Source organism: Phenylobacterium sp., from assembly GCF_041913825.1.
Lineage (GTDB): Bacteria > Pseudomonadota > Alphaproteobacteria > Caulobacterales > Caulobacteraceae > Phenylobacterium.
In genome coordinates this window covers 107285-216563 of sequence record NZ_JAYSEO010000002.1, presented here as the reverse complement: position 1 = coordinate 216563, position 109279 = coordinate 107285, and the positions used below count along the sequence as shown (strand labels likewise).

The following is a 109279-nucleotide window of genomic DNA, read 5'->3' as shown; positions in this document are numbered from 1 at the left end:
GGCGTGGCGGCCTACCTCCTGGCCTGCGCCTTCCACCGCCGGCCGCTGCACGCCTTCGGCCGGACCCTCGTCCTGCCTTCCCCCGGCAAGGCCCTGATCCAGCTCTCGGTGGGCGCCGCCGACAACGCCACGGCCTGTGCGATCATCTGGATCCTGCTGCCGCCTGACACGGTGGACTACCTGGCCTTCGTCGGCGCCTACGCCATCGCCTGCGTGGCGGGCCTGATCTCCACCGTGCCGGCCGGCGCCGGGGTGTTCGAGGGCTCCCTGTCGGCCCTGCTGCCCAAGGCGCCGCCGGCCGCCCTGGCCGCCGCGTTTCTGGGCTACCGCCTGGCCTACTTCCTGCTGCCGCTGCTGGTGGCCGTGCTGGCGCTCGCCGGGCTGACCTTGCGTCGGCCGCGGGCCGGCGAAGGGCGGCCGTAGGAACTCTGCTCCTTCACATTTGTTGTCCTGGCGACTGGGGCGGCTCCACGACCGCGGGAGGCGGCGGATGGACCTCAACACGGCCAGCGTGGCGGCGCTGACGAAGCTCGTCGGCCTCGAGAGCGCCTACGACCTGATCCTCTGGCGGCCTTATCTGAGCTGGGAGGAAGTCGCCTGCGTGCCGGGCTTCGACGAGGCGCGCATCGCCGAGCTCCAGGCGGCCGGGGCGCACATCCGCCTGCCCGGCGACCCGCGCACCCTGCGGGACGAAGCCGCCCGCCGTCTCTAGCTGTCGCAGAGCCCCCGCACGCGGTCGGCCAGTTCCAGCGCGTCGAAGGGCTTGGGGAACATCAGGGCGTCGGCGACGCCCTGGCGCGCCAGGTGCGCGGCATGGCCGGTGATGTAGACCACCTTGATGTCGGCGTTCAGCTCGCGGGCCCGGCGGGCCACCTCGAAGCCATTGGCGCCGGGGCCGAGGTTCACGTCGGTAACCAGGGCCGCGAAGCTCCGCGCCTCGCCTTCCAACGCCGCGAAGGCCGCACGGTCGTCCCGCGCCACCTTTACCTCCAGGCCGGCTTCGCTGAGCGCCTCCTCGACCAGCTCGGCCACGAAAGGCTCGTCCTCCACGAGGAGAATGCTGGTCATCACGCCCGCTCCTACGCCCGCCGCACGGCCTCGCCCGCGCGCTCCCGCAAAATGACGAGACCCCGTCGCTCGCTGCCGGGCGACGGGGTCTTGCTGCGGCCGTCCGGCTCGGGGGGAGCGCCTGCCGCTGCTGGTCGGGAAACCGCCGCTCCCCGGCGATGGTTCCCTAGAGCCAGCGCGATTGCTTGAATTTGGCGTAGAGGCCCAGGCAGACGACCGCGATCGCCGCGAGCACCGCATAGTAGCCGTAGCGGGCGTGCAGTTCGGGCATGTTGTCGAAGTTCATGCCGTAGATCCCGGCGATGGCGGTGGGCACCGCCAGGATCGCCGCCCAGGCCGCGAGCTTGCGGGTGATCGCCCCCTGCCGCTGCTGCTCGAGCAGGCCCGCCACCTCGAACACCGACGACAGCACCTCGCGCAGGCCCTCCACCCGCAGCGACACCCTGCGGACGTGGTCCAGCACGTCGCGGAAGTAGGGCCGCACCTCCGGGTCGATGCAGGGCGTCTCCAGGTGCTCCAGGCGGCTCGCCATCTCCTCCATGGGCCCCAGGATCCGCCGGAAGCGCATCAGCTCCCGGCGGAGCTGGAAGATGCGCATGATCTCGGGTCGCGACAGGAAGGCGTCGAGGGTCTGGCGCTCCATGGCCAGCACCTCCTCCTCGATCTCGTCGACGATCGGCACATAGCCATCCACCACGAAGTCCAGGATGGCGTGCAGGATGTAGTCGCCGCCGTGGGCCAGCAGCCGCGGCGCGGCCTCCAACTGGGCCCGAAGGTCGGTATGGGCGCGGGCCGAGCCGTGCCGCACGGTGATGATGTGCTGCGGCCCGAGGAAGATGTGGGTCTCGCCGTAGGTGATCTCCCGCTCCGCGACCTGGGCGGTCTTGGCGACCACGAACAGCTCGCCGTCGTAGACCTCGGCCTTGGGGAGCTGGTGCGCCTTGAGCGCGTCCTCGATGGCGAGCGGGTGCAGGCCGAACCGCTCCCCGAGGATGCGCAGCTCGTCGGCCTTGGGTTCGTAGAGCCCGATCCAGGCGAACTCCTCCGGCGCCAGCGCCAGGCTCGGTCCGTCGTCCAGCGACAGCGCGCGGACCCGGATCCCGTGGCGGTACGCATAGGCGGCGACGACGCTCATGCTCGCGCTCTAGCAGCCGCCGGTACGGCGATCCACCGCGTCAGGCGGCGAGTTCGCGCGGCGCCTGGCGCTCCATCGAGGCGGCCAGCTCGCGCCAGCACTCGGCGAGGTCGAGATAGCGGCGCCGGTTCGCCCCGGTCACCTGCTGGGCGTCGGCTTCGAATTCGGCCGCCCGGCGGCGGCAGGTCTGGGCGTCGTGCATGTCGCCAGAACTCCAAGGCCGAGCTTCGGTTGCGTGCGAGCGGCGCCGACCCATTTCAGGCCGCCCGGCGGTTGTGAAGACTCGCGCCGGAGGCGAACAACGGGGTTCGGTTTCCTCCGAAGGGTGGCCGAGCGGTAAGCGGGCCAGAGCCGTAGACATCGCCCGCAGCCGGCTACGTCCCCCCGGACAGGGAGCCGGCCGCCGCCGGGGAGCGATATCCCCGGCCTCCGGGCCTCGCCGCTTGTCCCCGCCCCGCGAACCCGGCTACGCCTCGCACGAGAGTGGAGGTGTGCATGCGGTTTTCCAGACGCGAATTTGGCCTTTCCCTGCTGGGCGCAAGCGCCCTCGCCGGCCTGCCCGGCCTCGTGGCGGCGCAGGGCGGCTCCGACGCCGACCGGCGGCTGACCGCCTTCCTCGACGCGCAGTTCGAGGAAGAGGTCCAGATGGACCCGCAGTGGCTCACGCGCCTCGGCCGAAAGGCGCGCTATGCCGAGCTCACCGACCGCAGCGACGCCGCCGCGGAGCGGCTGGTGGCCTGGCGCCGTCAGAGCGTGGCCAAGATGAAGGCGCAGTTCGCGGGCGCGAAGCTCAGCGACGAGGCGCGCACCTCGTACGACATGTGGGCCCTGGAGCTGGCGCGGGCCGAGACCGAGCTCCGCTGGCGCCGCAACGAGTACATCTTCGTCCGCGGCGGGCCCCAGAGCTCGCTGCCGAATTTCCTGATCAACGAGCACGCCGTCGACGACGTATCCGACATGGAGGCCTATACGGCGCGGACGCGCGCCATAGGCCCGGCCCTGGACGTCGCGCTCGGCCGCGCCACCCGCGCCGCCGCCGAGGGCGTCCGCCCGCCGCGGTTCGCCTTCGACCAGGCGCTTGAGGACGTGCGCCGCCTGACCACCGGCGCCCCGTTCGGCGCCGGACCGGACTCGGCGCTCTTCGCCGACGCCCGCCAGAAGATCGCCGCCCTGCAGAAGGCGGGCAAGGTGGACCAGGCCGGCGCCGAGCGCCTGCTGGCCGTCCAGGCCCAGGCCATGACCGGCGGCATGAAGCCGGCCTACGAGCGCGTCGCCGCCTGGCTGACCACAGAGCGCGAGAAAACCACGCCGGAGCCGCAGGGTGTGCACGCCCTGCCGAACGGCCGCGCCTACTACGACGCCTTACTGCGCCTGCAGACCACCACCGGCATGACCGCCGACCAGATCCACGACCTCGGCCTCGCCGAGGTGAAGCGGATCCGCGGCGAGATGGAGCAGCTCAAGGCGCGCATCGGCTTCACGGGATCGCTCGAGGACTTCTTCGTCTTCATGCGGACGGACAAGCGCTTCTTCCTGCCCAACACGGACGCCGGCCGGGCGGAGTACCTGAAGGCCGCCGACGACTACCTCTCGGCGATCCACGCCCGACTGCCCGAGCAGTTCGGCCGGCTGCCGAAGGCGCCGCTGATCGTGAAGCGGGTGGAGGCCTTCCGCGAGGAGGCCGGCGGCGCGGCCCACTACAACTCCGGCGCCCCGGACGGCTCGCGTCCCGGGACCTTCTACGTCCACCTCTCCGACATGGGCGGCGCGCCCACCTTCGAGCTGGAGGGCACCGCCTACCATGAGGGCTGGCCCGGGCATCACATGCAGATCTCGCTGGCCCAGGAGATGACCGGTCAGCCCAAGTTCCGCGGCCAGTACGGCTACGGCGCCTACATTGAGGGCTGGGGCCTCTACTCCGAGCTGCTGGCGAAGGAGATGGGCTTCTACAAGGACCCGTACAGCGACTTCGGCCGGCTGGGCCGCGAGATCTGGCGCGCCATCCGCCTGGTGGTCGACACCGGCCTGCACGCCAAGGGCTGGAGCGAGGCCCAGGCGCTGGAGTTCTACACCGCCAACTCCCCGCAGCCGGCGTCGAAGATCCGCTCCGAGGTCCGCCGTTACCTGGTGAACCCCGGCCAGGCCACCTCCTACAAGGTCGGCATGGTCAAGATCCTCGAGCTGCGCGCCCGCGCCCGTCAGGCGCTCGGCGACCGCTACGACCAGAAGGGCTTCCACGAGGCCGTGCTGGGGGCAGGCTCCCTGCCCCTCGACATCCTCGAGGCGCGGGTCGACCGCTGGATCGCGAGCCGGAAGGCCTGACGAGAGCCCGAGAGCCCTCCTCCCGGACCGAGGAGGGCCGGGTGTGACCGCTGAGGTGCGCGGGGCCGTCTACGAGGGTCCCGGCCCTCGGTGCTGGCGCGCCGCTCGTGGGAGGGGTAGACTGGGTCATCATCGGCCAGGCAGATCCAGGCGCCGATGGCAGAGAGACCTGCGTGCTCCCGCCTGCGAAGGGAGAGCCGCGATGTCTCAAGACCTGGAATACGATCAACGAAGGACAGCTCAGCAGGCCGACGCCGCAGCCATGAGGCTCGCGCGTCGCAACGTGGTGGAACGCGCTCGTCAGCAAGTGTTCCCCAAGGCGCCCCGGGCAGCCAACGACGAGGAATCCAACCCTGCCTGACGGCGCGGGACGGGTGGGCCATGCAGACCTTCTACTTCCATGTTCAGTACGGCGAGCACTCGGTGGATCGGGAGGGGACGGAATTGCCGAGCCTCCAGGCGGCCCAACGAGCTGCAGTCGAACTCCTCGGCCGCATGTTGATCGATGAGGGTGATGCCTTCTGGAGCAAGCCGAACATCACGGTGACGGTCGAAGACGCGCGCGGCCTGGTGCTCTGGAGCATCGAGACGCTGGGCTTGGCGTCGCCGGCGGTCGAGAAGTTCGCCTAGGCGGCGCAGCGCCGCCTCCCCGGCACAGGCTCTGACCTCCCGCTGTCGGTGCGGGTCGTTCGCCGCGCGACGCAGGGCGCCCGGGCGGGCGGCAGGACTTCAGCGGGCCGCCTTGCGCATGGCCTCCACGTCGGCGACGGTCACCGGCTCGGGATAGCTGTTGCCGAAGTGGGTCCGCAGGTAGCCGATCAGCGCCGCCTCCTGGGCCGGCGTCAGGCTGCCCTTGAAGCCGGGCATCGCCGCCTTGCCGTTCTCGATGATGAACATGGCGTACTGCGGGCTGCCCAGCCGGGGATTGGCAGCGAGCGCGGGGAAGGCCGCCGCGCCCACGGCCCCCTTGGCGTCGGCCATGTGGCAGGCCTGGCAATAGACCTTGTAGACCTCGGCTCCGGTCTTCGGGACCGGCGGCTTGCTGCCGCCCGGACCCGGCTCGTCGGCCAGGGCCGGCAGGGCGGAGAGGATCAGGGCGGCGGCGATCAGTCGGGTCCGCATCTCAGGCCTCCAGGGCGCGCTTGTGCAGGCGAGTGATGGCGTCGAGCGCCGAGAGCAGCGAGCCCTCCATCCAGCACCCGACGTAGGAGGCGTGCTCGCCGGCGAGCACGATGCGGTCCTCCAGCGCCACGAGCTCCTGGTAGTGGTCGCGGCGGGTCTCCTCGTTCCAGCGGGCGCAGCAGCCCAGCGCCCAGGGCACCCGGCTCCAGGCCACGGAGGCGCCGTTCAGGAACTCCTTGCGGTAGCTGTCCGGGTGGAACACCGAACCCTCCTGCAGGGCGACCTCGATCCGCTCCTGCGGCGTCATCCCCGACAGGTGGTAGCCGCCGGCCCCGTAGGCGAAGGCGCCGAGCAGCACGGCCGGGCCGTTCTGGAAGAAGTTGTTGTTCGGGTAGGAGACCAGGCCGATCTGCTGGTTGGTGAAGGAGTGGCCGCCGTAGATGTCGTAGTCCTCCTCCCAGAACCGCCGCCGCATCTCCAGTCCGACCTTGACCGAGGCCGAGTACGGCACCGCCTGGATGGCGGCGTTCTTCTTCTCGGAGAGGTTGTTGTCGATCTGGCTGAGCACCGTCAGCGGGATGGTGCAGACGCAGAAGTCCGCCTTGGCTTCGGTGACCCCGCCGTTCTGGGTGTCGGCGTAGGTGACGGTCACCCCCGACCTGTCCTGGCGCAGCTTCGTCACCTTGGCGTTGTAGCTGATCAGGTGGCCCACCTGGCGGGCGAAGCCCTCCCCGATCTTGCCCATGCCGCCTACCGGCTGGAACATGGTGGTCTGGAACTCGTCGTTCATGAAGAACGCCATCTGGGCCCAGACGCCCGACTTCAGCACCTCGTCGAACGGGAACAGGTCCGACGGCTTCGGGGCCCCGCCGACGCCGCCGCCCGGCGGCAGCGCCCAGCCGCGGTGGCTGGAGGAGCGCTCGCCCTTCACGTAGCGCATGTTCTCGTCGAGCATGCCCCAGCCGCGCAGCGCCTCCTTCAGCCGGTCCATGTCCTCGGGCGTCATCCGGGCGTCGAGCGCCTTCTGGTCGACGGCCTTGCCGAGCAGCTCGGCCACGCCGCCCTCGAAGTCGGCCGCCAGCGAACGGAACCGCTGCGGCGCCCCGCCGAACGCCTCCGTGGTGTGGATGTAGGCGTTGTGGTTGAACTGGATGAACGGCTCCAGCGCGACGCCGAAAGCCTTGCAGTAGTGCAGCAGGGTGCGGTGATGGTGCGGGATCCGCCAGGGTCCCGGGTTCAGGTAGTTGCCCTTGGCGAAGCGGACGTTCTGGGTCGCCCCGCCCATCTCGGTGTAGGTGTCGCCGCCGTAGAGCGACCAGTTCCGGCCGCCCGCGCGGCCCTGGTATTCCAGGATGCGGACCTTGTAGCCCGCCTTCTCGAGCTCGTGGGCGGCCAGCATGCCGGCGAGCCCCGCCCCCAGCACGATCACCGAGGCGCCCTTGCGGGCGCCGGCCAGCTTCGGCGGTCCGTCGAACCGAGTCTCGGCCGCGTGGCCGAAGGTGGTCATCAACTGGTAGATCGCCGCCGACCCGCCGATCAGGCCGACCGCCCGCATGAGCTGACGCCGCGTCGGCGTCTGTCCGTCCGCACCCATTCCCCGAAGAGCCCCCGCTTCGCTGGTGAACTTCGGGAAGGCTATCCGGCCGGTTCGGCCTCACCTAACGATGCGGCCGCAAGCGGCTGGTTTTCCTGCGGCTTGTCTGCATTCCGGCCTGTCGCTGACCAGCGGATGGGCGCCCCGGGCGGGCCGTCGCGGCGGGGCGCCCGGCAGCCTCACTTCCGGTGCTGCGGCTTGTCCGTCACCTTCACGAAATGCTCCTGGTAGGCGCGCGACTTGCCCTCCGGATTCTTGCTGATCCCCCGCCGGACCGCGGTCTTGCCGTCCTTGCTGAAGGTCCAGAACTCGCCGGCGATGACGTCGCCATCCTTCATCTTCAGCACCTGCAGCTCATGAGGTTCGGTCAGCAGGGTGGAGATCTGGTTGAATCGCACCTGGTTCGGGAACGGGGCGACCGTGCCGTCGAGCTTCGAGACGTGCTCGCTGATGTACGGCTTGTCCGGCTGGGTGGTGTTCTCGGAGTAGTAGTGCAGCTCGTCGCCTTCCACCTTCATCCAGATGGTCAGCTTGAAGTTGGCCGGGGTGGTGATGCCGGGGGTGTCGTTGTGCTGTTCCTTCCAGGCCCCGTCCACAGGGTGGGCCAGGGCCGGGACGGCCAGAGCGGCGCTCAGCGCCAGGCCGGCCACGATCGCGCGCATGTTCATGTGAAAACTCCTCCAGACTGGCGGCGGCCTAGTAGGCCACCCGCGATTCAAGGTTCCTCTCGACCTCACCCCGGGTGGTCCAGAGGGTGCGGTAGGTCTTCTTGGACAGGTGCTCGAGCTGGTCGCTCCGGTGGGGCGAGCCGGGCTGGGTCGAGTTGCCGTAGCTCATCAGGCCACGCGCCTTGATGGGCGTGGAGAACTCCACCATCGAGACCCAGGTCTCCCCGTGCACCGGCGTGCGCCGGCCGTCCTTCAGCGGGCTCCAGGTGATGACGTTGAACACGCCCATGTTGCCGAACCCGCCATTGCCCGGCAGGTCGACGGAGCCGAGGTTGAAGCGCGACACCTCGCCGAACGGCCGGTCGAGCGCGCCGTACTGCGCCCTCGCCTCCACCGCCGCCGCCTTCAGCATCTCCACCGCCGCGGCCGGGTCCTTCAGGCCGGACGGCGTGTCGATCGGCCGGGCGGCGTCCCAGCGCACGGCGTAGTTGGCGTCGCTGAGGAAGTTCGGGCCGGCGAACTTGCGGGCCCACGTCTCGAACAGCAGGGCGCCGCGCGCGCCGCCGTCCACCGTCCGGTCCCAGGCCTTCAGCACGGCCACGGCCTCGCGCACGTCCGCATCGGCGCTGCCGGCCGCGGCGGCCAGCAGGTCGTCCAGCACCCGGTCGGCCATCAGGACATGCGTGGAGGTCTTCCGCCGAACGAAGTCGTCGAAGGTGATCTTCGGCGGGTCGGCCATCAGGTGCGACGAGTGCTGCGCCCTGAGCGACATGGGGCCCGGGCTGGCGACGTAGGCCGGATAGTCCTTCGCCTGGATTGCCTGCGGCCAGGTGGAGACCCACGGCGGGTCGTTGGTGTTCTGGACATAGCCGGTGGCCGGGTCGACCACCTTGGGCAGGTCCTCGTAGGCGTGGATCTCGGTCCACAGCGTCTTGGACGTGTCGCCGGGCACGAGGCCGCTCCAGTAGCGCACGTCGCCGTCCGGGTGCTTCGGCAGGATGCCGTTCAGCAGGTACTGGATGTGCCCTTCGCGGTCCGCGTAGACGATGTTGAAGGACGGCACCTGCAGGCGCTTCATCACCGACTGGTACTCGGCGAAGCTCTTAGACTTGCCCATGTCCCAGTACTGGCGAAGGCCGCCGGGCCGATCGAGGCCAGCCACGCGGACGGCCACCGTCTTGCCGTCGGCGCGGGCGAACACCGGGCCGTGCACGGAGGAGCGGATCTCCAGCGTCTCGGTCTTCAGGCCGCCGTCCGGCTGGCGGACCTTGTAGGTCTTGGTCCTGGTCGTGAACGGCCGCACCTGGCCGTCGAAGACGTAGCCGCCGTCGGCCAGCTTCAGCTCGTAGTTGGTGGCGCCCAGGATGTTGTTGACCGTGTTGGTGAAGCCCATCCGCTCGTTGAAGGCGAAGCGCAGCACCGGCAGGCCGACCTGGGTGGCGCCGTACATCTTGAAGCCCGGGCCGTTCAGGTCGGCCTCGAAGTAGGTGAGCTGGCTGGGCGCCCAGGGCAGGTGCGGGTTGGCGAGCAGCAGGGTGTTCCCGCTGGCCGACTTCTTCGGCATGACCGCCCAGGCGTTGGAGCCTGCGTCGGCGTTGCCGCCCAGGGTCCGCTGGGCGGGCGCCACGTACTGGAAGTTCATCAGCTTGTGGGCGTGGGCCATGACGTCCACCCCGCTGACCGGCAGGACCCGGCGCACCGCCGGGTCGAGCTTGTCGGGATGGGCCCGGGCGTAGGCGTTCATGCCCTCGGCGAAGGCATCCAGGTTGGCGCGGAACGCCGCCGGCTCCTTGCGGTACCATTCTGCCGCCCGCTCGTAGACGTCGTTGGCCAGCACCCACTTGTCGGACTCGACCTCGGACGCGCCGAAGTACTCCGCCGCCCGCCCCCGCGCCTGGCCGTAGAGCTTCAGGACGACGTCACCGTGGTTCTGGGCGGTGGCGTAGCCGAAACCGTAGAAGACCGCCGCCTCGTCCTTCCCGTAGATGTGCGGCACGCCGTAGGAGTCCCAGAGGATCTCCCCGCGCGCCGGAGCCTGCGGCTGGGCCTGCGCCGGCGCGAGGGGCAGGACCCCCGCGCCGACCAGGGCCGCCAGGGCGAGAACGGTTCTACGCTGCATGCTCACTCCCCTCACCGGCGCGCTCAGAAGCTGTACTGCAGGCGCGCGTAGTAGAAGCCGCCGGTGAAGCCGAACGGCGACGTCCCCGGATACTGGCCCGAGCCGAGGTTGGCGTTGAAGGTGCCGTTCGGGCTCGGATAGACGTTGAACAGGTTGTTGGCCCCGAGCGCCACGTTCACCTGCTCGTTCACCCGGAAGCCCACCTCCAGGTCGGTGATCCACTTGGGCCCGAAGCTCCGGTCGTTGGCCGGGATGTTCTGCCAGATGGTGTAGCCCCCGTAGCGGGTGCCCCGCAGGTTCACCGTCAGCCAGTCCCAGGAGTAGTTCAGGCTCGCCGCCACCTTGGTGTTCGGGAACGCCTCGGTGAGGTTGCCGCGGCTCAGCCGGTCGAACAGCACGAAGCCCGAGCCGAGCGCCGTCAGCTCCGGCGGGTTCGGGATGACGCCGGTGATCTTGGTCTCGTTCCAGTTCGCGCCGACGCTCCAGCGGAGCTCGCCGTAGGGACCCAGGCTGTTGCGCCAGGTGGCCACCACGTCCACGCCCCGGGTCCGGGTGTCGATGGCGTTGGTGTAGTACTGGGCGCTGAGATCGCCGGACAGGCCGTTGGCGATCAGGATGTTGCTCACCGCCGTGCCGGTCAGGGTGCTGGTGATCGCGATCCGGCCGTCCACCTCGATCTGATAGGCGTCCGCCGTGATGCTGAGGCTCGGCAGCGGCTGCAGGGTGACGCCCACGCTGTAGTTGGTGGACTCCTCCGGCTGCAGCGGCTCGGCGCCCAGCGCGATGGCCTCGGGCGAGCCCACCGGCAGGGTCTTGATCTGCAGCAGGGTCAGCACCCCGCCCACCTGCCGGAACTGGCTCGAGCTCGCCGCATAGTTCTGCTGCGCCAGACCGGGGGCCCGGAAGCCGGTGCTGATCGCGCCGCGCACGCCCAGCCAGTCGGTGAAGTCGTAGCGGGCGTTGATCTTGCCCACCAGGGTGTCGCCCGAGGCGTCGTCGTAGTCCTCGTAGCGGGCCGCCGCCCCCAGGAAGAACTGCTCCGTGGGGTTCCAGCCCAGCTCCACGTAGCCGGCGTAGTTGTTGCGCGACGACTTGCTGGCGTCCGACGGCTGGAAGCCGGGCGCGGCCTGGGCGCCGGTGGCCGGGCGCTGGCCGGCGAACGGCTGGCCCGCCGGGATGACGTAGAGGCCGGCCGCGTAGCTCGCCGGCTCGCCCTGCTCCACCTCGTAGGTCTCGCGCCGGTGCTGCAGGCCGAAGGAGACCTGCAGGTCGCCCGCGCCGGCCAGCTCGAAGCCGCGCGTGACGTCCAGCGAGTTCACCCACTCCGAGGATTCCAGCGCGCCCACGTAGAACTCGGTCGGGCTGGTGGGGCCGAGGCTCGCATTGATGCTCTCGGCGACATTCTCCTCGGCGCGGTTGCGGCCGTAGGTGGAGGACAGGTCCCACGACCAGCCGGCCGCCTCGCCGCGCACGCCCACGGCAAGCTCGTAGTCCTCCTCGTCGATCACCAGGTTCGGGCGGAAGCCCTCCGGATAGACCTGCGGCAGGGCGTTTACGCTGTTCGGCGCCCGGAACGTGAAGGGCAGGTCCGAGACCCGCTTGCTGTAGGTGCCGAAGCTGTAGAGCTCGGTCTCGCCCAGGGCATAGGCGCCGTTGAAGCCGACGTTCGCCCCCCACTGCGGCAGGACCCCGTAGTTGCGGGTGATCCGGCTGCGGTCGACCGTGAGCTCGCGCGGGTCCGGCTGGCCGTTGATCCGCGGATAGATCTGGATGTTCCCGGCCACCGGCACGGCGCGGTTCGAGAGCGCCTGGTCCTTGGTGTTGAAGAACAGCTTCAGGAAGCCGCCGTCGCCGAGCTCGAGGCCGTAGTCGCCCTGCACCTGCAGCAGGTCGCCGTCGCCCCGGTCGAAGTTCTCGCCGTAGGTGACGCTGACCTGGCCGCCCTTGTTCTGCTTCAGCATGATGTTGATCACGCCGGCGATGGCGTCCGAGCCGTATTGGGCGGCCGCGCCGTCGCGCAGCACCTCGATGCGGTCGATGCCGGAGGTGGGGATCAGGTCCAGGTCGGCCGGGACCGAGCCGTTGTAGAGCGACGAGACCGAATTGATCAGCGAGGTCTTGTGGCGGCGCTTGCCGTTCACCAGCACCAGCGTCTGGTCGGGGTTCAGGCCCCGGAGGCCGCCCGTGGCGATCACCGTCGAGGTGCCGCCGCCGGCCCGGGCCGGCAGGTTGAACGAGGGCACCAGGGTCTGCAGCGCCTGGAAGGCGCCCGCCCGGCCGGTCCGTTCCAGCTCCGTGGCCGAGATCACGTCGATGGGCGTCGGGCTGTCGATCACCGTGCGGGGCTGGCCCCGCGTGCCCGTGACCACCAGCTCGCCCACCTCGGCGTCCTGCGCCAGGGCCGGCAGGGCCGCGCCCGCGACCGACACCGCGGCCAGAGCCGCGCCCATGCGTCCGCCGCGGCGGCGTGCGCCCTTGTTGTACGTCGACATACTAAACCCCCTTGCGCCGCTTGCCGGCGCAGCTCCTGTCCACCGCCGCATGACGCGGCCCCAACTCACGCCGGGCCGTCGGCTGCCCGCGCCCGGCTCCGAAAGGACCAGGTGGCGGTTCTCGTCTGTCGCGGGTGCGGGCGACAGCGCAGCGCGATGGCCGCCCCTCCCAAGGCTGCCGGCCTCGCCCCCGCTGTCCTTGGCGCCTGAGAGATTTCGGCGGCGCTCGGCCGCCTTGCTCCTTCGGCGAGGGCGCACGCGCCCTGCTTTCCAGCGTTTAGCCGCCCTGGCGGTCCTTCTGCTTGAGCGTTTCCGGGGCGGTTGCGCCTTCAGCGCCGGGCTGGTCGCCCGGTCTCTCCCGCGAGAGCACCCGCAGCTTGGGCGGCAAGGGCGAAGCCGCGCAAGGGCATAAACGCATCGCGGCTAGGGGAAAAACTAACCGCAGCGAGAGATTCTTTTGCGTTCAGGCAGCCGCACGCACAGAAACTGTGCACGCCTGCGGCGCGCGCCCGGTCAGATCTTCTCGTCCAGGAGGTCCTGCACGAAGGGCGGCAGCCAGGGGTTGCGCACCGGCTTCATCCGTTCCGCCCGGTAGATGTGGGTCAGGTCGGCGTAGGCTCGGTCGAAGTCCTTGTTGACGATCACATAGTCGTACTCGGCCCAGTGGGTGATCTCCCGCTTGCCGAGCGCCAGGCGCTGTTCGATCACCTCGAGGCTGTCCTGGGCGCGGGCGTGCAGCCGGCGCGAGAGGTCGGCCCACGACGGCGGCAGGACGAAGATCCGCACGGAGTCCTCGGGCTGCTTCTCGGCGATCTGCTGGGCCCCCTGCCAGTCGATGTCGAACATCACGTCCTTGCCGGCCTCCAGGGCGGCGATCACCGGCGCCTTGGGCGTGCCGTAGAGGTGGCCGTTGACCTCGGCCCACTCGAGCAGCTCGCCGGCCTCGATCATCGCCTCGAACTCCGGGCGGGTCTTGAAGAAGTACTCGCGCCCCTCCTCCTCGCCCGGCCGCGGGGCCCGGGTGGTGGCGGAAATCGACAGGATCATGCTGGCGTAGTCGGCGACGAGCCGGCGCGACAGCGAGGTCTTGCCCGCCCCGGCCGGGCTGGAGACCAGCATCAGCAGGCCGCGACGCACCGTTTCCCACGGCTTCACGTGATGGTCGTCGTGGATCAAGACGCCCTACTCCACATTCTGAACCTGCTCGCGGAACTGCTCGATCACCGCCTTGAGGTCCAGCCCCACGGTGGTGAGCGCCGCGATGGCCGACTTCGAGCAGAGCGTGTTGGCCTCGCGCATGAACTCCTGGGTCAGGAAGTCGAGCCGGCGTCCCACCGCCCCGTCGCCCCCGACCAGTTGCCGCGCCGCCTGGATGTGGCCGGCCAACCGGTCCAGCTCCTCGCGCACGTCGGCCTTCACGGCGAGCGCCGCGGCCTCCTGCAGCACCCGCTCCTCGGGCACGGCGTCGCCGGCGAGCTCCGCCATCCGCCGCTCGAAGCGTTCCTTGATGGCCGCCGGCTGGGCGGCGGCGTGGCCCTCGGCGGCGGCCACCAGGTCGGCGATCCGGTCGAGCAGGCCGCTCAGCACGCCGAGAAGCGCCTGCCCCTCCTCCCGCCGTGCGGCCAGCAGGTCGTCGAGGGCGGCGCCGATCGAGGCGGCCATGGCGGCTTCCAGGGCGGCCTGCGCCTCGGCGTCCTCCAATGCGTCGGCGGCCTCGATGACGCCCTTCAGCCCCAGCAGCCCGTCGAGCCGCGGCGGCGCCACCATGCCCGTCGCTACATACGGCCCGCCCGCGGCGAGGTAGCGCTCGAGCTGCTCCACATTGATGCGGACGGCGGTGGCGCCCTCCGCCCGGCGTGCCTGCAGGCCGACCGTCAGTTGTCCGCGCTGGAACCGCGCCTGGGCGCCCTCGCGGGCGGCGCGCTCCAGGCCCTCGAAGCCGGGCGGGCCGCGGAAGCGGACCTCGAGGTTGCGGCCGTTCACGGAGCGGGCCTCGACGGCCCAGGTCCAGCCGCCGGAGGCGCCTTCCGCCCGGCCGAAGCCGGTCATGCCGGAAATCGCCATCAGCGTCCCGCCCCCGCCTGCGCCGCCCGCGCGCGCTCCACCTCGCGCCAGCGCGCGACGTTTCGCCGGTGTTCGTCGAAGGTCGAGGCGAAGACGTGGCCGCCCGAGCCGTCGGCGACGAAGAACAGCTCGCTGGTCGACGGCGGGTTCAGCACCGCCTCGATCGCCGCCCGGCCCGGATTGGCGATCGGCGTCGGAGGCAGGCCGTCGATCTGGTAGGTGTTGTAGGGCGTCCGCGCTGCGAGCTCGGAGGCCAGGATCCCCCGGCCGAGCGGACGGCCCCGCGAGACGCCGTAGATGATCGTCGGATCGCTCTCCAGCCGCATCCCCTGGCGCAGCCGGTTGACGAACACCGCCGCGATGCGCGGCCGCTCGGCGGCGACGCCGGTCTCCTTCTCGACGATGGAGGCGAGCGTCAGGGCCTCCTCCGGCGTCTCGAACGGCAGGCCCCGCTGGCGCCTGGGCCAGAGCTCGGCCATCAGGTCGTCCTGGGCCTTGGCCATCCGCTGCAGCACGGCGGCGCGGCTGTCGCCGCGCTGGACCTGATAGGTGTCAGGCAGCAGGGCCCCTTCGGCCGGCACGGGGGCCTCGCCCACCAGCACCGGCTGGCGCAGCACCGCCTCCCAGGCCATCTCGCTGGTCCAGCCTTCGGGCACGGTCACCAGGTGGCGCACCACCCGGCCGGCGCGGATGTCGCCCAGCACCCCGGCCATGGAGGCCCCGCTGCGGAACTCGTACTCGCCCGCCTTCAGGGCGCCGGCGGCGCCGCTCAGCCGGGCGGCGGCCATGAACACCGCCTTGGACCGGATCACGCCGGCCCGCGCGAGATTGTCGGCGATGCCGCCAAGGCCGGAGCCCCGCGCGAGGACGACGGTGGTCGCCTCACCTTCCCGCGCCTGCGGGCCGGGCCCGCGATAGGTCCACAGCACCCAGCCGCCCGCCACCAGGGCGAAGGCCGCCAGGGCGAAGAGCACGCCGCCGACGGTGCGCAGCGGCCCCGGAGGCGCTCTGCGGGGCACGGGGCGGCGTCGCGGGCGGGGACGTCGGGTCACGCGACCTTCTTGAAGACCACCGAGGCGTTGGTGCCGCCGAAGCCGAAGGAGTTCGACATGGCGACGTTGATCTCGCGCTGCACCGGCTTGTGCGGGGCGAGGTCGATCGAGGTCTCCACCGAGGGGTTGTCCAGGTTGATGGTCGGCGGCGCGACCTGGTCGCGGATGGCCAGCACCGTGAAGGCCGCCTCGATGGCCCCGGCCGCGCCCAGCAGGTGGCCCGTGGCCGACTTGGTCGAGCTCATGGTGACCTTGGCGGCGGCGTTGCCCAGCAGGCGCTCGACGGCGCCCAGCTCGATCTCGTCGCCCAGCGGCGTCGAGGTGCCGTGGGCGTTGATGTAGTCGATGTCGGCCGGGGCGATGCCGGCGTCCTTGATCGCCGCCTTCATGGCGCGGAAGCCGCCGTCGCCGTCCTCGGCCGGGGCCGTGATGTGGTAGGCGTCGCCGGCGAGGCCGTAGCCGGCCACCTCGGCATAGATCTTCGCTCCGCGCGCCTTGGCGTGCTCGTACTCCTCCAGCACCAGGATCCCGGCGCCCTCGCCCATGACGAAGCCGTCGCGGTCCTTGTCGTAGGGGCGGCTGGCCTTCTCGGGCTGGTCGTTGAAGCCGGTGGACATGGCGCGGCAGGCGATGAAGCCGGCGATGCCGATCGGAACCACCGAGCTTTCCGCACCGCCGGCGATCATCACGTCGGCGTCGCCGTACTTGATCAGCCGGGCCGCGTCGCCGATGGCGTGGGCCCCGGTGGCGCAGGCCGTCACCACCGCGTGGTTCGGGCCCTTGAAGCCGTGGCGGATCGAGACCTGGCCGCTGGCCAGGTTGATCAGCGCCGAGGGGATGAAGAAGGGGCTGATCCGGCGCGGCCCCTTCTCGTGCAGTTCGATGGCCGTCTCGGCGATGGGGCCGAGGCCGCCGATGCCGGAGCCGATCATCACCCCGGTGCGCTCGCGGCCTTCGTCGTCCTGCGGGGCCCAGCCCGAGTCGCGCACCGCCTCGTCGGCGGCGGCGATGGCGTAGAGGATGAAGTCGTCGACCCGCCGCCGGTCCTTGGCGCTGAGCGTCTGGTCCGGATCGAAGGAGCCCGGCACGTCGGGCCCGCCGCCCCCCCGCCCATCCACCCGCGGCACTTCGCAGGCCACCTGGCAGGCGTAGGCTTCGGGATCGAAGGCGGTGATGCGGCCCGCGCCGGACTGTCCGGCGAGAATCTGCTTCCAGACGTGCTCGACACCCACGCCCAGCGGGGTGACGAGGCCCATCCCGGTGACGACGACTCGACGCATGGCTGACCTCAAACGAGAACCGCCGCGGCTGAGGGGTTTGGGTCCCTCGGCGACGCGGCGGTCAAATTTCAGAGCATGGACAGGCGCTTAGGCGCCCAGGCGCTCCTGGATGAACTTCACGGCGTCGCCGACGGTCTGGATGTGCTCCGCCGCGTCGTCCGGGATTTCGATGTCGAATTCTTCTTCGAAGGCCATCACCAGCTCGACGTTGTCGAGGCTGTCGGCGCCCAGGTCATCGATGAAGCTCGCCTTCTCGGTGACCTTTTCGGGATCGGCGTCGAGGTGTTCGATGACGATCTTACGGACGCGTTCAAGGACGTCGGACATTAGGCAGGTCCCTCAGGGCTTAGTCAGTCTTTGCATTCGGCGACGGCGGCGTTGCTGTCAACTGCCGCCGGAGCCTCTTGGTTCGGGCCGCCGGGTAGCATGTTCGCACCGGCGAGGCGAGGCCTAGATCATCACCATGCCGCCGTTGACGTGCAGGGTCTGGCCGGTGACGTACCCCGCCTCGTCGCTGGCGAGGTAGACGCAGGCGCTCGCCACGTCGCGGCCCGCCCCCAGGCGGCCCGACGGGATGGTCGACATGATCTGCGCCCGCTGCTGCTCGTTCAACGCGTCGGTCATCGGGCTCTCGATAAAGCCGGGGGCCACGCAGTTCACGGTGATTCCGCGACTCGCCACTTCCTGGGCGAGCGCCTTGGAGAAGCCGATCATGCCAGCCTTGGAGGCGGCGTAGTTCGCCTGGCCAGGATTGCCGGTGACGCCCACCACCGAGGTGATGCCGATGATGCGGCCGTGCCGGCGCTTCATCATCCCCCGCATGCTGGCGCGCGCCAGGCGGAAGTAGCTCTCCAGGTTGACCCGGATCACCGCGTCCCAGTCCTCGTCCTTCATCCGCATCAGAAGGCCGTCCTTGGTGATGCCGGCGTTGGCGACCAGGATGTCGATGGGCGCGCCGGCCGCCTTCTCGGCGGACTCGATCAGGCCGTCCACGGCGGCGGCGTCGGACAGGTTGGCCGCGGCGACCGCGGCGCGCTCGCCGAGCTGCCCGGCCAGGTCCTGCAGCACCGCCTCGCGCGTGCCGGAAAGGACGACGAAGGCGCCCTGCGCGTGCAGCGCCCGGGCGATCTCCGCGCCGATGCCGCCGGTGGCCCCGGTGACGAGGGCGGTCTTGCCGCTGAGGTCGAACATGGGCGGTCCTCTCTTATAGAGTCTTGGCGAAGGCTTCGAGGTCGGCGGGCGCGTTCAGCGGGATCGCCTCGGCGTCCGGCGCGATGCGCTTGACCATGCCGGACAGCACCTTGCCGGCCCCGGCCTCGGCGAAGTGGGTCACCCCGCCCTCGCCGGCCAGCCACAGGACGCTCTCGCGCCAGCGGACGCGGCCGGTCACCTGCTCCACGAGCAGCCGGCGGATCGCTTCGGGATCGTGGGTCGGCCGCGCGGTGACGTTGGCCACCACCGGCGCCTTCGGGGCGACGATGGTCGCCGCCGCCAGGGCCTCGGCCATCTCGTCCGCGGCCGGCTGCATCAGCGGGCAGTGGAAGGGCGCCGAGACGTTCAGCGGGATCGCCCGCGCGCCCAGCTCCTTGGCCTTCTCGATGGCCCGGTCCACGGCCGCCTTGGCGCCGGAGATCACCACATTGCCCTGGTTGTTGTCGTTGGCCACGACGCAGACGCCGAGCTCGGCGCCGGCTTCCGCCGCCTGTTCGGCCAGGGCCACGTCGGTCTTCGGCCCGATGAGCGAGGCCATGGCCCCCGCGCCCACGGGGACCGCCCGCTGCATGGCCTGGCCGCGCAGCTTCAGGAGGCGGGCGGTGTCGGCCAGGCTGATCGCGCCGGCGGCGGCCAGGGCCGAGTATTCGCCCAGGCTGTGGCCGGCCACGAAGGCCGCCCTGTCGACGCCGACGCCGAACTCGCGCTCCAGCACCCGGGTGACGGCGACGCTCACCGCCATCAGCGCCGGCTGGGCGTTCTCCGTCAGGGTGAGCTGGTCCTCGGGACCTTCCTTCATCAGCTTGAAGAGCCCCTGCCCCAGCGCCTCGTCGACTTCCTGGAAGACCTCGCGGGCGGCGGCGAACGCCTCGGCGAGTTCGGCGCCCATGCCGACCGCCTGGCTGCCCTGGCCGGGGAAGATGAAGGCGAGGCTCATGGGGTCCCGCTCCGTGGCTGAAGAATCCGAGCGGCGAGGGTTAGGGGATAAGGCTATCGTGGGCAAGCACACGGGGAGGACGCCATGAGAGCGGTCGTGCGGCGCGAAAAGAAGCTGGTCTGCGACGAGATTCCGGAGCTCGAGCCGGCGGAGGGCCAGGTGCTCGTCCGCACGCTCGCCTGCGGCATCTGCGGGTCTGACCTGCACGCGCTCCACCATATGGAGCACATGATCGAACTCTCCCGCCGGGCGGGCGGGCTCGACAACGGGTTCGACCCCACCGCCGACACCGTGTTTGGCCACGAGTTCTGCGCCGAGGTGCTGGACTACGGCCCCGGGACCAGCCGCACATTGAAGCCCGGCGCGCGCGTGGTCAGCGTGCCGGCGACGCTGAACGGCGGCGGCGTGGAGCTGCTGGGCTTCTCCAACCGCCTGCCCGGCGGCTTCGCCGAACGCATGCTGCTCACCGAGGCCATGCTCCTTGAGGTGCCGAACGGCCTGCCGACCGACCAGGCGGCGCTCACCGAGCCGTTCGCCGTGGGCCTGCACGCCGTGGCCAAGGCGCGGATGGACGCCGACTCCGTGGCGCTGGTGGTGGGCTGCGGGCCCGTGGGCCTGGCGGTGATCGCCGCGCTTAAGGCGGCCGGCCACGGGCCGGTGATCGCCGCCGACTTCTCGCCCCGCCGCCGCGCCGCGGCCGAGCGCCTGGGCGCGGACATCCTCGTCGACCCGGCGGTGGAGAATGCGCACGAGCGCTGGGACGCGCTGGGCGTGCCCAGGGCGCGCGCCGCTCAGCAGATGCTCCGCATGATGGGCGGCCGCTTCGGGCGGCCGGTGATCTTCGAGTGTGTCGGCGCCCCCGGCGTGCTGCAGGGCCTGATCGAGGCCGCGCCCGCGGGCGCCCAGATCGTCGTCGCCGGAGTGTGTATGGAGACCGACCGGATCGAGCCCTCCATCGCCATCACCAAGGAGGTCGAGCTGACCTTCGTGTTCGGCTACACGCCCGAGGAGTTCGCCCAGACGCTGCGGCATCTGGCCGAGGGCGTGATCGACGTTTCGGACCTGGTCACCGGCAAGGTGGGACTCGACGGCGTGGCCGACGCCTTCGTCGCCCTGGGCGATCCGGAAGCCCACGTGAAGATCCTGGTGGAGCCCGGCCGGTAAGCCGGCCCGAATTAGCTTCACGGTTCAGATAACGCTGTCGTTCACTGCAGCACTCACGGTGAAGCTGCGCCGCATTGTGGCCACAATGCCGCGGCGCGTGAAGGATCGGGCCAGTATCGACGCGCGCATTGACGCAGTCCGAATACTTGTCCCCCGGCCCGCCGCAGCGCTCCGGCAGTTTTCAGCGAACGTGGGTTTTCCGTTCACTATACTTCTACACCACGGAGTTGTTTTCGTGGTGATCGTTGCGACCGGCAGGAGAGGCGGAAGTTATCCGTTCCCGACCCTGGTCCTGGGCGAAGCTGGTAAGCTTACCGCACGCAGCAACTCTCTGCCGGACCTGGCGGCGCACAGCTCTTGCAACACTTGGATTGCGTTCGGTGCGTTGTTTCAGTTTGAGACGATGACTTCGAACGCCCCGCTACTGTGGTTACCGCCTATTCACTACCTTGACAGTGGGCGGCGGGCGCAATAGAGGGCCATGGCTAATCGATAGTTAAAGTGGCGACCTACAACCAGAAGTTTGCAGGTTCCGCGAGTCCTCGCGGTCCGCGCGCCATGCGGTTGAAGTCTCCGCAAGACCAGTTCCCACGCTTAAACAAACCAACCTCACACGCCAGGGGCGAACATGACTACCCTTCGGAACCTTCTGATCGCCGCCGGCAGCGCCGTCGCGCTGGCCAGCCTCGCCACCGCGGCCGCCGCCCAGACGCCGAGCGGCCCGGCCAACCCGGCGCCGACCCCCAAGCAGGCGGACGCGCAGATGTCGGTGACCATCCAGTCGCCGCTGACCGTCACCAAGGACAGCGACCTGGCCTTCGGCACCCTGATCAAGCCGGTGAGCGGGAACGCCCTCCCCGTCACCCTCGCCAGCTCCAACGGCCAGGTGACCTACAACAACCAGACCACCAGCGGCACGCCCGCGGTGTTCACGGTGACCAGCAGCGCCGGCACCACCTTCACCCCGACCTACACGGCCTCCGGCGCGATCACCTCGCTGCCGGGCTTCGCGGTCCTGACGCCGACCGGCGCCCAGGGGGCCGACGCGCCCGGCGGCCTGACCGGCAACATGGGTCAGATGGCGATCGGCGCGAACACCACCACCCGCGAACTGCGCTACGGCGCGACGTTCAACCTCGGTCCCGCGGTGCCTCCGGGCCTGTATTCCGGGAACCTGAACGTCACGGTCAACTACCAGTAAGCCGGACGGGGCGCGGCCGAAGCTGAGCTGTTCAGCTTCGGTCAACCCCACTCACTTAAGCGGTGGCTATGCGTCGACTCGCGCCTCTTCTCATCGCCACGGCCGCAGCCCTCGGCTGCTGCGCGCAGGCGTTCGCGCTGAACAGCGCCAGCGCGAGCGCGGCGATGACCACGCGGGTCGTCCAGAGCGCGAGCGTCGAGATTATCAGTCCGCTGGTGCTTCCCAGTGTGACCGCGGCGACAGTCTCGCCCAACGGCGCTGTTACAACCCCAGGTGCAGGCAACGCCAGCTTAACCATTCGCGGTCAAGCTGGCGACACTGTGTCGATGGCCGTGCCGGAGAGCTTCACGGTCGTCCGAACCGGGGGGACCGAGGCTTTGACCGTCAGAACCAACACCCAGGCCGAACTCGGCCTCGAGGGCGACGGCGTCGTGCTGGGCGGCGTCATGGGATCCAACACCATGAGCGTGAACGTCGGCGGCGCCCTGTCGCTGGCCTCCGCCGAGCGGCTTGAGCCGGGCGCCTACGAGGGCCTGCTCGTCGTCGTGGTGCAATACAATTGACCCGGGCCGTCCTCATCGCAGCGCTCGCCGCGCTGGCCGCCGCCCCGGTGCTGGCCCAGCCGGCCGCCCCGGCCGCTCCCGCCGCGCCCACCGCCACGACGGTCGGTGCGAACCTCAACATCTCGCCCAAGCGCGTCACCTTCGACCGTAACCGCCGCTCGGCCACGGTCTACATCTACAACCAGGGCGGCGCGCCGGCCTCGTTCGACGTGGCGCTGATCGACCGCGCCATGCTGCCCGACGGCCAGATCGTGGCCGTGACCGACGCGGCCGAGCGTCCGGAGGCGAAGCCCTACGCCGAGGCGCTCAAGTCGGCGCAGTCGATGCTGCTGGTCTCGCCGCGCCGCGTGACCCTCGCGCCCGGCCAGGGCCAGACGATCCGGATGCGCGTGAACGGCGCGCCGGACGCGGCCTCGGCCGAGTACCGGACGCACCTGACCATCACCACCATTCCGCCCCGCGACGCCGGCCTCACCGCCGAGGCCGCCGCCGGGATCGGGCCGAACGAGCTCCGCTTCCAGATCAATTCCGTGTTCGGCCTCAGCATTCCGGCCATCGTGCGCACCGGCGAGCCGGACGTCCGCGCCGGGATCGAGAACATCCGCGTCGAGTACGCCGACCTGTCGCCGGACGGCGGCCCGGCCCGGCGCACGCCGGTCGCGGTGTTCGACCTCGTGCGGCTCGGCGCCAACTCGCTGTTCGGCAATGTGGAGGTCCAGGCGGCCGGCGGCCGCAAGGCCGACGTGATCGGCATCGCCCGCGGCGTCGGCGTCTATCCGGAGATCGGCCGGCGGACCCTCCGCATTCCGCTCAGCCGCGCGCCGGCCGCCGGGGAGAAGCTCGAGATCACCTTCACGGACGACGACAGCTCTCCGGGCAAACTCCTTGCGAAACAGGCGTCGTAGGTGCGCTGCGTGGTCTGCCACCGCCGCACTTGCCATCTTACGCGCACCGGACGGGGCGGCCGCTGAGGCCGTCGCCGGGCCGGTGGCCGCGCCCGCCGCGGCGTCTGCCCAGCCCGCCGGAGACGCCCCGCTCATCGATCCGGCGGCGCTGCTGCTGTTCTCGGTCCAGCTCGACGACCTCACCCTCACCGACGGCCTGAGCGCCTACGACACGCCCGACGACCCGCTGCTGCCGGTGGGCGAACTCACCCGCCTCCTGGAGATGGACGTCGAGGTGCTGCCGGCCGAGCGGCGGATCATCGGCCGGGTGGGCGAGGCCCGCCGCTCCCTCGTCGTCGACCTCGTCAGCGGCACGGCCAAGGACGGGCCCCGCAACGTCCCCATCGCGGCCACCGACGTCGCGGTCACCGACACCGACATCTACCTGCGCGCCAGCACCCTCCAGCGGCTCCTGCCGATCAAGATCGAGGTGGATCCCGAGGGGCTGGCCATGAAGCTCGTGGCCACCGAGCTGCTGCCGGTCCAGGGCCGCATGCAGCGCCTGGCGCGCCGCCGCGACGCCTCCCAGAACATCGACCAGAAGGACGAGGTGCTCCGCGTCGAGACGCCTTACCGCCCCTTCAGCATGCCGGCCTTCGACGTGGCGCTGGGGTTCGGCGTGGAGAAGTCCGAGAACCGCCTGCCGCTGCGCTACGACATCCGGGCCGGCGCCGACCTGCTCTACACCGGCTTCCAGGGCTACCTCGGCTCCGACGAGCGGGGCGAGCCCTCGGTGGCCCGGCTCACCTTCGAGCGGCAGTCGCTGGACGGGCGGCTGCTCGGCTTCCTGAAGGCGCGGACGCTCTCGGTGGGCGACGTGTTCACGCCCAGCCTGACGCTCGGCCCCCGCAGCCTCAGCGGCCGCGGCCTCGCCTTCTCCACCGTCCCGCTCGACCAGACCAACGTCTTCAACCGGATCGACCTCCGCGGCGAGCTGCCGCTGGGCTACGACGTCGAGCTCTACATCAACGACATCCTGCGCAGCGGCCAGAACACGCCGGCCAAGGGCCGCTACGAGTTCCTGAACGTGCCGCTCAGCCAGGGCATCAACGTGGTCCGGGTGGTCACCTACGGCCCGCGCGGCGAGCGCAGCGAGGACACCCGGATCATCAATGTCGGCGGCGGCCTGCTGCGCCGTGGCGAGGCGACCTTCGAGTTCGGCGTCGTCCAGCAGGAGGAGCCGCTGGTCCGGCTGCGGGCGATCGGCGAGGACGAGCAGGCCGAGCCGGGCCGCGGCAAGCTGCGCGCCGTGGCGGCCATGAACTACGGCGTCACGCCCACCCTCACCCTCTCCGGCGCGGCGGCCTACCTGCCCTACGGCGACGACGACTACCGCACGCTCTATACCCTGGGCGCCCGGACCTCGCTCTTCGGCTTCGCCACCCAGCTCGACGTGGCGCACGACAGCCGCGACGCCTCGGCCCTCTCCCTGGGCCTGGCCGGCAGCCTGTTCGGCGTCTCCACCGTGGTGCGCCACGCCGAGTTCCGGAACGGCTTCCTGGACGAGAACGGGATCGGCACGGACACCACCCGCGAGATGCTCCGCCGCAGCGAGCTCACCTTCGACGGCAACGTCGAGCTCGGCCGCCAGGTGGTGCCCCTCTCGATCCGCGGCCTGCGCAACGAATACGCCGATGGCCAGGTCGAGCTCGCCGCCTCGGTGCGGGGCTCCACCACCGCCTCGGCCTTCCTCCTCTCCACCGGCGTCGAGTACCAGCGGACCACCGGCCGCGGCACGACCACCGACCGGCTGAACGGCTACCTCGCGGGCTCCACCTTCCGTGGCTACAAGTGGCAGCTCCGCTCGACGGTCGATTTCGAGATCCTGCCCGAGCTGCGGGCCCAGACCCTGGCGATCACCGCCGACCGGGACGTCTCGGACGCCCTGGCGCTCCGCCTGGGCCTCGGCCAGGCGCTGGACGACGCCTCGGGCTTCAACGTCACCGCCGCCGGCATCCTGAAGCTGAAGTTCGCCGACCTGTCGCTCAGCGGCGACTACAACAACGCCGATCACAGCTGGCGCGTGGGCGCCCAGCTCAACTTCGGCCTCAACTACAACCCGATCCTGCGCCGCTACCAGGTGACCCGCCCAGGCCCCGGCTCGGGCGGCAGCCTGCTGTTCGAGGCCTTCCTCGACCGCAACGGCAACGGCATCTTCGACGGCGACGACGAGCCGGTGCCCAATGTGGCGCTCGAGGGCGCCGAGGGCCGGATCCGCACCGGCGCCAACGGCAAGGCCTTCGTCACCGGCCTGGGCGCCGGGCCGACGAGCCGCCTGCTGGTCGGCCTCGACGAGGTGGAGAACACCTCGGTGCAAACCCCGCCCACCACCGTCCAGTTCTCGCCGCGGGCCGGCAGCTTCACCACGGTGCGCTACCCCATGAAGCCGACCGGCGAGGTGCTGGTGAACATCAACCTGCGCCGGCCCGACGGCAGCCTGGTGGGCCTCTCCGCCGCCAGCATCGTCCTCGTCGGCGACAACGGCTACCGGGCGGCGATGAACACCGAGTTCGACGGCTCCGCCAGCTTCCAGAACCTGCCCATCGGCACCTACCGGCTGGAGCTCGACCCCGACCAGGCCAGGCGGCTGCGCATGAGCCTGCTGGACGTGCCGCCCATCGTCGTCACCGGCGACGGCGGCTTCCTGGCGGACGTGGACGCCGAGGTCCGGTTCGCGCCCCGCGAGCCCGCCGAGGGCGCGTCGGCCCCCGCCCCTGCGGCTTCGCCGGACGCGCCGGCGCAGCCTTCGGCCGGCAATGTTCAGTAAATCCGAGGCGGATATCTTCCGTTCATCCGCCCGCCCGAAGGTGCTACCCAGGTTTCCGATGCGCGCCGCAAGTATTACGCAACTGCTGATTGCAGCCACGCTCGTGTTGTGGGGCGGCGGGGCGGCGGCCCAGACCTATGGCGTCGGGGTCACCAGCAACACCCCGAACCTCGGCCGCGTGGCCTCGGCGGCGTCCGGCAACACCGTGTTCCGGGTCAACCCCTCGTCGGGCCTGGTGACGCGGGTCAGCGGCTCCGGCGCGCGGATCGACACCGGGGCCACGCGCGCGACGGTCACCATCAGTTGCGGCTCGACCAACGCCTGCAACACCGACAACGTGAACGTCCGTATCGGCGCCTCCGGAACCGGCGGCCGGGGCCGGGCCCTGACCAACTTCACCGTCGCCATGGGGACGGCCAGCCTGGTCACCGCGCCCTCCGGGACGAACCCGATCAACTTCCGGATCGGCCCGATCGGCAAGAACAGCTCGAAGACCTTCTATGTCGGGGCCGACTTCCCGATCGCCGGCAACGACTCGGGCTCGGCGAGCGGCGCGGCCTTCTCGGCCTTCTACGTCTGGGCCGACGATGCGCCGAACACGCCCACCGGCAACCAGGCCGACACCGGCGAAGCGGTGGCGACCGTCTTCCGCCCGCTGGCGATCAGCAAGATCTCGGACCTGTCGTTCGGCCGCATCGTCAAGCCGGTGAGCGGGACCGGCGGCGTCGTCGGCCTGGCGGCGGCCAATTCGGGCCGCTCGTTCCCGCCGGGGGTCACCTGGCTGAACCTGCCGGCGCCCGGCCGGGCGACCTATACGGTGACCGGCGAAGGCGGCCAGATGCTGTCGATCAACATCCCGCCCAGCTTCACCATGGTGGGCCCGAGCGGCTCGAGCCTGACGGTCACCACCGACGACACGGCGCCCACGTCGCCGGTGCTCAGCGCCGTCTCCGGGACGGGCGGCTCGTACACCTTCTACGTCGGCGGCTCCTTCCCGATCACCCCGACCACCCGCAATGGCGGCTACACCGGCACCTTCAACGTGACGGTGTCCTACAACTAGCGCGGCCCGAGGCTTGCGTACGGGGCGGGCAACCGCCTCTCAGCCGCCCTGCGTTCGCCCCGCCGGCTGGGATTTGTCGCGAAATGGGGCGCCTCAGGGGGACGAGATGCCGATCACCATCCAGTTCGAGAGCATTCCGGCCGGCCTGTTCCAGACCTATTCGGAACAGGGCTTCCGGTTCTCGACCCTCGTCACTGGCCAGCAGGGCTATCCGGACGCCTTCTGGAACCGCACCCAGGTCAGCGACCTCGGCACCGGCGGCTACCTGATCAACCAGTACGCCTCCGACACGGTGATCGTGAAGCCGACCGCGGGCGGGGCCTTCGGCGCCAGCGCGATCCAGGTCAACGGGTTCAGCTTCCTGGGCTGGGACCGCACGACCCCCGTCACCGGCACCTCGGTGGTCGAGTACCACTTCACCGGCGTGAAGGCCGACGGCAGCCTCGTCACCCACCAGTTCACCACCGACGCGACCGACGGCTTCCAGACCGTCGCCCTGCCGGCCGGGTTCGCGGCGGGGCTGGTGGAGCTCAACTGGTTCATCAACGGCGGCACGGGCTGGGGCGCCTTCGACAACCTTGTCCTCAACCTGAACACCGCCCCGGTGGCCCGGCCGTTCACCGCCGCGGTGACCGGCGGCGAGATGTTCACGGGCCAGCTCGTCGCCACCGACGCGGACAACCAGCCCCTCACCTTCCTGCCCGTCGGGACCCTGCCCTCGGGCGTGGTGGTCGACAGCAACGGGACCTTCTACGTCCAGCCGCTCCCCGGCGACGCCGACCTGACCGCGCCGCGCACCGTCAGCTTCCAGTACCGGGCCTTCGACGGGACCGACTATTCCCCGGCCCAGACCGTCTCGGTGACGCTGAAGCCGGTCCCGGCGGGCCCCGACCTCTGGGGCACGCGCAAGGCCGACACCCTGACCGGCACGGCCGGCTCGGAGAAGATCTTCGGGCTCGAGGGCCACGACCGGATCAGCGCCGGCGCCGGGGCCGACAAGGTGTGGGCCGGCGACGGCAAGGACACCGTGCTGGGCGGCGCGGGCGCCGACCAGATGTGGGGCGAGGAGGGTCAGGATAGCCTGGACGGCGGCGCCGGCGACGACATCCTCATGGGCGGCGACCATAAGGACACCCTGATCGGCGGCGCGGGAGCCGACACCCTGTCGGGCGGCGACGACAACGACCTCTTCGTCTTCGGCTCGAACAGCGGCCACGACGTGATCCTCGATTTCCGCTCGGGCCATTGGGACAAGACCGCCGAAAAGTGGCCGTGGGGCCATGGCGAGAAGTGGGAGTGGGACCCCGCCGACCAGATCCGCGTCTCCCCCGCCCTGTTCGGCGACTTCGCGACCCTGATCGCTCACGCCCGCCAGACCTGGTACGGCGTGGTGATCGCCACCGAGGACGGGCAGAACAGCATCACCCTGGTGGGGGCCGGCGTCTGGTCGCTGCAGGCCGAGGACTTCGTCTTCGCCTGAGGCCGATGCAAGGAGGCTCGCCGCGACGACGGCTTGCCGCTAACGTGGCCGCAGGGCCAAGGGAACGCCTCGGGAGACCACCACGATGAAACGCCTCGCCGCCGCCGCCGCGCTCGCCGCGCTCGTCGCCACGCCCGCGCTCGCCGCGCTGAAGGCGGGCGACAAGGCGCCGGACTTCACCGCGCCCGGCTTCCAGGCCGGCAAGCCGCTGACGTTCTCGCTCGCCCAGGCCCGAAAGAAGGGCCCGGTGGTGCTCTATTTCTTCCCGGCCGCCGACACCAAGGGGTGCAACCTGGAAGCCAAGATGTTCGCCGACGCCATGCCGCAGTTCGCGGCGGCCGGCGCGACCGTGATCGGCGTCACCGCCGGCAACCTCGACAAGCTCCAGCAAATCTCGTCCGACACCGACAAGTGCTCGGGCAAGTTCCCGGTGGCCGCCGACCAGGGCGCCAAGATCGCCCGCCAGTACGACGCCATCCTGGCGGCCAAGCCCGACTGGTCCGACCGCACGTCCTACGTGATCTCGCCCAACGGCCAGATCGTGCACGCCTATTCGAAGATGGATCCCACCGAGCACGTCAGCCAGACGCTCGCCACGGTCCAGTCCATGAAGGCCAAGCGCTGAGGCCGACGCCTCAGCGCAGCAGCGCCTGCACCAGGTAGTAGAGCGCCACGCCCAGGCCGGCGCTGACCGCCGCCGCCAGTATCCTGCCTCGCCGCATGGATCCCCCTCGCCGCAGCCTCGGGCGCGGCGGGGGCCGGCGCAAGGGCGAAAACCCTTGCCCGCACAGCGGTTTTCCCCTATTTGCCCGCCTCTTCACGGAATGCGGTCTCACGCGGAACGCGAAAGGGTCGGGAAACTCCCGTCCGCCGCGCTGAGAGCCATCGTTTCCGGCGGACCTTCCGCCGCCGGACGCGCCGCCTTCCACAGCGGAAGAAGGATAGAATGGCCCTCTACGAACACGTGGTCATCTCGCGGCAGGATATCTCGCCGCAGCAGGCCGAAGCCCTCAACGACCAGCTCAAGGCCCTCATCGAACAAGGCGGCGGCAACGTCGCGAAGATCGAGTACTGGGGTCTGCGCAACCTGACCTACCGGATCAAGAAGAACCGCAAGGGTCACTACTCCCTGCTCGCCATCGACGCCCCGGCCGACGCCGTGAAGGAGATGGAGCGCCAGCTTTCGATCAACGAAGACGTCCTGCGCTACATGACCGTGCGCGTGGAAGAGCTGGACCTCGAGCTGTCCCCGATCCTCGCCCGCCGCGATCGCGACCGCGAACGCCGCGACGACGCCCCGCAATTCTAAGAAAGGGAGGCTCATCGCATGACCGACGAAACCTCCGCCGCCCCGGCCGCTCCGGCCGCCGGCGCCTCCTCGGGCGGCCAGCGCCGCCCGTTCTTCCGCCGCCGCAAGGTGTGCCCGTTCTCCGGCGCCAACGCGCCGAAGATCGACTACAAGGACGTCAAGCTCCTGCAGCGCTACGTTTCCGAGCGCGGCAAGATCGTCCCGTCCCGCATCACCGCGGTCTCCGCCAAGAAGCAGCGTGAGCTGGCCAAGGCCATCAAGCGCGCCCGCTTCCTGGCGCTGCTCCCCTACGTCGTGAAGTAAGGGAGAGGACGCACATGAAAGTCATCCTGCTCGAACGCGTGGAAGGCTGGGGCGGCCTGGGCGACGTCGTGACCGTCAAGGACGGCTACGCCCGGAACTTCCTCCTGCCGCGCAACAAGGCGCTCCGCGCCAACGCCGCGAACCTGAAGGTCTTCGAGGCCCAGCGCGCCGACATCGAGGCCCGCAACGCCAAGGCCAAGGCCGCGGCCGAGAAGTCGGGCGAGAACCTCGACGGCACGCAGTACGTCCTCATCCGCCAGGCGGGTGAGAGCGGCCAGCTCTACGGCTCGGTCGCGGGCCGCGACGTCGCCGAGGCGATCAACGCCGAAGGCGGCAAGGTCGAGCGCTCGCAGGTCGTGCTAGACAAGCCGATCAAGACGCTGGGCATGCACGAGGTGAAGATCCGCCTGCACGCGGAAGTCACCGTCACCGTGACGCTGAACATCGCCCGCAGCCAGGACGAGGCCGAGCGCCAAGCCCGCGGCGAGAACGTGATCAGCTCGCAGTTCGAGGAAGAGCGTCTGGCCGCCGAACAGGCCGCCGCCGACCTCCTCGAAGGCGGTGCGGGCCAGCTCGAGGCCGAGTACACCGAGGCCTGAGCCCAGGGCTCATCGACTTGAAGGCGGCGCGGAGAGCGATCTCCGCGCCGTTTTCGTTTGCGGCCCTGCCCTATCGCTCGTCGTAGAGCCGCCGCAGGACCGCCGTGGACATGCCCGGCAGGTCCTCGGAGATCAGGCCCGGGCCGTGCAGCTCGGCCGCCTCCGCATGGATCCAGGCCGCCGCGCAGGCGGCCTCGAAGCTCTCCATGCCCTGCGCCACCAGCCCGCCGATGAAGCCTGCCAGCACGTCCCCGGAGCCGGCAGTCGCGAGCCAGGGCGAGCCGTTGACGTTCACCGCCGCCCGGCCGTCCGGCGCGGCCACCACCGTGTCGGAGCCCTTCAGCAGCACCACCGCGCCCGCCCGCTCCGCAGCCTTGCGCGCCGCGGCGATCCGCTCGGGCGAGCCGGCCAGCACGCCCGGGAACAGGCGCTCGAACTCGCCCGGATGCGGAGTGAGCACGTCGTCGCGGTCGAGCACCGAGAACAGCTCCTCCGGGTCGTCGCGGAAGACGGTGATGGCGTCGGCGTCCAGCACCAGGGCCGCGCCCGTGCGGGCCAGCGCCAGGACGTTCAGCAGGGTGGTTTCGGTGACGCCGGCCGCCGGCCCGATCACCGCGGCGTCCACCTCGGCCGCGGCCTGCTCCAGCTCCAGGTCGGTCTCGAAGGGCCGCAGCATCACGGCCTCGAGGTGGGCCGCGTTGGAGGCCAGGGATTCCGGCGGCGAGTAGAGGGTGACGACGCCCGAGCCGATCCGCAGGCCGGCGCGCGCCGCGAGCCGCGCCGCGCCGGTGCTCCAGGCATCGCCGCTCACCACGATCAGCCGGCCGCGGGAATGCTTGTGGGAGGCGCTGTCGGGCCAGGGGAAGCGGTCCTGCCAGAGCTCCGGTCCGTTCTCGAACAGCCGGCTCGTCGTCTCGCCCAGGCCGATGTCGGCGACCACCACCTCGCCGCAATGGCTGCGTCCCGGCTCCAGCACGTGGGCGGGCTTGCGGGCGTGGAAGGTGACGGTGAGGGCCGCGCAGAACGCCGCCTCGCCCAGCGGCCGGCCGGTGTCGCCGGCGACGCCGCTCGGGATGTCCACGGCCACCACCCGCTCGCGCAGGCGCTGCGACATGCGGGCCAGGCGCGCGGCCTCGCCGTCCAGCGGCCGGGCGAGCCCCGCGCCGAACAGGGCGTCCACGAACAGCTCGGCGCGGTCCCGCCCCTCGCCCACCTCCAGGGTGCGGCCGTCCCACTTGGCGGCGGCGTCGCGGGCGTCGTCGGTCGCCGGCTCGGCCAGCGCCTCCACCCACACGTCCCAGCCCCGGGCCTTCAGGACGCGGGCGACCACATAGCCGTCGCCGCCGTTGTTGCCGGGGCCGCAGAACACCACGGTGGGGCACGGGTCGAAGCGCGCGCAGATGGCGTCGGCCACCGCCGTGCCCGCCCGCTCCATCAGCACCGGGCCTGGCGTTCCGGCCGCGATCGCGGCCCTGTCGGCGGCGGAGGTCTCGGAAACCGTGAGGATCTGGCGCGCCGCCAAGCCGCTCTCCCGTGAGGCTATAGGACTCCGGTGGTGGCTTCGCGCCCCTTGGCCACCAAGGTCAAGCGCTCTCCGTCGGTTTCGAGGATGGTGATGGAGGTGTGGTCCGGCCGGAAGGCCACCACCCGGGAGTCGTCGGTCAGGTGCGAGACCACCGCGTTGATCGCCACGAAGTGCGAGAACACCGCCGTGTCGCCGCGGGCGTGCAGCGAGGCGACGACGGCGCGCCGCCAGGCGTCGTAGTCGAGGTCGCCCTCGATCTCGGTCCAGGCGCCCTGGAACGCCTGCTTCAGCCAGCCGGGCCGCGCCTCCGCCGCCAGGGCCCGGGGCGTGGGGATCTCGCCGACCATGGGATCCACCTCGACCGTCACGCCCAGGGCGCGGGCCGTGGGGGCGGCGGTCTCCTGGCAGCGGCGGAGGGGCGAGCTCACCACCCGTTCCGGCCGCTCGCCCGGCGGAAGGGCCAGCAGCCAGTCGCGCGCCGCCTCCGCCTGCGCCCGGCCGGTCTCGTCGAGGCCCGGATCGTCGTCGGCCCCGCCCCAGGTGGCGGCCGGCTTGCCGTGGCGGATCAGGTAGAGGCGGGGCATGGATCAGTCCGGAACGAAGAGGTTGGTCTGGCCGACGTCGGCCGGGCGGACGGTCCCGGTCCGTCCCACCTGCTCCTCAGCCTCGAAGGCGGCCAGGAAGGCGGGGTCGGCGGGCGTGTTGGCGGCGAAGCGGCGGCCCGCCTCGTCGCGGCCCACCACGATGCCGAGGAACGGGCCCTCGCGCTTATGCACCACCGTATAGGTCTCGACCACCGCCCGGCCGCTGGGCCGCTCGACGATCTCCGGGTGCGGCAGGGCGTCGATCTCGCGCTGCAGGACCGCCGGGTCTTCGCGCTCGAACGGCCTCTCCGGCCGCTTCGTGGAGTAGATCCCCGTCGACTGCTTGGTCAGGTACCAGCCGTTGCCGGTGAGGAGCCCGTAGGCGCCGGGCCGGTCGCGCAGCCGCTGCAGCATCACCGCCACCGAGTGCATGACGTAGTTGTTCCCCGGCCCGCCCGCGTAGGGCAGCCCGCCGGTCACCGTGAGCCCGCGCGGATCGTCCAGCGACAGCCCCAGAGCCTCGGCCCCGATCTCCACCGCCACCGGGAAGCAGGAGTAGAGGTCGATCAGGTCCACCTGGTCGATGCCGATCCCGGCCATCTCCAGCGCCTTCTGCCCGGTGCGCCGCATGGCCGGGCTGGAGTGGAAGTCCTGGCGGTCCAGCGGGTGCCACAGGTCCGCCGCGTCCGCGCAGCCATGCAGGTAGACCCACTTCTCCTCCGGCACGCCGAGCTCGCGGGCCATCCGCTCGCTGGCGACGATCACCGCCGCCGACTGGTCCACCTCCATGATGGCGTTCAGCAGCTTCGGGTAGGGGAAGCCGATCATGCGGTTCCTGTCGGAGACAGCGACGATCTCATCCGCCGTGCGCCTGGTGCGGAACCAGGCCTCGGGATTGTCGGCCGCCACCTCCGAGAACCGGGCGAAGAGCTCGCCCATGCGCCGCTGGTGGTCGGCCAACGAGCGGCCGTCGCGGGCCCGCAGCGCGTTCTCGAAGATCGGATAGATGTTGATCGGCCGCGAAAGGCCGTGGCGGATCTCGTACGGCGTGCTGCCGTTGCGGGGGTCGCCGATCCGCTGCGGGGCCGGCAGGTCCTCGTCCTCGTCCGCCTGCCAGTCGTCGAAGCCCAGCCCCTGCCCCGCGCGCTTCATGGCCGAGCCCAGGAACTCGCAGCCCACCGTGAGCGCCAGCTCCGTCTCGCCGCGGGCGATCCGCTCGCACAGGGTGTTGACCAGGTACTGGGGCGTGTTGCCGCCCATCTCGGAGTAGACGCTCCACCTGGGCTGCGCGCCGAGCCGGCGGGCGAGGTTCGCGGGCGGGTTGGTGGAGTGCGGGATCATCCCGCGCTTCGAGCCGGGGGCGTCGATGGTGTAGCCGACCACCGCCAGCGCATCGATCTTCGCCAGCCCGGCCGCGCCGATGCCGGCGTCCAGCCCCGCCCGTTCCGCCGCAATCTTCAGCAGCGCGGTCGGCGACGGTGAATCGCCCGGAGCGCCCCGGTACGTGAATTGGCCCGCTCCGATGAGAACTGGCGTCGTTTCGCTTGTCACACACGGCCTCCCGAGGTTCGGCGCCCCGGCTCTCAGGCCCGGAAATCGCCGTCACAGGCCCTTTTCCGGCCTGATGGTTTTTTGATCCGCTGGCGCCTGTTTTTGAGGCGCCTGCTCATTTTCCCAGGTGGCCGCGACGGCAGGCAACCGAGTCGGCTTGTGGCCGCAGCCCCCGGCGTGCTCCGTCCCCGCCAAGCGCCGGGGCGGCGCATTCCAGTCTCAAGCCGGGCCCCATGAAAAAAATCGAAGCCATCATCAAGCCGTTCAAGCTCGACGAAGTGAAGGAGGCCCTGCAGGAGCTGGGCGTCCAGGGCATGACGGTGATCGAGGCCAAGGGCTACGGCCGCCAGAAGGGCCAGACCGAGCTCTACCGCGGGGCGGAGTACGTCGTGGACTTCCTCCCCAAGATCAAGATCGAGGTCGTCGTCGCCGACGATCAGCTCGACCGCGCGATGGAGGCCATCGCCGCCGCCGCCCGCACGGGCCGCATCGGCGACGGCAAGATCTTCGTCTCCGACGTCGTCGACGTCATGCGCATCCGCACCGGCGAGACCGGGCCCGCGGCCGTCTAACCCGCCTCCTCCAGACCATCGAGACCGGACAACTAAAGGGGATCATCGACATGGCTTCCGCTCAGGACATCCTGAACCAGATCAAGGAAAAGGACGTCAAATACGTGGACGTCCGCTTCACCGACGTTCGCGGCAAGATGCAGCACGTCACCTTCGACATCGACCTGGTGGACGAAGAGTTCCTCACCGACGGGACCATGTTCGACGGCTCCTCCATCGCCGGCTGGAAGGCGATCAACGAGTCCGACATGAAGCTGCGGCCGGACCTGAATTCGGCCCACATCGACCCGTTCTACCAGCAGACGACCCTGGTGCTGTTCTGCGACGTCCTGAACCCGGACACCAACACGCCCTACAACCGCGACCCGCGCTCGATCGCCAAGGCCGCGCTGAACTATGTGAAGTCGGCCGGCGTGGGCGACACCGTGTTCTTCGGCCCGGAAGCCGAGTTCTTCGTGTTCGACGACGTGCGCTGGAACACCGCCCCGCACGACACCTTCTACAGCTACGACTCCACCGAGCTGCCGGTGTCCTCGGGCAAGGCCTATCCGGAAGGCAACATGGGCCACCGCCCGGGCCCGAAGGGCGGCTACTTCCCGGTGAACCCGGTGGACAGCGGCCAGGACCTGCGCGGCGAGATGCTGGCGGTCATGGGCGAGCTCGGCATGCAGCCCGAGAAGCACCACCACGAGGTGGCCCCCGCCCAGCACGAGCTCGGCCTGAAGTTCGCCGACCTGCTGACCATGGCCGACCGGATGCAGCTCTATAAGTACGTCATCCAGAACGTCGCCCACGCCTACGGCAAGACGGCCACCTTCATGGCCAAGCCGATGTTCGGCGACAACGGCTCGGGCATGCACGTGCACCAGTCGATCTGGTCGAACGGCAAGCCGCTGTTCGCCGGCGACAAGTACGCGGGCCTGTCCGACATGTGCCTCTGGTACATCGGCGGCATCATCAAGCACGCCAAGGCGATCAACGCCTTCTCGAACTCGACGACCAACTCCTACAAGCGCCTGGTGCCGGGCTACGAAGCCCCGGTGAAGCTGGCCTACTCGTCGCGCAACCGCTCGGCCTCGATCCGCATTCCGCACGTGGATTCGCCGAAGGCCAAGCGCATCGAGGCCCGCTTCCCCGACCCGATGGGCAACCCCTACCTGACCTTCGTCGCCCTGCTGATGGCCGGCCTCGACGGGATCGAGAACAAGATCGATCCGGGCCCGGCCATGGACAAGAACCTCTACGACCTGCCGCCGCGCGAGCAGAAGAAGGTCCCCGAGGTCTGCGGCTCGCTCCGCGAAGCCCTCGAGAGCCTCGACAAGGACCGGGCCTTCCTCAAGAAGGGCGGGGTCATGGACGACGACTTCATCGACAGCTACATCGAGCTGAAGATGGAAGAGGTCATGCGCCTCCAGCTCCACCCGCACCCGGTGGAATTCGACATGTACTTCAAGTGCTAGTCGCCGGACGCTGATCCAGTGACCCGAAGGGCCGCGGAGCCATCCGCGGCCCTTTTCCTTTCCTCCCCGGTTCACGCGGAGGGAAAGGAAGCGCTACCCCTCGCACGCCCCCTGGCGCTCGACGCTCACCCCCGCCGCGCCGGCCTCGCAGGCGTTGCCGTAGGTCTTGCCGTCGCAGCCGCAGACCGGCTGGTAGATGCGCGTGCACATGGGCGTCTTCGGCGTGCAGACCCCGGCGCCGTCGGCGACCCGGCACTGGCCGTCCGGATGCTTGCAGTAGTCGTCGGCGCTGGCGCACCGGAATCCCGCGATCCCGCCGCACATGCCGCCCGTCTGGGAGACGCGCCCGCCCGCCGGCGCCTCGCTGCGCGGCGGCGGCGTCGGCCCGGGCCCCGCCTCCGGCGCCGGCTGCTGGCAGCCTGCGAGCAGCAGGCCGCCCATCGAGAGCGCGATCAGGACGCGTCGCAACATGGCGCAATTCCTCCGTGCGGGACCGATTGCCGTTTCCGATGGCGGCTCTACAACGCAACGCATGACTCTCCGCAAGCGCGCCATCGCCTCCGCCGCCGTCCTGGCCTTCGCCCTCCCCGCCTTCGCCCAGCCCTCGCCCGGCCCGCAGCCGACGCCGCTGCCGCCGGCGGTCGCCGAGCCGCGCGATGTGGCCTATCCGGGCGTGATCACGGTGGACGTGGACGCCACCGACCTGGAGCGGCGGATCTTCCGGGTCCGGCAGTCCATCCCGGTGACCGCGCCCGGTCCCATGACCATCCTCTTCCCGCAGTGGGTGCCGGGCGGGCATTCGCCGCGCAACCCGATCTACAACATCGCCGGCCTGACCTTCCGCGCGGGCGGCGAGACGCTGCGCTGGACCCGCGACCCGGTGCAGGTCTTCGCCTTCCACATCACCCCGCCGGCCGGCGCCCGGACCGTCGAGGTCGAGTTCCAGCACGTGACGCCCACCGCCGGCGACCAGGGCCGCGTCCTGATCACGCCCGAGATGCTGAACGCCCAGTGGGTGTCGCTGGCCATGTACCCGGCCGGCTACTACATGCGCCGCATCCCGGTGGACGCCTCGATCCGCCTGCCCGCCGGCTGGGGCTACGGCACGGCCCTGGAGACCGCCTCGGAGGCCGACGGCCTGGTCCGTTTCCGGCAGGTGGACTTCGACACCTTCACCGACTCTCCCCTGTTCGCCGGCAAGCACTTCAAGCGCTACGACCTCGACACCAGCGGCAAGTCGCCGGTGCGCCTGAACATCGTCGCCGACCGGCCCGAGCTGCTGGCCGCCACGCCCGAGCAGATCGAGAAGCACCGCGAACTGGTCCGCCAGGCCGACCGCCTGTTCGGCGCCCGCCACTTCGACCACTACGACTTCCTGCTGGCGCTCACCGAGCGCATGGGCGGCATCGGCCTGGAGCACCACCGCTCCAGCGAGAACGGCACCGACCCCGAGTACTTCACCGAGTGGACGAAGAACGCCCCGGCCCGCAACCTGCTGCCGCACGAGTACGCCCACTCCTGGGACGGCAAGTACCGCCGCCCGGCCGACCTGTGGCGCCCGACCCTGAACGAGCCCATGCGCGACAGCCTGCTGTGGGTCTACGAGGGCCAGGACCAGTACTGGGGCTTCGTCCTCGGCGCCCGCTCGGGCCTGGTCACCAAGCAGCAGACGCTCGATGCCCTGGCCATGACCGCGGCCACCTATTCCGAGGGCCGTCCCGGCCGCCAGTGGCGCTCGGTGGAGGACACCACCAACGACCCGATCCTCGCCGGCCGCCGGCCGATCCCCTGGACGAGCTGGCAGCGCAGCGAGGACTATTATTCCGAGGGCCAGCTCGTCTGGCTCGACGTGGACACGCTGATCCGCGAGCGCTCCGGCGGCAAGCGCAGCCTCGACGACTTCGCCCGCGCCTTCTTCGGCGTGAACGACGGCGAGTGGAAGCAGCCCCTGACCTACGACTTCGACGAGGTCGTGCGCACCCTCGACAAGGTCCAGCCCTACGACTGGGCCAAGTTCCTCGACGAGAAGCTCCGGCAGGTGTCGCCCGAGTTCCCGCTCGCCGGCGTCGAGCGCGGCGGCTACCGGCTCGTCTACACCGACACCCCCACCGACTACTGGAAGGACAACGAGGCGAGCCGAAAGATCGTCGACCTCACCTATTCCGTGGGCCTGACGCTGAACCGCGAGGCGCGGATCACCGGCGTGCTGTGGGACAGCCCGGCGTTCAAGGCCGGCCTGACCGTGGGCGACCAGCTCATGGCGGTGAACGGCATCGCCTACGACGCCGAGCGGTTCAAGGAGGCGATCACCGCCGCCAAGGCGGGCGGCCAGCCGATCAGCGTCATCGTCAAGGACGGCGACCACTTCCGCACCGTGGCGATCGACTACCGCGGCGGCCTGCGCTACCCGCGGCTCGAACGGATCGCCGGGACCCCGGACCGCCTGAGCGCCATCTACGCGCCTAGGAAGTAGCCGCGCTCAGGCGCGCCTCCATCCACGCCCCGGCCGCCGCGATCGCGCGGCGCGCCGCGGCGCACTGGAAGAAGAACGCCTGGAAGACGTGGATCATCTCCGGCCAGATCTCGAGCTGGACCTGCACCCGGGCCTGGCCGGCCACGTCGGCGACCTTCAGGCTGTCGCCCAGCAGGGTCTCCTCGGATCCCACCTGGATCAGGATCGGGGCCACCCCGTCGAAGTCGCCGAACACCGGCGACGCCAGCGGGTCGCGCGCATCGCCGCCGCCCAGGTAGTCGGCGGCCGATCCGGCCACCGCGTCCCTCTGGATCATCGGGTCGGTGGCGGCCTTGGTGCGGTAGGTGTCCGAGGACTGGGTGAGGTCCGCCCAGGGGCTGATGACATAGTAGCCCGCCGGCTGCGGCAGGCCGCGGGCCTTCAGCGCCAGCGCCAGCGCCAGCGAGAGCCCGCCGCCGGCCGAGTCCCCCGCGACCACGATCCGGCTGGCGTCCGTCTCGTCCAGCAGCTCGGCGTAGGCGGCCACCGCGTCCTCCACGGCCGCCGGGAAGCGGTTCTCCGGCCCCAGCCGGTAGTCCGGCACGACGGCCACGGCGCGGGCCGCCGCGGCGAGCTGGGCGGCCAGCGGGCGGTGGCTCCGCGCGCTGCCGATCACATAGGCGCCGCCGTGCAGGTAGAGCAGCCGCCGCCCTTCGACGGCGTCTGCCGGCTCCAGCCGCTCGCAGGCCCGGCCGCCGATCTCGCCCGTGGCGCGGGTGACGCCCTCCGGCAGCGGGACCATCTCGGCGAAGGCGTCGATGCGCATCCGCCGCTCCTCCAGCGTCGGCTCCGGCCCCCCTGGCGGCGTCGCCCCCGCCGCCAGCAGGGCGCGCACCCCCTCGATGTCCGGATCCTTCCAAGCCATCCCGGCCTCCGTCTCGCCAGAACGGCGCTCTCCGAAGCTCGCCAACCGCCCCGCCCGGGTCAACCCCGCCCGGCAGCGGGCCAGGCCGTCCGCCGCCGTCCCAAGCGCGACTTCCGCTGCTCGCCACGCTCTGGCACGGACGCGGAGGACAGCAGAGCGCACCCCGCAGGTCCTCAAGAGCTTCAATCGCTGGCGCCGCGCGCCGGGGCGTGACCTGTCTGCGGCTCGACCATGGCGCAGGGGTCGTGTGGCGTGAGAAGCTTGCCGGCGCCGCCGTGGCTCGCGCCCTTCAGCGGATCATCGCACTAATTCACAATGGCGGAGCAATCGCCATGGCGCTTCAGCCAGGTGGCGGTAGTCTTCAGCTAGAGAGGATTGTCGGTGATGTCGGCGAACAGGCTTACGCACGGCGAGCTCAGATCCGAACTGCTAGCCCTCAACGTCGGACACTTGATTATAATCTGGGCGCAGATCGATGCCGTCCTCAGCGGCGTCTCGCGTATCCTGTTCGAGTTCATGGGCGGTCATCCCAGCGAGGCAGCGTTACCGCGTTCCTTCAGTCGGAAGTTGGCTTTCGTACGGAAGTGCTACGCCGCCAAGGCCGAACTAGCTCCCGACGGAGCCGCAATGGCGGCGATCCTCTCACGGGCTGCGAAGCTCGTCATTGACCGAAACACGCTCGCCCATGGAGCCCTCATCGACGAAGGCGCCGGGAGCCTCACCATGCTGCGGCTCGACATGATCAAATCCGATGAACTCGACGTTCGTGAATACACGCCAGAGACCGTTTCAAAGGTCGTCATGGAGAGCGCCGACCTGCTGAGTGACCTGATCGCTCTAGCCTGGCACCTCAAACAGTTCATACCCGATGATCTGGTCGGCCATTCAGGCAGCGAGCTCGCCCAGGAGTTTGTCCGTCGCTTCCCACCTATCGATCTCACTAATGAGGAGGCGAGCTAGGCCTCCGTTGCGACTCTGGCGCTGTCCATTCCGCGGCGTTGCCTAGCTATCTACAAATACTCCCTCGCGCGCCCAGGCCGCATTGCGCCCGGCGGCCGGGCGATTCATATCCGGGGCCAGAATCCCCCTAGCTTCCGTGAGTCATGCCGAACTCCGCCGCCCAGTCCGCCCTGCCCGACCTGTTCGACGACGCGCTGAACCCCGCGCCGGCCGCGCCGCTCGCCGAGAGCCATGAGCCGCGTCCGGACCCGGCGGTCGTCGGCGTGAAGTCGTCCGGCTACTCGGCCGCCGACATCGAGGTGCTCGAAGGCCTGGAGCCGGTTCGCAAGCGGCCGGGCATGTACATCGGCGGCACCGACGAACGCGCGCTGCACCACCTGTTCGCCGAAGTCCTCGACAACTCCATGGACGAGGCGGTGGCCGGCCACGCCAAGTCGATCGAGGTCACGCTCGACGCCGACGGCATGCTGACCGTGAAGGACGACGGCCGCGGCATCCCCGTGGACCCGCACCCGAAGCACCCCGGCAAGTCGGCGCTGGAAGTGATCATGACCGTCCTGCACTCGGGCGGGAAGTTCTCCGGCAAGGCCTACGAGACCTCGGGCGGGCTGCACGGCGTGGGCGTCTCGGTGGTGAACGCGCTGTCGGAGCGGGTCGAGGTCACCGTCTGGAAGGACGGGTTCGAGTGGCGCCAGGCCTTCACGCGCGGCAAGCCGCTGGGCTCGATCGAGAAGCTGGGCCCCACCCGCAAGAAGGGCACCCAGATCGCCTTCCTGCCCGACCCGATCATCTTCGGCGACGGCGCGGCCTTCAAACCCGCCCGCCTCTACCGGATGGCGCGCTCCAAGGCCTACCTGTTCGGCGGGGTCGAGATCCGCTGGAAATGCGACCCCTCGCGCATCCAGGACCAGACGCCGCCGGAGGCGGTCTTCCGCTTCCCCAACGGCCTGGCCGACTTCCTCGCCGAGCGGGTGAAGTCCGTCGAGACCGTCACCCCCGAGCCCTTCGCCGGCCGCTACGAGCGTCCGGGCGAGGCCGGCAAGGTGGAATGGGCGGTCACCTGGACCCCCGCCGGCTTCGGCGAGGCGGACGGCTTCATGCAGTCCTACTGCAACACCGTGCCGACCCCGGAGGGCGGCACGCACGAGGCCGGCCTGCGGGCCGCCCTCACCCGCGGCCTCAAGCAGTACGCCGAGCTGGTGGGTGAGAAGCGCGGCGGCCTGATCACCGCCGAGGACGTGGTCGCCCAGGCCGGAGCGCTGGTCAGCGTCTTCATCCGCGACCCCGAGTTCCAGGGCCAGACCAAGGAGAAGCTCTCCTCCTCCGAGGCCCAGCGCCTGGTGGAAAAAGCGCTCGCCGACCCGTTCGACCACTGGCTGACCGGCCAGCCGAAGTCGGCCACCGCGCTCCTGCAGTTCGTCATCGAACGCGCCGAGGAGCGGCTGAAGCGCCGCCGCGACAAGGAGGTCGCCCGCGCGTCGGCGACCCGCAAGCTGCGCCTGCCGGGTAAGCTGGCCGACTGCTCCGGCCAGGCCACCGACGGCACCGAGCTCTTCCTGGTCGAGGGCGACTCGGCCGGCGGCTCGGCCAAGCAGGCCCGCGACCGGCGCACCCAGGCGATCCTGCCCCTGCGCGGCAAGATCCTGAACGTGGCGTCGGCCTCCATCGACAAGCTCGGCCAGAACAAGGAGCTGGCCGACCTGCTGCTGGCGCTGGGCGTCCAGGGCGGCTCGAAGTTCAAGGAAGAAGAGCTCCGCTACGAGCGGATCATCATCATGACGGACGCCGACGTGGACGGCGCCCACATCGCCAGCCTGCTGATCACCTTCTTCTACAGGACCATGCCGGGCCTGATCCGCGCCGGCCGCCTCTACCTCGCGCTGCCGCCGCTCTACCGCATCAGCCACGGCGGCAAGTCCATGTACGCCCGCGACGACGCCCACCGCGACGAGCTGCTCGCCACCGAGTTCAAAGGCAAGAAGCCCGAGATCAGCCGGTTCAAGGGCCTGGGCGAGATGATGCCCGCCCAGCTCAAGGAGACCACCATGGATCCCTCCAAGCGGATCCTGGCCAAGGTCACCCTGCCCCGCGCCGAGGAGACGGTGGAAAGCCTCGTGGAGGCCCTGATGGGCCGCAAGCCCGAGCTGCGCTTCCGCTTCATCCAGGAAAACGCCGAGTTCGCCGCCGCCGACCTGGACGTCTGACGTCTGCGGCCGTCGCCCGGCCGCGGCCGCGGCCGCACGTCAGTAACGAAATCCAATCGAAAACTTGCGTTTGGCGGGAACCTGTGTTCTTGTTTTGTTCATGCCCACCGACGCTTCAGCCCCGGATCGTCACTCGGCCATCCTGGCCGAGCTCGCGGGCATGACCCTGGCGCTGGCGCGAGACCTGCAGAACCGGGCCCTCGAGGCCGAGCGGGTCGAGGACGCGGTGAAGCTCTCCGGCGCGTTCCAGCGCGTCTCGCGCGGGCTTCGCCAGACGCTCGCCCTGGAACTCAAGGTGATCCGCGAGCGCGACGCCGCGGCGCGCGAGGCCCGGGACTCCGCGGAGCGTGCGGCCCTCCAGGCCGAGGCCGACGCGCGCCTGCGCCAGCAGAGCGTCGCCCGTCGGTGCGCGGCGATCCGCGATCGCGTCGACAACGCCTTCTGGTCCGAGCAGGAAAACGGCGACTGGGACGAGGACGACGAGCGGGCCCGTCGCCGGCCGCCCTCCGATCCGGTCTGGCGCCGGCTGGAGGCGTTTCTCGACGAGGCCGCACAGCGCCCGGACTTCCTCGCCGACGACTTCGACATCCTGGTGATAGAGGCGTGCGACACCATCGGGGTCGACGCCACCCTCCTCTACGACATCGTCGACAACGGCCCGCCCGCGCCGTCCGGACGGCCGGACGTCGCCGGGCCGTGCGCCGAACCGCAGGCGGCCGACTCCTCCTGAGCCGCGGCCCCCGCCCCGGCTGGCCCGCGCCCGCCTCTCGCGTTCCTTGAGCAAACCCGCCCGCGAGGGCGGTCCCCCTGGCCCCGCGCCGGGGCGTCGCCGCGTGGTCGCACGCTGGGGTCCGGAACGCGGCCAAGGCGCCGTTCGTTCTGCGGCTCGGACAGGAGGCCTCGATGGCCAAGACGAAGCGGAAGACCAAGAGCCTGCTGCCGAAGCGGATCGCCGGCGTGAAGGTGCCCAAGGCCGTGCGCAAGGGACGGTTCGGCGAACTGCTGGCCTCGCGAACGGGCCAGGTGCTGATCGCCGAGGCGATCATGGCCGCCGGCGCCATGGCCGGAGCCCGCAAGGCCGGCCAGAGCCCGAGCGCACGCAGCTTCCTGCACGACGCCGCCGAGCACATCCGCGACCGCGGCCGCGGTCATGTGGAGCTCGGCCCGGCCGGCGGCGCCCTGGCCTTCGCGCTGGGCGAGGCCGCCCGCGCCTTCGCCGACGCCCTCCGCTCCGGCGCGCCTCAGGCCGACACCACGCGCCATGACGCCGAGGCGGACTGGCAGCCGGCGCCGGACGGCGGCCTGGATGGCGCTCAAAAAAAAAGCCCGCCGAAGTACGAGGCCGGACCGCTCTGACCGCGCCGCCGGTCCCGCCCCCGGCCCTGCCCTACGTCCCGCCGCGCCCGACGCTGACGGGGAAGCTCGCCGCGGCTGGCACGCGGGGGCTCGTGCGCTTCGCCCACTGGCGCGGCCGCCGCCAGGCCAGGGCGGATCTCGACCGCCCCTCCGGGCCGGTGTTCCGGGGCCTGATCCAGATAAACCTGATCCGGCCGCATTGAACTTTGACCTCCGCGACCCGATCTCTGAACGGACACGCACTTCTGCGCGTTGACTTGGGCGTTGCTGCCCGTATCTTCCGCGCGCGCGGCGATCTCCGCTCGCGCCGCCGCGGTACGCCAGCCAAGTTCTCCTTCAGGGATCGGCGGGCCACCGCTTTACTCGTATAAGATGACCGAATTTTCCGAACTTGGCCTTTCGGCCGCGACGCTCCAAGCCGTCGCCGACACCGGCTACACCACCGCCACGCCGATCCAGGCCCAGGCCATCCCTGTCGCGCTGCATGGCCGCGACGTGCTGGGGATCGCCCAGACGGGCACCGGCAAGACCGCCGCCTTCACCCTGCCGATGATCGACCGCCTGGCCGCGGGCCGCGCCAAGGCGCGCATGCCCCGCGCCCTCGTCATCGCGCCCACCCGCGAGCTGGCCGACCAGGTCGCCGCCTCCTTCGAGAAGTACGCCAAGGGCCAGAAGCTCTCCTGGGCCCTGCTGATCGGCGGTGTCTCGTTCTCCGACCAGGAACAGAAGCTCGACCGCGGCGTCGACGTGCTGATCGCCACGCCCGGCCGCCTGCTCGATCACTTCGAGCGCGGCAAGCTGCTGATGACGGGCGTCCAGATCATGGTGGTCGACGAGGCCGACCGGATGCTCGACATGGGCTTCATCCCGGACCTCGAGCGGATCTTCAAGCTCACCCCGGCCAAGAAGCAGACCCTGTTCTTCTCGGCCACCATGCCGCCGGAGATCACCCGGCTCACCAAGCAGTTCCTGCGCGATCCCGAGCGGATCGAGGTGGCCCGGCCGGCGACCACCGCCGAGACCATCACCCAGTACATGGTCAGGATGCCGGTGAGCGATCCCAAGGCGAAGCGCACCGCGCTGCGCACGCTCATCCAGCGCGGCGAGGTGGTGAACGGCATCGTCTTCTGTAACCGCAAGTCGGAAGTCGACATCGTCGCCAAGTCGCTCAAGACCCACGGCTTCGACGCCGCCCCGATCCACGGCGACCTCGACCAGCAGACCCGCATGCGGACGCTGGACAGCTTCCGGAACGGCGAGCTGAAGCTGCTCGTCGCCTCGGACGTGGCCGCCCGCGGCCTCGACATCCCGGCCGTCGGCCACGTCTTCAACTACGACGTGCCGCACCACGCCGACGACTACGTCCACCGCATCGGCCGGACCGGCCGCGCGGGCCGCACCGGCGAGGCGTTCATGCTGGTCACCCCGGCCGACGCCAAGAACTTCGACAAGGTCGTGAAGCTCATCGGCAAGACGCCGGAAGAGATCGTGCTCGACCTCGACTGGGGCAGCCTGAAGGACGAGCCCCGCCGCGGCGGCGACCGCAAGGGCCGTGGCGGCGAGCGGTCCGGCCGCGAGCGCGACCGCGACCGTCGCCCGCGGGCGATCAAGGAGCACGGCGAGCGCGCCTCCATGGAGCCGCTGCAGGCCACGCCGGCCGCCGAGCCCGGCGAGGCGCCGGCGCCCGCCCCCAAGCGCTCGCGCAGCCGCAAGGCCGCCGAGCCCGTCGCCTCGGTCGCCGAAGCTCCGGCGCCCGCGCCGAGCGCGCCCGAGGCTCGCCCGCAGCGCGAGCGGCCGGAACGGGGCGAACGCTCCGAGCGCCCGGCCCGCGCCGAGCGTCCCGAGCGCAGCGATCGTCCGGATCGCGGCGACCGCCGCGAGCGCGACCGCGACCGCGACCGCGACCGCGACCGTGGGCGGGATCGCGACCGCGACCGGGACGACCGCGTGGTCGGCTTCGGCTCCGACATCCCGGCCTTCCTGATGCGCAGCGCGCCCCCGCCGCCGGCGGATGACTGATCGGGTCCTTCGGGGCTTGGAAGGACTGTCTTAACGACCTCGTTTAACCGGTCGTTCGGCCCCTAAGGATATCGTCCGTCCCATGAGAGGACCGGCGCGCCCAGGGTGCGGACACGGTCCCGGGTGATGGACCTGGAGCCCATGTCGTCCGACGTCGAAACCCTTCTGCGCGCGCCGACGGCCTATGCGCTCGCCCGCAAGGCGATCGCGGCCATGGAGCTGCACAAGGTCTGGCCGACGCCGGTCAACTTCGAGATCTGGATTCATTACGTCGGCAACAAGGACGGCCCGCTGGCCGCCGAGATCGACCAGCTCCTCGGCGCCGGCGAGGCGTTCACCGACACCGTCGGCGAGCAGCTTGCCGCCAAGTACCTGCCGAAGGCCAAGCTGAACGGCGAGATCCTCGACGCCGGCGACGCGCTGGCCCAGGAGCTGGACAGCGTCTCGCGCGCCATCGAGAGCGCCCGCGAGACGAGCGAGGCCTACGGCCAGCAGCTCGCCACCGCCTCCGCGTCCCTGGAGACCGAGGACGCCACCGCCATCAAGGCCATGGTGGAGACCCTGACCACCGCCACCCAGCGGGTGCAGAGCGAGAACAAGACGCTCGAGACCCAGCTCGCCGACACCACCGCCGAGGTGACCCGCCTGCGCGAGCACCTGGAGCTGGTGCGCCGCGACGCCATGACCGACGGCCTGACCCACCTGGCCAACCGCAAGGCGTTCGACGAGGCCCTGGAGCGCGCCTGCGCCGACGCCGAGGCCGAGGGCGAGGCGCTGACCCTCGCCGTCCTCGACATCGACCACTTCAAGAGCTTCAACGACACCTGGGGCCACCAGACCGGCGACCAGGTCATCCGCTACGTGGCCTCCGTCATCGGCCGCGCCGGCCGCTCGCCGCGGCTGGCCGCCCGCTACGGGGGCGAGGAGTTCGCCCTGATCTTCCCGGGCGAGGCCGCCGAGACCGCCATGGCCGTGCTGGAGGACATCCGCGAGGAGGTCTCGTCCCGCGTCCTCAAGCGCCGCTCCACCAACGAGGACCTGGGCGCGATCACCATCTCCTCCGGCCTGGCCGAGCGGAAGGCGGGCGAGGCCGCCTCCAGCCTGGTGGAGCGCGCCGACGCGGCGCTCTACGCCTCCAAGCGCGGCGGCCGCAACCGCACCACGGCCGCCGAGACCGCGGCCGCCCAGGCCGCCTGAGCCGGCCTCCGGCCATTTTCCACTAGCCTGACGCCGGGGTATCCTCCGTTCAATCGAACCGAAGCGTTCGACGGAGGAAACCATGGACGGGACCCAGGCGGCAGCCAAGGTGAAGACCGCCATCGAGAACGGCGTGGGCGTCATCACCCTCTCCGATCCCGGCACCCTCAACGCCGCCGGCCTCGACCTGATGGGCGAGCTGAAGTCCGCCTTCGAGGACTTCGCCTACGGCGACGCGGTGCGCGCCATCGTCATCACCGGCGAGGGACGCGGCTTCTGCTCCGGGGCCAACCTCAGCGGCGGCCGCGCCGGCTCCCAGCCGAACCCGAACGGCCCGAACGAGTCCCTGCTCGGCGTCTACAACCCCTTCGTGGCCGCGGTCCGCAAATCGCCCAAGCCGATCGTCTCGGCGGTGAACGGCGTCGCCGCCGGCGTCGGCGTGTCCCTGGCGCTGATGGGCGACCTCGTCGTGGCCGCCGAGAGCGCCTACTTCCTGCTGGCCTTCCGCCGCATCGGCTTGGTGCCGGACGGCGGCGCCACCTGGCTCCTGCCCCGACACATCGGCAAGGCCCGGGCCATGGAGCTGATGCTGCTCGGCGAGAAGCTGCCGGCCAGGACCGCCCAGGAGTGGGGCCTGATCAACAAGTGCGTGCAAGACGCCGAGCTGATGGACGCCGCCATGGCCTATGCGCGCGCCTTGGCCGACGGCCCCGCCTCGCTCGGCCTGACCCGCAACCTCGTCTGGGAGGCGCTGGACGCCTCCTGGCACCTGCAGCTCGAGGCCGAGGCTTACGCACAGGGCGCGGCGGGCCGTACGGACGATGCGCGCGAGGGCGTGCTGGCCTTCATCCAGAAGCGCCCGGCCGAGTTCAAGGGCCGCTGACTACTGGCGGCTGCGCAGCCGCTCCAGCTCCTGCTGCACGAGGCGCTCGCGGCTGTCGCCAAGATAGCCGAAGGTTGCCGCCGCGTGCGCGGCGAGCCCGATCCCCCAGCCGATCGCCGGCCAGTAGGCCCAGTCGATGCCCGGCGAGGTCACCCAGTCGATGGCGAACAGGCCGGCGTTGACGATCACATAGGCGGTGAGATGGCTGCGGAAGGCGAGCTTCATGTCGGCCCGGCGCTCGGCCTGGCGACGGAGTTCGGCGTCGTCGGTCATGGGTCCCTCCCTCGAACCGGCAGCATACCGCCGGTTTCCGGGAAGCGCGATGCTCAGATGTCCCGGGCCGGCTCGATGGTGACGCTCTCCCCGCAGCCGCAGGCGTCGGTCTCGTTCGGGTTGCGGAACACGAACTTGGCCGAGAGCTTGGTGACCTCGTAGTCGATCTCGGTGCCGATCAGGAACAGCACCGCCTTGGGCTCCACCAGGATGGTGACCCCCTTGTCCTCGACCACCTCGTCCAACGGATCGGCCGCCTCGGCGTACTCCAGGACGTACTCCTGGCCGGCGCAGCCGCCGTTCTTCACGCCGACCCGCAGGCCGGCGTACGGCCGCTCCGCCTTGGCCATGATCTCGCGCACGCGCTCGGCCGCCCGGTCGGTGAGCGTGACCACCTTGGGCCGGGGACGCCGGGCGCGCGGCTGGGGAGTGAGGCTGAGGTTGTCCATCAGAACATGTTGAGCTGCAGCTTGGCCTCATCGGACATGCGCGATGGGTCCCACGGCGGGTCGAACACCAGCTCGACCTTGCAGGAGCGGATCTCGGGGATCTCCTTCACCGCGTCCTCGACCCAGCCCGGCATGTCGCCGGCCACCGGGCATCCTGGCGCGGTCAGGGTCATGTCGATGACCACGTCCTTGTCGTCCGAGACATCGACCTTGTAGATCAGGCCGAGCTCGTAGATGTCGACCGGGATCTCCGGGTCGTAGACGGTCTTCAGCTTGTCGATCAGCTGGTCCGTCAGGACGTCGAGCTCCGCCTGCGACAGCGGGGTCGTCGTCTTTGTCTCCAGGGATGCGGCGTCGTCCATGTCCATCACTTAAGCGAAGAAGGCCTGAGCCTTGGTCAGGGCCTGGACGAAGGCGTCCGCCTCGTCCTCGGTGTTATATAGGGCGAAGGACGCGCGCGCGCTCGACGTCACCCCGAATCTCTTCATCAGCGGCTCGGCGCAGTGGGTGCCGGCGCGGACCGCCACGCCATAGCGGTCGAGGATCTGCGCCACGTCGTGGGCATGCGCCCCGTCGACGGTGAACGACAGGATCGCGCCCTTGTCCGGCGTGTCGCCCAGCACCTTCAGCCAGTTGGCGCCGGCCAGCCCCTCCCGGACCCGGTCGTAGAGCTTCTTCTCGTGCTCCGCGACGGCGAACCGGTCGAGGCCGGAGAGCCAGTCGATCGCCGCCCCCAGGCCGATGGCCTCGAGGATCGGCGGGGTGCCGGCTTCGAACCGATGCGGCGGGTCGGCGTAGGTGATGGCGTCCAGCGCCACCGTGCCGATCATCTCGCCGCCGCCCTGATAGGGGGGCAGCGCGGCCAGCTTCTCGGCCTTGCCGTAGAGGATGCCGATGCCCGTCGGGCCGTAGAGCTTGTGCCCGGAGAAGACGTAGAAGTCGGCGTCGATCGCCTTCAGGTCGATAGGCTTGTGGACGATGGCCTGGCAGCCGTCGAACAGCACCAGCGCGCCGGCCTCATGGGCCATGCGGGCCAATTCCATGGCCGGGTTGATCGTGCCCAGCACGTTCGACATGTGGCTGAGCGCCACGACCTTGGTCCGCGGCCCCAGCAGGCTCTGGAAGTGCTCCAGGTCGAGGTCGCCGCGATCGGTGACGCGGGCGAACTTCAGGACCACGCCCTTGCGCTCGCGCAGGAAGTGCCAGGGCACGATGTTGGCGTGGTGCTCCATCTCGGAGAGCACGATCTCGTCGCCCGCCTGCATGGCGGCGCCCAGGCCGGCGGCCACGAGGTTGATGGCCTCGGTCCCGCCCTTGGTGAACACCACCTCGTTCTCGGCCGCGCCGATGAAGGCCGCGGCCTTGCGGCGGGCGGCCTCGTAGGCGTCGGTGGTCTCGTTGGCGAGCGTGTGCAGGCCGCGGTGGACGTTGGCGTAGGAGTACTCCATCGCCCGCGTCATGGCCTCGATCACCGCCCGGGGCTTCTGGGCCGAGGCGGCGCTGTCGAGATACACCAGCGGCTTGCCGTGCACCTCGCGATGCAGGATCGGGAACTCCGCGCGGATCGACTCGGCGTCGAAAGCCATGGTCAGCCCCTCAGCCGTTCGGAGATGAAGGCGGCGACGATCTCCCGCGCCGGCTCGTTCCAGACCCGGTCGGCGACCTCGGCCACGAAGGCTTCGGTGAGCAGCGCCCGAGCCTCGTCGGCCGGGATGCCGCGCTGCTCGGCGTAGAACAGTGCGTCCTCGTCGAGCGCGCCCACGGTGTTGCCGTGCGCGCAGGAGACGTCGTCGGCGTAGATCTCGAGCTCCGGCTTGGCGTCGACCTCGGCCCGATCCGACAGGATCAGCGCGTGGTGGCCCATGCGGGCGTCGGTCCGGTCCGCGCCTTCCGCGACGATGATCTTGCCCTGGAACACGCCACGGGCCTGGTCGCGGACGACGCCCTTGGTGAGCTGCTGGGTCGCGCCGTCGAGGCCCTCGTGCGTCACCACCGTCGTCAGGTCGGCGTGGCGCTTGCCGGCCAGCAGGTAGGCGCCGTCGAGGCGAAGCGTGGCGTGGCCGCCCGGGTGGGCGACCCGCGTCTCGATCCGCTGCCGCCGGGCGCCCGTGGCGACGACCGTCTGGCCGTACTCGGCGTGCGCCGTCAGCCGCACCTCGGCGTGGCTGACCGAGACGGCCTCGGGATCCTCGTCGGCGAGGACGACCCGCTCCAGAGCGGCGCCGTCGGCCAGCTCGATGGCCAGCGAGGTCTGGGCGAGATAGCTCCCCTGCCCCTCGTAGCTTTCGAACAGGCGCAGCCGCCCGCCGGGCGCGACGGTGACGCGCACGCCGGCGGCATGAGCCCCCTCGCCGCGGGAGACGATGCGCAGCGCGACGGCGAGCGTCTCGCCCGGTCCCACCACGATCGTTTGCTCGTCACGGCCGTTGGCGATCACCAGCACGCGGTCGGCGATCGCGTCGAACGGGCCGGCGCCCAGGTCGCCGGGGATCGGCGCAGAGGGCTCCGGCAGGACGCGGATCAGGCCGCGCAGGTCGGTCCAGCGCCAGTCCTCCTGGCGCTTACCCGGCAGGTCGGCGACGTCGCGCGTCTTGAGGGCCAGGGCGAGGCTCAAGCGGCCCTCGCGTACTTGTCGTAGCCTTCGGCCTCGAGCTGGAGGGCCAGCTCCGGCCCGCCGGACGCGACGATCCGGCCGTTCGCCAGCACGTGCACCCGGTCGGGTTTGATGTAGTCGAGCAGCCGCTGGTAGTGGGTGATCACCAGCATGGAGCGCTCCGGCGAACGCAGCGCGTTCACCCCGTCCGCGACGATGCGCAGGGCGTCGATGTCCAGACCAGAGTCGGTCTCGTCGAGGATCAGAAAGCGCGGCGAAAGCATCGCCATTTGAAAGATTTCCATCCGCTTCTTCTCACCGCCGGAGAAGCCGACGTTGAGCGCGCGCTTCAGCATGTCGAAGTCGATCTTAAGCTCGGCGGCCTTGGCGCGGGCGAGCTTCAGGAACTCGGGCGCCGTGATCTCGGGCTCGCCGCGCGCCTTGCGCTGGGCGTTGAGCGCCGTGCGGATGAAGGTCAGCGCCGGCACCCCAGGGATCTCCAGCGGGTACTGGAACGACAGGAACACGCCCTTGGCGGCGCGCTCGAAGGGCTCCAGCGCCAGCAGGTCCTCACCGTCCAGCGTCGCCGCGCCCTCCGTGACCTCGTAGCCCTGGCGGCCGGTGAGCACGTAGGACAGCGTCGACTTGCCGGCTCCGTTCGGGCCCATGATCGCGTGCACCTCGCCCGCCGGGACCTCGAGCGTCAGGCCCTTGATGATCTCCTTGTCCTCGACGGAGGCGTGCAGGTTCTGGACGGAAAGCATCAGCGGGTCTCGTCTACGAGGAACTGGGCCATGACACGCAGGGCGTCCTCGACGCTCTCCACGGTCTCTTGCTTGCGCGGTGCGGCCGACCCCGGAAGGGTCGTGCGCTTGTCGGAGGAAGTGACGCTGCCTTTCCCAGCTTCCCAGTAGGCGGCGATGCGGAAGTTCTCGTGGTCGATGTTCACCGTGTAGCGACGGCGATCGACGCTGAGATGGTGCTTGGCCAGGAACTCGGGATCGCCGGACAATGCGTTGAACAGCGCCTCGGCGTTGGCGAGGTCGGCCTCCTGCTGGCGGCGCTCGGCCTCGTCGCGTTTGCGGCGTTCCATTTCGCGGCGCGCGAACTCCACCTCGAAGGCGTCCTTGAGACTGAGGGCCTTGGTCGCGCCCTTCTTGGTCCTGGTCGTCATCCGACGCTCCCCTCCAGCGAAATGGCCACCAGCTTCTGGGCCTCCACGGCGAACTCCATGGGGAGCTCCTGGAGGACGTCCTTCACGAAGCCGTTGACGAGAAGCTGCACCGCCTCCTCCTGAGAGAGGCCGCGCTGCATCGCGTAGAACAACTGGTCCTCGGAGAGCCGCGTGGTGGTGGCCTCGTGCTCGAACACCGCCTGTCCGTTGCGCGCCTCGATGTAGGGCACCGTGTGGGCGGCGCAGTGCTTGCCGATAAGCAGGCTGTCGCACTGAGTGAAGTTGCGGGCGCCCTTGGCCTTCGGGTGGGCGGAGACGAGCCCCCGGTAGGTGTTGGAGCTCTTCCCGGCGCTGATGCCCTTGGAGATGATCCGGGAGCGGGTGTTGGCCCCCAAGTGGATCATCTTGGTGCCGGTGTCCGCCTGCTGGCGGCCATTGGTGATGGCGATCGAGTAGAACTCTCCGACGCTCTCGTTCCCGCGCAGGACGCAGGACGGGTACTTCCAGGTCACCGACGAGCCGGTCTCGACCTGGGTCCAGGACACCTTCGAGCGGTCGCCGCGGCAGTCGGCGCGCTTGGTGACGAAGTTGAAGATGCCGCCCTTCCCGGTCTCCGGGTCGCCCGGGTACCAGTTCTGGACGGTGGAGTACTTGATCTCCGCATCGTCGAGGGCGACCAGCTCCACGACCGCCGCGTGGAGCTGGTTCTCGTCGCGCATGGGGGCCGTGCAGCCCTCCAGGTAGGAGACGTAGGCGCCCTTGTCGGCGATGATCAGCGTGCGCTCGAACTGGCCGCTCTCGGCCGCATTGATGCGGAAGTAGGTGGAAAGCTCCATCGGGCAGCGGACGCCGGGTGGCACGTAGACGAAGCTGCCGTCCGAGAAGACCGCCGAGTTCAGGCAGGCGAAGTAGTTGTCGCTGACCGGCACCACCGAGCCCAGGTACTTGCGCACCAGCTCCCCGTGGTCACGGATCGCCTCGCTCATGGAGCAGAAGATGACGCCGGCCTCGGCCAGCTCCTTCTTGAAGGTGGTGACCACGCTGACGCTGTCGAAGACAGCGTCCACGGCGTAGCGCGGCGCACCCTCGACGCCCGCCAGCACCTCCTGCTCGCGGAGCGGGATGCCCAGCTTCTTGTAGGTCTCCAGCAGCTCCGGATCGACCTCGTCCAAGCTCTTGGGCCCCTCCTTCTTCTTCGGGGCGGCGTAGTAGTAGGCGTCCTGGTAGTCGATGCGCGGGAAGCTGACCTTCGCCCACGCCGGCTCCTCCATGGCCTGCCAGCGCTCGAAAGCCTCGAGCCGCCACTGCAGCATCCACTCGGGCTCGTCCTTCTTCGCCGAGATGAAGCGGACGATGTCGGCCGACAGGCCCTTGGGCGCGTACTCCTGCTCGATCTCCGTGACGAAGCCGTGCTTGTACTTCTCCAGGCTCTGGACGTGTTCGACGGTCTGTTTGACGGCGGCCATTTCAAGCAACTCCTGCGGCGGCGGGCGCGCGGCGCGCCGCATGCCGCGAATGGGCCTCTGACCAGGCGTCTGCGAACCTGTTCCAGTCGGCCTCGGATGTGTTCCAGCCCCCGCTGACGCGAAGGGCGCATGAGGCGAGCTCGCCCTGGCCCATGGCGGTGAGCACATGGCTCGCCTTGACCTTGCCCGACGAGCAGGCGGAGCCGGCGCTGACCATGACGCCGGCGAGGTCCAGCGCCATCACCTGCAGCTCGGAGGGGAAGCCTGGGGCGGCGAAGCACAGGGTCTGCGGCAGCCGTTCGGCGCCCACCCCCATGACGACGCAGCCGGCCGCCTTGAGGCGTTCCGCGACGGCGTCCCGCCAGGCGGCCTGGCGCGCGAGCTCGGCGGCGTTGGCGAGCTTCGCCGCGGCGCCGAAGCCGGCGATCCCCGGGACGTTCTCGGTGCCGGCCCGGCGGCCGCGCTCCTGGCCGCCCCCGTGCAGCCGGCGCGAGAGGGTCGCGCGCGGACCGAAGGTCAGAGCGCCCACACCCTGCGGGCCACCGATCTTGTGAGCCGACACGGTCAGGGTGTCGGCCCCGATCCCGCGGCTGTCGACGACGATCTTGCCGGCCGCCTGGATGGCGTCGACATGCAGCCAGCCCTCGGCGGCGCGAACGATCTCGGAGGCGGCCTTCACCGGCTGGACCACGCCGGTCTCGTTATTGGCCAGCATCAGGGCGACGAAGGGCTTGCCGTCGGCGGCGTCCCAGCGTGCCAGCCGCTCGGCCAGCCAGCCCAGGTCCGCCACGCCGTCCGCCATGGCCGGCAGAACTTCGACGGCGACGCCCGAGGCCTTCGCCGCTTCCAGGATGCTGTCGTGCTCGATGGCCGAGACGATCAGGCGTCGGGTCCCCGCGGCCACCGCGCTCTCAATCGCGAGCGCATTGGCCTCCGTGCCGCCCGAGGTGAAGACCACGGTCGACGCCGGCGCGGCGATCAAGTCGGCGACGGCGCCGCGGGCCTGTTCGACCGTCGCGCGGGCCGCGCGGCCGGAGGCGTGCACTGAGGAGGGATTGCCGCCCGCCTCGAGCGCGCGCGCCACCGCCGCGGCCGCCTCGGGGCGGACCGGCACGGTGGCGTTGCAGTCGAGGTAGACGGTGGAAGTCATGCGGCCTGCCTGCTGCGGGCCAGCCGCCCGCCAATCACGTCGGCGAGGCTGACGGAGGCGAGATAGGATTCGATCTGCTCTCCGAGATCTTCCCAGAGGTCGTGGGTCAGGCAGCGCTCGCCTTTCAGCATGCAGCCCTTGGCCTCGGCGCAGCGGGTGGCGCGCAGCGGCTCGTCCACAGCATGGACGATCTCGGCGATGGTGGTGTCGGACGCCTCGCGGGCCAGGCGATAGCCGCCGCCCGGTCCGCGCGCGCTCTTCACCAGCCCCTTGCGGCGAAGCCGGGCGAAGAGCTGCTCGAGGTAGGAGAGCGAGATCTCCTGGCGCTGGGCGATATCGGCGAGCGCCACGGCCCGCTCGGCGTCGGTCTGGCGTCGCGCAAGGTCGGCCATCGCCATCACGGCGTAGCGACCTTTGGTGGAGAGACGCATGGCGTTGACCCAATGCAGTTTTCGCGCGCATCCCGGCTCGCCTGTGCTACAAGCCGCCGCCTTGCGCGCGGGGCCATAGCGTGCCGTCCGGATGGGCGGGACTTAGGAAGACCTAGCGCAGCAGTCAAGTATTCGGGCTGAGAAGAGGATCTCGATGCCAGAGGTGGTTCTGACCGGCGCGGCCGGGCGGATCGAAGGTCGCTACACGCAGGGGAAGAGCGAGACCGCGCCGGTGGCGCTGATCCTCCACCCGCACCCCAAGGCGGGCGGCCAGATGAACAACCCCGTCACCGTGCAGCTCTTCCACCTGTTCATGAAGCGCGGCTTCTCGGTGCTGCGGTTCAACTTCCGCGGCGTGGGACGCAGCCAGGGCGAGTTCGACTCGGGCATCGGCGAGCTGGCCGACGCCGCGACGGCGCTCGACTGGCTGCAGTCGACCAACCCGGCCGCGTCGCAGTGCTGGGTCGCCGGCTACTCGTTCGGCGCCTGGATCGGCATGCAGCTCCTGATGCGGCGGCCGGAGACCGACGGCTTCATCTCGGTGTCGCCGCCGACGAACGCATACGATTTCTCCTTCCTCGCCCCCTGCCCGGCCTCGGGCCTCATCCTGCACGGCGGGAACGACACCGTGGTTCCGCCGGTGGAGGTGGAACGCGTGGTGTCCAAGCTGCGGACCCAGAAGGGCATCGTCATCGACTACGACGTAGTCGAGGGCGCCAGCCACTTCTGGATGGAGAACCTGCCCGACGTCGAGAGCCGCGTCGGCGCCTACCTCGACAAGCGGCTGGAAGCCGAGCCGGCCTGAGGATGACGGCGCCGGAGGACGCCATCCGCGCGCGCCGGCGCCTCACCAACAAGATCATCGCCGCCCACGAGGCGACGCGGCTGAGGCCGTTCTTCACCGCCGACGCCCGGCTGATCGCCGGCGACGGCGGCTTGATCCTGGGCGCCGACCAGATCGTCGCCGCCTTCGACGGCCAGTTCCGCGATCCCGACTTCATCGACTACGTGCGCACGCCCGGCACGGTGGAGCTGGACGCTGCGGGCGACCGCGCGGCCGAGACCGGCCGCTGGGTGGCGCACTGGCGGACCGGCGAGATGTCCGGCGCCTACATGGCGGCCTGGCGGCGGCAGACCGGCCAGTGGGTGATCGAGAGCGAGCTCTTCATCACCCTGGCGGGCTAGACACGTCGGGCTGAGGCCCGCTCGAGCGCGCTGATGGTGAAGGCCGCGAAGGCGGCGCAGCGCCTGGCGCTGCCCTCGTCCGGCGCGAATCCGCCGGCGTCGCGCCCGGCCGGCGTGGTCAGCCGCCAGAGCCACGCGTCTCCCCGCTCCAGCACCGCGATGCGGTAGCCGCTCGCAAGCCCGTACTGCACGTCGTCCATCGCTCGTCCTCCTGGCGGCGCAGGGTCGCGCTCGCGTGCGCAGCGGCGATGGCGGCGGGCGTGGAGATCGCGTGCAGGTTCAGGCGAGCGGCAGGGCCACGTCGAACCGCGCGCCGCGCGCGGACGGCTCCAGCGTCAGCCGGCCGTGGCTGGCGGCCAGCAGGGACCTGGCGATCGACAGGCCGAGCCCCGTGCCGCCCTCGGCGCGCCGGCTGGTGAAGAACGGCTCGAACAGGCGCTCGCGATCGGCCGGCGGCACGCCCGGGCCGTCGTCCGTCACGCTCAGCACCAGCTCAACGGCGCCTGCCGCCGCCGTGATCCGCGCCTGGGAAGCGCCGGCCTGGCGGGCGTTCTGCAGGAGGACGTTGAGCACGGTCTCGATGGCGGCTTCCGGCGCGGCCACCGGCGGCAGCCCAGCGGGGAGATCGACGGCGATCTGGTAGCCGTCCGCCGCCTGCCCGTCCGCGGCGCGCCGGACCGGCGGCTCCACCGCCACCGCCACGCCGGCCTCCGGCGTCGCCATGTCGGCGCGGGCGAGGTCGAGGAGCCGACCGACGAGCTGCGAGAGCCGTCCGGCGTCGGCGGCGATGTTGGACAGGAAGCGCTGCCGCTCCTGCGGGCTCATGGCCTCCAGGTGGTCCTGCAGCAGCTCGACCGCCCCGCTGATCCCCGCCAGCGGCGTCTTGAACTCGTGGCTGACGGCGGCGGCGAAGTCGCGGAGATAGCCGCTCCGCCGCTCGATCCGCTCGGCCATGGCGCGGAAGTCCTCGTAGAGCTGCCGGATCTCCACCGCCGCGGTGGCCGGCGTCTCGGGGATGTCGCCGCCGCCGGCCGCCACACGCCGGGACGCCGCGCTCAGAGCCTCGATGGGCCGCGTCACGCCGCGCGAGACCAGGCCCGCCATCAGCACGAGCAGGGCGAAGATCACGCCCGCGCCCAACGCGATCTTTCCGCGGTCCTCGTAGAGCCCGCGGAACAGCGCGCGCGGCGAGCGGGAGAGCAGGAGCACGCCCACCACCTCCCCGTCGGCGACGATGGGGCGCGCGTGGTGCAGGCGCAGCGAGGCGGCCCGGCTCAGCCATTCCAGCGGCGAGCTCGGCTGGTAGTCGCCGCTCTCGCGGAAAACGGTGCGCGGCTGGCCGGCGAGCGCGTCGCGCACCTCGGGCAGCATGGAGAGTTCCCGGCCATAGCCGCGGCCACGCACGATCACCCCGTTGCGGTCGAGCAGCAGGATGGAGGCGAGCGTGGTGCGCGTCGTCTGCTCGATCACCGGATCCATCCGGTAGGCCACCGTGAGCGCCGCCCGGTCGGCGCCCCGCCGCGTCGGCCGCGGCGGCGGTCGCTCGGGGAGCACGGGCGAGCGGCTGAGGTCGATCGTGGTGGGTTCGGGGACGTAGTAGTTCAGCGCGCGCCGGTTGAACGGCCGCCGGTCCGGGCTGGTCCCCGGCCACTGCTGGGACGCCGCCGCGGCCAGCGCCGCGCCCTGGGCGACCAGCTCTGCCTCGGTCTGGCGGACAAGGGTGTTCTCATAGACCCGCAGCGAGATCGCCGCGACGCCGGGAAGCCCCGCCACCAGCAGCAGCACGCCGAACAGGATCGCCCGCAGCCGCAGCGGCGGCCAGCGACGGCGGACGACGGCGCGTAGGCTCACGCGGCCTGGCCGAGGCAGGCCCCGAGGCGGTAGCCGACGCCCGGCCGGGTCTCGATCACGTCGTGCCCGCCGAGCGGGGCGAACTTGCCGCGCAGGTTGCGCACGTGGCTGTCGATGGTCCGGTCGGTGATGGCGAAGCCCGGGCCGTGCAGCCGGTCGATGATGGCGTCTCGAGTGAAGACCCGGGACGGCGCGCCCATCAGGGTCTTCAGGATCGTGAACTCGGTGACCGTCAGCGGCGCCTCCTGGCCGTTCCAGCGGGCGGTCCAGCTCTCCGGGTCGAGGCTGAGCCGGCCGTGGCTGAGGACGGCGTTGGCGGCGGCCGGCGCGGCCGCGCCCCTCGCCCGCCGCAGGATCGCCTGCACCCGGGCGACCACTTCGCGGGGGCTGAACGGCTTCACCACATAGTCGTCGCCGCCCATCTCGATGCCCAGCACCCGGTCGAGCTCGTCGTCGCGGGACGACAGGAACAGGATCGGCAGCTCGCCCTGAGCGCGGAGCCGACGACAGACGTCGAGCCCGTTCAGCTTGGGCATGTTGATGTCCAGCACCACGAGGTCCGGCGCCGCCTCGGCCACGGCCGTCAGCGCCGCCTCCCCGTCCTCGGCCTCGCGCGTGGCGAGGCCGGCCTTCTCGAGGGCGAAGACGAGGAGCTGGCGGATATGCGGGTCGTCGTCGACGACGAGGACGGTCTGAGACATCGGGCTCATGTTCTCGGTTGCGCGGGCGCGGTCAACGGGGCGGCGGGACGCGGGCCGCCGGCGCAGCTCCAGCCTGGGGCGGGCGGCGTCGACGCAGCCCCGAGCGCCTGGACCCGCGCCAGGCGCCGCATGCTGCGCCAGCTCCAGGTGCGCCAGTCGCGTTGACGTCGGTGCAACGCGTCGAGCGGGATCTCCATGGCTGCGCGGGCGCGGCGGCGCAGATCCTCGGGGCCCGCCCGGGTCTCCAGCTCCGCCAGCGCGACCACGCCCGCGTCGCCCAGCCCCGACAGATAGCAGACGTCGAGCGGCGCCCCCCTGCCGCCCACGTCGCGGGCGTGGCGGACGTTCCAGGCCGCCGCGACGGCGCTCAGGTCGACGAGGCTGCAGGCCGCCAGGAGCAGGCCTCCGAGCAGCACGTTGGCGTCGATCAGCCATCCCGCGCTCTTCGCCCTCAGCAGCCGCCAGCAGATCAGTGCGAGGCCCATCGCGACCAGCCCCATCCACAGGAGCGCGGCGAGTCGCAGCGTCGTCAGCGAATAGGCCTCGACGTACTCCAGCGTGCGCAGGACGGTGGAGGCCACCAGCAGCAGGTTCTGCGCAACCCAGAGCACCACCAGCCGGCGCACCGTCCGGGAGGACGCGGTGGGCGACCCCGGCCGCAGGAAGACCACCACGAAAAGCCCGGCGAGCAGGGCGGTGGCGATCAGCGGATAGGCGCCGCGGTGGGCGTATTCCGCATGGCTCATCCCCTCCGGCAGCGGCGCGCCGCTCCAGAGGAAGGCGAGGTCGAGGCCGTTCTGCAGCGCGAACACCGCATTGAAGACCGCAAGCGAGAGCGTGATCGAGCCCGGCGTCACGCCCGGCAGCGCAAGGTCCTCGGCGCTGTCCGGCGCCGTGCGCGGCCGGCGCAGGAAGCGCGGGCGCAGCACGCCCCAGACCGCCAGAAGGACGATCGACCACACGACCAGCCGCCAGGGCTCCAGCTCCGGCAGCGCCAGCTTCGGCAGCAGGCGCGCCACGAGCGGGTTCGCCTCGGCGAACAGCCACAGAAAGAGCAGGCCGCCGCCGACCGGCAGCAGCGCGCCGAGCGCCGCGATCCTCAGCGGGGCGCGGCGCTGGCGAAGCCGCGGCGCCGCCAGCGTCCGGAGGTCTGCCAAGGGCGCGATCAGGCCCATCGCGCCCTGGCGGAGGATCCGCTGGAGCCAGCGCCAGGAGTCGTCCCCCTTTGCCGCCCGCGGCGACAGCGCCGCCACGCCGAGCGCGACGCCGAACAGCAACCAGCCGACCAGGGTCGCCCGCTCGACCTGGAGGGCGGCGAAGGCGACGGCGGCCAGGAGGGTCAATCGGCCGACGGCGTTCCGCAGGATGGCCGGCGTGGCGAGCGCCGCCGCTGCGCACCAGGCCAGCGCGAAGAGGCCCAGACCCGCCCCAGCCGCCTCCGGGCGGAGCACTAGCAGGTCCGCGGCGGCGACGAGCGCCACGGCGAGGACCGCCTTGGTCCAGAAGGTCGGGATGCGGGCGGCGGCGGACATCGAGCGGCTCCTGGGCTGGAGCCTGTCTAGGGGGCGGAAGTCGAGGCGGTCGCGACCGTCCGTGCACGGGCGGACCGGCTCATGTGCAGGGCCGGTGCAGGCCTCAGGCCTGGTCGATCAGCGAGGCCCGCTCCTCCGGCGTGAGGACGCGCCACCGGCCCTCCGGCAGGTCGCCGAGCCGCAGGGCGCCGATGCGGATGCGCACGAGGTCCATGACGTGCATGCCCACGAGCTCGCACATCCGCCGGATCTGGCGGTTACGGCCTTCCTTGAGGATGAACCGCAGCTCCTGGCCCTGCACATGGCTCACGCGGGCCGGCTTCAGCGCCCGGCCGTCGAGCTTCAGCCCATGGCAGAGCAGCTTGACCTTCTCGGGCGTGATCTTGCCGGTCACCCGGACCAGGTATTCCTTCTCCAGGTCCGACTCGGGCCCGATGATCGCCTTGGCCAGCACGCCGTCCTCCGAAAGGATCAGGAGGCCGCGGCTGTCCATGTCGAGCCGGCCGAGCGGCGCGAGCCGAGTGTCACGGTCCGGCAGGGTCGGGCTGTCGCCGACCAGCGCCTCGCGGGTCAGCAGGCGCACGGCCGGCGTCTGTCCGGCTTCCGGCTGAGCAGAGACGTAGCCCATCGGCTTGTGCAGGACGACGCTCAGCGGCCCCGCGCCGCCGGCGTCGGCCACGGTGAGCGTCTGGCCGGGCAGGATCTTGCGGCCGGCGTCCGACACCGTCTCGCCGTCGATGGAGACCAGGCCCTGCGCGATCAGGCCCTCGGCCTCGCGCCGCGAGCAGACGCCGCTCTGGGCGAGCCACTTGTTGACCCGCTGCGGCTCGGCTTCGTCGTAGCGGCGGCTCCAGACCATCAGCGGGCCCCCGGCGGGTAGGCGTGCCGCACGCCGTTGAAGTCCTCCACGTCGCCGTCGGCGAGGAAGCTCGGCCCCACCGGCGCCTTGCCGTGGCCGCCAGGGATGTCGAGGACGTAGGTCGGCTGGCAGAGGCCCGAGACGCGGCCGCGGATGGCCTTCATCAGCGCCTGGCCTTCCGCGATCGAGGTGCGCAGGTGCGAGGTGCCCGGCGCGAGATCGCCGTGGTGCAGGTAGTAGGGCTTTATCCGGGTCTCGACGAAGGCGCGCATGAGGGCGGTCAGGCTCTCGGGATCGTCGTTTACGCCCTTCAGCAGGACGGTCTGGCCGAGCATCGGGACGCCGGCGTCCACCAGCTTTGCGCAGGCGGCCCGGGCGGCGCGCGTCAGCTCGCGGGCGTGGTTGGCGTGCAGCGCCACGTAGACGGCCTTGCTGGACGTCTTCAGGGCGGCGACGAGTTCGTCCGTCACCGTCGCCGGTTCGACGGCGGGCACGCGGGTGTGGAAGCGGACCACCTTCACGTGCGGGACGGCGTCCAGGCGGCGCATCAGATCGGCGAGGCGCCGGGGCGACAGCACGAAGGGGTCGCCACCGGTGACGATCACCTCCCACACCTCGGGGCGGCCGGCGATGTAGGCCATGGCCGCGTCCAGAGCCTCGGTCGAGAGCGGTCTCAGCCCCTCCGGGCCCACCATCTCGCGGCGGAAGCAGAAGCGGCAATAGACGGCACAGTTGTGGTTGACCTTCAGCAGCAGCCGGTCGGGGTAGCGGTGGACGACCCCCTCCACCGGGCTATGGGCGTGGTCGCCGATGGGATCGCCGCTCTCCTGCGGGAGCGTCAGGGCCTCCGCCTCGGTGGGCACGAACTGGCGGGCGATGGGATCACCGGGGTCGGCGGCGTCGATCAGCTCGGCCATGGCCGGCGTGATCGCGACCGCGTACTGCGCCGCCACGCGCTCCAGCGCCGGGATGCGCGCAGCCTCCACCAGACCCGCCTCGGCGAGGTCCGGCAGCCTGCGGAGTGTGCGCGGCGCGGTCATGGGGCGCGGATATGGCCCATCGCCGGGCCCGGCGCCATCCCTCGCGCGTTAGGGCGCCATGCGGATCTCGAAGACCCTCGCGCTCGGAGCCGGGCGCAGCCTGCACCTGCTGGACGGCGGCGAAGGCCCGACCATCGTCCTGATCCATGGCGCGCTGACCACGCACGTGGACTGGCTCGAAGCGCCCTTCGAGGCGTTCGCGGCGCGTGGCCGCGCGATCGCGGTGGACCGGCCCGGGCACGGGCTGAGCGCGCGGCCGCGGTACCAGGCCTCACCCCGCGCGCAGGCGGCGCAGATCCGCGAGGGGCTGGCGGCGCTCGGCGCGGAGCTGCCGGTCCGCCTGGTGGCGCACTCGTTCGGCGGCATCGTCGCGCTCGCCTGGGCGGCCGAGTGGCCCGAGGAGGTTGCGAGCCTGCTTCTGCTGTCGCCGATCACCCGGCCGGAGTTCCGCGCCATCGAGCACAGCTTCTTAGGGCCGCGCGCCGCCCCGCTCATCGGGCCGCTTCTCTCCGAGGCAGCGCGTTGGACACTGGACCGGCCTTTCCTGCGGGCGGTGCAGAAGCTGATGTTCTCTCCGCGCAATCCGCCGCCCGACTGGCTGGCGCGCTTTCCCGAGGAGACGGTGCTGAGCCCGGCCCAGATGGTCGAGGAAGGCGAGGACACCGCCACCCTGCTGCCCGGCTCGCCGCTCGGCCTGGTGGACTGGAACGCCATCCGCTGCCCGGTGGCGGTGGTGAACGGCGCCGACGACCGGATCGTCGACCACCGACAGCACGCCGACGTACTCGCGGAGCTGATCCCTCAGGCGACGGCGACCCTGCTGGAGGGCGTCGGCCACATGCCCCACCACCAGGCGTTGCCCGAGGTGCTGGCCGCGTTCGACGCCGTCAACGCTCCGGAACGGGCGTCCAGAGAACCTGCTCGATCCGCTGAGCCCCCGCCGCCAGCATGACCAGGCGATCGAAGCCCAGCGCGGCGCCGCTCGCCTCCGGCATAATGGCCAGGGCGTCCAGGAAGTCCTCGTCCACGGGGTAGCGCTCGCCGTACACGCGGGCCTTCTCGGCCATCTCCGCCTCAAAGCGGCGACGCTGCTCGGCGGCGTCGGTGAGCTCGCCGAAGCAGTTGGCCAGCTCCACCCCGCAGGCATAGAGCTCGAAGCGCTCGGCCACCCGGCCGTCGCGGGCCGTGGGCCGCGCCAGCGCGGCCTCGGCGGTGGGATATTCGTAGAGGATCGTCGGCCGGCCGAAGCCGAGGTTCGGCTCCACCTTCTGCACGATGATCCGACTGAACACGTCGGCCCAGGTGTCGTCGGCGGCCACGCGCACCGGCGACCCGGCGGCCAAGGCGTCCCGGTCGGTGGTCCCGTCCGCAGCGACGCTGGCCAGCAGATCGACCCCGGCATATCGCGCGAACGCCTCGGCGACCGTCAGCCGCTCCGGCTCGGCGAACGGATCGGCCTGCCGCCCTTTCCAGGTCAGGGCCTTCGTCCCCGCGATCTCGGCCGCCATCGCCAGCAGCGCCGCGCAGTCCTCCATCAGGACCTCGTAGGGCTCGTCGGCGCGATACCACTCCAGCATGCTGAATTCGGGGTGGTGCAGCGGTCCGCGCTCGCGGTTCCGCCAGACCTTGCCGAGGTTGAAGATCCGCCGCTCGCCCGCGGCCAGCAGCTTCTTGCAGGCGAACTCGGGCGAGGTGTGCAGGTAAAGGGTCGAGGCCTCGCCGGCCGTGGTCAGCGCCTCCGTGGCGAAGGCGTGCAGGTGCGCCTCGTTGCCCGGCGAGACCGCGAGGGCGGCCGCCTCCACCTCGGTGAAGCCGCGATCCTCGAACCAGCGACGCACCGCGCGGGTGATGGCGTTCCGCGCCGTGAGGAACGGACGGCGGTCGGCGTGACGTTCAGGGGCCCACCAGGGCGAGGGACGGGTTTGGGGCAAGGGGTGCGACCGGCGTGGGGCTGGCGATTTCGGCGCAGGTCGCTATAGGGGCGCGACAACAATTCGAACACCGGAATCGCGCAGGCTCCCCCTGCCCGCCCGGACGCATCCTCGAGGATAGAACGTGAAGGTCATCGCCAGCTCGCTCCGCAAGGGCAATGTCGTGGATCTCGACGGCAAGCTGTACGTCGTGCTCAGCGCCCAGAACATCCACCCCGGCAAGGGCACCCCGGTCACCCAGCTCGACATGCGTCGCATCTCCGACGGCGTGAAGATCTCCGAGCGCTACCGCACCACCGAGACCGTCGAGCGCGCCGTCGTCGACGACCGGCCCTACACCTTCCTCTACCAGGACGGCGAAGGCTTCCACTTCATGAACCCGGAAAGCTACGACCAGGTCGTGGCCTCGGAAGACGTGATCGGCGACGCCGCGGCCTACCTGACGGACGGCGTGCAGGTCTCGCTCTCCACGCACGAGGGCGTGCCGATCGCCATCGAGCTGCCGCGCCTGGCGACGTTCGAGGTCGTCGAAACCGAGCCGTCGGTGAAGGGTCAGACCGCCTCGTCGTCGTACAAGCCGGCGATCCTGTCGAACGGCATGAAGACCATGGTCCCGCCCTACATCACCGTGGGCACCAAGATCGTGGTGCTGACCGAGGACGGCTCCTACCAGGAACGCGCCAAGGACTAACGCCCCCACGGGAGCGCCGATGTGAGCGCCCGCGAACAGTTCGACGTCATCGTCGTCGGCGCGGGCGCGGCGGGGATGTTCTGCGCCATCGAGGCGGGCAAGCGCGGTCGGCGCGTGCTCGTCCTCGACCACGCCAAGGCGCCCGGCGAGAAGATTCGCATCTCCGGTGGCGGGCGCTGCAACTTCACGAACCTCCACGCCGGGCCGGCCAACTTCCTCTCCCAGAATCCGAAGTTCGCGGTCTCGGCGCTCCGCCGTTATCGGCCCGCCGACTTCGTGGCCTGGGTGGAGCGGCACGGCATCGCCTGGCACGAGAAGACGCTCGGGCAGTTGTTCTGCGACGGCTCGGCGAAGGAGATCATCCAGGGCCTCCTGGACGACATGTCCGCCGCCGGCGTGACCCTCCGCCTCGGGCGTATCGTCGAGACCATCGAGAAGACGGACGCCGGCTTCCGGCTTAACGGCGACCTGGACTGCGCCTCCTTGGTGGTCGCCACCGGCGGCAAGTCCATCCCGAAGATGGCCGCCACCGGTTTCGGGTACGACGTGGCCCGGCAGTTCGGCCTCGCGGTCACCGAGACCCGGCCGGCGCTGGTCCCCCTCACCTTCGACGTCTCGCTGCTGGAGCGGCTGAAGCCGCTGGCAGGCGTCGCGGTGGACGTCCGCGTCGCCTGCGGCAAGGCCCGCTTCGAGGAGGCGATGCTGTTCACCCACCGCGGCATATCGGGGCCGGCGATCCTGCAGATCTCGTCCTACTGGCGCGAGGGCCAGGAGATCGAGGTCGACATGGCGCCCGGCGTCGACGTGTTCGACACGCTGCGCCAGGCCCGCACGGCCCACGGCAAGCAGCAGGTGGCGACGGTGCTGGGCCGTTTCCTGCCGCAGCGGCTCGCCCAGGTGCTCGCCGGCGACATCCCCGGCAATGTGGCGGACGCCTCCGACAAGGTGCTGCGCCGCGTCGCCGACAGCGTGAACCGCTGGCGGGTCAAACCGGTGGGCTCCGAAGGCTATCGGACGGCCGAGGTGACCCTCGGCGGCGTGGACACCGACGGGCTCGACAGCCGCACCCTCATGGCCAAGGCCGTGCCCGGCCTCTACTTCGTGGGCGAGGTGGTGGACGTCACCGGCTGGCTCGGCGGCTACAATTTCCAGTGGGCCTGGGCGAGCGGCTGGTGCGCGGGCCAGGCGGCCTGACCGGAACGGCGCCGTAGCCGCCCGCGTTCGCGCGGCGATGGACAACATCGAAGAGCTGGAAGGCTTCGTCCTCTTCGCCATCGGGCGCACGCCCGTGACCCTCGGCGGGGTGATCACCGGCGTGGCGATCATCCTGGCGGGTTTCCTGGTCGCGCGCATCGCGCGCCTTGCCATCGAGCGGGTCCGCGGCCGGACGAAGCACGGCAAGGCCGCCCTCTACATCGTCGAGAAGCTGACGACCTACGGCGTCGTCATCGTGGCCTTTGTGATCGGTGTCACCACCCTCGGCATCAACCTCTCGTCCCTGGCGGTGTTCGCCGGGGCGCTCGGCGTGGGCGTGGGGCTTGGCCTGCAGGGCGTGGTGAAGGAGTTCGTCTCGGGCCTGGTGCTCATCTTCGACCGCGTGCTCAACGTCGGCGACTACGTGGAGCTGGAGGATGGAAAGCGTGGCCTCGTCCAGGAGATCGGTCCACGCGCGGTCCGGATCCGGACCAACGACAACATCGACCTCGTGGTCCCGAACTCGAAGTTCATCGAGGGACCGGTGGTGAACTGGACGCTGCACAACCGCGGCCGCCGCATCCACATCCCCTTCGCCGTCGCCTACGGCAGCGACCGAGAGAAGGTGCGTCAGGTGGTGCTGGAGGCCGCCCGCTCGGTGCCGTTCACCCTGCCGGAGAGCGAGACCGAGAAGACCCAGGTCTGGCTGACCGGGTTCGGCGATTCCGCGCTCAAGTTCGAGCTGCTGGTGTGGCCGACCCTCGACGCGGTGAAGCGCCCGGCCGCCATGCACGCGGCCTACACCTGGGCGATCGCCGACGCCCTGGAATGCGCCGGCATCGAGGTGCCGCTCCCCCAGATGGACCTGCGGCTGCGCAGCCTGTTCGGCCAGGAGGGCGACCGTGCGCTGGACGCGCTGCGGCTCGAGCATCCGGACGCTCCGCGCCGCAAGATGTCCGCGCCCAACCCGATCACGACCAACGACGCCGCCGACGACCTCTCCCGGCCGCTCCCGCCGACCGACGAGCCGCTTATGGAGTCGCGGAGCGGAGATAATCCAGCGCCGTGAGCGCCTGCGCCCGGACGCCAACCTCCAGCGCCCGCTCGTCCACCGTGAAGAACGGCGAGTGGTTCACCCCCGGCGGATCCCCCACGCCCAGGTCGTAGAACAGCCCCGGCACCTTGAGCTGGTAGTAGGAGAAGTCCTCGGCGCCGGTGATGTAATCGATGTCGTCCTTGATCTGACCGCCGGCCGCGGCGCGCTGCAGCGTCGGCTTCATCTGAGCGGAGAGCTCGCGGTTGTTGTTGGTCACCGGATTCGGCGTGCCCCAGGCGAAGCTCGCCTTGGCCCCGTAGCGATCGGCGATGGACTGCACGGCCTTCTCAGCCCGCGCCATCACGTCCTTGCGCATGTCGGGGTCGAAGGTGCGCAGGGTGCCGGCCATCTCCAGATCTTCCGGAATGATGTTGTAGCGCAGGCCGGCGTGGATCGTGCCGACGGTGAGCACGGTCGGCGACTTGGCCACGTTCACCTGCCGCGCGGCGATCTGGTTGAAGGCGGTGACGATATCGGCCGCCACCGAGGCGGTGTCGATCCCAGACCAGGGCTGGGCGCCGTGGGTCTGCTTGCCCTTCACCTTGACCTCGAAGCGATCCGAGGCGGCCATCATCGGACCGGGCCGCCAGAACAGCGCGCCGACCGGCCCGGGCACCACGTGCAGGCCGAAGACGGCGTCGACCTTCGGCGTTTGCAGCACGCCCTCCTCGACCATCACCTTGGCGCCGCCCTCCTCGCCGTCCGGCGCGCCCTCCTCGGCCGGCTGGAAGATGAAGACGACCGTGCCGGGGATCTCAGCCTTCATCGAGGCCAGCAGCTCGGCCGCACCCATCAGGATGGCCACGTGGGCGTCGTGGCCGCAGGCGTGCATGACCGGGACCGTCTGGCCGTTGTACTCGGCGGTGACCTTGGACGCGTAGGGCAGGTTCGTCTTCTCGGCCACGGGCAGGCCGTCCATATCGGCTCGCAGGGCGACGACCTTCCCCGGCTTGCCGCCGCGCAGGACGGCCACGACCCCGGTCTTGGCCACGCCGGTCTTCACCTCGAAGCCCAGTTTCCGCAGGTGGTCGGCCACCAGCTTGGAGGTGCGCACCTCGCGGTTGCCGAGCTCCGGATGCTGGTGGATGTCGCGCCGCCAGGCGACGACCTTCGGCTGCAGCGCCTTGGCCTTGGCGAACACGGCGGCGTCGTAAGGCGCCGGAGCCGGAGCCTGGGCAAACGCCGGCGCCGCCGCCGCCACCGCGACAGCCGCGCTCGCGGCCAGAAGAACCTTGTGCATCGAAAGCCCCCTCACGCTTCGTTCGGCCGGGCGATGCGGCCGCCGGTCATTGGCTGGGGCACGCCCGTGGTCCTGGGATAGGAGATCGGCAGGCCGCGCGCGGTGCGCGCGGCGAGATAGGCGAAGGCCTCGGCCTCGATGGAGTCGCCGCGCCATTCATGGTCCTCGGCCGAGGTTACGGGGCACGGCAGCCGCTCGGCGAGCGCCCTCATGATCTCCGGATTGTGCCGCCCCCCGCCGGCGACCACCACCTCGCGTGGGGTCTGGCCCATCAACTCGAAGCCGAGCCGCACGGCCTCGGCAGTGAAGGCCACGAGGGTGGCGGCCGCGTCCTCCAACTCCATGCGGGCCAGCGGCTCCAGGGAGAAGTCGTAGCGGTCGAGGGACTTTGGCGGCGGGGCCTGGAAGTAGGGATGCGCCAGCAGCGCCCGCAGCACGGCCTCGTTGACCTGACCCACGCTGGCGTAGCGGCCCCTGTCGTCGAAGCGGCCCGCGCCGCGATCCTGCACCAGCAGGTCGATCATCCCGTTGCCCGGCCCAGTGTCGAAGGCCGCGATCTCGTCGCCGCCGGACCAGAAGGTGACGTTGGCCACCCCGCCGACGTTCAGCACCGCCAACGGCGGCTCCAGGCCGGACGCCGTCGCCCGGGCCAGGTGGTAGATCGGCGCGAGCGGCGCTCCCTCTCCCCCGGCGGCCACATCGGCGGTGCGGAAGTCATAGGCCACCGGCACGCCCGTCCGGTCGGCGAACCACTGCGCGTCGAAGAGCTGCACCGTGCGGCCGGGCCGCCCCTCCTGCGGGCGTTCGTGCAGCACCGTCTGACCGTGGACGCCCAGGAGGTCGAAATCGCTCCAGTCGAGGCCGTTGGCGACCAGGAACTCCTCGGCTGCGGCGAGGTGCTCGTCCGCCCCGGCGCGCGCTGCGGCGGCGAAGATCTCCGGTTCGGCGGCGCCCCGCGGCCACTGCAGCGCCCGGCGTGTGGCCTCCAGCATGATGTCCCGCGTGGCGTCCGTCAGCTTGCGCTCGCCGGCCGGACCGAACGCCTGGATCGCCTCTCCATCGGTCTCCAGCACCGCCATGTCGACGGCGTCGAGGGAGGTCCCGGTCATGAATCCCAGCACGCGCATGCGGCTTGACTGCCATGTCCGCGGACCGCTAGCTAGCCGCCATGATCGGACGCCGCGCCACCTTCGGCCGCTATTACCGCCTGCCCTAGCAGCAGGCGATCGATCCCACGCGCCTGCCCTCCCGGCCGGCGCCCTTCCGATCAGATCACCCGGACGCCGGCCTCCTCGCACCTCAAGGAGTCTGCCATGTCCCTCGAAATTCCCGGCGCCCCCGTGCTAGAGCCCGGCCACCGAAGTCCCGGGATTCCCCAGATGTCCGACGCGCCGTTCAAATCCGAGTTCCTGAAGACCCTGCAGGCGCGCGGCTACATTCATCAGGTCAGCCACCCCGCCGAGCTCGACGAGGCGGCGGCAAGCGGGGTCGTGTCGGCCTACATCGGCTTCGACGCCACGGCGACCAGCCTGCACGTGGGCAGCCTGATCCAGATCATGATGCTGCGCCGGCTCCAGCAGGCGGGCCACAAGCCCGTGGTGCTGATGGGCGGCGGCACCACCAAGGTCGGCGATCCCAGCGGCAAGGACGAGAGCCGCAAGATGCTCACGGACGCCGACATCGACCGGAACATCGCCGGCATCCGTACGGTGTTCGAGAAGTTCCTGACCTTCGGCGACGGCCCCACCGACGCGGTGATGGTCAACAACGACGACTGGCTCTCGAAGCTCGGCTATATCGAGTTCCTGCGCGAGTTCGGACCGCACTTCACGGTCAACCGGATGCTGACCTTCGACTCCGTTCGCCTGCGCCTGGAGCGGGAGCAGCCGCTGACCTTCCTCGAGTTCAACTACATGCTGATGCAGGCGGTGGACTTCCTGCACCTGAACCGCACCCGCGGCGTCCAACTGCAGATGGGCGGTTCGGATCAATGGGGGAACATCATCAACGGGGTCGAGCTGGTCCGGCGCATGGACCAGAAGGCGGCCTTCGCGCTCACCACGCCGCTGCTGACCACCTCGTCGGGCGCCAAGATGGGCAAGACCGCCCAGGGCGCGATCTGGCTCAACGCCGACCTGCTCAGCCCCTACGACTACTGGCAATTCTGGCGGAACACGGAGGATGCGGACGTCGGCCGCTTCCTGCGCCTGTTCACCGACCTGCCGCTGGACGAGATCGCGCGGCTCGAGGCCCTGCCGGGGGCGGAGGTCAACGAGGCCAAGAAGGTGCTGGCCAACGAGGCGACGCGGATGCTGCACGGCGAGGCGGAAGCCGCCAAGGCCGCCGCCGCCGCCCAGGCGGCGTTCGAGCAGGGCGGCCTCTCGGCCGACCTGCCGACGCATGAGATCGCTTCGGCCGAGCTCAACACGGGCGTCCAGCTCGCCGACCTCGCGGTCGCCGCGGGGCTTGCCGGCTCCAAGGGCGAAGCGCGCCGCCTGGCCCAGGGCGGGGGCCTGCGGGTCAACGACAAGGCGGAGGCCGATGCGAACCGGCTCGTCACCGGGGCCGATGTGGTCGACGGCGTCGTGAAGCTCGGCGCCGGCAAAAAGAAGATCGTGCTGGTGAAGCCGGTCTAGGTTTGTGCGCGCCGTCCCCGGGATCGGGCCGGGGACGGCGAACATCGTCGAGGAGAGGCAGATGACCGAGATCGCGGAAGGCGCGACGGCGCCGGATTTCGAGCTTGAGACGCCGAAGGGACCCGTCCGGCTGGCGGACTTCGCGGGCAAGACGCTCGTGCTCTACTTCTATCCGAAAGACGACACCCCGGGTTGCACCCGGGAAGCGCAGGACTTCTCCGCCCTGGCCCCCGAGTTCGCCAAGGCCGGCGCGAGCGTGCTGGGCGTCTCCAAGGACAGCCTTAAACGGCACGAGAACTTCGCGAAGAAGTACGACCTCGCTGTCAGCCTGGGCGCGGATCCCGACGGCGCGGTGATCGAGCGATACGGGAGCTGGGTCGAGAAGAGCCTCTACGGCCGCCAGTACATGGGGATCGACCGCTCAACCTTCCTGATCCACGACGGTGTTGTGCGGAAGGTCTGGCGCAAGGTGAAGGTGCCCAATCACGCGCAGCAGGTGCTGGACGCGGTCAAGGCGCTCTGAGGCGCAGCGTCGCAGGCGCACGGCCCTGCGCAACCGCCGGACGGGCGGGTGTTGCAGCTTTGCCGCGGCGCCCGCCCCTCGTGCGCCGAGGGGTGAAAGCGCGATTGCCGAAAATCTTATCGACGTTCAGGGTGGATTAACTGCGGCCGCCTACGCTCATAGCGTGCCGACACGCGTCCTGGTGAGACGCCAAAGCGCCTTGCGCGCCCAAAAATTCTCATTGCATATCTCCGACGTCCATGGGGCTGGGGACTAGCGATCGCATGCAACGCTTGGCGCGACTTCGTCGCTCGCTCGAAGACCTGTTTCCCGAACGCCACCTCTACGTCCGCTCCGGCGGCGAGATGAAGGGCTTCGTCCTGTCAGCGCGCAAGCAGATGGCGGCCGCCGCCGTGGTCGGGGGCGCGGCGCTGTGGATGGGCGTCTCGACGGCGGCCATGCTGGTCAACGTCTTCTCGGCCTCCTCGGCGGACCGCGAGATCGCCCGCACCCAGGCCAAGTACGAGCGCTGGATCGCCGACCGCCAGGCCCGCCTGAACTCCGCCGTCGCCCAGCTCAACGCCAGCTCCGGCAGCAATGACGAGCTCGCCACCGCCATCGAGAAGCGGCACGCGGCGCTCGCTCTGCTGCTCACCGACATGAAGGGCTCGCCGGGCGCGGCCGAGGCGCTGACGCCCGCCATCGATCGGGCGCTCGCCTCCAGCGACACGAACCCCGCCCGCCGGGTGGAGATGGTGCGGGTCAGCCAGGAGCAGCTCCTGGACGCCGCCGACACCTACGCCAAGAGCCGCGCCGACCGGCTGCGCCTGGCCTTCCGCCTCGCCGGCCTGACGCCGGCGGCCTACATGCCCAAGGGTGGCGCCCTGGGCGGTCCCCTCATCGAGTCGCGTGACCCCCGGGCGCTCGCCGCGGTGCTGGACGTGGACGAGGACTTCGCCGAGCGCATCCAGAGCGCCGCCACCGACCTGTCGGAAGCCCGGGCGCTCGCTGTGGCCGCCGGCAAGCTGCCGCTGGCCCGCCCGACGGCCGGAGCCGCCCAGACGAGCCGCTTCGGCGTCCGCTTCGACCCCTTCACCCGCCGCCCGGCCTTCCACTCCGGCCTCGACTTCGCCGGCGGGACCATGACGCCGATCTACGCCACCGGGCCCGGCGTGGTCTCGTTCACCGGCGTGCGTTCCGGCTACGGCAATGTGGTCGAGATCGACCACGGCCGCGGCCTGAAGACCCGCTACGCCCACCTCCACTCGATCGGCGTGAACGTCGGCCAAAGCGTCGGCGTCGGCCAGCGGGTCGGCGGCATGGGCTCCACCGGACGCTCCACCGGCACCCACCTGCATTACGAGGTGTGGCTGAACGGACGCGCCCAGAACCCCGATCGTTTCCTCAAGGCAGGCGCCTATGTTCTCCAAGCCGGCTAAGTCCCCGACCTCGAACCGTCCGGAAGCGACGGACTCGCAGCCCCCGCGCAAGATGATCGCGGCCTCGCTGATCGCGGAGAACGTCTCCGTGGCCGGCGACCTCGCCACCGACGGCGATGTGCAGCTCGACGGGGCGGTGCGAGGGGACCTGCACGTGGGCCGGCTGACGATCGGCGAGACGGGTCAGGTGGAAGGCGCCATCGAGGCCGAGGCCGTGGACGTCCGCGGCCGGGTCACCGGCTCGATCACCGCCCAGGAGGTGCGCCTGCACGCCTCGGCCATGGTGACCGGCGACATCACCCACACCCAACTCGCCATCGACGCGGGCGCCCGCTTCGAAGGCCGCAGCCTGCGCTTCGAAGCCCCGGCCCCCGTCGTCGCCGAGAAGCCGGCGCGCGAAGAGTCGCGGGTCGAGCCCGTTCCCGAAGCCGCCGAATAGGCCAAGCCACCCTCCCGCCGAGCGGGAGGGGCCGGCTCAGCCGTCGACCGTCGCGCCGCGGGTCGCGCCCACGCGCTGGGCCAGGGCTGCGCCCATGAACTCGTCGAGATCGCCGTCGAGCACGCCCTGGCTGTCGGAGGTCTCCACGTCCGTGCGCAGGTCCTTCACCATTTGGTACGGCTGCAACACGTAGCTGCGGATCTGGTGGCCCCAGCCGATGTCGGTCTTCTGATCCTCGATGGCCGCCTGGGCCGCCTCGCGCTTCTCGAGCTCGAGCTCGTAGAGGCGCGCGCGCAGCATCTTCCAGGCCTGCTCGCGGTTCTGGTGCTGCGAGCGCTGGGTCTGGCAGGCCACCGCAATGCCGGTGGGGATGTGCGTCAGGCGCACGGCCGAATCCGTCTTGTTGACGTGCTGGCCGCCCGCGCCGGAGGCCCGGTAGGTGTCGGTGCGCACGTCGGCCGGGTTGATCTCGATCTCGATGTTGTCGTCGATCACGGGATAGACCCAGACCGAGGCGAACGAGGTGTGGCGCCGGGCGCTGGAATCGTAGGGGCTGATGCGCACCAGGCGGTGCACGCCGGCCTCGGTCTTCAACCAGCCGTAGGCGTTGGCCCCCTTCACCTGCAGGGTGACGGACTTGACGCCCGCCTGTTCGCCGGCTGTTTCCTCGATCACCTCGACGCTCATGCCGTGGGCCTGCGCCCAGCGGCTGTACATCCGGAGCAGCATGCCGGCCCAGTCATTGGACTCCGTGCCGCCGGCGCCGGAGTTGATTTCCACATAGGCGTCGTTGCCGTCGGCCTCCCCGGACAGCAGGGCTTCCAGCTCGGCGCGGCCTGCGCGTTCGCGGATGGCCTTGAGCTGGGCGCGGGCTTCCTCGAGCGAGCTCTCGTCGCCCTCCTCGTCCGCCATCTCGGCGTAGCCGATGGCGTCCTCGAGGTCGCGTTCGATGGACTGCACGGCCTCGACCTGGGCGGCGAGCCGCGAGCGCTCGCGGCTGACGGCCTGGGCCTCGTCAGGATTGTCCCACAGGGTCGGGTCTTCGACCCGGGCGTTCAGCTCATCGAGCTTTCGGAGCGCAGGCTCCCAGTCAAAGACGCCTCCTGAGCAGTTCGATCGACTGCTCGATGTCGGCCTTCGCGGCCTCGACATCCGCTCTCATGGAGAAGCTCCGGAAAAGGTTGGGCGCGGCAGATAGCCCGCCCGGGGGTTCAGAACAAGCCGTCGGTGTCGTCCGGGCGCTTGGGCGGCGGCGGATTCACCGCCGCGCCGGCGCTCGGCGCGCCCGTGACGCCGTTCTTCCAGACCTGGTTATAGGGCTGCGGCCCGCGCGGCAGGCCGCCTGCCCCGCCCCCGACGGGCGCGGTCGCGACGCGTGGCTCGGTGCCCGGCCGGAAGGCCTCGCGGATCCCGCGGACCATGGCGAACTTGGCGTTCTTGGGCGCCTTGAACTCCTTCTTCTCCACGTTCTCCAGCGCGGTCTTCATGAAGTCGATGAAGATCGGCACGGCCGATTGGGAGCCGGTCTCGCCCTCGCCCAGGCTGCGGTTGTCGTCAAAGCCGACGTAGATCCCCACCACCAGGTCCGGCGAGAAGCCCATGAACCAGGCCGACCGGTAGTCGTTGGTGGTGCCCGTCTTGCCGCCAAGCGGATAGCCCAGCGACGCGGCCGAGACCGCCGTGCCGCGCTGGACCACGCCCTGCAGCATGGACGTGATCTGGTAGGCGGTGATCGGGTCCATCACCTGCGCGCCGGACGGCGGGATGCGCGGGCTCTCGGCGCCCGAGAAGCCGGCATCGCAGCGCGGGCAGTCGCGGCCGTCGTGGCGGTAGATCACCTTGCCCTCGCGGTCCTCCACCAGCTCGATCAGGTGCGGCTCGACCTTACGCCCGCCGTTCACGAACGAGGAATAGGCGCCGGCCATCCTGAAGACGGTCGTCTCGCCCGAGCCCAGCGCCATGGCCAGCACCCGGTCCATCTTGCGCGTGACGCCCATCTTCTCGGCCAGGGTGGCGATCTTCGGCATGCCGACGCTCTGGGCCAGGCGGACGGTCATGGCGTTGCGCGACAGCTCCAGCCCTTTCCGGAGCTGCAGCGGGCCGTAGTACTTCTTCTCGTAGTTCTCGGGCGTCCAGGCCTGGCCGCCGGCGCCCGTCAGCGTGATCGGGGCGTCCATCACCACGCTGGCCGGCGTGTAGCCGTTCTCCAGCGCCGCGGCATAGACGATCGGCTTGATGGCCGAGCCCGGCTGGCGCATCGCCTGGGTGGCGCGATTGAAGCTCGACAGCGAGAAGGAATAGCCGCCGACCATCGCCAGCACGCGGCCGGAATGGGGCTCCATGGCCACGAGCGCGCCGTTCACGGCCGGGACCTGCTTCAGCCGGAACCCGGCGCCCTCCTCGTTCGGAGCCACGAAGATCAGGTCGCCCGAGCCGATGCCCTTGCCCCGGCGGGCCCAGGCCACATCCTCGGCCGCGAGGGCGCCGGTTGCGCCGTCGATGGTCTGCACCTGCACCGTGCCGCCGGCGACGGAGGTCACCACCGCCTGGCGCCAGGAGCGCCGCTCCGCGGGCCGCGCGGTCTTGCGGGCCACGTCTTCCCAGCCCGCGAGCGTCGTGACGTTGCCCCAGGCTCCGCGCCAGCCGTGGCGCCGGTCGTAGTTCTCCAGGCCGTTCATCAGCGCCAGTCGGGCGGCGCTCTGCAGGCGCGGGTCCAGCGTGGTGCGCATGTAGTAGCCGCCCTCGGTCAGCTTATCCCCGAGGGTGTTCAGGCCCCTGCGGCGGACCTCCTCCACGAAATAGTCCGCGTCGCGGTACTTGGCGCGGGTGGGCTCGGCCTGGACGCGCAGGTCCTCGGCCTTGGCGGCGCGAGCCTCCGCGCGGGTGATCCAGCCGTGGCCGGCCATCTGGTCGATGACCCAGTTGCGGCGCTCGATCGCCTGCTGCTTGCGGCGGATCGGGTGGTAGTTGTCCGGGCCCTTGGGCACGGCGGCGAGATAGGCCGCCTCGGCGATGGACAGCTCGGAGATCGACTTGCCGAAGTAGTTGTAGGCCGCCGCGCCGACCCCATACGAGCGGTAGCCCAGCCAGATCTCGTTCAGATAGAGCTCGAGGATCCGCTCCTTGGAGAGCGTCTGCTCCAGCCGCCCGGCGAGGATCGCCTCCTTCAGCTTGCGGCCGATGGTCTGGTCGTTGGTCAGCAGGATGTTCTTGGCCACCTGCTGGGTGATGGTCGATCCACCTTCGAGGCGGCGGCCGCGGGCGACGTTCAGCACGTTGCGGGCCATGGCGCGGCCGAAGCCGGAGACGTCCACGCCGCCGTGCTTGAAGAAGTTATGGTCCTCGGCGGCCAGGAACGCCTGCGCGAGCCTCGGCGGGATGGCGTCGTACGGGACATAGATCCGCCGCTCGCGCGAGAACTCGCCGATCAGGGTGCCGTCCCAGGCGTAGGCGCGAGTGGCCGTCGGCGGGTGGTAGTCGGCCAGGTCCGCGGCGTCCGGCATGTCGTGGAACAGCCACGCCGCCCAGATGGCCGCGGCGAATCCCGCCACCGCGATGGCGCTCAGCACCACGACGCCGGCGATCGCGACCCAGCGCTCGGGTCTGCTTTCGGTGGGATTCAAAGCGGACAGGCCTCCAGGGGCGCGTCAGGTCCCCTGGCCCCGATCTAGCGTGCGTCGGGGCGGGCGCCAACGGGCGCAGGGTCAGTCCGCGTCAGCGCGCCGCAAGCTTGGTGGCTTCGGCGAAGTAGTCGTCGATGGCGTCGCCCACCGCGTTCATGAGTCCGTCGCGCCGGGCGGGATCGCGCAGGAGCTCCTCGTCCTCGACGTTGGAGATGAAGCCCATTTCCAGCAGGACGGCCGGAACGTCGGGGGCGAGCAGGACCATGAAGCCTGCGTCCCGGTGGCTGCGCCGCAGCATCGGCGACTTGCCCTCAATGTTGGCGACCAAGGTCTGGGCGAAGGCCGCCGAGCGGTTGCGGGTGGCGCGCTGGGTGAGGTCCAGCAGGATGTCGCTGACGCCGCGGTCGCCGGCCAGGCTCGCCTTCATGAACCAGTCGTCACGGCTGACGAACTGGGCCGAGCGGGAGGTCGCCTTGTCGGACAGGGTGTAGACGCTGGCCCCGCGCAGGCCGGGCTCGGGTCCGGAATCGGCGTGCAGCGAGATGAACAGGTCGGCGTCGGCGCGCTGCGCGATCCGAACCCGGCTGGCGAGGCCCACATAGGCGTCGGTCTCGCGGGTCATGATCACCTTATAGCGACCGGAGCGCTCCAGCCTCGCCTTCAGCGCCTTGGCGGCCGCGAGGTTGATGTCCTTTTCGAAGCCCAGGGCCCCGCGCGCGCCGGGATCGCCGCCGCCGTGACCCGCGTCGATCACCACCACCTTCTTCAGCGAGAGTTCCGCCTTCACCGGCAGGAGCTTGGTGCGCAGCTTCGGCGCTGAGGCCTTGGCGAGCTTCACCTCGGCCGGGGCCATGGGGGCCACGTCGACCACATAGCGGTAGTGCTCCACCCCGTCGGCGGGCGGCAGCAGGAAGCGGCGCTTCACCTTGGCGTCGGCGGCCAGGTCCATCTGCAGGCGCGCCCCGCCGGGCGTCTGGTCGACCATCCAGGCGTGGACGAGGCCGTGGCCGCCGCCCTGCTGCCCCTTGCCTGCGGTCACGCCGGGCAGCACCACGGTGACGCGGCGGTCCGCGGCGCCGTCCGAGACCAGCCGGGCGCTGGCTGAACGGTCGAGGTCGATGACGATCCGGGTCTGCTGGGCGTCGCCGCCGAGCCGCACCTTGAGCAGGTCGGCGGAGGCCGCGGCGGCATGGCTGACGGCGGCGCCGGCGACGCACGCGAGCGCGGCGGCCGACGCCACCACGGCCCAGGCCTTACGGCTCCACAGTCCCTGCCCCACGCGCGCCAACATTTGTCTGCGCCCAGCCTACGTATTTGAGGAAACGGATTGAAGCGCCATATAGACGCGGGCTGGGTGGACAAAGGGTTAACCGAACCTTTCGCGGCGGCCACGGGCGGATCGGCTTTCCTTTTGCGCCCCACTGTTGCAAAGTCCGCCCGCGCGCCGCAGCGGCGCCTGTCCCTCCTGGACAGGACCCGGACGCGCGAACTCAAGCCCGCGTCGGCTTAGACCGTATCTTCGGTGACGACGCATCATCCGATCCGCGCCCATTCCGGACGCGCCTGGGAACACACCTGATGGGCTGCGCAGCTCACGCCGATACCGGCCCCATGGCCTCCCGAGACGCCGTCTGCGGCGTCTTCCCGGGCGGCGCGCGCGCCCATCCCATGCACCGGCTGCGCCACGCGCGCCGTGGAGATCCACTTAATGTCCAAGACTATGCTGATCGACGCAGCGCACGCGGAAGAGACGCGTGTGGTCGTCGTCGACGGGAACCGCGTTGAAGAGTTCGATTTCGAGAGCCAGAACCGCAAGCAGCTCAGAGGGAACATCTATCTCGCCAAGGTGACGCGCGTTGAGCCGTCCCTGCAGGCGGCCTTCATCGAGTACGGCGGCAACCGCCACGGCTTCCTCGCCTTCAACGAGATCCATCCCGACTATTACCAGATCCCGGTCGCCGACCGCGAAGCCCTGCTGCGCGAAGAGGCCGAGGAGGACGAGGAAGACGAGCGTCCCGCCCGCGGCCGCCGCGCCGCATCCGAGGAGCCCGGCGAGGAAGGCGACGAGGAAGAGACCGTCGCCGCCTCCGAGGACGAAGACGACGTCATGGAGGAAGAGCTCGCCCGGCGTCGCCGGCGGCTCATGCGCCGTTACAAGATCCAGGAAGTGATCCGCCGCCGGCAGATCATGCTGGTGCAGGTCGTCAAGGAAGAGCGCGGCAACAAGGGCGCGGCTCTCACCACCTACCTCTCGCTGGCCGGCCGCTACGGCGTGCTGATGCCGAACACCGCCCGCGGCGGCGGCATCTCCCGCAAGATCACCACCGCCACCGACCGGAAGCGCCTGAAGGGCATCGTGCAGAGCCTGGACGTGCCGCAGGGCATGGGCCTGATCGTCCGCACCGCCGGCGCCAAGCGCACCAAGGCCGAGATCAAGCGGGACTACGAGTACCTGCTGCGGCTGTGGGAGAACATCCGCGAGACCACCCTGCACTCGATCGCGCCGGCGCTCATCTACGAGGAAGAAGACCTCGTGAAGCGGGCCATCCGGGACCTCTACGACAAGGACATCGACAACGTCTTCGTCGAGGGCGACGCCGGCTTCAAGGAAGCGCGCGACTTCATGCGCATGCTGATGCCGAGCCAAGCGAAGAAGGTGCAGCTCTACCGCGAGCCGACCCCGCTGTTCGTCAAGCACCGGGTCGAGGACCACCTCAGCCAGATCTACTCGCCGGTCGTTCCGCTGCGCAGCGGCGGATACCTGGTGATCAACCAGACCGAGGCCCTGGTCGCCGTCGACGTGAACTCCGGCCGCTCCACGCGGGAGCGGAACATCGAGGCCACGGCGCTCAAGACCAACATGGAGGCGGCGGAAGAAGCCGCCCGGCAGTTGCGCCTGCGCGACCTCGCTGGCCTCATCGTCATCGACTTCATCGACATGGATGAGGCGAAGAACAACCGGGCGGTCGAGAAGAAGCTGAAGGACTGCCTGAAGGACGACCGCGCGCGGGTCCAGATGGGCAAGATCAGCCCCTTCGGCCTGATGGAGATCAGCCGCCAGCGCCGCCGCACCGGCGTTCTGGAGGGCACGACGCACGTGTGCGAGCACTGCGCCGGCACCGGCCGGGTCCGCTCGGTGGAATCGAGCGCCCTGGCCGCCCTGCGCGCGCTGGAGATCGAGGCGCTCAAAGGCGGCGGCGAGGCTTGCCTGACCGTGCCGCGCGCCGTCGGCCTCTACATCCTCAACGAGAAGCGCGGTCACCTCGCGCGGCTGCAGCAGGCGTTCGGCCTGTTCGTCACCGTCCTGATCGACGACGACATGGCCCACGCCGACCACCAGATCGAGCGGACCGCCAGCGAGACCCGTCCCGACCACGCCGCCGCGATCGTCGCCCAGCCGGCGCCGGCCTATGAGCCGATGGCCGAAGACGACTTCGACGACGAGGCCTACGAGGACGAGGACGAGGACGAGGAAGAAGACGAAGAGGATGAGGTCTCCGCCGCCGAGCCCCGCCGCGAGCGCGACGAGGACGGCCGGGAGGACGATGGCGAAGGTGGGCGCCGTGGCCGCCGCCGGCGCCGCCGTGGGCGTCGCGGCGACGAGCGGGAAGCCCGTGAGCCGCGTGATGCGCGCGAACCGCGTGAGGCCCGCGAGGCCCAGCCCCGCCCCGAAGCGCTCGAGGACGACGAAGGCGGCCATGGCGGGCGTCGCCGTCGTCGCGGCCGCCGCGGCGGTCGCCGCATGCGCGACGAGGGGCGGCCGCAGGACGTCTTCGCCTGGACCCGTCCGTGGGTGCCGTATGGCGAAGATCCGTTCGTCTGGTTCGATCCTGCCGAGGACCTGAAGCGCAATCAGGCCTCTGCCGCTGCGCCGCGCCCGGCCAACGATCAAGCGCCGGCCCCTGTTCCGGTCCCGACCAGCGAGCCGGTCACCGTGGAGGCCGCCGCGCCGTCGTCGGCCATCGCCGCCCCGACCGCACCCGCGGCCGAGGAGGAGATCTGGGTCGAGCTGCCGGCGGTCGAGGAGAAGCCCAAGCGCGCCCGCCGCGGGCGTGGCCGCGGCAAGGCCGCCGAGGCCGAAGCTGTCGCCGCCGAGGCCGCGACGCCGGAGGCGGTCGCCGAGGCGCCTGCGCCTCAGCCGGCCCCGGAGCCGGTGGCCGAGACGGTCCCTGCGCCTGAGCCCACGCCCGCGCCGGAGTCCGTCGCCGAGGCGCCTGCGCCCGAACCGGAGCCGGTGACGGCCGAGGCCGAGGCCGAGGCGCCCGCCCGTCGCACCAGCCGGCGCAGCGCGCCGCCGCCGCCCCCGACGCCGACGCCGACGCCGACGCCGGCCGCTGACCCGGCCGAGATCTCGGCGCCGCCCGCCGCGCCGCGTAGAGGCTGGTGGCGACGGGGCTAAGCGGTTAGATTCCGACCGGGGACGAGGGGCGTTGTAGGACGACAGGCATGGTCTCCCTTTCCCGGTCGGTTTCCCGTTTCGCGCTGGCCCTGACGGTCGCGGCGAGCCTGGTCATCCGGCCGGCGCCCGCCGCGGCGCAGGACAGCGAGATCTCCCTGATCCGCGACACCGAGATCGAGGAGATCCTGCGCCGGGATTCCGCGCCGATCCTCGAGGCGGCCGGCATCCGGGTTAAGGATGTCGACATCCTGCTCATTGGCTCGAAGGAGCTGAACGCCTTCGCCGCGCCGCGGACCATGGGCGTCTACACGGGCCTGATCCTGGAATCGAAGACGCCTAACGAGTTGCAGGGCGTGATCGGCCACGAAGTGGGCCACCTCGCCGCCGGCCACAGCGCCCGCTCGGGCGAGATGAGCCGGGCCGGCATGAAGCCCTTCCTGCTGACCATGGGCCTGGGCGTGCTGGCTGCGCTGGCCGGCTCGCCTGAGGCCGCCGCCGGTCTGGCGGGCTCCGCCGGCTACTTCGGAACCCTGGGCGCGCTCGGCTACAGCCGCGAGCAGGAAAGCCGCGCCGACCAGGCCGGCGCCACCCTGCTCGAGAAGGCCGGTATCTCCGGCAAGGGGCTCGCCGACTTTTTCGACAACTTCCGCTACCAGGAGGTGTTTAGCGAAGGCCGGCGCTTCGCCTACTTCCGCAGCCACCCCCTCTCCTCCGACCGGATCGAGGCGCTCCGCCGCCGGGTCGAGACCCAGCCCAGCTACGGCAAGGCCGACACGCCCGAGGCGATGGCCGAGCACGCCATCATGAAGGCCAAGCTCGACGGCTTCCTGCAGCCGCAGGTGGCCATCGTGAAGTACGCCGAGAGCGACACCTCCTACCCGGCCCGCTACGCCCGGGCGATCGCCTACTACCAGATGAAGGAGCCCGACCGGGCGCTGAAGATGATCGACGCGCTCCTCCAGGAGCAGCCGGAGAACCCCTACCTCTGGGAGCTGAAGGGTCAGGTGCTGTTCGAGTTCGGCCGCGCCGCCGAGGCCGAGTCGCCGCAGCGCCGCTCCGTGGAGCTGAAGCCGGACGCGCCCCTGCTGCGGGTGAACCTCGGCCAAACCCTAATCGCCCTGAACGACAAGGCGAAGGTGCAGGAGGGCGTCGCCGAGATCCGCAAGGCGCTCACCCAGGAAGAGGACAACGCCGTCGCCTGGCGGCTGCTGGCCGAGGCCTACGACAAGCAGGACGAGGACGGCCTCGCCCGGCTCGCGACGGCCGAATACAACTACTACGTCGGCGACATGCGCCAGGCGCGGATCTTCGCCATGCGGGCCCGCGAGATGCTGGACAAGACGAGCCCTCAGTGGCGGCGGGCGACCGACATCGTGCTGGCGTCGAATCCCGACAAGGCGGACCTGCGCGACCTGGCGCGCGAAGGCTCCATCTCCCGCGGACAGATGCGCTAGCCGCGGACGCCCGGACCGCCTATCTGAGCCCGATGCGCTTCCCTGCCCGCGCCGCCCTGGCGCTCACCGCCGCCCTCGCCCTATCGGCCTGCCAGAAGCAGCCCGACGCCGCCTTCGGCGAAAAGGTCCGCGCCTATCTGCTCGAACACCCGGAGGTGCTCGAGGAGGTGGCGATGAAGCTGAACGAGAAGAAGCAGGCCGAGGCGATCAAGGCCTCAACGGCCGCGATCGACAAGAACCGGGCCGCGCTCGAGCGCGACCCGCGCGACTTCGTCGCCAATCCCAACGGCCGGGTGACCGTCGTGGAGTTCTTCGACTACCGCTGCGGCTACTGCAAGGTGGTCGCGCCGGAGGTGACCAAGCTCATCCAGGAGAACCCCGACGTCCGCTTCGTCTTCAAGGAGCTGCCGATCTTCGGGGAGGTCTCGGACACCGCGGCCAAGCTCGCCCTGACCCCGGCCGTCAAGGCCAAGGGCATAGAGGTCTACAATCGCTGGATGGCCGACAAGGGCCTGACGGAAGCGGCGCTCGACCGGCACCTGCGCGAAGTTGGCATCGATCCGGCCGCCGCCCGGACCGCCGCTGCGAGCCCCCAGATCGCCAAGCACCTCGACGACACCCAGGCGCTCGCCCGGGCGCTCGGGATTCAGGGAACGCCGGCCTTCGTAGTGGGCGACACGCTGATCCCCGGGGCCGACGTGAACGCCCTTCGCGCTGCGATCAGCCAGGCGAAGGCCGGGGACCTCAAGCGCATTAGCTAACGGCGTTCCTTGACCTCCGTCGGGTCAAGCTTCGAGATTCCGGCCCGCGCGGACGAGGAGCGGGCGATGTCCGAGACGGTAATCGTAATCGGCGCGGGCATGGCCGGGCTCTGGTGCGCCTTGTCGCTCGCGCCCACCGGGCGCCGCGTGATCCTGCTGGAACGCGACCCGCCGCCGCCGGCCGGCGGTCCTGACGCCGCCTTCGACCACTGGACACGGCGCGGGGTTGGCCAGCTCCGCCATAGCCATGCCTTTCTCGCGCGGCTCCGCAACCTCATACGCGACGAGCACCCCGCCCTGCTTACCGAACTCCTGGCCGAGGGCTGCCGGGAACTCACCTTCGAGGAGGGCCTGACGACCGTGCATCGGCGGACCTATGCGCCGAAGCCTGTGGACCGCGACCTCGTGATCCTCACCAGCCGGCGCACGACGCTGGAGTTGGTCCTGCGCCGCCACGTGGAGGGGCTGGCGAATGTCGAGCTGCGCGCGTCGGCTTTCGTGAAGGGGCTGCTGATCGCCCCTGGGACGCCGCCCCGCGTCAGCGGCGTGCGCCTGGAGGACGGGTCGGAGATCCACGCCGACCTGGTGGTGGACGCCGCCGGCCGAGCGTCGGGGGTCGCCGAGGAACTGGCGTCGGCCGGCGCCCTGACGACAGAGACCACCGAGCCGAGCGGTGTCGTCTATTACACGCGTCACTACCGCCTCCGGCCGGGCCAGACGGAGCCGCCGCGCGGCGGGCCGCCGGCCACCGGCGACCTCGACTACCTGAAGTTCGGCGTCTTTCCCGGCGACAACGGCTGTTTCTCGGTGACGCTCTGCCTCCCAGAGATCGAGGAGGAGCTGCGCAAGGCGATCCTCGCCCCCGAGGTGTTCGACGCGGTCTGCCGCGCGCTGCCCGGTGTCGCCCGCTGGATCGAGCCCGAGCGCAGCGACGGCGTCGGCCGCGTCTTCGGCATGGGAGACCTGCAGAGCCGCTGGCTGGACGCCGCGCCGGCGGGACGCCCAGCCGCTTTGGGCTGGTTCCCGGTGGGCGACAGCCATGTCCGCACGAACCCGCTCTATGGCCGGGGTTGCTCCTTCGCCGCCGTTTCGGCGGTCCTGCTGCGCGAGGCGCTGGAGGAGACCCACGACCCCGCCGCCCGACTCGTCGCCTACCAAGCCAAGGTCGCCACCGAGCTTCGGCCCTACTACGACCTGATGCGCCGGTCGGACCGCCAGGCCGCCGTCCGCGCGCGCCGGGCGATGGCGCCGGAGCGGCGCCCCACCGCCCGCGAGCGGCTGGTCCGCAGCTTCATGGACGACGCGGTCACCATCGCCATCCGTTCGGATCCCGACATCCTGCGGGCATTCCTGAGAGGCTTCCACATGCTGGAGCATCCGCAGGCCTGGCTGGGGCGCCCGACCAACCTTGCCAAGGTGCTGGGCTACTGGGCGCGTGGGAAGCGCCGGAACGCCGCGGCGTACCGGCCGCCCCTGGGCCCTGGGCGGGTCGAGATGCTGGGCCAGCTCGGGTTGTCGCCCGATGCCGATCCCGCCCGGCTTCAGCCCGCCTGATCGCGGGCGAGGAACATCGGGCTCTGCGCCATCTGATCCCGGGTGGCCTCCGGCGCGAGGGTGGCGGCCTTGTCGAGCTCCGCGATCTCCTCGGGCACGTACCAGTGCAGCCTGTCGGACTGATAGGCCTGCCAGACCACCTCGGCGACGGCGGTGGGCGGCATGGCCCGCCACATGCCCTCCTTCGGCGCCGCCTCGGCAGCGCCGGGCGGGAGGATCGGAGTGTCGATCAGACCGGGCAGCACGTCCGCGACCCGCACGCCGAAGGCCTTGAACTCCACCGACAGCGCCTCGGTCAGACCCTTCACCGCATGCTTGGTGGCCGAATAGACGGCGATGCCCGCCATGCCGAAGGTGGCCGAGGAGGACGACGTGGTGAAGCAGAGCGAATTGGGGGTCGCTTTCAGCAGCGGCACGGCCTCGTAGATGCCGATCAGCACGCCCATCAGGTTCACCTGGACCACCGCCACGATGTCTTCCCACGGCTGCTGGTCGAAGGGACCGCCGCGGCCGATGCCGGCGTTGTTGAACAGAATGTCCAGCCGCCCGCCCGCCGCGGGCGCGAAACTGTCCAGAGCCTCGCGGAAGTCGGCGCGGTTGGTCACGTCCAGGCGCCGGATCAGGCAATTGGCGGCGCCGAGTTCGGTCTGCAGGTCCTTCAGGCCGCCCTCGTTCACATCATAGGCGCCGACGAACCAGCCCTTGCCGGCGAAGAGCCGCGCCGTCTCGCGTCCCATGCCTGAGGCGGCGCCGGTGATGAAGATCGACTTGCGCTCTGAGGTCATGCCCTAGATCAGCCCGGACAGCGGAGAAGACGGATCAGCATACATCCGCTTTCCCATACGTCCGGCAAGCCAGGCTTCGCGCCCGGCGATCACGGCGTGCTTCATGGCCCGGGCCATACGGATCGGGTCCTTCGCCTCGGCGATGGCGGTGTTCATCAGCACTGCGTCGCAGCCGATCTCCATGGCCAGCACCGCGTCCGAGGCGGTGCCCACGCCCGCGTCCACCAGCACCGGCACCTTCGCCTGCTCGATGATCAAACCGAGGTTGAGGAAGTTCTGGATGCCGCGCCCTGAGCCGATCGGCGCCGCGGCCGGCATGATCGCGGCGGCGCCGGCGTCCTCCAGCTTCTGAGCGTACACGGGGTCGTCCGAGCAGTAGACCATCACCTGGAAGCCGTCCGCCACCAGCATCTTCAGCGCCCGCAGGGTCTCCTCCATGTCGGGCAGCAGGTGCTTGGTGTTGGAGAGCACCTCGAGCTTCACCAGGTCCCAGCCGCCGGCCTCACGGGCCAGCCGCAGGGTCCGCACCGCGTCCTCGCCGGTGAAGCAGCCGGCGGTGTTGGGCAGGAAGGTGAATCGGTCCGGCTTCACGTGGTCCACCAGCATCGGCTGGCTGGGATCGGACAGGTTCACCCGGCGCAGCGCGACGGTGACGATCTCCGCCCCGGCGGCCTCGGCGGCGGCGGCGTTCTGGGCGTAATCCTTGTACTTCCCCGTGCCGACGATCAGCCGCGAGCGGAAGGTGCGCCCGGCGACCGTCCAGGTGTCCTCCTGCGCATGCGTGGACCCATCCATGTCAGCCGCCTCCGATGAAGTGCACGATCTCGATCCGGTCGCCGTCCGAGAGTTCCGTCGCGGCATAGGCCGACCTGGGCACGATCTCCAGGTTCCTCTCCACCGCCACCTTCCGGGCGTCGAGGCCAAGAGCCGCCACCAGACCAGCGACGTCGCCGACGCCCTGGAAGGCGCGCGCTTCGCCGTTCAGGATCAGGTTCATACGCGGCCTCCAGACGCCCTGCTTGTGACCCGCAGCCCCGCCCGTTACAAGACGCCGGAATCGACGGCGGAGCCCAATGTCGAGACCGATCTATGTGCTGAGCGGCCCCAACGCCATGGGCTTCGGGGACCGCCGCCCGGAGATTTGCGGTCCTCACGCGCCCGCCTGCAACGAACAAGGAACCCGCGATGGCTAGCACTCCCAAGGCTCCCGCCGACCCGTTCGACGCGCGCCTGGTGCGCAAACTGGCCGACATCCTGACGGATACCGGCCTGACCGAGATCGAAGTCGAGCACGGCGAGCTGAAGATTCGCGTGGCCAAGACGGTCACGGCCGCCCCTGTCCACTACGCGGCGGCCCCTGCGCCCGCGCCGGCCGCCGCTCCGGTGGCTGGGCCCGCCGCGGCCGCCCCGGCCGCCGAGGCTGCTCCGGCCCAGGCCGTGCGCGGCGACGCCGTGAAGTCGCCGATGGTCGGCACGGTCTACCTGCAGCCCCAGCCAGGCGCGGATCCGTTCGTGAAGGTGGGCGACACCGTCAACGCCGGCCAGACGCTGATGATCGTCGAGGCGATGAAGACCATGAACCCGATCCCGGCCCCGAAGGGCGGCAAGGTGGTCGAGATCCTGGTCCAGGACGGCCAGCCGGTGGAGTTCGGCGAGCCCCTCGTGGTCGTCGAGTAGGTCGATGTTCGAGAAGATCCTGATCGCCAATCGGGGCGAGATCGCGCTCCGCGTTCACCGCGCGTGCAAGGAGATGGGCATCTCCACCGTGGCGGTGCACTCCGAGGCCGATTCCGGCGCCATGTGGGTGCGGCTGGCGGACGAGAGCGTCTGCATCGGGCCCGCGCCGGCCGCCAAGAGCTACCTGAACATCCCCTCGATCATCGCCGCCGCCGAGATCACCGGCGCCCAGGCGATTCACCCCGGCTACGGATTCCTCTCCGAGAACGCCCGCTTCGCCGAGATCGTGAACGCCCACGGCTTCACCTTCATCGGCCCGAAGCCGGAGCACATCCGGATCATGGGCGACAAGATCACCGCCAAGCAGACGGTGAAGGACGCGGGCATCCCCGTCGTCCCCGGCTCCGACGGCGGGCTGAATTCGGAGGAAGAGGCCTTCGAGGCGGCCCGGCAGATCGGCTTCCCCGTGCTCATCAAGGCCGCCGCCGGCGGCGGCGGGCGCGGCATGAAGGTGGCCAAGACCGAGGCGGACCTGGCCGAGGCGGTGGGCACCGCCCGCTCCGAGGCCAAGGCGGCGTTCGGCGACGACGCGGTCTACATGGAGCGCTACCTCCAGAAGCCCCGCCACATCGAGCTGCAGGTGATCGCCGACAGCCATGGCAACGTGGTGCACCTGGGCGAGCGGGACTGCTCGCTGCAGCGCCGCCACCAGAAGGTGCTGGAAGAGGCCCCCTCCCCGGTCATCGACGCCAAGGCGCGCGAGAAGATCGGCAAGGTGGTGGTCGAGGCCGTGCGGGCCATCGGCTACCTCGGCGTGGGCACCATCGAGTTCCTGTACGAGGACGGCGAGTTCTTCTTCATCGAGATGAACACCCGCCTGCAGGTGGAGCACCCCGTCACGGAGGCGATCACCGGCATCGACCTCGTCCGCGAGCAGATCCGCATCGCGGCGGGCCTGCCGCTCTCCTTCCGGCAGGAGGACGTGGTGTTCGAGGGCCACGCCATCGAGTGCCGGATCAACGCCGAGAACCCGAAGACCTTCGCCCCCTCGCCGGGCCTTGTGACCGACTTTCACGCCCCGGGCGGCCTCGGCGTGCGCATGGATAGCGCGCTCTACGCCGGCTATTCGATCCCGCCTTATTACGACAGCCTGATCGGCAAGCTGATCGTCCACGGCCGCGACCGGGAGGAGTGCATTGCCCGCCTCTGCCGCTGCCTGAACGAGGTGGTGGTGGCGGGGATCGACACCAACATCCCGCTCTTCCAGGAGCTGATGACCAACCCGGACATCGTAAAGGGCGACTACAACATCCACTGGCTCGAGAACTGGATGAAGGCGCAGGCGTCCGCCTCATCCTAAGCGGCCGGCGGTGCGTTAGGATGGCCGCATGAGCAGCGGCTTCGGACCCCGCGACCTCCTCGCCTGCTACGCCCGCGGCGTCTTTCCCATGGCGGACGCGCGCGAGGACCTGCGCGTCTTCCTGATCGACCCCGAGCGCCGCGGCGTGATCCCGCTCGAGCGGTTTCACGTCCCCGCGCGCCTGGCGCGCACCGTGCGCGCCGACCCCTTCGAGGTGCGGATCGACACGGCCTTCCGCGACGTCGTACGGGCCTGCGCGGAATCGAAGCCCGGCCGGACGGAGACCTGGATCAACCACCCCATCGAGCGGCTCTACGTCGCCCTGCACGAGCTCGGCTTCGCCCACAGCGTTGAATGCTGGCAGGACGGTGAGCTGGTCGGCGGCCTCTATGGGGTTTCGCTGAAAGGCGCCTTCTTCGGCGAGAGCATGTTCAGCCGCGCGCGCGACGCCTCGAAGGTTGCTCTGGTCCACCTGGTGGCGCGGCTGATCGCCGGCGGGTACCGCTTGCTGGACGCCCAGTTCATGACCGAGCACCTCGCCCAGTTCGGGGCGGAGGAGATCCCGCGGCGGGAGTACCTGAAGCGCCTCGACCGTGCGCTGGCGGTCGAGGGCGACTTCTACGTGATCGGCTCCTCGGCGGGCGGGGAGGCCGGCGCCGGCTCAGGCCTGGCCGGCGCGGCGGGCGCAGCGGCCTTGGGCGGCGGCGCCGGCGCAGCCTTGGGCGCAGGCGCGGGATCGGCCTTTGCAAGCGGCGCGGCTTCGGCCGGAGCGGCCTTGGGCGGCGCGGCGGCCACCGGACGCGCGGGCGTGGGACCCGGCAGGGCCGCGGCGGGCGTCGCCGGGCGGTTGGCCCTGCAACTGATCAGCCAGGCGTCGTAGCTCGGGTGCTGCAGCGGGTTCAGGCCGGGCGAGGAGGCGTACATCCAGCCCTTGAACGCCTGGCGGGCCGGCGGCGTGGGCCGCCCGCGTTCGGGGCGCGGCTGTGAGTCGACCGTGATGTACGCGATCGAGTCCTCGATCGGCTCGTCGGGCGCCGAGCGCTCGCAGGCTCTGACCGTGAAGATCAGGTTCTTGTAGCGGACAGGCCGGCCGACGGCCGCCTCGAAGCGCAGGGTCTCGGCGGTGACCTTGTCCAGCGCCTGCAGGATGGCGACGTCGTAGCGAGCGCGCCGGACCGGCGTTTCGGCCGGCGTCTCAACCACCTGGGCCTTGGGCGGGGGCGCGGGGGCCACTTCCTTCTCGGTGATCGGCGGCACTTCCAGCGGCGCCGGCGGCGGGACGCTGATCGGCGGCGCCTCCTCGGCCACGGCGCCGGGCGCAGGCGTCGGCGCCGGCTGCACGGGAGTCGGCTGCGGCGCAGGCTGGGCGGAGACCAGGCCCGCGGCCGCCGCGCCGGTCAGCGCCACAGTCCAGGCGGCGCGCTTTGCGAAGCGGGGTGGGGCGAGTCGCATGTCCGCGATTATTCGGGCGTCCAGGCCTCGTAGTCGCCTGTGGCCCTTTGGCGCTCCCCGCCGCGGGCCAGCGAGCCCTTCGGCCGGTACGCGTAGATGGTGCCCGACAGGTTCGGCCGGTGCTCCTTTTCCCACGCCTTACGCGGCAGCGGCGCCTGGGTCGGCGGTTCGGCGAAGGTGTGGTGCAGCCAGCCGTGCCAATCCGGCGGGACCTTCGAGGCCTCGGCATAGCCGTTGAAAATCACCCAGCGTCGCTTGTTCTTGTCGAAGCTGTCCTTGAGGTCCTTGGCTTCGTAATAGCGGTTGCCGAACTCGTCCTTCCCCACCAGCACGCCGCGGCGCGACACGGTGAAGTGGATGCCGGCCGTCGCGCCGTTCCACCAGGTGAAGATGGTCTTGAGAAGGTTCGACAAGGGGACGCTCGATTGCTCTTCGGGGGCGATAAGGCGCGCGGACTATAGGCGGCGCCCTCCGGAGCGTCCAGCGCCCGCGAAGCCCCAGACTTGATGCAAGATGTTGGGGACGACCGGGCATGTGACCGCAACATCTATTGCCGATTGGTGAATCGCCCGCCTACCCTCGCCCGATGGGAGTCGGATGATGGCCAAGGGTGCGTGGCAGGCGGGATTCGAGGGTCGGGTGCTGGAGCTGTCCGGCCGCCTCGTGGAAGCGCAGGCGCCGGCCGGCTGGACCGACGCCCGCGCAGAGGCCTGGCTCGATTGGGCGGATGGAGAGGCGGACGTGACCGAGGCGATCACCCACTATGTGGAGGCGCTGGCCCTGCAGGCCCAGGCGCGCGGGCTGGTGAAGGACGCCCGCGCCCGCGCCCGCTTCCGTGACGAGCTCGCCGACGCCCTGGCCGGGGGCGTGCTCGCGCTCAGCCCGCCGCCGGACGGAACGCGCCCCCTGGCATTGGCGGCCTCCTCGCCGCACCTCACCGCCGCGCTCGACACGCTGGTGGCCCAGCATCGGGGCGAGGCGGCCGCGCGGACCGCCGCCCGGACGCTGGGCGCCCGGCTGCAGGCCGTGATGGACGCGGTCCTGCGCTGCGAGGGCGACCGCGACGCCTGCGCCGACCTGACCAAGAACGCCAGCCTTGCGCGCGCCGCGGAGGCCGCACGCAGCGCCGGCGCCGGTGACGACGCCATCCTCGAGGCCATCGCCCTGGCCCGCGCCGGTGAGAGCGTCTGGGTCTGCGAGGCGCCGCCGGAGACGGCGCAGGGGATCCGACTGGTGGTCGGCGCGTCCAAGCGTGACCTGAAGGGCGAGCTCGGCCGCCAGCTCGCGCTCGCCGCCTGGTCCACGGGCGCCCTGGCCGTCGGTCTCAACGTCGCCGTCGCAGAACAGGTGGCGGCGCAGGCCAGCGCCGCCCGGGCCGGCGTCAACCTGATGGCGCTCTGGACCGACGAGGCCTTCGACATCGAAGCCTTCGAATCGGCCGTCCGCCTCGCCGGGCAGGCGCTGGCCGCGGCCGCCGACGGCGCGGCCTTCCTGGGCCTCGCCGGCGTCGCCGACTGGCTGGCGGCGCACGGCCTGGACTACGACAGCCCCGAGGGCCGTGAGACGGCGCGGGAGCTCTATCTCGCCGCCGCCAAGGCGCTGGAAGAGGGCGGCGTCGCCCTGCCCGGCGGCCTGGCGCTTTTCCACGACCCGGAGCTCTCGCTGCGGCTCGGCGGCGGGCGGCTGGACGCCGCGCCCCTCCCCGCGCTGGTGACGCTCGCACAGACGGCCGACGGCGAGGCGATGCGCGTGGTGCCCGACGCGGTGATGCGCGGCCTCGCGGCCATGGGCGCCGACCTCGGCGCGGCGCGCGCCGTCCTGCTCGGCGCGGGCGAACTCGGCGGCGCGCCGGCCATCGATCACAAGGCGCTGGCCGCCCGCGGCTTCACCGACCACGAGATCGCCGCGGCCGAGGCCGCCCTGCCCTTCGTCACCCGGCTCGAGGACGCCTTTGTCCCGGCGGTGGTCGGCGAGGGCTTCGTCCGCGATGTGCTGGGCGCGAGCCCGGACCAGCTTGCCGATCCCAGGCTGGACGTGCTGGCGCTCGCCGGCTTCTCGAAGGCTGAGGCCGCGGAGGCGCAGGCCTACGCCCTGGGGGGCGAGACCCTCGGCGCGGCCGAGTTCCTCACCGAGGCCCAGCGCCGCGTGTTCCGCACCGCCGAGGAGCTGGGGGACGCCCCGCGCCTGGCGATGGTCAGCGCTGTGGAGTCGACGCTGGCCGCCGCGCCGGTCGTAGAGGTGGAGCTGCCCTGGTCCGCCACGGTCGACGAGGTGCTCGCCGCTTTCGCCAGCGCCCTGCCCGTGCGGGTCCGCCGCGCCGCGCCGCCGGCCGACCTCGTTCTCGACATCCCCGTCCTCGCAGAGCCGCGGGCGGCCCGCGCGGCGCCCCCGCCGCCAGAGGAGCGGATCGTGGAGCGGGTGGTGGAGCGCGAGCGGGTGCGGCGGAAGCTGCCGGACCGGCGCAAGGGCTATATCCAGAAGGCCGCCGTGGGCGGCCACAAGGTCTACCTGCACACCGGCGAATACGACGACGGCGAGCTGGGCGAGATCTTCATCGACATGCACAAGGAAGGCGCCGCCTTCCGCTCGCTGATGAACAACTTCGCCATCGCGATCTCGATCGGCCTGCAGTACGGCGTGCCGCTCGACGAGTTCGTGGACGCCTTCGTGTTCACGCGGTTTGAGCCAGCCGGCCCGGTGACCGGCAACGACACGGTGAAGTCGGCGACCTCGATCCTCGACTACATCTTCCGTGAGCTGGGGATCTCGTACCTCGGGCGCCATGACCTCGCGAGCGACGATCCGGGAGCTCTGAACGCGGACGGCCTCGGCCACGGCAAGGCCGACAGCGTGCCCACCGACGAGCCGCAGCCGGCCTCGCGGTTCATCTCTCGCGGCTTCTCCCGCGGCGCGGCGCCGGACAACCTGGTGTTCCTGCCGTCGGCCCGCGGCGGCAGCGTGCGCGAGGCGGCGGAGGTCTGCGCGGCGTGCGGCGACATCGCCGTGGTGCGCAAGGGGCAGGCGATGATCTGCGAGACCTGTGGGGTGCGCGCGACCGGCCAGCTCAGCGAGGACTTCGGCGGCTAATCCTTCAAGAATTACCGCGAATTAAGTGGCGGTCTTGCGTGGCGCGGCTCACATGGTCCCGTTCTGATAGGGATCTGTCCGCGTAATGAGCCGCTTTTCACCCCTCCTGGTCGCCGTCGCCCTCGGCCTGGCGGCGCCTTCGGCCGCCGCGGCGCTGACCTTCGGCGCCAAGGAAGTCGCCAAGGTGAACTCCTTCGGCGGCTCCTGCGTGAAGTGCGAGCTGTCCGGCCGCAACATGGAAGGCGCACGGATCATCGGCGCCGACTTCAGCGGCGCCGCGCTGGTGGGCGCGAACCTGCGGAACGCCCGCTTCCAGGCTTCCAACTTCGCCGGCGCGGACCTGTCCCGGGCGGACCTCTCCGACGCCTCCATGACCGGCGCCAACTTCAGCAGCGCCAACCTGTCGAACGCGAAGCTGCGTGCGGCGGACGCATCGGGCGTCGCTTTCGGCTCCGCCAACCTGACCCGGGCCGACCTGACGGACGCCGAGGCCACCGGCGCGAACTTCGGCAAGGCGATCCTGGCGCACGCGGTCCTGCGGTCCGTCGACATGCACGGCGGCTCGTTCGGCGCGGCCAACCTCACCCAGGCCAATCTGACGGACGCCTCGATCAGCGGTGGCAACTTCGGGCGCGCCACCCTGACTGGCGCCGTGCTGCGAGCCGCCGAGCTGCACGGGTCGAACTTCAGCCGCGCGGACGCGCAGGGCGCGGACTTCCGCGACGCCGAGCTGGTCGGCGCAGTGCTGTCGGGCGGCCGCTTTAGCCGCGCCTCGTTCCGCGCCGCGGATCTGACCGGCGCTGTGCTCAGCGGCGGGGTATTCGACGGGGCGGACTTCCGGGACGCCGACCTCAGCAAGACCCAGCTCGCGGGCGTCGACCTCTCCAAGGCCCGCGGCCTGACGCAGGAGCAGGTGGACGAAGCTTGCGGCGACTCGCGCACCCGGCTGCCCAGCGGCCTCTCGGCCAAGGGCTGCCACGGCGGGATGAGGGTGATCGTGCACCGCAAGCCGGCGAAGCCGGCGCCGCCGGCTCCCCCCGCGCCGCCGGCCCCGCCGGCGCCGCGCTTCCTCGTGGCGGTTGAACCCTAGGCCTTGATCGGCGGGGCGAGCCGGATGTGCAGCTCCTTGAGCTGCTTGTCCGCGACCTCCGACGGGGCGTTCATCAGCAGGTCCTGACCCTGCTGGTTCAGCGGGAAGGCGATGACCTCGCGGATCGCCGTCTCGCCCGCCAGCAGCATGACGATCCGGTCAATGCCGGGCGCCAGGCCACCGTGCGGCGGAGCGCCGTGCCGGAAGGCGTTGAGCATGCCGCCGAACTGCTCCTCGACCACGTTCGGGCCGTAGCCGGCGATCTCGAACGCCCGGACCATGATCTCCGGCAGGTGGTTCCGGATCGCGCCCGAGCAGAGCTCATAGCCGTTGCAGACGATGTCGTACTGGTAGGCGAGGATGTCCAAGGGATCCTTGGTGTTCAGCGCTTCCAGCTCGCCCTGCGGCATGGAGAACGGGTTGTGGGAGAAGTCGACGCGCTTCTCCTCCTCGTTCCATTCGAACATCGGGAAGTCGACGATCCAGACGAACTCGAACCGGTTCTCGTCGATCAGGTTCAGGTCTGTGCCGACCTTGGTGCGCGCGGAGCCCGCGAACTTGTAGAAGACCTTCGGGTCGCCGGCGACGAAGAAGGCCGCGTCGCCCTGGCCGAGGCCGAGCTGACCCATAACCGCATCCGTCTTCTCGGCGCCGAGGTTCTTCGCGATCGGGCCGCCCCAACCGCCCTGGTCCTCGGACCAGAAGATGTAACCCAGGCCGGGCTGGCCTTCGCCCTGGGCCCAACTGTTCATCCGGTCGCAGAACGCGCGGCTGCCACCCTTCGGCGCGGGAATCGCCCAGACCGCGTTCTTGGCGTCCTCGAGGATCCGCGCAAACAGGCCGAAGCCGCCGCCGCGGAAGTGCTCGGAGACGTCCTGCATGACGAGCGGATTGCGGAGGTCCGGCTTGTCCGAGCCGTACTTTGCGATCGCCTCGCGGTACGGGATGCGCGGGAACGGATACGGAGTCACCGGCTTGCCGTTCGAGAACTCCTCAAAGACACCGTGCATGACGGGCTCGATGGCCGCGAAGACGTCTTCCTGGGTGACGAAGCTCATCTCCACGTCGAGCTGGTAGAACTCGAGGGAGCGGTCGGCCCGGAGGTCCTCGTCTCGGAAGCAGGGCGCGATCTGGAAGTAGCGGTCGAAGCCCGCGACCATCAGCAGTTGCTTGAACTGCTGGGGCGCCTGCGGCAGGGCGTAGAACTTCGACGGGTGCAGGCGCGAGGGCACGAGGAAGTCACGCGCGCCTTCCGGCGAGGAGGCCGTCAGGATGGGCGTCTGGTACTCCAGGAAGCCCTGGCCGATCATGCGGTTGCGGATCGACTGGATGACCTTCGAGCGCAGCACGATGTTGCGGTGAAGGGTCTCACGCCGCAGGTCGAGGAAGCGGTTCTTGAGCCGAATCTCCTCGGGGTACTCGGGCTCGCCGAAGACCGGGAGCGGCAGCTCGGCGGCTTCCGAGAGCACCACCACCTCCTTCACCCGGACCTCCACCTCGCCGGTGGGCAGGTTCGGGTTCACCGTCTCGGCGGAGCGCGCCACAACCTCGCCGTCCACGCGCACGACGCTCTCGGCGCGCAGGTGCTCGACGAGGGCGAAGCCGGGGGTGGTCGGGCCGACCACGAGCTGTGTCAGGCCGTAGTGGTCGCGCAGGTCGATGAAGATCAGGCCGCCGTGATCGCGCTTGCGATGGATCCACCCGGACAGGCGGACGGTCTTGCCTTCATCGGCGGCGCGAAGCTCGCCGCAGGTGTGGGTGCGATAGGCGTGCATAGCTCGGGGAAAACAGGTGATTTGCGAGGCGCGGAAGGGCGCATGCGGACCCCCTGATGTCAAGCATGCGCCCCTCCCCGGCTCACTTCTCCGGGTGCGTAAGGGCCTGGTAGGTGAGCGTACGCGCCGCCGCGCCCAGGTCATCGCCGCCGGTGCCGCCGAGGCGCTGGATCATCCCCACGAAGATCAGATCGTTGGTCGGATCGACCCAGAACCAGGTGCCGGCCGCGCCGCCCCAGCTCATGCTGCCCTTGCCCTCCAGCGTGCCGGCCACGCGCGGCTCGTTGACCACCATGAAGTCGAGCCCGAAGCCCACCGCCTCGTTGAAGCGCGCGCCGGTCGTGCCGTTCGAGTTCACCAGCACGTTCTTCGGGATCACGTTGGTCCCCATCAGTTCCACCGACGCGGGCGACAGGATGCGCACGCCGTCCAGCTCGCCTTTGTTGGCGATCATCTGAGCGAAGCGGGCGTAGTCCATCGTCGTGCCGACGAGGCCGCCGCCGCCGGACTCCATGTTGGGCGGCGAGAGGTAGGTGGGGAGATCGCTGCCGAAGATGCGCTTGGCTTCCTCGATCTGCCCCGTGTCGCGGTTGCCCACGTAGAGCGCCGCCAGGCGGCCGGCCTTGGCCGGCGGGACGTAGAAGGAGGTGTCCTGCATCTTCAGCGGCCTGAAGATGCGCTGCTCCATGAACTGGCCGAGCGTCTGGCCGGACAGCTTCTCGACGATGTAGCCCTGGATGTCGACCGAGCTGGAGTAGTACCAGGCGGTCCCCGGCTGGAACATCAGCGGGATCTCGGCCGTGCGGTTGATCATGTCCTGCAGGCCGGCGGCGCCTAGCACGCCCTTCTCCCGGTAGAGCTTATCCACCGGGTGCTCGTCCTGCAGGCCGTAGCCGAAGCCCGCGGTGTGGCTCATGACCTCCCGCATCGTCGGCGGGCGCTTCATGTCCTCGAGCGTCATCTTGCCGTTGGCGTCGACGCTCTTGACCACCTTCAGGTTCTTGAACTCCGGGACGTACTTCGTCACCGGGTCGTCGAGCCGCCACCGGCCCTCCTCGAAGAGAATCATCATGGCGACGCCGGTCACCGGCTTCGACATCGAGTAGATGCGGAAGATGGTGTCGCGGGTCATGGGCTCGCCGGTGGCGAGGCTCTTCTTGCCGTAGGTCTTGTAGCTGACGATCTTGCCGTGGCGGGCGAGCAGCGTGGTCATGCCGGCCACCCGGCCGTCGGCGACCACCTTGGCCATGTAGGCGTCGAGCCGGGCGAGCCGCTGGCTGTCGAAGCCGACCGACTCCGGCGTCGCGGCGACGGTCAGCGCCGCCGCCGGAGCCGCCTTGCGAGCCTGGGCCCATGTGGTCGAGGCCGGCGCGAGCGCGAGCGCGACGGCGGTCATGGCCGCGGCGAGGCGGCGGCTGGTAAACATGACGAAGGATCCCCCCAACAACTGTTCAGCCGAGCTTACGAAGGCCCCGGGGCTTCGCAAGCACGGTTGCGTTTCAGCCCCGCAACTCAGCGCCGGCCGCTGGTGACCAGCTTCACCCGCTGCCCGGGCCGGACCGGCTCGCCCGGCTGCAGGCCGTTGATCAGCTCGAACCGCTCGCGCCGCAGGTCCTCGAAGGCCATGCGCCGGGCGAGTGACTCGGCAGTGTCGCCGGCGCCCACCGTCACCACCTCGATCCGCCTGGGCCGCAGCGCCCTCGCCTCCTCTGCAGAGAGGCGACGAAAGGAACCGATCAGGGGATCGAACCCCGGGCTGCGGCCGGCCGGCGACAGGGCCGCGAAGTGGAAGGCGCGGTCGCCCAGCGCATAGGCGGCGATGGTCACCTCCACCTGTCCGGAACGGGTGCTGGCCACCGCCGGCAGGACCACCGCCTCGACGCCGTTCATCCGCGTGCGCTCCGACGGGTAGGCCCGCACCGGCGTCTGGCCGGCCATCCGGCGCAGCACGTCCTGCGCGTAGGTCTCGAGGTCGCCGGCCGCTCGGCCGGCGGAGAACTCCGCGGCCAGGCTCGAGCCCTGGGGGCCCTCGATCTTCACGGCGCGGGGCGTGTTGGTGAGGATGAAGCCCGGCGGCGCCTCGAAGGCGATCCCGAGCTGCGGATGCGCGAAGCGGCGGCCGTCCACGAAGCCCTGGTCGGGGTCGTCGCCGTAGATGAGCCCGTCCAGGGCCGAGAGGAACTCGTCCCGGCGCTCCGGCGGGCCGGGCGGGCCCGAGCGCCGCGCCAGGTCCACAGCGCGCGTGATGCGGTCGGCGGTGAGCGGGTGGGTGCGACCCCAGACCGGGGTCGTCTTGGCGTCCTCGCGGCCGCGCAAGCGGTTCTCGAGCGTGTCCTCGGCCTGCAGGGCGCGCAGCAGGTCGGCGAGCGCGTCAGGCGCGTAGCCGGTCTGGGCGAGGTAGCGCAGGCCCAGGCTGTCGGCCTCGAACTCCTGGTTGCGGGAGTAGCTCAGCACGTTGAGCTGGCCGACTTGGCTGGCCACCTGCGCGAGCTCGCTGGAGCCGGTGAGCACGCCCACGGCCAGGGCGCCCAGGCCGGTGAACAGCGAGCGCTGCTGCCGGCGGCCCGAGTGGTTGGCGGCCACGTGACCAACCTCGTGGCCGAGGACGGCGGCGAGCTCGTCCTCGCTGTTCAGGATCGCGAGCAGCCCGCGGGTGACGTAGACGTCGCAGCCGGGCGGCGCGGCGAAGGCGTTGACCACCTCGGAGTTGACCAGGGTGAAGCGGCACTGCGCCGGCCGGCCGGCGGCGGCGGCCACCCGTTCGCCGACGCGGGCCACATAGGCCTGCTGCGGCCCCTCGTAACGCCCGCCGAGCTGCGCCACGAGCTCGGCCTTCTGCTGTTCCTGGGAGGATCGGGACTGGGCCTGCGCCGGCGCTCCCGTGAGCGCGACGCCCGTCGCCGCCGCCAACGCCGCCAAGCTCCGCAGCGTCCTCCGCCAGACCATGCCTCGCCTCCTGTGGTGAACGCCGCTCCAACCTTCGCCGCAGCAGCCGGTTCCTCCAAGGAAAGGCGGTGCGACGTTTTGGCAAGCTTCAGGGATGGAGCGCCCAAGCTCGGGCGTTGGACCAACGAGGCAGGATCGACGGCGTCAAGCTCTCCAGCACGGCGTCGATGGCGGCCCGGCCGTCAGCCCCCCGGCCATGGCCACCCCGGGGCTCTCCCCATCCGAGCGGGAGCCCCGGGAACCGCCCGCCCCGGCCCGACCTTTACGCCGCCGCGGCTTGCCCCTAACCAAGCCTCCCGGCGCAGGCCCGCGCCAAGACCCTGAGGGATCCGAATGGCGTCCGGCCTGGTGGCTTTGCTCGACGACGTGGCCGGCATCGCCAAGCTGGCCGCCGCCAGCGTGGACGACGTGGGCGCCGCGGCCGGCAAGGCCGGGTCCAAGGCGGTGGGCGTGGTCGTCGACGACACCGCCGTCACCCCGGGCTACGCCATGGGCTTCACGCCCGACCGCGAGCTGCCGATCGTCGGCAAGATCGCGCTGGGCAGCCTGTTCAACAAGTTCGTCATCCTGCTGCCGGGCGCCCTGCTGCTCTCGGCCTTCGCGCCGTGGGCGGTGACGCCGCTGCTGATGGCCGGCGGCGCCTTCCTCTGCTTCGAGGCGGCCGAGAAGATCGTCGAGCGCGTCTTCCACCACCACGAGGCCTCCGACCACCCGCTGGAGCTGGCGCTGACCTCCAAGGAGCTGGAGAAGCAGAAGGTGGGCGGCGCGATCCGCACCGACCTGATCCTCTCCGCCGAGATCATGGCCATCTCGCTCGCCGAGGTGGCCGACGACCCGATCGCCCTGCAGGCCGGCGCCCTGGCCCTGGTGGCGGTGGGCATCACCGTCGCGGTCTACGGCGTCGTCGCGCTCATCGTGAAGATGGACGACATCGGCCTGCACCTGTGCAAGCGCGAGCACCCCATCCTGGCGCCGCTCGGCCGCGGCATGGTCAAGGCCATGCCGGTGATCATGACCTCGCTCGCCAAGCTCGGCACCGCGGCCATGCTGTGGGTCGGCGGCGGCATCATCGTGCACGGCCTGGAGCACTACCACCTCACCCCCATCCCGCACTGGGTGGAGGGCCTGCGGCACGCCGCCGAGACCCTGCCGGGCGTCGGCGGCGCGGCCGGCTGGCTGGCCTTCGCCCTGGGCTCGGCGGTGGTCGGCCTGGTCGTCGGCGGCCTGATCGTCGGCGTCCTGCACCTGATCCCGCGCCGCAAGCCGGTGGCCGGCCACTAGGCTCCGCGATCAAATCTCACCAGCAGCGGGAACCATCCCGCCGCGAATGAGTTTGTATTACCCCGCAATTCCAAGATCAGCGCCGACGCTCTATTTCGCGCGCCTCAACATAGATCGCCGATTCATCGCCACATTGTCAGGCCAGGGTAGTGTTCCTGGACCTGACGGGGCGGCTATTGGCGGCTTCTGCGGTCCTTTTCTGAACAACGTCGCCGGATCATCAAGGGACGGATGGCGACGCCAGACAGGAGACCTCCGCATGACCTTCAAGCATCTGATTCCGCTCGCCGCCGCCGGCGCCCTGCTCGCCGCGGGCGCCGCCCAGGCCCAGTCCTCCTCCAGCGCCCAGACCCCTGCCGCCAAGCCCGGCCAGAACACGGCGCAGTCCACCACCGGCGCCGGCGCCACCTCCAGCATGGGCGCCTCCGGCTCGGCCTCGGCCTCCGCGGCCAACGTCACGGACGCCCAGCTCCACAGCTTCGCCCAGGCGACCGTCGCCCTGCAGGCCAACCCGAGCGGCGACCAGCAGGCGACGCTGGCCAAGGCCGGCATCACCGCGGCGCAGTACAACGCCATCGCCGACCGGATGAAGAGCGACACCACCTTCGCCAGCCGCGTGAACGAGCACCTGCGCATGGCGGCCGGCTCGGCCGGCGGCGCCACGGGCGGTTCGGCCGGCGCGAGCACGGGCGCGGGCGCCGACGCGGCGGGCGCGGCGGCCGACACCGGCGACGCCGGCGGCTCGGCCACCTCGGGGACGGCCAGCTCCAATTCGGGCAGCACGGGCGCGGCCGGTTCGGCCACGACCGGGTCCACCGCCGGTTCCACCACCAGCGGCTCGTCCTCGTCCGACACCAGCACCACGCCGCGCAAGCGCTAAGGGCGGGAAGATCCTCGCCCGCCCCTCCCCCGCACGGCGGCCGGGAGGGGCGTGAGGCGGCTCAGCCGGTGTCCGGCTGAAGCTCAGGCGACGGCGTCGCCCCCGCGCAGGGCGGCGCCGTTTCCATGTCCGGGGGTTCGTCCCCGGGCGCATCGTCGAGGACATAGAGCCGGTTCGGGTCGACGCCCGCCGCCCGGCAGGCGGCGATCACCTGGTCGTCCAGGTCGTTCTCGAGGAAGTCGGGGCGCGCCACGGCGGCGTCCAGCCAGTCGGACAGCGCCGCCTGCCGGCGCCGCGCCACGGCCTCGTCCCAGTCCGGCGTCTCGGCCTCGTCCCAGATCAGGCTCTCCACGTCCTTGGCGATCGCCTCGGAGCGGCGGAACACCGGCTTGTCGCCGGACGGCTCGGCGGGCGGCGCCGAGGGTCGAGGCGCGGCCGCGGCGGCCTGGGCGCGGGCCTCGGCCTGCGCCGCCTCGCGGGCCAGCGCGTCCCGGTAGCGGATGACCTTCAGCTCCAGCGCCAGGGTCTGGCGCAGGCCGCGCGAGACCCGCTGGAAGGCCATGGCCAGCCGGGCCGCCTCCTCCGTGGTCTCCGCCGCCATGGCGCGCGCCTGCAGGTCGCGGGCGAGCGCCAGCGACAGCCCGGCCAGTTCGGCCAGGATCCGCCCGTGGCGGTCTTCGGCGATGGCGGCGGGGTCGCTCATGAGAACAGAACGAGAACACGGGTCGGCCGGGAAGTCAAGGAAAAGGAACCACGGACGACACGGACGACACGGAAGGAGGGGAACCTTCCAATCGCTTCCCCTCAGGGGGAGCTGTCGCGGAGCGACTGAGGGGGTCTGAACCGCGGCCTGAGCGGAGCCCCTCCGGCCCTTCGGGCCACCTCCCCCGAGGGGGAGGGACTGGAGCGCCTCAGTACCCCAGGCCGCGGGTGAAGTCGGTGGGGCGGGAGACGGGGGTCCAGGGGCGGGGCGCGGGGGGCGGCGGCTCGGGGGCGGGCTCCGGCTCGGGGGCGGCGCCTTCCTGCAGGACGGCCACCTCGGCGCCGTCCAGGCGGGCGGCGGTGAGCACGCCAGTCTCGTAGGCGCCGGTGTCGAGGCCGATGCGGTGCGGCTCGAGCTGCGGGCGAACGCCCGTGCGGGTGTGGCCGTGGACCACCACCTGGCCGGACGGCAGGGCGCCGCCCGCGCGGTCGGTCCCCAGGAACTCGTCGCGGATCCACAGGAGGTCGGCCTCCTGCTGGGCCTCCAGGGCGACGCCCGGGGCGACGCCGGCGTGGACGAAGGCGTAGTCGCCCACCGTGGCGGCGAGCTCCAGGGTCTGGAGGCGGCGCAGGTGCGCGGCCGGCATGGCGGCCATCAGCTCGTCGCGGGCCCGGACGAGGCCGCAGGTCCCCTCCTCCGCCCGCGGCGGCTCGACGCCATAGGATCGCAGGGTGGCGCCGCCGCCGAAGCGCAGCCAGGGGACCCCGAGCTCCGGCTCGTCCAGGAAGCGCAGCAGAGCCTGTTCGTGGTTGCCCTTCAGCGCCACGACCCACCAGTCGGTGGCCTGGCCGAGCCAGACGAGCGCCTCGAGCACGCGGGCGCTGTCCGGCCCGCGGTCCACATAGTCGCCCAGCAGGACGAGGACCGGCGCGCGGCCGGCGGCGCGGGCCGCGCTGTCGGCCGAGAGCCTGGCCATCAGGTCGAGGAAGAGGTCGTAGCGGCCGTGGAGGTCGCCCACCGCATAGACGAGCTGGCCGGCGGTGGCGGCGGGGCCGCCCGTCCGGCGGGGGCCGATCCGGCCGCGGAGCTTCAGCCGGGCGCGACGGCCCGGCGCGACCAGGCGCACGGCGTCGGGGGGCGGCGGGCCGGCCGCGCGGTCACCGAGCAGGCGCGGGGCGCAGGCGGCGGCGAGGTCGGCGCGGACCTGTCGCAGGGCCTCGGCGAGGCTCGGCGCCGCGGCGGGCGCGGGTGCGGCCTCGGGCGCGAACGCACGCTCGGGCGCGGGGCTGCGGGGTTCGGGACGCGCGAGGGTGGCCAGGGTCATGGCGCCACGATGGACCCCGCCGCTTGAACCGCGCCTGAACTACGGCCCCGTCGTCCAGGTGCGGTATTCCGGCGGCGCCTCGCCCGGCTGGGCCGGGCCGCAGGCCGCGAGGTCGCGGGCGGCGCGGGCCATGTCGCCCTCGCAAGCCCCGAGCGCGCGGCGGATGTCGTCGTGGCCGACGCCGTAGTCGTCGCAGATCGCCTGGGCGCGCAGGAAGGCCAGGTTGTTGCGCAAGGGGTGGCCCAGGCCGTCGCGGTAGTCGTCGACGTCGATCTGGCGGACGAGATCGGCCAGCGCCGCGGCCAGGCGCCGTTCGCGCTCGGCGGCGGTGGCGGGGCCGGGACTGGCCGGGCCGGGCGTGTTGTGGGCGGCGGCGGGCGTCTGGCCCGGATCGGGCGGCATGGCGGGCTCCATTCTGGCGGATCTTTCGGGAACGCATTCGGCGTGGACAGACTCGACTCCTCCCAGGCCCTTTGGTTCCGGAGCGCCCGCCCGCCATGCCCGCCCGTCGCCCTTCCCACGACACCAGGGACGCCCTACCCCCGTCGAAGCGGCAGTACGTGGCCCAGCCGATGCCCAGGTTCCTGGAGTTCCAACACGCCCGGCTGGTGGCCGAGCCGCCCACGGGCCGCGCCTGGCTGCACGAGATCAAGCTCGACGGCTACCGGATGCAGGTGCGGGTGGAACGCGGCGAGGCGCAGGTGTTCACCAGGCGCGGCCACGACTGGACCCACCTCCTGCCCGAGCTGGCGGAGGACGCCGCCGAGCTGGGCTTCGAGGGCGTGCTGGACGGCGAGCTGTGTTTCCTGGACGAAGGCGGCAAGCCGACCTTCTCAGGCCTGCGCGCCGCCATCGGCCGGGGAAGGACCGCGCCCCTGGTGTTCTTCGCCTTCGACGTCCTGTGGCGCGGCGACACCGACCTTCGGAGCTTCCAGCTCAAGGACCGCAAGGCGATCCTGGCCGAAGCCCTGGCCGACCCGCCGAGCGCCCGGATCCGGGCGGTCGCGCCCCTGCCCGAGGCCGCCGGCGCCGGCGGCCCCGCCCTGCTCGCCGCCGCCTGCCGGCTGGGGCTGGAGGGCGTGGTCTCCAAGCGCCGCGACAGCCGCTACCTCGCCGGTCGCGGCGAGACCTGGGTGAAGGCCAAGTGCCGGCTTTCCCAGGAGTTCGTCATCGGCGGCTGGACCCAGGAGCCCGGCCGCCACTTCAAGGGGCTGCTGGTGGGCGTGCACGAGGCGGGCGCCTTGCGCTACGTCGGCAGCCTCGAGCGGGGGTTCGCGAAGACGCCGGGCCTGCTCAAGCGGCTGCAGGCCCTGGCCGCGGAGAAGACCCCGTTCGCCCTGGAGAGCCCGCGCAAGACCGCCGAGGTCCACTGGGTGCGGCCGGAGCTGGTGGCGCAAGCCGAGTTCCAGGAGTGGACGGCGAGCGGCATGATCCGCCACGCGAGCTTTGTGGGGCTGAGGGAGGATAAGGACGCAAGTGAGGTGGTGCGGGAACGGGCGGAGGAGGCGCCGTTGTGAGGGGACAGCCGAATGTCCGCCGACAGCTCCAGATCGCGATCAAGTCCCAACAGGACGACGCTGTTCATCGAACCGAATCTGCAGTCTGATACCGTTCGAACTGGGCTTGAGAAAATCAGTGGACGACAGGAAAACGCACGTTCTTCGCGCTAAGCCGCAGATGTCGATCAGGACCTTGGCGGACTATATGGCAGCGTCCGATCGTGCCCGGCGAACGGTGGTGAGGGGCTGCAAATTCCGCCCCATTGCGCGCGTTGTCCAACACGACGAGGCCAAACTCGCGATTGCTAGCTACCTGCTCAGCGGCGCTTCTGATCCTTGGGCATTGAGCGCTCGCGCCGATTACATTCGGAACAAGCACTCAGAAGACCAATTCGAAGCCGACCTCAACCAGCACAACGCGGACTATCTCGACCGCTTCTCCTCGGTTGCGGAAAATACCCACTTTCCGAAGGGTGCCGAGCTGCGCGGCGCAACGAGCTATGCCGCCCTAAACTTGAATGGTGTGCGCGTAACCTTTCGCCCCGACCTAATGGTTCGACGGCTGACGAAAATGAACGTTGCTCGCGTCGGCGCCCTAATGCTGCGCTATCAGAAAGGCCAGAAGCTTCCACTAAAGGTCGCGGAGTACCAGTCCGCCGCCATCCATGGCGTTCTCGCGATGCATGGGGTTGAGCCAGGCGAAGAGGTCGATAAAGCGCTTTGCCTCATACTCGACGCTTATACGGGAACAATCTTCTCAGCCCCCGGCAATGCAGTAACACTATTTAACAACATGAAAGCCGCATGCGCAACAATTTCGGAAGGGTGGCAGAATATTGAACCGCCACCGGGCGCAGTAGTCTAAGATCAACTCAAACCTATGCGTGCAAGGTCGAGGCAAATCTCGACGCTAGCGTCGACAAATCGTCAAGTCTCGACCGCTCTGCGGAGACGCCATGAACGAAGTCGAAGTCGCACTTCTGGGAGTGCTTGCAACCCTGCTGATTGGCTTCATGGGTGGGTTACAATGGTGGATTTCAGAGCGGGCGCGCAGCCGCAGGCGCGACACTGAAATGTATGCTTGGGGCAGCAACGTTATTTCAGTGATGTCTAGGATAGAGATGACCTGTGAATTCCGGCTAGCCCGGACGCAGCCCGCCGTCCTAGCGCTCGCCGCAGAAGCCTCCAGCCTAGTTGACCAAGGACGGCTGTTTTTTCCTAATGTGTCTCAACCAGACGACGAAGAGACGTCGAGCCGCGGCCTTCGCGCCGCGATCTTGGATGAGGTTGTGCGCGCGTACTTTGCAGCTAAGCACCTGTATGGCTGCGAGGACGACGGATTAAGTCTGAAATCGCAGATGCGTGCGGCACGCCGCCGATTCGTCTCGCTACTTCAGAGCGAAATGGGCTCCACAATGAGAAAGTCTGCGGCGAACGCCGCCGGCATATCGATTCCTACGGACCCTAGCCGCTGGTAACGAGAAGCGCGCGCTTCTCGATTGTCCAGCGGTCACTGCGGCCATTGACCTTTGTCGTTGTTCAGCCGTGTCCCCAGCTACTTCCTCATCGGCTGAGCTCGATGTGTACCGGCTGATGAACCTGAACCTGAGCTGGTTCACTTACAGATGATCCATCTCGTGAGATCCGCCAACCGTAAACAAGAACCAGCAACATCGCGACAATAGACCCCACAACGAGCCTCTTTGTCCAAACGAAGATCTTTTCACCTCGCTTGACGCGGATCCATTCAAATTTAAGAAGCGACTTCGACGCAGAAACGAATTCCTCTTCAATTTCCTGAATCCGCGCAGGAGAAAGATTCTTGTTACTACTCGCTAGTTCCTCGAATTTTCTCATTGCTTCGAGAAGGGCCTTGGCTGGTTTCTCATCAGGATTTATTCTGAGGGAAATGCCGTGGCTAGCCTCGTTTAACATCTTATAATGAGACAATAATATTTGCGCGTCAGCCGCCGCTCCGCTCTTACTTAAACGTATTGCGTCCGAAATGGCGTTTATATTGACAAGATACCCAATCATACATCGCCGCAGGTCATCTATCCAAGCCTGCCGAAACTCAGACACCTTCTGCTCTTTGCCGATCACGAGACCGAGCAGCGATATCAGGCCAGCGATTACCGCAGCCCCGACCGCGCCCACACTGATGTCGCTCATTTGGCTCCTCGTTCCCCGCACCCGCCAAGCGCCGCGCCGGCGGGAGGGTTGGAATATGGATCTCAGGATGCAAGCTTGAGCTTACAGCATCAAGGCGGCGCCGGCTGCCGAGGAGAACGACAAGTACATGCCTGAAGCTATGACCTTCCACTTTGAAGGATCGCTCGCCGACAAGCACAGAATGAACTTCTACGAGTCGGCACGCTTCCAGTACGCCGCCGCACGCCTGATGGTGAAGCTAGCTCAATTTAGAAAGAGCGGCCGCTTCGTAAAAAAAATCACGAATAACTCGAACATAGATATCCAACTCGTCACGCACTCAGACGGTTCGTTCAATGTCAATGTTGAAGATGATTCTAACCTCGACGATAATGCATTCTTAAATGTGCCCCTGGGAGATCTTCTCTCCTACGTCACTGAGCGGATTATAGAAAAGATTGACGAGAACAGTATAGCGCAAACGATCTCGCCGGCCGCACACGTCGTCACTGCAGACGGAAGTGGGGCGACAGCCATTGCCGCGCTAGATCAGCTGGTTGACGCAACAATGCTGGATAGCAGCTTCATTTCAAGGCTGCCGACGAATGTACAGGAGCTCGTTAAGCGCAGAATCGCTGAAATTTTCCGGGAGCGGCGCCTAGCTGAGAGTGAGGCCGCGATCTCGAAGATCGACTTTGCGCGCGGGCAAAAGTTGATTGCGATGTCGGCGCCGTTGATTAGCGAAATGGCCACGGCACTCCGGAGAAGCGCTGACACGCTTGAAATCACCTCATCAATAGGAGAACGACGACAGTCCGTTTTGTTCCTGGATCAAAAGATGGCGCAGGAGATCGAAACCGCTATCGTTGATGAGGATTTGAGTTCTATTCTTGGAGACATTACGCAATTCAACAAGGATAACGGCTGTGGTAAACTGAAGATCGAAAATGGCACAAAGACTCTCAGCTTCAGCATACCTTCCGATTTGCTACCTGTGATCCGGCAACAACTCATCGATAACATGAAGCGCGATATGGTTAATCTGAAAGCGTACTTTGTGCGGGATCGGTCTGGAGAGCCCATCCGTGTGATCGCAGTCGGAATTCTAGAAACGCCAATCGACTAGCTAAGGTGAGATAGCCCTGCGCTACCCGCTGGCTTTTGATGCCGACTTGAGGCGGGCTCCACCACCCGCTTGGCCCGCAGCCTGGTGGGTCCCGTTGTGGGTCGCGAACCCGCTGGGCTTACGCGACCCCGCGCCGCCATTAGGAAAGGAACTCAGCCCTTCGGCCTGAACCGCTTCGTCGCCGGGAAGCCCTTCGGCGCCAGCTTGCCCGCCGCGGCTCGGCGGCCGACCCACTCGCGCCATTCGGGCCACTGGCGGGTGCGGCCGTCGGCGGTGGTCCAGGCGGCGCCTTGCTCGGCGGTGAAGACCAGGGCGTCGCGCAGGCCCCCTTCGC

The 109279-nt window shown here is 70.4% G+C and carries 106 protein-coding genes, 1 pseudogene and 2 riboswitches (2 of these 109 cut by a window edge); of the genes and pseudogenes, 51 read left to right on the top strand and 56 right to left on the bottom strand.

Features of this window, described 5'->3' with window-relative positions; genetic code table 11:
* On the top strand, positions 1–423 hold the final stretch of the coding sequence (locus ACE3Q8_RS02470; RefSeq protein ID WP_374468576.1) for a YbhN family protein. Its footprint begins 615 nt before the window's first position; 423 of the gene's 1038 nt are visible here — the last part of the coding sequence; its start codon lies beyond the left edge, outside the window; its stop codon occupies positions 421–423.
* A 67-nt stretch (positions 424–490) separates the two neighbouring features.
* Complete coding sequence (locus tag ACE3Q8_RS02465; protein WP_374468574.1) at positions 491–712, top strand: hypothetical protein; 222 nt, start codon at positions 491–493, stop codon at positions 710–712.
* On the opposite strand, the gene ACE3Q8_RS02460 is transcribed toward ACE3Q8_RS02465, so the two are convergent.
* The 3 genes from ACE3Q8_RS02460 to ACE3Q8_RS02450 form a co-directional block, all read right to left on the bottom strand.
* Positions 709–1068: a response regulator gene (locus ACE3Q8_RS02460; RefSeq protein WP_374468572.1), complete on the bottom strand. Its 360-nt coding sequence runs from the start codon at positions 1066–1068 to the stop codon at positions 709–711. The two genes, ACE3Q8_RS02465 and ACE3Q8_RS02460, sit on opposite strands and share 4 nt — an antisense overlap.
* Positions 1069–1234: 166 nt before the next feature.
* Entirely contained in the window at positions 1235–2203 is a 969-nt protein-coding gene (gene corA / locus ACE3Q8_RS02455) for a magnesium/cobalt transporter CorA (protein ID WP_374468570.1), read from the bottom strand.
* Positions 2204–2243: 40 nt separating this feature from the next.
* On the bottom strand, positions 2244–2405 hold the full coding sequence (locus ACE3Q8_RS02450) for a hypothetical protein (protein WP_374468568.1): 162 nt from the start codon (positions 2403–2405) through the stop codon (positions 2244–2246).
* A gap of 293 nt (positions 2406–2698) precedes the next feature.
* Between ACE3Q8_RS02450 and ACE3Q8_RS02445 the strand changes: the two genes are divergently transcribed.
* The 3 genes from ACE3Q8_RS02445 to ACE3Q8_RS02435 all read left to right on the top strand — a co-directional run bounded on the left by ACE3Q8_RS02445 (position 2699) and on the right by ACE3Q8_RS02435 (position 5155).
* Positions 2699–4525 (top strand): DUF885 family protein, encoded by a 1827-nt coding sequence (locus tag ACE3Q8_RS02445; RefSeq protein WP_374468566.1) that lies wholly within the window; start codon positions 2699–2701, stop codon positions 4523–4525.
* Positions 4526–4727: 202 nt separating this feature from the next.
* A complete protein-coding gene (locus tag ACE3Q8_RS02440; protein WP_374468564.1) occupies positions 4728–4886 on the top strand; it encodes a hypothetical protein in 159 nt (52 codons plus the stop codon).
* A 20-nt stretch (positions 4887–4906) separates the two neighbouring features.
* Complete coding sequence (locus ACE3Q8_RS02435) at positions 4907–5155, top strand: hypothetical protein (protein ID WP_374468562.1); 249 nt, start codon at positions 4907–4909, stop codon at positions 5153–5155.
* A gap of 99 nt (positions 5156–5254) precedes the next feature.
* Here the strand turns inward: ACE3Q8_RS02435 and ACE3Q8_RS02430 are convergent, their stop codons facing one another.
* From ACE3Q8_RS02430 to fabD, 12 genes are all read right to left on the bottom strand, one after another.
* The gene (locus tag ACE3Q8_RS02430; protein WP_374468561.1) at positions 5255–5647 is read right to left on the bottom strand and encodes a cytochrome c; all 393 of its coding nucleotides are present in this window, start codon (positions 5645–5647) and stop codon (positions 5255–5257) included.
* A gap of 1 nt (position 5648) precedes the next feature.
* Entirely contained in the window at positions 5649–7202 is a 1554-nt protein-coding gene (locus tag ACE3Q8_RS02425; protein WP_374468559.1) for a flavin monoamine oxidase family protein, read from the bottom strand.
* 218 nt (positions 7203–7420) lie between these two features.
* Positions 7421–7909, bottom strand: a complete 489-nt coding sequence (locus ACE3Q8_RS02420; RefSeq protein ID WP_374468557.1) for a hypothetical protein — start codon at positions 7907–7909, stop codon at positions 7421–7423.
* A 28-nt stretch (positions 7910–7937) separates the two neighbouring features.
* On the bottom strand, positions 7938–10028 hold the full coding sequence (locus ACE3Q8_RS02415; protein WP_374468555.1) for a penicillin acylase family protein: 2091 nt from the start codon (positions 10026–10028) through the stop codon (positions 7938–7940).
* A gap of 23 nt (positions 10029–10051) precedes the next feature.
* A complete protein-coding gene (locus ACE3Q8_RS02410; protein ID WP_374468553.1) occupies positions 10052–12520 on the bottom strand; it encodes a TonB-dependent receptor plug domain-containing protein in 2469 nt (822 codons plus the stop codon).
* A 183-nt stretch (positions 12521–12703) separates the two neighbouring features.
* Positions 12704–12804, bottom strand: a riboswitch (glycine riboswitch).
* A riboswitch (glycine riboswitch) is annotated at positions 12805–12891 on the bottom strand. It abuts the riboswitch before it with no gap.
* Between the two features lie 142 nt (positions 12892–13033).
* On the bottom strand, positions 13034–13639 hold the full coding sequence (gene gmk, locus ACE3Q8_RS02405; RefSeq protein WP_374468627.1) for a guanylate kinase: 606 nt from the start codon (positions 13637–13639) through the stop codon (positions 13034–13036).
* Between the two features lie 63 nt (positions 13640–13702).
* Positions 13703–14584: a YicC/YloC family endoribonuclease gene (locus tag ACE3Q8_RS02400; RefSeq protein WP_374468551.1), complete on the bottom strand. Its 882-nt coding sequence runs from the start codon at positions 14582–14584 to the stop codon at positions 13703–13705.
* Positions 14584–15636: an endolytic transglycosylase MltG gene (gene mltG, locus ACE3Q8_RS02395; protein ID WP_374468549.1), complete on the bottom strand. Its 1053-nt coding sequence runs from the start codon at positions 15634–15636 to the stop codon at positions 14584–14586. The genes ACE3Q8_RS02400 and mltG overlap by 1 nt, the downstream gene beginning before the upstream one ends.
* Positions 15633–16916, bottom strand: coding sequence for a beta-ketoacyl-ACP synthase II (gene fabF / locus ACE3Q8_RS02390; RefSeq protein ID WP_374468547.1), 1284 nt, complete (start codon positions 16914–16916; stop codon positions 15633–15635). Before fabF ends, mltG begins: the two co-directional genes overlap by 4 nt.
* An 87-nt stretch (positions 16917–17003) precedes the next feature.
* Positions 17004–17243: an acyl carrier protein gene (locus tag ACE3Q8_RS02385; protein ID WP_012522113.1), complete on the bottom strand. Its 240-nt coding sequence runs from the start codon at positions 17241–17243 to the stop codon at positions 17004–17006.
* Positions 17244–17366: 123 nt separating this feature from the next.
* On the bottom strand, positions 17367–18107 hold the full coding sequence (gene fabG / locus ACE3Q8_RS02380; protein ID WP_374468544.1) for a 3-oxoacyl-[acyl-carrier-protein] reductase: 741 nt from the start codon (positions 18105–18107) through the stop codon (positions 17367–17369).
* A gap of 13 nt (positions 18108–18120) precedes the next feature.
* The gene (fabD, locus tag ACE3Q8_RS02375) at positions 18121–19065 is read right to left on the bottom strand and encodes an ACP S-malonyltransferase (protein ID WP_374468542.1); all 945 of its coding nucleotides are present in this window, start codon (positions 19063–19065) and stop codon (positions 18121–18123) included.
* An 84-nt stretch (positions 19066–19149) separates the two neighbouring features.
* Here fabD and ACE3Q8_RS02370 point away from each other — a divergent pair, with 84 nt between their 5' ends.
* The 8 genes from ACE3Q8_RS02370 to ACE3Q8_RS02335 all read left to right on the top strand — a co-directional run bounded on the left by ACE3Q8_RS02370 (position 19150) and on the right by ACE3Q8_RS02335 (position 28872).
* Positions 19150–20229 (top strand): zinc-binding dehydrogenase, encoded by a 1080-nt coding sequence (locus ACE3Q8_RS02370; RefSeq protein WP_374468540.1) that lies wholly within the window; start codon positions 19150–19152, stop codon positions 20227–20229.
* A 628-nt stretch (positions 20230–20857) separates the two neighbouring features.
* Positions 20858–21430 (top strand): DUF4402 domain-containing protein, encoded by a 573-nt coding sequence (locus ACE3Q8_RS02365; protein WP_374468538.1) that lies wholly within the window; start codon positions 20858–20860, stop codon positions 21428–21430.
* A gap of 68 nt (positions 21431–21498) precedes the next feature.
* Positions 21499–21993 (top strand): DUF4402 domain-containing protein, encoded by a 495-nt coding sequence (locus ACE3Q8_RS02360; protein ID WP_374468536.1) that lies wholly within the window; start codon positions 21499–21501, stop codon positions 21991–21993.
* Positions 21990–22898 (top strand): hypothetical protein, encoded by a 909-nt coding sequence (locus ACE3Q8_RS02355; protein ID WP_374468535.1) that lies wholly within the window; start codon positions 21990–21992, stop codon positions 22896–22898. Before ACE3Q8_RS02360 ends, ACE3Q8_RS02355 begins: the two co-directional genes overlap by 4 nt.
* Before the next feature lie 82 nt (positions 22899–22980).
* Complete coding sequence (locus ACE3Q8_RS02350) at positions 22981–25704, top strand: hypothetical protein (protein WP_374468533.1); 2724 nt, start codon at positions 22981–22983, stop codon at positions 25702–25704.
* Between the two features lie 58 nt (positions 25705–25762).
* Positions 25763–26767 (top strand): DUF4402 domain-containing protein, encoded by a 1005-nt coding sequence (locus tag ACE3Q8_RS02345; protein ID WP_374468531.1) that lies wholly within the window; start codon positions 25763–25765, stop codon positions 26765–26767.
* A 106-nt stretch (positions 26768–26873) separates the two neighbouring features.
* Positions 26874–28247: a calcium-binding protein gene (locus tag ACE3Q8_RS02340; protein WP_374468529.1), complete on the top strand. Its 1374-nt coding sequence runs from the start codon at positions 26874–26876 to the stop codon at positions 28245–28247.
* Positions 28248–28332: 85 nt separating this feature from the next.
* Positions 28333–28872: a peroxiredoxin gene (locus ACE3Q8_RS02335; RefSeq protein WP_374468527.1), complete on the top strand. Its 540-nt coding sequence runs from the start codon at positions 28333–28335 to the stop codon at positions 28870–28872.
* 10 nt (positions 28873–28882) lie between these two features.
* Here ACE3Q8_RS02335 and ACE3Q8_RS02330 read toward each other — a convergent pair whose 3' ends face one another.
* The gene (locus tag ACE3Q8_RS02330; protein ID WP_374468525.1) at positions 28883–29014 is read right to left on the bottom strand and encodes a hypothetical protein; all 132 of its coding nucleotides are present in this window, start codon (positions 29012–29014) and stop codon (positions 28883–28885) included.
* Between the two features lie 179 nt (positions 29015–29193).
* Between ACE3Q8_RS02330 and rpsF the strand changes: the two genes are divergently transcribed.
* Genes rpsF through rplI form a run of 3 tightly spaced genes read left to right on the top strand, consistent with a single transcriptional unit; the run spans position 29194 to position 30458 of the window.
* On the top strand, positions 29194–29556 hold the full coding sequence (gene rpsF, locus ACE3Q8_RS02325) for a 30S ribosomal protein S6 (protein ID WP_257838433.1): 363 nt from the start codon (positions 29194–29196) through the stop codon (positions 29554–29556).
* A gap of 18 nt (positions 29557–29574) precedes the next feature.
* Positions 29575–29859, top strand: a complete 285-nt coding sequence (gene rpsR, locus ACE3Q8_RS02320; RefSeq protein WP_374468523.1) for a 30S ribosomal protein S18 — start codon at positions 29575–29577, stop codon at positions 29857–29859.
* A 14-nt stretch (positions 29860–29873) separates the two neighbouring features.
* Complete coding sequence (gene rplI, locus ACE3Q8_RS02315; RefSeq protein ID WP_374468521.1) at positions 29874–30458, top strand: 50S ribosomal protein L9; 585 nt, start codon at positions 29874–29876, stop codon at positions 30456–30458.
* Between the two features lie 70 nt (positions 30459–30528).
* Here the strand turns inward: rplI and ACE3Q8_RS02310 are convergent, their stop codons facing one another.
* The 3 genes from ACE3Q8_RS02310 to ACE3Q8_RS02300 are packed head-to-tail and all read right to left on the bottom strand — an operon-like array spanning position 30529 to position 34118.
* Entirely contained in the window at positions 30529–31980 is a 1452-nt protein-coding gene (locus ACE3Q8_RS02310; protein ID WP_374468519.1) for an NAD(P)H-hydrate dehydratase, read from the bottom strand.
* Between the two features lie 17 nt (positions 31981–31997).
* On the bottom strand, positions 31998–32567 hold the full coding sequence (locus ACE3Q8_RS02305; RefSeq protein WP_374468517.1) for a histidine phosphatase family protein: 570 nt from the start codon (positions 32565–32567) through the stop codon (positions 31998–32000).
* Positions 32568–32570: 3 nt separating this feature from the next.
* Positions 32571–34118 (bottom strand): acetyl-CoA acetyltransferase, encoded by a 1548-nt coding sequence (locus tag ACE3Q8_RS02300; protein WP_374468515.1) that lies wholly within the window; start codon positions 34116–34118, stop codon positions 32571–32573.
* Positions 34119–34351: 233 nt separating this feature from the next.
* Here ACE3Q8_RS02300 and ACE3Q8_RS02295 point away from each other — a divergent pair, with 233 nt between their 5' ends.
* Positions 34352–34690 carry a P-II family nitrogen regulator gene (locus tag ACE3Q8_RS02295; protein ID WP_374468513.1) on the top strand — a complete coding sequence of 113 codons (339 nt, stop codon included), beginning with the start codon at positions 34352–34354 and terminating at the stop codon, positions 34688–34690.
* Between the two features lie 50 nt (positions 34691–34740).
* The gene (gene glnA, locus ACE3Q8_RS02290) at positions 34741–36150 is read left to right on the top strand and encodes a type I glutamate--ammonia ligase (protein ID WP_374468511.1); all 1410 of its coding nucleotides are present in this window, start codon (positions 34741–34743) and stop codon (positions 36148–36150) included.
* A 93-nt stretch (positions 36151–36243) separates the two neighbouring features.
* On the opposite strand, the gene ACE3Q8_RS02285 is transcribed toward glnA, so the two are convergent.
* Positions 36244–36621 carry a Kazal-type serine protease inhibitor family protein gene (locus tag ACE3Q8_RS02285; protein WP_374468509.1) on the bottom strand — a complete coding sequence of 126 codons (378 nt, stop codon included), beginning with the start codon at positions 36619–36621 and terminating at the stop codon, positions 36244–36246.
* Positions 36622–36682: 61 nt separating this feature from the next.
* Between ACE3Q8_RS02285 and ACE3Q8_RS02280 the strand changes: the two genes are divergently transcribed.
* A complete protein-coding gene (locus tag ACE3Q8_RS02280; RefSeq protein WP_374468507.1) occupies positions 36683–38623 on the top strand; it encodes a M61 family metallopeptidase in 1941 nt (646 codons plus the stop codon).
* Here ACE3Q8_RS02280 and ACE3Q8_RS02275 read toward each other — a convergent pair.
* Positions 38613–39527: an alpha/beta hydrolase fold domain-containing protein gene (locus tag ACE3Q8_RS02275; RefSeq protein ID WP_374468505.1), complete on the bottom strand. Its 915-nt coding sequence runs from the start codon at positions 39525–39527 to the stop codon at positions 38613–38615. The two genes, ACE3Q8_RS02280 and ACE3Q8_RS02275, sit on opposite strands and share 11 nt — an antisense overlap.
* Before the next feature lie 384 nt (positions 39528–39911).
* Here ACE3Q8_RS02275 and ACE3Q8_RS02270 point away from each other — a divergent pair, with 384 nt between their 5' ends.
* The 7 genes from ACE3Q8_RS02270 to ACE3Q8_RS02240 all read left to right on the top strand — a co-directional run bounded on the left by ACE3Q8_RS02270 (position 39912) and on the right by ACE3Q8_RS02240 (position 48146).
* Positions 39912–40487 carry a hypothetical protein gene (locus ACE3Q8_RS02270; RefSeq protein WP_374468503.1) on the top strand — a complete coding sequence of 192 codons (576 nt, stop codon included), beginning with the start codon at positions 39912–39914 and terminating at the stop codon, positions 40485–40487.
* A 143-nt stretch (positions 40488–40630) separates the two neighbouring features.
* Entirely contained in the window at positions 40631–42691 is a 2061-nt protein-coding gene (gene parE, locus ACE3Q8_RS02265; RefSeq protein WP_374468501.1) for a DNA topoisomerase IV subunit B, read from the top strand.
* Between the two features lie 100 nt (positions 42692–42791).
* Complete coding sequence (locus tag ACE3Q8_RS02260) at positions 42792–43421, top strand: hypothetical protein (RefSeq protein ID WP_374468499.1); 630 nt, start codon at positions 42792–42794, stop codon at positions 43419–43421.
* A gap of 173 nt (positions 43422–43594) precedes the next feature.
* Positions 43595–44047, top strand: coding sequence for a hypothetical protein (locus ACE3Q8_RS02255; RefSeq protein ID WP_374468497.1), 453 nt, complete (start codon positions 43595–43597; stop codon positions 44045–44047).
* Between the two features lie 372 nt (positions 44048–44419).
* The gene (locus tag ACE3Q8_RS02250; RefSeq protein ID WP_374468495.1) at positions 44420–46066 is read left to right on the top strand and encodes a DEAD/DEAH box helicase; all 1647 of its coding nucleotides are present in this window, start codon (positions 44420–44422) and stop codon (positions 46064–46066) included.
* A 141-nt stretch (positions 46067–46207) separates the two neighbouring features.
* Positions 46208–47263: a GGDEF domain-containing protein gene (locus ACE3Q8_RS02245; RefSeq protein ID WP_374468493.1), complete on the top strand. Its 1056-nt coding sequence runs from the start codon at positions 46208–46210 to the stop codon at positions 47261–47263.
* 82 nt (positions 47264–47345) lie between these two features.
* Complete coding sequence (locus ACE3Q8_RS02240) at positions 47346–48146, top strand: enoyl-CoA hydratase/isomerase (protein WP_374468491.1); 801 nt, start codon at positions 47346–47348, stop codon at positions 48144–48146.
* Here ACE3Q8_RS02240 and ACE3Q8_RS02235 read toward each other — a convergent pair whose 3' ends face one another.
* The 10 genes from ACE3Q8_RS02235 to ACE3Q8_RS02190 are packed head-to-tail and all read right to left on the bottom strand — an operon-like array spanning position 48147 to position 55682.
* Positions 48147–48419: a 2TM domain-containing protein gene (locus ACE3Q8_RS02235; RefSeq protein ID WP_374468489.1), complete on the bottom strand. Its 273-nt coding sequence runs from the start codon at positions 48417–48419 to the stop codon at positions 48147–48149. It lies immediately after the preceding gene.
* 53 nt (positions 48420–48472) lie between these two features.
* Positions 48473–48868 (bottom strand): HesB/IscA family protein, encoded by a 396-nt coding sequence (locus ACE3Q8_RS02230; RefSeq protein ID WP_374468487.1) that lies wholly within the window; start codon positions 48866–48868, stop codon positions 48473–48475.
* Positions 48868–49230 carry an SUF system Fe-S cluster assembly protein gene (locus ACE3Q8_RS02225; protein ID WP_374468485.1) on the bottom strand — a complete coding sequence of 121 codons (363 nt, stop codon included), beginning with the start codon at positions 49228–49230 and terminating at the stop codon, positions 48868–48870. Before ACE3Q8_RS02225 ends, ACE3Q8_RS02230 begins: the two co-directional genes overlap by 1 nt.
* Before the next feature lie 9 nt (positions 49231–49239).
* Positions 49240–50454, bottom strand: coding sequence for an aminotransferase class V-fold PLP-dependent enzyme (locus ACE3Q8_RS02220; protein WP_374468483.1), 1215 nt, complete (start codon positions 50452–50454; stop codon positions 49240–49242).
* Between the two features lie 2 nt (positions 50455–50456).
* Positions 50457–51482, bottom strand: coding sequence for a Fe-S cluster assembly protein SufD (sufD, locus tag ACE3Q8_RS02215; protein ID WP_374468482.1), 1026 nt, complete (start codon positions 51480–51482; stop codon positions 50457–50459).
* The gene (sufC, locus tag ACE3Q8_RS02210) at positions 51479–52225 is read right to left on the bottom strand and encodes a Fe-S cluster assembly ATPase SufC (protein WP_374468480.1); all 747 of its coding nucleotides are present in this window, start codon (positions 52223–52225) and stop codon (positions 51479–51481) included. Before sufC ends, sufD begins: the two co-directional genes overlap by 4 nt.
* Positions 52225–52635, bottom strand: a complete 411-nt coding sequence (locus tag ACE3Q8_RS02205) for a hypothetical protein (RefSeq protein WP_374468478.1) — start codon at positions 52633–52635, stop codon at positions 52225–52227. The genes sufC and ACE3Q8_RS02205 overlap by 1 nt, the downstream gene beginning before the upstream one ends.
* On the bottom strand, positions 52632–54101 hold the full coding sequence (sufB, locus tag ACE3Q8_RS02200) for a Fe-S cluster assembly protein SufB (RefSeq protein WP_374468476.1): 1470 nt from the start codon (positions 54099–54101) through the stop codon (positions 52632–52634). The genes ACE3Q8_RS02205 and sufB overlap by 4 nt, the downstream gene beginning before the upstream one ends.
* A 1-nt stretch (position 54102) precedes the next feature.
* Positions 54103–55251: a cysteine desulfurase family protein gene (locus ACE3Q8_RS02195; RefSeq protein WP_374468474.1), complete on the bottom strand. Its 1149-nt coding sequence runs from the start codon at positions 55249–55251 to the stop codon at positions 54103–54105.
* Positions 55248–55682 carry an Rrf2 family transcriptional regulator gene (locus tag ACE3Q8_RS02190; RefSeq protein ID WP_374468472.1) on the bottom strand — a complete coding sequence of 145 codons (435 nt, stop codon included), beginning with the start codon at positions 55680–55682 and terminating at the stop codon, positions 55248–55250. Before ACE3Q8_RS02190 ends, ACE3Q8_RS02195 begins: the two co-directional genes overlap by 4 nt.
* A 154-nt stretch (positions 55683–55836) precedes the next feature.
* On the opposite strand from ACE3Q8_RS02190, the gene ACE3Q8_RS02185 reads away from it, so the two are divergent.
* The gene (locus ACE3Q8_RS02185) at positions 55837–56487 is read left to right on the top strand and encodes an alpha/beta hydrolase (RefSeq protein WP_374468470.1); all 651 of its coding nucleotides are present in this window, start codon (positions 55837–55839) and stop codon (positions 56485–56487) included.
* A gap of 2 nt (positions 56488–56489) precedes the next feature.
* Positions 56490–56867 (top strand): DUF4440 domain-containing protein, encoded by a 378-nt coding sequence (locus tag ACE3Q8_RS02180; RefSeq protein WP_374468468.1) that lies wholly within the window; start codon positions 56490–56492, stop codon positions 56865–56867.
* On the opposite strand, the gene ACE3Q8_RS02175 is transcribed toward ACE3Q8_RS02180, so the two are convergent.
* The 6 genes from ACE3Q8_RS02175 to ACE3Q8_RS02150 form a co-directional block, all read right to left on the bottom strand.
* Positions 56864–57067: a hypothetical protein gene (locus tag ACE3Q8_RS02175; RefSeq protein WP_374468466.1), complete on the bottom strand. Its 204-nt coding sequence runs from the start codon at positions 57065–57067 to the stop codon at positions 56864–56866. The two genes, ACE3Q8_RS02180 and ACE3Q8_RS02175, sit on opposite strands and share 4 nt — an antisense overlap.
* A 79-nt stretch (positions 57068–57146) precedes the next feature.
* Positions 57147–58718: an ATP-binding protein gene (locus ACE3Q8_RS02170; RefSeq protein ID WP_374468464.1), complete on the bottom strand. Its 1572-nt coding sequence runs from the start codon at positions 58716–58718 to the stop codon at positions 57147–57149.
* Positions 58715–59419: a response regulator transcription factor gene (locus ACE3Q8_RS02165; RefSeq protein ID WP_374468462.1), complete on the bottom strand. Its 705-nt coding sequence runs from the start codon at positions 59417–59419 to the stop codon at positions 58715–58717. The genes ACE3Q8_RS02170 and ACE3Q8_RS02165 overlap by 4 nt, the downstream gene beginning before the upstream one ends.
* A 5-nt stretch (positions 59420–59424) precedes the next feature.
* Positions 59425–60951 carry a DUF4153 domain-containing protein gene (locus ACE3Q8_RS02160; protein WP_374468460.1) on the bottom strand — a complete coding sequence of 509 codons (1527 nt, stop codon included), beginning with the start codon at positions 60949–60951 and terminating at the stop codon, positions 59425–59427.
* Positions 60952–61054: 103 nt separating this feature from the next.
* On the bottom strand, positions 61055–61810 hold the full coding sequence (locus ACE3Q8_RS02155) for a pseudouridine synthase (RefSeq protein WP_374468458.1): 756 nt from the start codon (positions 61808–61810) through the stop codon (positions 61055–61057).
* Positions 61810–62850: a lysine-2,3-aminomutase-like protein gene (locus tag ACE3Q8_RS02150; RefSeq protein WP_374468456.1), complete on the bottom strand. Its 1041-nt coding sequence runs from the start codon at positions 62848–62850 to the stop codon at positions 61810–61812. The genes ACE3Q8_RS02155 and ACE3Q8_RS02150 overlap by 1 nt, the downstream gene beginning before the upstream one ends.
* A 58-nt stretch (positions 62851–62908) precedes the next feature.
* On the opposite strand from ACE3Q8_RS02150, the gene ACE3Q8_RS02145 reads away from it, so the two are divergent.
* Positions 62909–63802, top strand: a complete 894-nt coding sequence (locus ACE3Q8_RS02145; RefSeq protein ID WP_374468454.1) for an alpha/beta fold hydrolase — start codon at positions 62909–62911, stop codon at positions 63800–63802.
* Here ACE3Q8_RS02145 and epmA read toward each other — a convergent pair.
* Positions 63738–64781, bottom strand: a complete 1044-nt coding sequence (epmA, locus tag ACE3Q8_RS02140; protein ID WP_374468452.1) for an EF-P lysine aminoacylase EpmA — start codon at positions 64779–64781, stop codon at positions 63738–63740. The genes ACE3Q8_RS02145 and epmA overlap by 65 nt on opposite strands.
* A gap of 124 nt (positions 64782–64905) precedes the next feature.
* Here epmA and efp point away from each other — a divergent pair, with 124 nt between their 5' ends.
* The 3 genes from efp to ACE3Q8_RS02125 all read left to right on the top strand — a co-directional run bounded on the left by efp (position 64906) and on the right by ACE3Q8_RS02125 (position 67735).
* Positions 64906–65472 (top strand): elongation factor P, encoded by a 567-nt coding sequence (gene efp / locus ACE3Q8_RS02135; RefSeq protein WP_374468450.1) that lies wholly within the window; start codon positions 64906–64908, stop codon positions 65470–65472.
* A gap of 75 nt (positions 65473–65547) precedes the next feature.
* Positions 65548–66666, top strand: a complete 1119-nt coding sequence (locus tag ACE3Q8_RS02130) for an NAD(P)/FAD-dependent oxidoreductase (RefSeq protein WP_374468625.1) — start codon at positions 65548–65550, stop codon at positions 66664–66666.
* Between the two features lie 37 nt (positions 66667–66703).
* Positions 66704–67735, top strand: a complete 1032-nt coding sequence (locus ACE3Q8_RS02125) for a mechanosensitive ion channel family protein (protein ID WP_374468448.1) — start codon at positions 66704–66706, stop codon at positions 67733–67735.
* Here the strand turns inward: ACE3Q8_RS02125 and ACE3Q8_RS02120 are convergent.
* Both ACE3Q8_RS02120 and ACE3Q8_RS02115 read right to left on the bottom strand, forming a co-directional pair.
* The gene (locus ACE3Q8_RS02120; protein ID WP_374468446.1) at positions 67698–69002 is read right to left on the bottom strand and encodes an amidohydrolase; all 1305 of its coding nucleotides are present in this window, start codon (positions 69000–69002) and stop codon (positions 67698–67700) included. The two genes, ACE3Q8_RS02125 and ACE3Q8_RS02120, sit on opposite strands and share 38 nt — an antisense overlap.
* 11 nt (positions 69003–69013) lie before the next feature.
* Positions 69014–70129 (bottom strand): anhydro-N-acetylmuramic acid kinase, encoded by a 1116-nt coding sequence (locus ACE3Q8_RS02115; protein ID WP_374468444.1) that lies wholly within the window; start codon positions 70127–70129, stop codon positions 69014–69016.
* A gap of 252 nt (positions 70130–70381) precedes the next feature.
* On the opposite strand from ACE3Q8_RS02115, the gene tyrS reads away from it, so the two are divergent.
* The 4 genes from tyrS (at position 70382) to ACE3Q8_RS02095 (ending at position 74018) form a co-directional block, all read left to right on the top strand.
* A complete protein-coding gene (tyrS, locus tag ACE3Q8_RS02110) occupies positions 70382–71638 on the top strand; it encodes a tyrosine--tRNA ligase (protein ID WP_374468442.1) in 1257 nt (418 codons plus the stop codon).
* A gap of 61 nt (positions 71639–71699) precedes the next feature.
* Positions 71700–72161 (top strand): peroxiredoxin, encoded by a 462-nt coding sequence (locus tag ACE3Q8_RS02105; protein WP_374468440.1) that lies wholly within the window; start codon positions 71700–71702, stop codon positions 72159–72161.
* A gap of 263 nt (positions 72162–72424) precedes the next feature.
* Entirely contained in the window at positions 72425–73579 is a 1155-nt protein-coding gene (locus ACE3Q8_RS02100; RefSeq protein ID WP_374468438.1) for a M23 family metallopeptidase, read from the top strand.
* Positions 73560–74018 carry a polymer-forming cytoskeletal protein gene (locus ACE3Q8_RS02095; protein ID WP_374468436.1) on the top strand — a complete coding sequence of 153 codons (459 nt, stop codon included), beginning with the start codon at positions 73560–73562 and terminating at the stop codon, positions 74016–74018. Before ACE3Q8_RS02100 ends, ACE3Q8_RS02095 begins: the two co-directional genes overlap by 20 nt.
* Before the next feature lie 36 nt (positions 74019–74054).
* On the opposite strand, the gene prfB is transcribed toward ACE3Q8_RS02095, so the two are convergent.
* The 3 genes from prfB to ACE3Q8_RS02080 form a co-directional block, all read right to left on the bottom strand.
* Positions 74055–75180, bottom strand: a protein-coding gene (prfB, locus tag ACE3Q8_RS02090) for a peptide chain release factor 2 (protein ID WP_374468434.1) whose coding sequence is annotated in 2 segments (ribosomal slippage) — positions 74055–75110 and positions 75112–75180 — 1125 coding nt in all. Because the reading frame shifts where the segments join, the coding sequence is not laid out codon by codon here.
* 49 nt (positions 75181–75229) lie between these two features.
* Positions 75230–77641: a penicillin-binding protein 1A gene (locus ACE3Q8_RS02085; RefSeq protein WP_374468432.1), complete on the bottom strand. Its 2412-nt coding sequence runs from the start codon at positions 77639–77641 to the stop codon at positions 75230–75232.
* Between the two features lie 91 nt (positions 77642–77732).
* Complete coding sequence (locus tag ACE3Q8_RS02080) at positions 77733–78920, bottom strand: N-acetylmuramoyl-L-alanine amidase (protein ID WP_374468430.1); 1188 nt, start codon at positions 78918–78920, stop codon at positions 77733–77735.
* Between the two features lie 429 nt (positions 78921–79349).
* Here ACE3Q8_RS02080 and ACE3Q8_RS02075 point away from each other — a divergent pair, with 429 nt between their 5' ends.
* The 4 genes from ACE3Q8_RS02075 to ACE3Q8_RS02060 all read left to right on the top strand — a co-directional run bounded on the left by ACE3Q8_RS02075 (position 79350) and on the right by ACE3Q8_RS02060 (position 85809).
* On the top strand, positions 79350–82040 hold the full coding sequence (locus tag ACE3Q8_RS02075) for a ribonuclease E/G (RefSeq protein ID WP_374468428.1): 2691 nt from the start codon (positions 79350–79352) through the stop codon (positions 82038–82040).
* A gap of 47 nt (positions 82041–82087) precedes the next feature.
* Positions 82088–83494 carry a M48 family metalloprotease gene (locus tag ACE3Q8_RS02070; RefSeq protein ID WP_374468426.1) on the top strand — a complete coding sequence of 469 codons (1407 nt, stop codon included), beginning with the start codon at positions 82088–82090 and terminating at the stop codon, positions 83492–83494.
* A gap of 32 nt (positions 83495–83526) precedes the next feature.
* The gene (locus ACE3Q8_RS02065) at positions 83527–84255 is read left to right on the top strand and encodes a DsbA family protein (protein WP_374468424.1); all 729 of its coding nucleotides are present in this window, start codon (positions 83527–83529) and stop codon (positions 84253–84255) included.
* Between the two features lie 66 nt (positions 84256–84321).
* Positions 84322–85809 (top strand): FAD-dependent oxidoreductase, encoded by a 1488-nt coding sequence (locus tag ACE3Q8_RS02060; protein ID WP_374468422.1) that lies wholly within the window; start codon positions 84322–84324, stop codon positions 85807–85809.
* On the opposite strand, the gene ACE3Q8_RS02055 is transcribed toward ACE3Q8_RS02060, so the two are convergent.
* From ACE3Q8_RS02055 to thiS, 3 genes are read right to left on the bottom strand one after another with little or no spacing between them, the layout of a single operon-like run.
* Complete coding sequence (locus ACE3Q8_RS02055; RefSeq protein WP_374468420.1) at positions 85797–86594, bottom strand: SDR family oxidoreductase; 798 nt, start codon at positions 86592–86594, stop codon at positions 85797–85799. The two genes, ACE3Q8_RS02060 and ACE3Q8_RS02055, sit on opposite strands and share 13 nt — an antisense overlap.
* Positions 86595–86597: 3 nt before the next feature.
* Entirely contained in the window at positions 86598–87389 is a 792-nt protein-coding gene (locus tag ACE3Q8_RS02050; protein ID WP_374468418.1) for a thiazole synthase, read from the bottom strand.
* A gap of 1 nt (position 87390) precedes the next feature.
* A complete protein-coding gene (gene thiS, locus ACE3Q8_RS02045; RefSeq protein WP_374468416.1) occupies positions 87391–87591 on the bottom strand; it encodes a sulfur carrier protein ThiS in 201 nt (66 codons plus the stop codon).
* A 188-nt stretch (positions 87592–87779) separates the two neighbouring features.
* Here thiS and accB point away from each other — a divergent pair, with 188 nt between their 5' ends.
* The 3 genes and pseudogenes from accB to aat all read left to right on the top strand — a co-directional run.
* A complete protein-coding gene (gene accB / locus ACE3Q8_RS02040) occupies positions 87780–88271 on the top strand; it encodes an acetyl-CoA carboxylase biotin carboxyl carrier protein (protein ID WP_374468414.1) in 492 nt (163 codons plus the stop codon).
* A gap of 4 nt (positions 88272–88275) precedes the next feature.
* Positions 88276–89631, top strand: a complete 1356-nt coding sequence (gene accC, locus ACE3Q8_RS02035) for an acetyl-CoA carboxylase biotin carboxylase subunit (RefSeq protein ID WP_374468412.1) — start codon at positions 88276–88278, stop codon at positions 89629–89631.
* 28 nt (positions 89632–89659) lie between these two features.
* Positions 89660–90277 (top strand): annotated as a pseudogene (aat, locus tag ACE3Q8_RS02030) (leucyl/phenylalanyl-tRNA--protein transferase); the annotation flags it as partial.
* Here aat and ACE3Q8_RS02025 read toward each other — a convergent pair.
* Positions 90250–91083, bottom strand: a complete 834-nt coding sequence (locus tag ACE3Q8_RS02025) for a DUF2155 domain-containing protein (RefSeq protein ID WP_374468410.1) — start codon at positions 91081–91083, stop codon at positions 90250–90252. The pseudogene aat and the gene ACE3Q8_RS02025 sit on opposite strands and share 28 nt — an antisense overlap.
* Positions 91084–91091: 8 nt before the next feature.
* A complete protein-coding gene (locus ACE3Q8_RS02020; protein WP_374468408.1) occupies positions 91092–91496 on the bottom strand; it encodes an NADH:ubiquinone oxidoreductase subunit NDUFA12 in 405 nt (134 codons plus the stop codon).
* A gap of 187 nt (positions 91497–91683) precedes the next feature.
* Between ACE3Q8_RS02020 and ACE3Q8_RS02015 the strand changes: the two genes are divergently transcribed.
* Positions 91684–94170: a ribonucleotide reductase gene (locus ACE3Q8_RS02015; protein ID WP_374468406.1), complete on the top strand. Its 2487-nt coding sequence runs from the start codon at positions 91684–91686 to the stop codon at positions 94168–94170.
* 85 nt (positions 94171–94255) lie between these two features.
* Positions 94256–95260: a pentapeptide repeat-containing protein gene (locus tag ACE3Q8_RS02010; protein ID WP_374468404.1), complete on the top strand. Its 1005-nt coding sequence runs from the start codon at positions 94256–94258 to the stop codon at positions 95258–95260.
* On the opposite strand, the gene aspS is transcribed toward ACE3Q8_RS02010, so the two are convergent.
* The 3 genes from aspS to ACE3Q8_RS01995 form a co-directional block, all read right to left on the bottom strand.
* Positions 95257–97035: an aspartate--tRNA ligase gene (gene aspS / locus ACE3Q8_RS02005; protein WP_374468402.1), complete on the bottom strand. Its 1779-nt coding sequence runs from the start codon at positions 97033–97035 to the stop codon at positions 95257–95259. The two genes, ACE3Q8_RS02010 and aspS, sit on opposite strands and share 4 nt — an antisense overlap.
* Before the next feature lie 82 nt (positions 97036–97117).
* Complete coding sequence (locus ACE3Q8_RS02000) at positions 97118–98461, bottom strand: serine hydrolase domain-containing protein (protein ID WP_374468400.1); 1344 nt, start codon at positions 98459–98461, stop codon at positions 97118–97120.
* A gap of 86 nt (positions 98462–98547) precedes the next feature.
* Positions 98548–99981 (bottom strand): M48 family metalloprotease, encoded by a 1434-nt coding sequence (locus tag ACE3Q8_RS01995; RefSeq protein WP_374468399.1) that lies wholly within the window; start codon positions 99979–99981, stop codon positions 98548–98550.
* Between the two features lie 333 nt (positions 99982–100314).
* On the opposite strand from ACE3Q8_RS01995, the gene ACE3Q8_RS01990 reads away from it, so the two are divergent.
* Positions 100315–101262, top strand: a complete 948-nt coding sequence (locus ACE3Q8_RS01990) for a DUF808 domain-containing protein (protein ID WP_374468397.1) — start codon at positions 100315–100317, stop codon at positions 101260–101262.
* Between the two features lie 259 nt (positions 101263–101521).
* Positions 101522–102142, top strand: a complete 621-nt coding sequence (locus tag ACE3Q8_RS01985; RefSeq protein ID WP_374468395.1) for a hypothetical protein — start codon at positions 101522–101524, stop codon at positions 102140–102142.
* 61 nt (positions 102143–102203) lie between these two features.
* On the opposite strand, the gene ACE3Q8_RS01980 is transcribed toward ACE3Q8_RS01985, so the two are convergent.
* The 3 genes from ACE3Q8_RS01980 to ACE3Q8_RS01970 form a co-directional block, all read right to left on the bottom strand.
* Entirely contained in the window at positions 102204–102845 is a 642-nt protein-coding gene (locus tag ACE3Q8_RS01980; protein WP_374468393.1) for a hypothetical protein, read from the bottom strand.
* A gap of 208 nt (positions 102846–103053) precedes the next feature.
* Positions 103054–104169, bottom strand: coding sequence for a metallophosphoesterase family protein (locus ACE3Q8_RS01975; protein ID WP_374468391.1), 1116 nt, complete (start codon positions 104167–104169; stop codon positions 103054–103056).
* A gap of 39 nt (positions 104170–104208) precedes the next feature.
* Positions 104209–104571, bottom strand: coding sequence for a hypothetical protein (locus ACE3Q8_RS01970; RefSeq protein ID WP_374468389.1), 363 nt, complete (start codon positions 104569–104571; stop codon positions 104209–104211).
* Positions 104572–104666: 95 nt separating this feature from the next.
* On the opposite strand from ACE3Q8_RS01970, the gene ligD reads away from it, so the two are divergent.
* The 3 genes from ligD to ACE3Q8_RS01955 all read left to right on the top strand — a co-directional run bounded on the left by ligD (position 104667) and on the right by ACE3Q8_RS01955 (position 107146).
* Positions 104667–105686 carry a non-homologous end-joining DNA ligase gene (gene ligD / locus ACE3Q8_RS01965; protein ID WP_374468387.1) on the top strand — a complete coding sequence of 340 codons (1020 nt, stop codon included), beginning with the start codon at positions 104667–104669 and terminating at the stop codon, positions 105684–105686.
* A 118-nt stretch (positions 105687–105804) separates the two neighbouring features.
* Entirely contained in the window at positions 105805–106533 is a 729-nt protein-coding gene (locus tag ACE3Q8_RS01960) for a hypothetical protein (protein ID WP_374468385.1), read from the top strand.
* Between the two features lie 91 nt (positions 106534–106624).
* On the top strand, positions 106625–107146 hold the full coding sequence (locus ACE3Q8_RS01955; protein WP_374468383.1) for a hypothetical protein: 522 nt from the start codon (positions 106625–106627) through the stop codon (positions 107144–107146).
* Between the two features lie 85 nt (positions 107147–107231).
* Here ACE3Q8_RS01955 and ACE3Q8_RS01950 read toward each other — a convergent pair whose 3' ends face one another.
* The gene (locus tag ACE3Q8_RS01950) at positions 107232–107840 is read right to left on the bottom strand and encodes a hypothetical protein (RefSeq protein ID WP_374468381.1); all 609 of its coding nucleotides are present in this window, start codon (positions 107838–107840) and stop codon (positions 107232–107234) included.
* 127 nt (positions 107841–107967) lie between these two features.
* On the opposite strand from ACE3Q8_RS01950, the gene ACE3Q8_RS01945 reads away from it, so the two are divergent.
* Entirely contained in the window at positions 107968–108945 is a 978-nt protein-coding gene (locus ACE3Q8_RS01945; protein WP_374468379.1) for a hypothetical protein, read from the top strand.
* 152 nt (positions 108946–109097) lie between these two features.
* Here the strand turns inward: ACE3Q8_RS01945 and parC are convergent, their stop codons facing one another.
* A protein-coding gene (gene parC, locus ACE3Q8_RS01940; protein ID WP_374468377.1) for a DNA topoisomerase IV subunit A crosses the window boundary here: on the bottom strand, positions 109098–109279 show its final stretch. 2089 nt of this gene lie beyond the right edge of the window; only the last 182 of its 2271 coding nucleotides appear in the window; its start codon lies off the right edge, out of view; its stop codon occupies positions 109098–109100.

Excerpts from the sequence above, each read along its gene's own strand:
- ACE3Q8_RS02060 (WP_374468422.1), top strand. The coding sequence starts at position 84,322 with ATGTCCGAGACGGTAATCGTAATCGGCGCGGGCATGGCCGGGCTCTGG.
- ACE3Q8_RS01970 (WP_374468389.1), bottom strand. The coding sequence starts at position 104,571 with ATGCCGCCCGATCCGGGCCAGACGCCCGCCGCCGCCCACAACACGCCC.
- ACE3Q8_RS02385 (WP_012522113.1), bottom strand. The coding sequence starts at position 17,243 with ATGTCCGACGTCCTTGAACGCGTCCGTAAGATCGTCATCGAACACCTC.
- ACE3Q8_RS02465 (WP_374468574.1), top strand. The coding sequence starts at position 491 with ATGGACCTCAACACGGCCAGCGTGGCGGCGCTGACGAAGCTCGTCGGC.
- ACE3Q8_RS02250 (WP_374468495.1), top strand. The coding sequence starts at position 44,420 with ATGACCGAATTTTCCGAACTTGGCCTTTCGGCCGCGACGCTCCAAGCC.
- ACE3Q8_RS01955 (WP_374468383.1), top strand. The coding sequence starts at position 106,625 with ATGAACGAAGTCGAAGTCGCACTTCTGGGAGTGCTTGCAACCCTGCTG.
- corA (WP_374468570.1), bottom strand. The coding sequence starts at position 2,203 with ATGAGCGTCGTCGCCGCCTATGCGTACCGCCACGGGATCCGGGTCCGC.
- ACE3Q8_RS02420 (WP_374468557.1), bottom strand. The coding sequence starts at position 7,909 with ATGAACATGCGCGCGATCGTGGCCGGCCTGGCGCTGAGCGCCGCTCTG.
- ligD (WP_374468387.1), top strand. The coding sequence starts at position 104,667 with ATGCCCGCCCGTCGCCCTTCCCACGACACCAGGGACGCCCTACCCCCG.
- ACE3Q8_RS02235 (WP_374468489.1), bottom strand. The coding sequence starts at position 48,419 with ATGACCGACGACGCCGAACTCCGTCGCCAGGCCGAGCGCCGGGCCGAC.
- ACE3Q8_RS02370 (WP_374468540.1), top strand. The coding sequence starts at position 19,150 with ATGAGAGCGGTCGTGCGGCGCGAAAAGAAGCTGGTCTGCGACGAGATT.
- ACE3Q8_RS02415 (WP_374468555.1), bottom strand. The coding sequence starts at position 10,028 with ATGCAGCGTAGAACCGTTCTCGCCCTGGCGGCCCTGGTCGGCGCGGGG.
- ACE3Q8_RS02360 (WP_374468536.1), top strand. The coding sequence starts at position 21,499 with ATGCGTCGACTCGCGCCTCTTCTCATCGCCACGGCCGCAGCCCTCGGC.
- ACE3Q8_RS02075 (WP_374468428.1), top strand. The coding sequence starts at position 79,350 with ATGTCCAAGACTATGCTGATCGACGCAGCGCACGCGGAAGAGACGCGT.
- ACE3Q8_RS02160 (WP_374468460.1), bottom strand. The coding sequence starts at position 60,951 with ATGTCCGCCGCCGCCCGCATCCCGACCTTCTGGACCAAGGCGGTCCTC.
- parE (WP_374468501.1), top strand. The coding sequence starts at position 40,631 with ATGCCGAACTCCGCCGCCCAGTCCGCCCTGCCCGACCTGTTCGACGAC.
- fabG (WP_374468544.1), bottom strand. The coding sequence starts at position 18,107 with ATGTTCGACCTCAGCGGCAAGACCGCCCTCGTCACCGGGGCCACCGGC.
- ACE3Q8_RS02275 (WP_374468505.1), bottom strand. The coding sequence starts at position 39,527 with ATGGCTTGGAAGGATCCGGACATCGAGGGGGTGCGCGCCCTGCTGGCG.
- thiS (WP_374468416.1), bottom strand. The coding sequence starts at position 87,591 with ATGAACCTGATCCTGAACGGCGAAGCGCGCGCCTTCCAGGGCGTCGGC.
- ACE3Q8_RS01985 (WP_374468395.1), top strand. The coding sequence starts at position 101,522 with ATGACCTTCAAGCATCTGATTCCGCTCGCCGCCGCCGGCGCCCTGCTC.
- ACE3Q8_RS01995 (WP_374468399.1), bottom strand. The coding sequence starts at position 99,981 with ATGGTCTGGCGGAGGACGCTGCGGAGCTTGGCGGCGTTGGCGGCGGCG.
- ACE3Q8_RS02255 (WP_374468497.1), top strand. The coding sequence starts at position 43,595 with ATGGCCAAGACGAAGCGGAAGACCAAGAGCCTGCTGCCGAAGCGGATC.
- ACE3Q8_RS02150 (WP_374468456.1), bottom strand. The coding sequence starts at position 62,850 with ATGACCGCGCCGCGCACACTCCGCAGGCTGCCGGACCTCGCCGAGGCG.
- ACE3Q8_RS02430 (WP_374468561.1), bottom strand. The coding sequence starts at position 5,647 with ATGCGGACCCGACTGATCGCCGCCGCCCTGATCCTCTCCGCCCTGCCG.
- ACE3Q8_RS01990 (WP_374468397.1), top strand. The coding sequence starts at position 100,315 with ATGGCGTCCGGCCTGGTGGCTTTGCTCGACGACGTGGCCGGCATCGCC.
- ACE3Q8_RS02230 (WP_374468487.1), bottom strand. The coding sequence starts at position 48,868 with ATGGACAACCTCAGCCTCACTCCCCAGCCGCGCGCCCGGCGTCCCCGG.
- ACE3Q8_RS02245 (WP_374468493.1), top strand. The coding sequence starts at position 46,208 with ATGTCGTCCGACGTCGAAACCCTTCTGCGCGCGCCGACGGCCTATGCG.
- ACE3Q8_RS02345 (WP_374468531.1), top strand. The coding sequence starts at position 25,763 with ATGCGCGCCGCAAGTATTACGCAACTGCTGATTGCAGCCACGCTCGTG.
- ACE3Q8_RS02460 (WP_374468572.1), bottom strand. The coding sequence starts at position 1,068 with ATGACCAGCATTCTCCTCGTGGAGGACGAGCCTTTCGTGGCCGAGCTG.
- rplI (WP_374468521.1), top strand. The coding sequence starts at position 29,874 with ATGAAAGTCATCCTGCTCGAACGCGTGGAAGGCTGGGGCGGCCTGGGC.
- ACE3Q8_RS02050 (WP_374468418.1), bottom strand. The coding sequence starts at position 87,389 with ATGGATGGGTCCACGCATGCGCAGGAGGACACCTGGACGGTCGCCGGG.
- ACE3Q8_RS02305 (WP_374468517.1), bottom strand. The coding sequence starts at position 32,567 with ATGCCCCGCCTCTACCTGATCCGCCACGGCAAGCCGGCCGCCACCTGG.
- accC (WP_374468412.1), top strand. The coding sequence starts at position 88,276 with ATGTTCGAGAAGATCCTGATCGCCAATCGGGGCGAGATCGCGCTCCGC.
- fabD (WP_374468542.1), bottom strand. The coding sequence starts at position 19,065 with ATGAGCCTCGCCTTCATCTTCCCCGGCCAGGGCAGCCAGGCGGTCGGC.
- ACE3Q8_RS02240 (WP_374468491.1), top strand. The coding sequence starts at position 47,346 with ATGGACGGGACCCAGGCGGCAGCCAAGGTGAAGACCGCCATCGAGAAC.
- ACE3Q8_RS02115 (WP_374468444.1), bottom strand. The coding sequence starts at position 70,129 with ATGCGCGTGCTGGGATTCATGACCGGGACCTCCCTCGACGCCGTCGAC.
- ACE3Q8_RS02025 (WP_374468410.1), bottom strand. The coding sequence starts at position 91,083 with ATGCGACTCGCCCCACCCCGCTTCGCAAAGCGCGCCGCCTGGACTGTG.
- ACE3Q8_RS02015 (WP_374468406.1), top strand. The coding sequence starts at position 91,684 with ATGGCCAAGGGTGCGTGGCAGGCGGGATTCGAGGGTCGGGTGCTGGAG.
- ACE3Q8_RS02120 (WP_374468446.1), bottom strand. The coding sequence starts at position 69,002 with ATGCACAAGGTTCTTCTGGCCGCGAGCGCGGCTGTCGCGGTGGCGGCG.
- ACE3Q8_RS02445 (WP_374468566.1), top strand. The coding sequence starts at position 2,699 with ATGCGGTTTTCCAGACGCGAATTTGGCCTTTCCCTGCTGGGCGCAAGC.
- ACE3Q8_RS02065 (WP_374468424.1), top strand. The coding sequence starts at position 83,527 with ATGCGCTTCCCTGCCCGCGCCGCCCTGGCGCTCACCGCCGCCCTCGCC.
- ACE3Q8_RS02190 (WP_374468472.1), bottom strand. The coding sequence starts at position 55,682 with ATGCGTCTCTCCACCAAAGGTCGCTACGCCGTGATGGCGATGGCCGAC.
- ACE3Q8_RS02285 (WP_374468509.1), bottom strand. The coding sequence starts at position 36,621 with ATGTTGCGACGCGTCCTGATCGCGCTCTCGATGGGCGGCCTGCTGCTC.
- ACE3Q8_RS02000 (WP_374468400.1), bottom strand. The coding sequence starts at position 98,461 with ATGTTTACCAGCCGCCGCCTCGCCGCGGCCATGACCGCCGTCGCGCTC.
- ACE3Q8_RS02095 (WP_374468436.1), top strand. The coding sequence starts at position 73,560 with ATGTTCTCCAAGCCGGCTAAGTCCCCGACCTCGAACCGTCCGGAAGCG.
- ACE3Q8_RS01950 (WP_374468381.1), bottom strand. The coding sequence starts at position 107,840 with ATGAGCGACATCAGTGTGGGCGCGGTCGGGGCTGCGGTAATCGCTGGC.
- ACE3Q8_RS02175 (WP_374468466.1), bottom strand. The coding sequence starts at position 57,067 with ATGGACGACGTGCAGTACGGGCTTGCGAGCGGCTACCGCATCGCGGTG.
- ACE3Q8_RS02055 (WP_374468420.1), bottom strand. The coding sequence starts at position 86,594 with ATGACCTCAGAGCGCAAGTCGATCTTCATCACCGGCGCCGCCTCAGGC.
- ACE3Q8_RS02260 (WP_374468499.1), top strand. The coding sequence starts at position 42,792 with ATGCCCACCGACGCTTCAGCCCCGGATCGTCACTCGGCCATCCTGGCC.
- ACE3Q8_RS02295 (WP_374468513.1), top strand. The coding sequence starts at position 34,352 with ATGAAAAAAATCGAAGCCATCATCAAGCCGTTCAAGCTCGACGAAGTG.
- ACE3Q8_RS02155 (WP_374468458.1), bottom strand. The coding sequence starts at position 61,810 with ATGGTCTGGAGCCGCCGCTACGACGAAGCCGAGCCGCAGCGGGTCAAC.
- ACE3Q8_RS02070 (WP_374468426.1), top strand. The coding sequence starts at position 82,088 with ATGGTCTCCCTTTCCCGGTCGGTTTCCCGTTTCGCGCTGGCCCTGACG.
- ACE3Q8_RS01975 (WP_374468391.1), bottom strand. The coding sequence starts at position 104,169 with ATGACCCTGGCCACCCTCGCGCGTCCCGAACCCCGCAGCCCCGCGCCC.
- gmk (WP_374468627.1), bottom strand. The coding sequence starts at position 13,639 with ATGCTGGTCTCCAGCCCGGCCGGGGCGGGCAAGACCTCGCTGTCGCGC.
- ACE3Q8_RS02205 (WP_374468478.1), bottom strand. The coding sequence starts at position 52,635 with ATGACGACCAGGACCAAGAAGGGCGCGACCAAGGCCCTCAGTCTCAAG.
- ACE3Q8_RS02335 (WP_374468527.1), top strand. The coding sequence starts at position 28,333 with ATGAAACGCCTCGCCGCCGCCGCCGCGCTCGCCGCGCTCGTCGCCACG.
- ACE3Q8_RS02340 (WP_374468529.1), top strand. The coding sequence starts at position 26,874 with ATGCCGATCACCATCCAGTTCGAGAGCATTCCGGCCGGCCTGTTCCAG.
- fabF (WP_374468547.1), bottom strand. The coding sequence starts at position 16,916 with ATGCGTCGAGTCGTCGTCACCGGGATGGGCCTCGTCACCCCGCTGGGC.
- ACE3Q8_RS02010 (WP_374468404.1), top strand. The coding sequence starts at position 94,256 with ATGAGCCGCTTTTCACCCCTCCTGGTCGCCGTCGCCCTCGGCCTGGCG.
- ACE3Q8_RS02130 (WP_374468625.1), top strand. The coding sequence starts at position 65,548 with ATGTTCTGCGCCATCGAGGCGGGCAAGCGCGGTCGGCGCGTGCTCGTC.
- ACE3Q8_RS02365 (WP_374468538.1), top strand. The coding sequence starts at position 20,858 with ATGACTACCCTTCGGAACCTTCTGATCGCCGCCGGCAGCGCCGTCGCG.
- rpsF (WP_257838433.1), top strand. The coding sequence starts at position 29,194 with ATGGCCCTCTACGAACACGTGGTCATCTCGCGGCAGGATATCTCGCCG.
- sufC (WP_374468480.1), bottom strand. The coding sequence starts at position 52,225 with ATGCTTTCCGTCCAGAACCTGCACGCCTCCGTCGAGGACAAGGAGATC.
- tyrS (WP_374468442.1), top strand. The coding sequence starts at position 70,382 with ATGTCCGACGCGCCGTTCAAATCCGAGTTCCTGAAGACCCTGCAGGCG.
- accB (WP_374468414.1), top strand. The coding sequence starts at position 87,780 with ATGGCTAGCACTCCCAAGGCTCCCGCCGACCCGTTCGACGCGCGCCTG.
- ACE3Q8_RS02225 (WP_374468485.1), bottom strand. The coding sequence starts at position 49,230 with ATGGACGACGCCGCATCCCTGGAGACAAAGACGACGACCCCGCTGTCG.
- ACE3Q8_RS02450 (WP_374468568.1), bottom strand. The coding sequence starts at position 2,405 with ATGCACGACGCCCAGACCTGCCGCCGCCGGGCGGCCGAATTCGAAGCC.
- ACE3Q8_RS02410 (WP_374468553.1), bottom strand. The coding sequence starts at position 12,520 with ATGTCGACGTACAACAAGGGCGCACGCCGCCGCGGCGGACGCATGGGC.
- ACE3Q8_RS02400 (WP_374468551.1), bottom strand. The coding sequence starts at position 14,584 with ATGGCGATTTCCGGCATGACCGGCTTCGGCCGGGCGGAAGGCGCCTCC.
- ACE3Q8_RS02280 (WP_374468507.1), top strand. The coding sequence starts at position 36,683 with ATGACTCTCCGCAAGCGCGCCATCGCCTCCGCCGCCGTCCTGGCCTTC.
- ACE3Q8_RS02435 (WP_374468562.1), top strand. The coding sequence starts at position 4,907 with ATGCAGACCTTCTACTTCCATGTTCAGTACGGCGAGCACTCGGTGGAT.
- ACE3Q8_RS02425 (WP_374468559.1), bottom strand. The coding sequence starts at position 7,202 with ATGCGGGCGGTCGGCCTGATCGGCGGGTCGGCGGCGATCTACCAGTTG.
- rpsR (WP_374468523.1), top strand. The coding sequence starts at position 29,575 with ATGACCGACGAAACCTCCGCCGCCCCGGCCGCTCCGGCCGCCGGCGCC.
- glnA (WP_374468511.1), top strand. The coding sequence starts at position 34,741 with ATGGCTTCCGCTCAGGACATCCTGAACCAGATCAAGGAAAAGGACGTC.
- ACE3Q8_RS02125 (WP_374468448.1), top strand. The coding sequence starts at position 66,704 with ATGGACAACATCGAAGAGCTGGAAGGCTTCGTCCTCTTCGCCATCGGG.
- ACE3Q8_RS01945 (WP_374468379.1), top strand. The coding sequence starts at position 107,968 with ATGCCTGAAGCTATGACCTTCCACTTTGAAGGATCGCTCGCCGACAAG.
- ACE3Q8_RS02440 (WP_374468564.1), top strand. The coding sequence starts at position 4,728 with ATGTCTCAAGACCTGGAATACGATCAACGAAGGACAGCTCAGCAGGCC.
- ACE3Q8_RS02220 (WP_374468483.1), bottom strand. The coding sequence starts at position 50,454 with ATGGCTTTCGACGCCGAGTCGATCCGCGCGGAGTTCCCGATCCTGCAT.
- ACE3Q8_RS02145 (WP_374468454.1), top strand. The coding sequence starts at position 62,909 with ATGCGGATCTCGAAGACCCTCGCGCTCGGAGCCGGGCGCAGCCTGCAC.
- ACE3Q8_RS02105 (WP_374468440.1), top strand. The coding sequence starts at position 71,700 with ATGACCGAGATCGCGGAAGGCGCGACGGCGCCGGATTTCGAGCTTGAG.
- ACE3Q8_RS02180 (WP_374468468.1), top strand. The coding sequence starts at position 56,490 with ATGACGGCGCCGGAGGACGCCATCCGCGCGCGCCGGCGCCTCACCAAC.
- aspS (WP_374468402.1), bottom strand. The coding sequence starts at position 97,035 with ATGCACGCCTATCGCACCCACACCTGCGGCGAGCTTCGCGCCGCCGAT.
- ACE3Q8_RS02100 (WP_374468438.1), top strand. The coding sequence starts at position 72,425 with ATGCAACGCTTGGCGCGACTTCGTCGCTCGCTCGAAGACCTGTTTCCC.
- sufB (WP_374468476.1), bottom strand. The coding sequence starts at position 54,101 with ATGGCCGCCGTCAAACAGACCGTCGAACACGTCCAGAGCCTGGAGAAG.
- ACE3Q8_RS02270 (WP_374468503.1), top strand. The coding sequence starts at position 39,912 with ATGTCGGCGAACAGGCTTACGCACGGCGAGCTCAGATCCGAACTGCTA.
- ACE3Q8_RS02185 (WP_374468470.1), top strand. The coding sequence starts at position 55,837 with ATGCCAGAGGTGGTTCTGACCGGCGCGGCCGGGCGGATCGAAGGTCGC.
- ACE3Q8_RS02195 (WP_374468474.1), bottom strand. The coding sequence starts at position 55,251 with ATGACTTCCACCGTCTACCTCGACTGCAACGCCACCGTGCCGGTCCGC.
- ACE3Q8_RS02165 (WP_374468462.1), bottom strand. The coding sequence starts at position 59,419 with ATGTCTCAGACCGTCCTCGTCGTCGACGACGACCCGCATATCCGCCAG.
- ACE3Q8_RS01980 (WP_374468393.1), bottom strand. The coding sequence starts at position 102,845 with ATGAGCGACCCCGCCGCCATCGCCGAAGACCGCCACGGGCGGATCCTG.